This is a genomic window from Variovorax ureilyticus (genome assembly GCF_037889935.1).
Classification (GTDB): Bacteria; Pseudomonadota; Gammaproteobacteria; order Burkholderiales; family Burkholderiaceae_C; genus Variovorax; species Variovorax ureilyticus.
In genome coordinates, this window is the sequence record NZ_JBBKZU010000009.1 from 1 (window position 1) to 112,429 (window position 112,429).

At 67.2% G+C, this 112,429-nt stretch carries 104 protein-coding genes, 2 pseudogenes and 1 riboswitch (1 of these 107 cut by a window edge); of the genes and pseudogenes, 55 read left to right on the plus strand and 51 right to left on the minus strand.

Features of this window, described 5'->3' with window-relative positions; genetic code table 11:
• Positions 1 to 167: 167 nt before the first annotated feature.
• Entirely contained in the window at positions 168 to 1,859 is a 1,692-nt protein-coding gene (locus tag WKW77_RS20230; RefSeq protein WP_340358673.1) for an AMP-binding protein, read from the minus strand.
• A gap of 103 nt (positions 1,860 to 1,962) precedes the next feature.
• Here WKW77_RS20230 and WKW77_RS20235 point away from each other — a divergent pair, with 103 nt between their 5' ends.
• Positions 1,963 to 2,844 carry an esterase/lipase family protein gene (locus WKW77_RS20235; protein WP_340358674.1) on the plus strand — a complete coding sequence of 294 codons (882 nt, stop codon included), beginning with the start codon at positions 1,963 to 1,965 and terminating at the stop codon, positions 2,842 to 2,844.
• Between the two features lie 18 nt (positions 2,845 to 2,862).
• Here the strand turns inward: WKW77_RS20235 and WKW77_RS20240 are convergent, their stop codons facing one another.
• Together WKW77_RS20240 and hppD are read right to left on the minus strand one after the other, a co-directional pair.
• Positions 2,863 to 3,669, minus strand: coding sequence for a transporter substrate-binding domain-containing protein (locus tag WKW77_RS20240; RefSeq protein WP_422823236.1), 807 nt, complete (start codon positions 3,667 to 3,669; stop codon positions 2,863 to 2,865).
• Positions 3,670 to 3,696: 27 nt separating this feature from the next.
• A complete protein-coding gene (gene hppD, locus WKW77_RS20245; protein WP_340358675.1) occupies positions 3,697 to 4,824 on the minus strand; it encodes a 4-hydroxyphenylpyruvate dioxygenase in 1,128 nt (375 codons plus the stop codon).
• 154 nt (positions 4,825 to 4,978) lie between these two features.
• Between hppD and WKW77_RS20250 the strand changes: the two are divergent.
• From WKW77_RS20250 to lnt, 4 genes and pseudogenes are all read left to right on the plus strand, one after another.
• Positions 4,979 to 5,222: pseudogene (locus tag WKW77_RS20250) on the plus strand (Lrp/AsnC family transcriptional regulator).
• A 114-nt stretch (positions 5,223 to 5,336) separates the two neighbouring features.
• Complete coding sequence (locus WKW77_RS20255) at positions 5,337 to 6,062, plus strand: GNAT family N-acetyltransferase (RefSeq protein WP_340358676.1); 726 nt, start codon at positions 5,337 to 5,339, stop codon at positions 6,060 to 6,062.
• A gap of 282 nt (positions 6,063 to 6,344) precedes the next feature.
• A complete protein-coding gene (locus tag WKW77_RS20260) occupies positions 6,345 to 7,223 on the plus strand; it encodes an HlyC/CorC family transporter (RefSeq protein ID WP_340358677.1) in 879 nt (292 codons plus the stop codon).
• Positions 7,220 to 8,800 carry an apolipoprotein N-acyltransferase gene (lnt, locus tag WKW77_RS20265; protein WP_340358678.1) on the plus strand — a complete coding sequence of 527 codons (1,581 nt, stop codon included), beginning with the start codon at positions 7,220 to 7,222 and terminating at the stop codon, positions 8,798 to 8,800. Before WKW77_RS20260 ends, lnt begins: the two co-directional genes overlap by 4 nt.
• Here lnt and WKW77_RS20270 read toward each other — a convergent pair.
• The 6 genes from WKW77_RS20270 to WKW77_RS20295 form a co-directional block, all read right to left on the minus strand.
• The gene (locus tag WKW77_RS20270; RefSeq protein WP_340358679.1) at positions 8,790 to 10,148 is read right to left on the minus strand and encodes an FAD-binding oxidoreductase; all 1,359 of its coding nucleotides are present in this window, start codon (positions 10,146 to 10,148) and stop codon (positions 8,790 to 8,792) included. The two genes, lnt and WKW77_RS20270, sit on opposite strands and share 11 nt — an antisense overlap.
• A 4-nt stretch (positions 10,149 to 10,152) precedes the next feature.
• Complete coding sequence (locus tag WKW77_RS20275) at positions 10,153 to 11,061, minus strand: ABC transporter permease (protein WP_340358680.1); 909 nt, start codon at positions 11,059 to 11,061, stop codon at positions 10,153 to 10,155.
• Complete coding sequence (locus WKW77_RS20280; RefSeq protein WP_340358681.1) at positions 11,058 to 11,891, minus strand: ABC transporter ATP-binding protein; 834 nt, start codon at positions 11,889 to 11,891, stop codon at positions 11,058 to 11,060. The genes WKW77_RS20275 and WKW77_RS20280 overlap by 4 nt, the downstream gene beginning before the upstream one ends.
• A 42-nt stretch (positions 11,892 to 11,933) precedes the next feature.
• Positions 11,934 to 12,929, minus strand: coding sequence for an ABC transporter substrate-binding protein (locus tag WKW77_RS20285; RefSeq protein ID WP_340358682.1), 996 nt, complete (start codon positions 12,927 to 12,929; stop codon positions 11,934 to 11,936).
• Positions 12,930 to 13,002: 73 nt separating this feature from the next.
• Positions 13,003 to 13,872, minus strand: coding sequence for a creatininase family protein (locus WKW77_RS20290; protein ID WP_340358683.1), 870 nt, complete (start codon positions 13,870 to 13,872; stop codon positions 13,003 to 13,005).
• 31 nt (positions 13,873 to 13,903) lie between these two features.
• Positions 13,904 to 14,491, minus strand: a complete 588-nt coding sequence (locus tag WKW77_RS20295; RefSeq protein ID WP_340358684.1) for an NAD(P)H-dependent oxidoreductase — start codon at positions 14,489 to 14,491, stop codon at positions 13,904 to 13,906.
• 448 nt (positions 14,492 to 14,939) lie between these two features.
• On the opposite strand from WKW77_RS20295, the gene WKW77_RS20300 reads away from it, so the two are divergent.
• The gene (locus WKW77_RS20300; protein ID WP_340358685.1) at positions 14,940 to 16,298 is read left to right on the plus strand and encodes an adenylate/guanylate cyclase domain-containing protein; all 1,359 of its coding nucleotides are present in this window, start codon (positions 14,940 to 14,942) and stop codon (positions 16,296 to 16,298) included.
• Between the two features lie 32 nt (positions 16,299 to 16,330).
• Here the strand turns inward: WKW77_RS20300 and WKW77_RS20305 are convergent, their stop codons facing one another.
• The gene (locus WKW77_RS20305; RefSeq protein WP_340358686.1) at positions 16,331 to 17,008 is read right to left on the minus strand and encodes a TetR/AcrR family transcriptional regulator; all 678 of its coding nucleotides are present in this window, start codon (positions 17,006 to 17,008) and stop codon (positions 16,331 to 16,333) included.
• A gap of 163 nt (positions 17,009 to 17,171) precedes the next feature.
• Here WKW77_RS20305 and WKW77_RS20310 point away from each other — a divergent pair, with 163 nt between their 5' ends.
• Positions 17,172 to 18,242, plus strand: a complete 1,071-nt coding sequence (locus WKW77_RS20310; protein ID WP_340358687.1) for an asparaginase — start codon at positions 17,172 to 17,174, stop codon at positions 18,240 to 18,242.
• A 9-nt stretch (positions 18,243 to 18,251) separates the two neighbouring features.
• Here the strand turns inward: WKW77_RS20310 and WKW77_RS20315 are convergent, their stop codons facing one another.
• A complete protein-coding gene (locus WKW77_RS20315; protein WP_340358688.1) occupies positions 18,252 to 19,193 on the minus strand; it encodes an EamA/RhaT family transporter in 942 nt (313 codons plus the stop codon).
• A gap of 150 nt (positions 19,194 to 19,343) precedes the next feature.
• On the opposite strand from WKW77_RS20315, the gene glyQ reads away from it, so the two are divergent.
• Genes glyQ through WKW77_RS20340 form a run of 5 tightly spaced genes read left to right on the plus strand, consistent with a single transcriptional unit; the run spans position 19,344 to position 24,671 of the window.
• Positions 19,344 to 20,249, plus strand: a complete 906-nt coding sequence (glyQ, locus tag WKW77_RS20320) for a glycine--tRNA ligase subunit alpha (RefSeq protein ID WP_340358689.1) — start codon at positions 19,344 to 19,346, stop codon at positions 20,247 to 20,249.
• 3 nt (positions 20,250 to 20,252) lie between these two features.
• Positions 20,253 to 22,406, plus strand: coding sequence for a glycine--tRNA ligase subunit beta (glyS, locus tag WKW77_RS20325; RefSeq protein WP_340358690.1), 2,154 nt, complete (start codon positions 20,253 to 20,255; stop codon positions 22,404 to 22,406).
• A gap of 12 nt (positions 22,407 to 22,418) precedes the next feature.
• On the plus strand, positions 22,419 to 22,997 hold the full coding sequence (gene gmhB / locus WKW77_RS20330) for a D-glycero-beta-D-manno-heptose 1,7-bisphosphate 7-phosphatase (RefSeq protein ID WP_340358691.1): 579 nt from the start codon (positions 22,419 to 22,421) through the stop codon (positions 22,995 to 22,997).
• Complete coding sequence (locus tag WKW77_RS20335) at positions 22,997 to 23,764, plus strand: lysophospholipid acyltransferase family protein (protein WP_340358692.1); 768 nt, start codon at positions 22,997 to 22,999, stop codon at positions 23,762 to 23,764. Before gmhB ends, WKW77_RS20335 begins: the two co-directional genes overlap by 1 nt.
• A 7-nt stretch (positions 23,765 to 23,771) precedes the next feature.
• On the plus strand, positions 23,772 to 24,671 hold the full coding sequence (locus WKW77_RS20340) for a M48 family metallopeptidase (RefSeq protein WP_340358693.1): 900 nt from the start codon (positions 23,772 to 23,774) through the stop codon (positions 24,669 to 24,671).
• On the opposite strand, the gene WKW77_RS20345 is transcribed toward WKW77_RS20340, so the two are convergent.
• The 3 genes from WKW77_RS20345 to WKW77_RS20355 form a co-directional block, all read right to left on the minus strand.
• Positions 24,643 to 25,083 carry a hypothetical protein gene (locus tag WKW77_RS20345; protein WP_340358694.1) on the minus strand — a complete coding sequence of 147 codons (441 nt, stop codon included), beginning with the start codon at positions 25,081 to 25,083 and terminating at the stop codon, positions 24,643 to 24,645. The two genes, WKW77_RS20340 and WKW77_RS20345, sit on opposite strands and share 29 nt — an antisense overlap.
• A gap of 133 nt (positions 25,084 to 25,216) precedes the next feature.
• Positions 25,217 to 26,122 (minus strand): LysR family transcriptional regulator, encoded by a 906-nt coding sequence (locus tag WKW77_RS20350; protein WP_340358695.1) that lies wholly within the window; start codon positions 26,120 to 26,122, stop codon positions 25,217 to 25,219.
• A 3-nt stretch (positions 26,123 to 26,125) separates the two neighbouring features.
• Complete coding sequence (locus tag WKW77_RS20355; RefSeq protein WP_340358696.1) at positions 26,126 to 26,248, minus strand: hypothetical protein; 123 nt, start codon at positions 26,246 to 26,248, stop codon at positions 26,126 to 26,128.
• Between WKW77_RS20355 and WKW77_RS20360 the strand changes: the two genes are divergently transcribed.
• From WKW77_RS20360 to WKW77_RS20375, 4 genes are all read left to right on the plus strand, one after another.
• Positions 26,235 to 27,104, plus strand: a complete 870-nt coding sequence (locus WKW77_RS20360; RefSeq protein ID WP_340358697.1) for a pirin family protein — start codon at positions 26,235 to 26,237, stop codon at positions 27,102 to 27,104. The two genes, WKW77_RS20355 and WKW77_RS20360, sit on opposite strands and share 14 nt — an antisense overlap.
• A 155-nt stretch (positions 27,105 to 27,259) precedes the next feature.
• Positions 27,260 to 27,556, plus strand: coding sequence for a putative quinol monooxygenase (locus tag WKW77_RS20365; RefSeq protein ID WP_340358698.1), 297 nt, complete (start codon positions 27,260 to 27,262; stop codon positions 27,554 to 27,556).
• A gap of 142 nt (positions 27,557 to 27,698) precedes the next feature.
• Complete coding sequence (locus tag WKW77_RS20370) at positions 27,699 to 28,337, plus strand: hydrolase (protein ID WP_340358699.1); 639 nt, start codon at positions 27,699 to 27,701, stop codon at positions 28,335 to 28,337.
• A gap of 58 nt (positions 28,338 to 28,395) precedes the next feature.
• Positions 28,396 to 30,018, plus strand: coding sequence for a phospholipase D-like domain-containing protein (locus tag WKW77_RS20375; RefSeq protein WP_340358700.1), 1,623 nt, complete (start codon positions 28,396 to 28,398; stop codon positions 30,016 to 30,018).
• Positions 30,019 to 30,133: 115 nt separating this feature from the next.
• On the opposite strand, the gene WKW77_RS20380 is transcribed toward WKW77_RS20375, so the two are convergent.
• The 3 genes and pseudogenes from WKW77_RS20380 to WKW77_RS20390 form a co-directional block, all read right to left on the minus strand.
• Entirely contained in the window at positions 30,134 to 31,114 is a 981-nt protein-coding gene (locus WKW77_RS20380; RefSeq protein ID WP_340358701.1) for a Bug family tripartite tricarboxylate transporter substrate binding protein, read from the minus strand.
• A gap of 172 nt (positions 31,115 to 31,286) precedes the next feature.
• The gene (locus tag WKW77_RS20385) at positions 31,287 to 32,210 is read right to left on the minus strand and encodes a LysR substrate-binding domain-containing protein (protein WP_340358702.1); all 924 of its coding nucleotides are present in this window, start codon (positions 32,208 to 32,210) and stop codon (positions 31,287 to 31,289) included.
• A gap of 157 nt (positions 32,211 to 32,367) precedes the next feature.
• Positions 32,368 to 32,586, minus strand: a pseudogene (locus WKW77_RS20390) (DUF6691 family protein); the annotation flags it as partial.
• Here WKW77_RS20390 and WKW77_RS20395 point away from each other — a divergent pair.
• Entirely contained in the window at positions 32,585 to 33,802 is a 1,218-nt protein-coding gene (locus WKW77_RS20395) for a zinc-binding metallopeptidase family protein (RefSeq protein WP_340358703.1), read from the plus strand. The pseudogene WKW77_RS20390 and the gene WKW77_RS20395 overlap by 2 nt on opposite strands.
• Positions 33,803 to 34,005: 203 nt before the next feature.
• Complete coding sequence (locus WKW77_RS20400; RefSeq protein WP_340358704.1) at positions 34,006 to 34,362, plus strand: RNA recognition motif domain-containing protein; 357 nt, start codon at positions 34,006 to 34,008, stop codon at positions 34,360 to 34,362.
• 165 nt (positions 34,363 to 34,527) lie between these two features.
• Here WKW77_RS20400 and WKW77_RS20405 read toward each other — a convergent pair whose 3' ends face one another.
• Genes WKW77_RS20405 through WKW77_RS20415 form a run of 3 tightly spaced genes read right to left on the minus strand, consistent with a single transcriptional unit; the run spans position 34,528 to position 35,751 of the window.
• On the minus strand, positions 34,528 to 34,986 hold the full coding sequence (locus WKW77_RS20405; RefSeq protein WP_340358705.1) for a DUF6691 family protein: 459 nt from the start codon (positions 34,984 to 34,986) through the stop codon (positions 34,528 to 34,530).
• Between the two features lie 10 nt (positions 34,987 to 34,996).
• Complete coding sequence (locus tag WKW77_RS20410; protein ID WP_340358706.1) at positions 34,997 to 35,431, minus strand: YeeE/YedE family protein; 435 nt, start codon at positions 35,429 to 35,431, stop codon at positions 34,997 to 34,999.
• On the minus strand, positions 35,431 to 35,751 hold the full coding sequence (locus WKW77_RS20415; protein ID WP_340358707.1) for an ArsR/SmtB family transcription factor: 321 nt from the start codon (positions 35,749 to 35,751) through the stop codon (positions 35,431 to 35,433). Before WKW77_RS20415 ends, WKW77_RS20410 begins: the two co-directional genes overlap by 1 nt.
• Positions 35,752 to 35,842: 91 nt before the next feature.
• Here WKW77_RS20415 and WKW77_RS20420 point away from each other — a divergent pair, with 91 nt between their 5' ends.
• Complete coding sequence (locus tag WKW77_RS20420; RefSeq protein WP_340358708.1) at positions 35,843 to 36,745, plus strand: MBL fold metallo-hydrolase; 903 nt, start codon at positions 35,843 to 35,845, stop codon at positions 36,743 to 36,745.
• Between the two features lie 25 nt (positions 36,746 to 36,770).
• Here the strand turns inward: WKW77_RS20420 and WKW77_RS20425 are convergent, their stop codons facing one another.
• From WKW77_RS20425 to WKW77_RS20440, 4 genes are read right to left on the minus strand one after another with little or no spacing between them, the layout of a single operon-like run.
• A complete protein-coding gene (locus tag WKW77_RS20425) occupies positions 36,771 to 37,541 on the minus strand; it encodes an SDR family oxidoreductase (RefSeq protein WP_340358709.1) in 771 nt (256 codons plus the stop codon).
• Between the two features lie 57 nt (positions 37,542 to 37,598).
• Complete coding sequence (locus tag WKW77_RS20430; protein ID WP_340358710.1) at positions 37,599 to 38,507, minus strand: pseudouridine synthase; 909 nt, start codon at positions 38,505 to 38,507, stop codon at positions 37,599 to 37,601.
• Positions 38,508 to 38,562: 55 nt separating this feature from the next.
• A complete protein-coding gene (locus tag WKW77_RS20435) occupies positions 38,563 to 39,888 on the minus strand; it encodes a leucine-rich repeat-containing protein kinase family protein (RefSeq protein ID WP_340358711.1) in 1,326 nt (441 codons plus the stop codon).
• Positions 39,885 to 40,946, minus strand: coding sequence for an MBL fold metallo-hydrolase (locus tag WKW77_RS20440; RefSeq protein WP_340358712.1), 1,062 nt, complete (start codon positions 40,944 to 40,946; stop codon positions 39,885 to 39,887). Before WKW77_RS20440 ends, WKW77_RS20435 begins: the two co-directional genes overlap by 4 nt.
• A 96-nt stretch (positions 40,947 to 41,042) precedes the next feature.
• On the opposite strand from WKW77_RS20440, the gene WKW77_RS20445 reads away from it, so the two are divergent.
• The 7 genes from WKW77_RS20445 (at position 41,043) to iaaH (ending at position 49,392) form a co-directional block, all read left to right on the plus strand.
• Positions 41,043 to 41,438 carry a MerR family transcriptional regulator gene (locus WKW77_RS20445; protein ID WP_340358713.1) on the plus strand — a complete coding sequence of 132 codons (396 nt, stop codon included), beginning with the start codon at positions 41,043 to 41,045 and terminating at the stop codon, positions 41,436 to 41,438.
• Between the two features lie 44 nt (positions 41,439 to 41,482).
• Positions 41,483 to 42,187, plus strand: coding sequence for a carbonate dehydratase (can, locus tag WKW77_RS20450; RefSeq protein ID WP_340358714.1), 705 nt, complete (start codon positions 41,483 to 41,485; stop codon positions 42,185 to 42,187).
• A 26-nt stretch (positions 42,188 to 42,213) separates the two neighbouring features.
• Positions 42,214 to 44,028 carry a bifunctional isocitrate dehydrogenase kinase/phosphatase gene (aceK, locus tag WKW77_RS20455; protein ID WP_340358715.1) on the plus strand — a complete coding sequence of 605 codons (1,815 nt, stop codon included), beginning with the start codon at positions 42,214 to 42,216 and terminating at the stop codon, positions 44,026 to 44,028.
• Between the two features lie 24 nt (positions 44,029 to 44,052).
• On the plus strand, positions 44,053 to 45,237 hold the full coding sequence (locus WKW77_RS20460) for an acetyl-CoA C-acyltransferase (protein ID WP_340358716.1): 1,185 nt from the start codon (positions 44,053 to 44,055) through the stop codon (positions 45,235 to 45,237).
• 135 nt (positions 45,238 to 45,372) lie between these two features.
• Positions 45,373 to 46,641, plus strand: a complete 1,269-nt coding sequence (locus WKW77_RS20465) for a glutamate carboxypeptidase (protein ID WP_340358717.1) — start codon at positions 45,373 to 45,375, stop codon at positions 46,639 to 46,641.
• Between the two features lie 14 nt (positions 46,642 to 46,655).
• On the plus strand, positions 46,656 to 47,786 hold the full coding sequence (locus WKW77_RS20470) for an acyl-CoA dehydrogenase family protein (protein WP_340358718.1): 1,131 nt from the start codon (positions 46,656 to 46,658) through the stop codon (positions 47,784 to 47,786).
• Between the two features lie 85 nt (positions 47,787 to 47,871).
• Positions 47,872 to 49,392 carry an indoleacetamide hydrolase gene (iaaH, locus tag WKW77_RS20475; RefSeq protein ID WP_340358719.1) on the plus strand — a complete coding sequence of 507 codons (1,521 nt, stop codon included), beginning with the start codon at positions 47,872 to 47,874 and terminating at the stop codon, positions 49,390 to 49,392.
• A gap of 14 nt (positions 49,393 to 49,406) precedes the next feature.
• Here iaaH and WKW77_RS20480 read toward each other — a convergent pair whose 3' ends face one another.
• Positions 49,407 to 50,165 carry a helix-turn-helix transcriptional regulator gene (locus tag WKW77_RS20480; RefSeq protein ID WP_340358720.1) on the minus strand — a complete coding sequence of 253 codons (759 nt, stop codon included), beginning with the start codon at positions 50,163 to 50,165 and terminating at the stop codon, positions 49,407 to 49,409.
• 132 nt (positions 50,166 to 50,297) lie between these two features.
• On the opposite strand from WKW77_RS20480, the gene WKW77_RS20485 reads away from it, so the two are divergent.
• From WKW77_RS20485 to WKW77_RS20510, 6 genes are all read left to right on the plus strand, one after another.
• Entirely contained in the window at positions 50,298 to 50,735 is a 438-nt protein-coding gene (locus WKW77_RS20485; RefSeq protein WP_340358721.1) for a YchJ family protein, read from the plus strand.
• 169 nt (positions 50,736 to 50,904) lie between these two features.
• Entirely contained in the window at positions 50,905 to 51,717 is an 813-nt protein-coding gene (locus tag WKW77_RS20490) for a DUF3047 domain-containing protein (protein WP_340358722.1), read from the plus strand.
• A 37-nt stretch (positions 51,718 to 51,754) separates the two neighbouring features.
• Complete coding sequence (locus tag WKW77_RS20495; RefSeq protein ID WP_340358723.1) at positions 51,755 to 52,717, plus strand: VTT domain-containing protein; 963 nt, start codon at positions 51,755 to 51,757, stop codon at positions 52,715 to 52,717.
• A gap of 91 nt (positions 52,718 to 52,808) precedes the next feature.
• Positions 52,809 to 52,915: riboswitch (TPP riboswitch) on the plus strand.
• Between the two features lie 86 nt (positions 52,916 to 53,001).
• Entirely contained in the window at positions 53,002 to 54,885 is a 1,884-nt protein-coding gene (gene thiC, locus WKW77_RS20500; protein WP_340358724.1) for a phosphomethylpyrimidine synthase ThiC, read from the plus strand.
• 38 nt (positions 54,886 to 54,923) lie between these two features.
• The gene (locus WKW77_RS20505; RefSeq protein WP_340358725.1) at positions 54,924 to 55,616 is read left to right on the plus strand and encodes an HAD family hydrolase; all 693 of its coding nucleotides are present in this window, start codon (positions 54,924 to 54,926) and stop codon (positions 55,614 to 55,616) included.
• 6 nt (positions 55,617 to 55,622) lie between these two features.
• Positions 55,623 to 56,993: a patatin-like phospholipase family protein gene (locus WKW77_RS20510; protein WP_340358726.1), complete on the plus strand. Its 1,371-nt coding sequence runs from the start codon at positions 55,623 to 55,625 to the stop codon at positions 56,991 to 56,993.
• A 42-nt stretch (positions 56,994 to 57,035) separates the two neighbouring features.
• On the opposite strand, the gene WKW77_RS20515 is transcribed toward WKW77_RS20510, so the two are convergent.
• Both WKW77_RS20515 and WKW77_RS20520 read right to left on the minus strand, forming a co-directional pair.
• Positions 57,036 to 57,239, minus strand: coding sequence for a hypothetical protein (locus WKW77_RS20515; protein ID WP_340358727.1), 204 nt, complete (start codon positions 57,237 to 57,239; stop codon positions 57,036 to 57,038).
• 124 nt (positions 57,240 to 57,363) lie between these two features.
• Positions 57,364 to 58,407, minus strand: coding sequence for an AraC family transcriptional regulator (locus WKW77_RS20520; RefSeq protein WP_340358728.1), 1,044 nt, complete (start codon positions 58,405 to 58,407; stop codon positions 57,364 to 57,366).
• A gap of 127 nt (positions 58,408 to 58,534) precedes the next feature.
• Between WKW77_RS20520 and WKW77_RS20525 the strand changes: the two genes are divergently transcribed.
• The 14 genes from WKW77_RS20525 (at position 58,535) to WKW77_RS20590 (ending at position 72,738) form a co-directional block, all read left to right on the plus strand.
• A complete protein-coding gene (locus WKW77_RS20525; protein WP_340358729.1) occupies positions 58,535 to 59,707 on the plus strand; it encodes an isovaleryl-CoA dehydrogenase in 1,173 nt (390 codons plus the stop codon).
• A 9-nt stretch (positions 59,708 to 59,716) separates the two neighbouring features.
• Positions 59,717 to 61,420, plus strand: coding sequence for an AMP-binding protein (locus WKW77_RS20530; RefSeq protein ID WP_340358730.1), 1,704 nt, complete (start codon positions 59,717 to 59,719; stop codon positions 61,418 to 61,420).
• On the plus strand, positions 61,417 to 63,021 hold the full coding sequence (locus WKW77_RS20535) for a carboxyl transferase domain-containing protein (protein WP_340358731.1): 1,605 nt from the start codon (positions 61,417 to 61,419) through the stop codon (positions 63,019 to 63,021). The genes WKW77_RS20530 and WKW77_RS20535 overlap by 4 nt, the downstream gene beginning before the upstream one ends.
• A 158-nt stretch (positions 63,022 to 63,179) precedes the next feature.
• Positions 63,180 to 63,695, plus strand: a complete 516-nt coding sequence (locus WKW77_RS20540) for a DinB family protein (RefSeq protein WP_340358732.1) — start codon at positions 63,180 to 63,182, stop codon at positions 63,693 to 63,695.
• Positions 63,692 to 64,483, plus strand: a complete 792-nt coding sequence (locus WKW77_RS20545) for an enoyl-CoA hydratase/isomerase family protein (RefSeq protein WP_340358733.1) — start codon at positions 63,692 to 63,694, stop codon at positions 64,481 to 64,483. The genes WKW77_RS20540 and WKW77_RS20545 overlap by 4 nt, the downstream gene beginning before the upstream one ends.
• Before the next feature lie 15 nt (positions 64,484 to 64,498).
• Positions 64,499 to 65,170 (plus strand): DUF4126 domain-containing protein, encoded by a 672-nt coding sequence (locus tag WKW77_RS20550; RefSeq protein WP_340358734.1) that lies wholly within the window; start codon positions 64,499 to 64,501, stop codon positions 65,168 to 65,170.
• Positions 65,163 to 67,157, plus strand: coding sequence for an acetyl-CoA carboxylase biotin carboxylase subunit (locus tag WKW77_RS20555; protein WP_340358735.1), 1,995 nt, complete (start codon positions 65,163 to 65,165; stop codon positions 67,155 to 67,157). The genes WKW77_RS20550 and WKW77_RS20555 overlap by 8 nt, the downstream gene beginning before the upstream one ends.
• A gap of 21 nt (positions 67,158 to 67,178) precedes the next feature.
• Positions 67,179 to 68,108 carry a 2-hydroxyacid dehydrogenase gene (locus WKW77_RS20560; RefSeq protein ID WP_340358736.1) on the plus strand — a complete coding sequence of 310 codons (930 nt, stop codon included), beginning with the start codon at positions 67,179 to 67,181 and terminating at the stop codon, positions 68,106 to 68,108.
• Between the two features lie 21 nt (positions 68,109 to 68,129).
• On the plus strand, positions 68,130 to 69,050 hold the full coding sequence (locus tag WKW77_RS20565; RefSeq protein WP_340358737.1) for a hydroxymethylglutaryl-CoA lyase: 921 nt from the start codon (positions 68,130 to 68,132) through the stop codon (positions 69,048 to 69,050).
• An 82-nt stretch (positions 69,051 to 69,132) separates the two neighbouring features.
• Entirely contained in the window at positions 69,133 to 69,621 is a 489-nt protein-coding gene (locus tag WKW77_RS20570) for a YbaK/EbsC family protein (RefSeq protein ID WP_340358925.1), read from the plus strand.
• The gene (locus WKW77_RS20575) at positions 69,618 to 69,854 is read left to right on the plus strand and encodes a DUF1289 domain-containing protein (RefSeq protein ID WP_340358738.1); all 237 of its coding nucleotides are present in this window, start codon (positions 69,618 to 69,620) and stop codon (positions 69,852 to 69,854) included. Before WKW77_RS20570 ends, WKW77_RS20575 begins: the two co-directional genes overlap by 4 nt.
• A complete protein-coding gene (locus WKW77_RS20580; RefSeq protein WP_340358739.1) occupies positions 69,851 to 70,492 on the plus strand; it encodes a 2-hydroxychromene-2-carboxylate isomerase in 642 nt (213 codons plus the stop codon). The genes WKW77_RS20575 and WKW77_RS20580 overlap by 4 nt, the downstream gene beginning before the upstream one ends.
• A 144-nt stretch (positions 70,493 to 70,636) precedes the next feature.
• Positions 70,637 to 72,331: an MFS transporter gene (locus WKW77_RS20585; protein WP_340358740.1), complete on the plus strand. Its 1,695-nt coding sequence runs from the start codon at positions 70,637 to 70,639 to the stop codon at positions 72,329 to 72,331.
• A gap of 254 nt (positions 72,332 to 72,585) precedes the next feature.
• The gene (locus WKW77_RS20590) at positions 72,586 to 72,738 is read left to right on the plus strand and encodes a hypothetical protein (RefSeq protein WP_340358741.1); all 153 of its coding nucleotides are present in this window, start codon (positions 72,586 to 72,588) and stop codon (positions 72,736 to 72,738) included.
• 117 nt (positions 72,739 to 72,855) lie between these two features.
• Here WKW77_RS20590 and WKW77_RS20595 read toward each other — a convergent pair whose 3' ends face one another.
• The 10 genes from WKW77_RS20595 to WKW77_RS20640 all read right to left on the minus strand — a co-directional run bounded on the left by WKW77_RS20595 (position 72,856) and on the right by WKW77_RS20640 (position 81,281).
• The gene (locus tag WKW77_RS20595) at positions 72,856 to 73,758 is read right to left on the minus strand and encodes an acyltransferase domain-containing protein (RefSeq protein WP_340358742.1); all 903 of its coding nucleotides are present in this window, start codon (positions 73,756 to 73,758) and stop codon (positions 72,856 to 72,858) included.
• A gap of 58 nt (positions 73,759 to 73,816) precedes the next feature.
• The gene (gene mdcB, locus WKW77_RS20600; RefSeq protein ID WP_340358743.1) at positions 73,817 to 74,686 is read right to left on the minus strand and encodes a triphosphoribosyl-dephospho-CoA synthase MdcB; all 870 of its coding nucleotides are present in this window, start codon (positions 74,684 to 74,686) and stop codon (positions 73,817 to 73,819) included.
• On the minus strand, positions 74,683 to 75,366 hold the full coding sequence (gene mdcG / locus WKW77_RS20605; RefSeq protein ID WP_340358744.1) for a malonate decarboxylase holo-[acyl-carrier-protein] synthase: 684 nt from the start codon (positions 75,364 to 75,366) through the stop codon (positions 74,683 to 74,685). The genes mdcB and mdcG overlap by 4 nt, the downstream gene beginning before the upstream one ends.
• Before the next feature lie 8 nt (positions 75,367 to 75,374).
• The gene (mdcE, locus tag WKW77_RS20610; protein ID WP_340358745.1) at positions 75,375 to 76,088 is read right to left on the minus strand and encodes a biotin-independent malonate decarboxylase subunit gamma; all 714 of its coding nucleotides are present in this window, start codon (positions 76,086 to 76,088) and stop codon (positions 75,375 to 75,377) included.
• An 11-nt stretch (positions 76,089 to 76,099) separates the two neighbouring features.
• A complete protein-coding gene (locus WKW77_RS20615; RefSeq protein ID WP_340358746.1) occupies positions 76,100 to 76,978 on the minus strand; it encodes a biotin-independent malonate decarboxylase subunit beta in 879 nt (292 codons plus the stop codon).
• Positions 76,975 to 77,316 carry a malonate decarboxylase acyl carrier protein gene (gene mdcC / locus WKW77_RS20620; protein ID WP_340358747.1) on the minus strand — a complete coding sequence of 114 codons (342 nt, stop codon included), beginning with the start codon at positions 77,314 to 77,316 and terminating at the stop codon, positions 76,975 to 76,977. Before mdcC ends, WKW77_RS20615 begins: the two co-directional genes overlap by 4 nt.
• A gap of 13 nt (positions 77,317 to 77,329) precedes the next feature.
• Complete coding sequence (mdcA, locus tag WKW77_RS20625) at positions 77,330 to 79,012, minus strand: malonate decarboxylase subunit alpha (RefSeq protein ID WP_340358748.1); 1,683 nt, start codon at positions 79,010 to 79,012, stop codon at positions 77,330 to 77,332.
• A 9-nt stretch (positions 79,013 to 79,021) separates the two neighbouring features.
• Complete coding sequence (gene madM / locus WKW77_RS20630; RefSeq protein ID WP_340358749.1) at positions 79,022 to 79,786, minus strand: malonate transporter subunit MadM; 765 nt, start codon at positions 79,784 to 79,786, stop codon at positions 79,022 to 79,024.
• A gap of 20 nt (positions 79,787 to 79,806) precedes the next feature.
• On the minus strand, positions 79,807 to 80,223 hold the full coding sequence (gene madL / locus WKW77_RS20635; protein WP_340358750.1) for a malonate transporter subunit MadL: 417 nt from the start codon (positions 80,221 to 80,223) through the stop codon (positions 79,807 to 79,809).
• A gap of 143 nt (positions 80,224 to 80,366) precedes the next feature.
• The gene (locus WKW77_RS20640; RefSeq protein WP_340358751.1) at positions 80,367 to 81,281 is read right to left on the minus strand and encodes a LysR family transcriptional regulator; all 915 of its coding nucleotides are present in this window, start codon (positions 81,279 to 81,281) and stop codon (positions 80,367 to 80,369) included.
• Positions 81,282 to 81,442: 161 nt separating this feature from the next.
• On the opposite strand from WKW77_RS20640, the gene uvrA reads away from it, so the two are divergent.
• From uvrA to WKW77_RS20655, 3 genes are all read left to right on the plus strand, one after another.
• Positions 81,443 to 87,340, plus strand: a complete 5,898-nt coding sequence (gene uvrA / locus WKW77_RS20645; RefSeq protein ID WP_340358926.1) for an excinuclease ABC subunit UvrA — start codon at positions 81,443 to 81,445, stop codon at positions 87,338 to 87,340.
• A 270-nt stretch (positions 87,341 to 87,610) separates the two neighbouring features.
• The gene (locus WKW77_RS20650; RefSeq protein ID WP_340358752.1) at positions 87,611 to 88,657 is read left to right on the plus strand and encodes a histone deacetylase family protein; all 1,047 of its coding nucleotides are present in this window, start codon (positions 87,611 to 87,613) and stop codon (positions 88,655 to 88,657) included.
• 71 nt (positions 88,658 to 88,728) lie between these two features.
• Positions 88,729 to 89,688 (plus strand): tripartite tricarboxylate transporter substrate binding protein, encoded by a 960-nt coding sequence (locus tag WKW77_RS20655; protein WP_340358753.1) that lies wholly within the window; start codon positions 88,729 to 88,731, stop codon positions 89,686 to 89,688.
• A 65-nt stretch (positions 89,689 to 89,753) separates the two neighbouring features.
• Here WKW77_RS20655 and WKW77_RS20660 read toward each other — a convergent pair whose 3' ends face one another.
• The 12 genes from WKW77_RS20660 to WKW77_RS20715 form a co-directional block, all read right to left on the minus strand.
• The gene (locus WKW77_RS20660; protein ID WP_340358754.1) at positions 89,754 to 90,788 is read right to left on the minus strand and encodes a DctP family TRAP transporter solute-binding subunit; all 1,035 of its coding nucleotides are present in this window, start codon (positions 90,786 to 90,788) and stop codon (positions 89,754 to 89,756) included.
• Positions 90,789 to 91,072: 284 nt separating this feature from the next.
• Complete coding sequence (locus WKW77_RS20665; RefSeq protein WP_340358755.1) at positions 91,073 to 92,371, minus strand: TRAP transporter large permease; 1,299 nt, start codon at positions 92,369 to 92,371, stop codon at positions 91,073 to 91,075.
• Positions 92,368 to 92,937, minus strand: coding sequence for a TRAP transporter small permease (locus WKW77_RS20670; protein WP_340358756.1), 570 nt, complete (start codon positions 92,935 to 92,937; stop codon positions 92,368 to 92,370). Before WKW77_RS20670 ends, WKW77_RS20665 begins: the two co-directional genes overlap by 4 nt.
• Positions 92,938 to 93,096: 159 nt before the next feature.
• Positions 93,097 to 94,068: an NAD(P)H-dependent flavin oxidoreductase gene (locus tag WKW77_RS20675; RefSeq protein WP_340358757.1), complete on the minus strand. Its 972-nt coding sequence runs from the start codon at positions 94,066 to 94,068 to the stop codon at positions 93,097 to 93,099.
• A 22-nt stretch (positions 94,069 to 94,090) separates the two neighbouring features.
• Complete coding sequence (locus WKW77_RS20680; RefSeq protein WP_340358758.1) at positions 94,091 to 95,023, minus strand: electron transfer flavoprotein subunit alpha/FixB family protein; 933 nt, start codon at positions 95,021 to 95,023, stop codon at positions 94,091 to 94,093.
• 11 nt (positions 95,024 to 95,034) lie between these two features.
• Positions 95,035 to 95,784: an electron transfer flavoprotein subunit beta/FixA family protein gene (locus WKW77_RS20685; protein ID WP_340358759.1), complete on the minus strand. Its 750-nt coding sequence runs from the start codon at positions 95,782 to 95,784 to the stop codon at positions 95,035 to 95,037.
• A 25-nt stretch (positions 95,785 to 95,809) separates the two neighbouring features.
• A complete protein-coding gene (locus tag WKW77_RS20690) occupies positions 95,810 to 96,808 on the minus strand; it encodes a Bug family tripartite tricarboxylate transporter substrate binding protein (protein ID WP_340358760.1) in 999 nt (332 codons plus the stop codon).
• 30 nt (positions 96,809 to 96,838) lie between these two features.
• Positions 96,839 to 98,776, minus strand: coding sequence for an acyl-CoA synthetase (locus WKW77_RS20695; RefSeq protein ID WP_340358761.1), 1,938 nt, complete (start codon positions 98,774 to 98,776; stop codon positions 96,839 to 96,841).
• 13 nt (positions 98,777 to 98,789) lie between these two features.
• Complete coding sequence (locus WKW77_RS20700) at positions 98,790 to 99,920, minus strand: acyl-CoA dehydrogenase family protein (RefSeq protein WP_340358762.1); 1,131 nt, start codon at positions 99,918 to 99,920, stop codon at positions 98,790 to 98,792.
• An 11-nt stretch (positions 99,921 to 99,931) separates the two neighbouring features.
• Positions 99,932 to 101,134, minus strand: a complete 1,203-nt coding sequence (locus WKW77_RS20705) for an acyl-CoA dehydrogenase family protein (protein ID WP_340358763.1) — start codon at positions 101,132 to 101,134, stop codon at positions 99,932 to 99,934.
• 130 nt (positions 101,135 to 101,264) lie between these two features.
• Positions 101,265 to 102,455, minus strand: coding sequence for an acetyl-CoA C-acyltransferase (locus WKW77_RS20710; RefSeq protein ID WP_340358764.1), 1,191 nt, complete (start codon positions 102,453 to 102,455; stop codon positions 101,265 to 101,267).
• Positions 102,456 to 102,480: 25 nt separating this feature from the next.
• Positions 102,481 to 104,619 carry a 3-hydroxyacyl-CoA dehydrogenase NAD-binding domain-containing protein gene (locus tag WKW77_RS20715; RefSeq protein WP_340358765.1) on the minus strand — a complete coding sequence of 713 codons (2,139 nt, stop codon included), beginning with the start codon at positions 104,617 to 104,619 and terminating at the stop codon, positions 102,481 to 102,483.
• A 136-nt stretch (positions 104,620 to 104,755) separates the two neighbouring features.
• Between WKW77_RS20715 and WKW77_RS20720 the strand changes: the two genes are divergently transcribed.
• From WKW77_RS20720 to htpX, 6 genes are all read left to right on the plus strand, one after another.
• A complete protein-coding gene (locus tag WKW77_RS20720) occupies positions 104,756 to 105,667 on the plus strand; it encodes a LysR family transcriptional regulator (RefSeq protein WP_340358766.1) in 912 nt (303 codons plus the stop codon).
• 107 nt (positions 105,668 to 105,774) lie between these two features.
• Positions 105,775 to 106,233: a hypothetical protein gene (locus tag WKW77_RS20725; RefSeq protein ID WP_340358767.1), complete on the plus strand. Its 459-nt coding sequence runs from the start codon at positions 105,775 to 105,777 to the stop codon at positions 106,231 to 106,233.
• A gap of 47 nt (positions 106,234 to 106,280) precedes the next feature.
• On the plus strand, positions 106,281 to 107,321 hold the full coding sequence (pyrC, locus tag WKW77_RS20730) for a dihydroorotase (RefSeq protein WP_340358768.1): 1,041 nt from the start codon (positions 106,281 to 106,283) through the stop codon (positions 107,319 to 107,321).
• Positions 107,318 to 108,043: an NYN domain-containing protein gene (locus tag WKW77_RS20735; RefSeq protein ID WP_340358769.1), complete on the plus strand. Its 726-nt coding sequence runs from the start codon at positions 107,318 to 107,320 to the stop codon at positions 108,041 to 108,043. The genes pyrC and WKW77_RS20735 overlap by 4 nt, the downstream gene beginning before the upstream one ends.
• Positions 108,040 to 108,849 carry a DUF3025 domain-containing protein gene (locus WKW77_RS20740; RefSeq protein ID WP_340358770.1) on the plus strand — a complete coding sequence of 270 codons (810 nt, stop codon included), beginning with the start codon at positions 108,040 to 108,042 and terminating at the stop codon, positions 108,847 to 108,849. The genes WKW77_RS20735 and WKW77_RS20740 overlap by 4 nt, the downstream gene beginning before the upstream one ends.
• A 54-nt stretch (positions 108,850 to 108,903) precedes the next feature.
• Positions 108,904 to 109,782, plus strand: coding sequence for a protease HtpX (htpX, locus tag WKW77_RS20745; RefSeq protein WP_340358771.1), 879 nt, complete (start codon positions 108,904 to 108,906; stop codon positions 109,780 to 109,782).
• Positions 109,783 to 109,837: 55 nt separating this feature from the next.
• Here htpX and WKW77_RS20750 read toward each other — a convergent pair whose 3' ends face one another.
• Positions 109,838 to 111,499 carry an NAD(P)/FAD-dependent oxidoreductase gene (locus WKW77_RS20750; RefSeq protein WP_340358772.1) on the minus strand — a complete coding sequence of 554 codons (1,662 nt, stop codon included), beginning with the start codon at positions 111,497 to 111,499 and terminating at the stop codon, positions 109,838 to 109,840.
• A gap of 169 nt (positions 111,500 to 111,668) precedes the next feature.
• Positions 111,669 to 112,429: the 3' portion of a cysteine synthase A gene (cysK, locus tag WKW77_RS20755; protein ID WP_340358773.1), read on the minus strand. The gene runs 160 nt beyond the window's last position; 761 of the gene's 921 nt are visible here — the last part of the coding sequence; the start codon falls outside the window, past its right edge — the gene reads right to left on this strand; it ends in the stop codon at positions 111,669 to 111,671.

The following is a 112,429-nucleotide window of genomic DNA, read 5'->3' on the forward strand; positions in this document are numbered from 1 at the left end:
AAACGCCTCAGCGCCGATGATAGTGCGGGTTCCCGTGTGAAAGTAGGTCATCGTCAGGCTCTTACAGCCCCAAAAAGCCCAGCCCTCATCAGGCTGGGCTTTTTGCTTTTGCGCAGATTCCGATTCTGAGCGGATTGCGAATACGGGGGCGAGCCGATTTTCTCTGTTTAATGATTCGAAGCCGCTCGCAGTTCCCTGCGCAGAATCTTTCCGACGTTCGTTTTCGGCAGCGAATCTCGAAATTCAATGTGTTTTGGGCGCTTGTAGCCGGTCAGTTGGTCGTGGCAGTAGCGCATGACCGCTTCCTCCGTCACTGACGCGTCCTTTCGAACCACGAACACCTTGATCGCCTCGCCCTGCTTTTCGTCGGCAACGCCCACTGCTGCGCATTCGACGACGCCCGGACACAGGGAGATCACGTTTTCGAGTTCGTTGGGAAAAACGTTGAAGCCGCTCACGAGGATCATGTCCTTCTTCCGGTCCACGATGCGGCTATAGCCATCGGGCTGCATCACAGCGATGTCGCCCGTGCGCATGAAGCCATCGGTCGTGAATGCTGCCGCGGTCTCTGCCGGCTGGTTGTAGTAGCCAGCCATGACATTCGGACCCTTGATGCAAAGCTCCCCCGCCTCTCCGGCGGGCAGTGTGCGCCCTTCATCGTCTTTGATCGCGATCTCGATGCCCGGCAACGGCAGGCCGATCGTTCCAGTGAACTTGGAGTTCGAAACCGGGTTGTTGGTCCCGATCGCACACGTCTCGCTCATGCCCCAGCCTTCGATCATCGGGCACCCCGTGACCTCGAACCACTTGCGGGCCGTGCCCTCCGAGGCCGCCATCCCTCCGGCCTGCGAGACGAAGAGCGATGAGAAATCGACCGTCTTGAACTCTGGATGCACCAGCAAGGCGTTGAACAAGGTGTTGACCGCCGGCAGCATGTGGAAGGGCCGCCGCTTAAGCACGCCGACGAACTTGTCGAAATCACGTGGATTAGGAATCAGCGTGAGATGCGAGCCCTGCCGGATCGCCAGCAGGCACAGCGTCAGCGCAAAGATGTGATACAGCGGCAGCGCCGCAATGCTGTTGATCTTCGAGAGATCCCCCGCGCGCGCGAGCGCCGGCGTGAACCAGGCTTCGGCCTGCAGCGTCGCCGCAACGATGTTGCGGTGCGTGAGCACCGCGCCCTTCGACAGGCCGGTGGTGCCACCCGTGTACTGAAGGAATGCGACCGAGTTCAGCGTGCTGGGGTCCGCAGCCAATGGGCGACCACGACCTTCTCCGATCACCTTCGCGAACGGCGTGACTGTCCGGCCCCTGTCGAGCGGCAACTTGTACGCCGGCACCATCTTGGCGAGATGTCTGACGGCCAACGTGATCCAGGCGCCATAGACGCCCCCCAGAAGATCGCCCATCGATGCGACGACCACGTGCTGGATCGCGGTCCGGTCGATGACCTGCTCGAGCGTTGCCGCGAAGTTCTCGAGGATCACGATCGCTGTTGCGCCCGAATCCTTGAGCTGATGCTCGAGTTCGCGCGCGGTGTAGAGCGGATTGACATTGACGCAGGTGAATCCTGCGCGCAGAACGCCACACATCGTCACAGGAAACTGCGGGACGTTCGGAAGCATGATGGCCACGCGGGCCCCGGGCTCGAGACCGCGCGCCTGGAGCCATGCGCCCATGGCTTGCGACAACGTGTCGAGCTCCCCGTAGGACATCCACCTCTCCATGCACACAGAGAAAGGCCGCGTCGCATAACGCGTGAACGACTCGCCGAAGAGCTGCCCCAAATTGCGGTACTGCTCGGGGTGCACTTCGTGCGGAACACCGGGCGGATAGTTCAGTCGTGCAGCGTCCTGCATGTGATCTCCTTTGGCGCGGATTGTCGAAGCGAGTGCCTCCTTGCGCCCTCCGGGCTTGTCCTAGGAGCCGGATGCCGCCGCCACGCATGCGATAGTTGCGCCCATGATTGCGCGACTACAGCGATGGTTGGTGTTGGGCTCGCTCGTCATCGCCATGCTGTGGGTGAGTGCGTGGTGGATGCGCTCGCCGCCGACCGCGATCGCGGGACTGTGTGTTCTGTTTCTCGGCCATGCAGGATTCCTCGCATTCGAATTCATCGCGAGCTACCGCGTCGGGGCAGATGATCCGATTCAGCGTGCCACCGTCATGCAATACGTCGGCGCCTGGCTTGCCGAGTGCTGCGTTGCGCCGCGCGTCTTCTGCTGGCAGCAGCCTTTTCGCTGGGCATCGATCCCCGATCGGTTGCTCCCGGACGAACGCCGCGGCGCGGTCCTGATTCACGGCTTCGTCTGCAACCGCGGCTTCTGGAACCCATGGCTGCGCGAACTGCGCGCGAGGGGGCGGGCTTTCGTCGCAGTCAATCTGGAGCCGCCTTTCGGCTCCATCGACAACTATGTCCGGATCGTCGACGAGGCCATCGCGCGCGTGAGCGCCGCGACCGGTCGGCCGCCGCTCCTGATCTGTCACAGCATGGGCGGTCTTGCGGCCCGGGCATGGCTGCGGGATGCGGATGGCGCGCGTGTGCACCGCATCGTCACGATTGCCACGCCGCACCGCGGCACCTGGCTTGCGCGATTCGGCCGCACGGTCAATGGGCGGGAAATGCGGATGGACGGCGAATGGCTTCGGAAGGTCGATTGCGAGCAGACCAGCGCACGGCAAGTGCCCTTCACCTGCTGGTACTCGAACAGCGACAACATCGTGTTCCCCCCTTCCGTCGCCACGCTGCCGGGCGCCGACAACCGCCCGGTCGTGGGTCAGGGCCATGTGGAAATTGCCTTCGACAGGACGGTCCGGCGAGAGACCCTGGCGTTGCTCGATTGACCCGAGCCCAGTCCGGTGCTACTTGAGCCAGCGATCCATCGTGCGCTGGAACTCGCCGCCCGCCTGCGACAAGTGCAGCCATTGATCCACATACGCCTTGAACGCAACGTCGTCGCGCGGCAGCATCCAGGCCATCTCGCCGTACTGCAGCGGCTTGTCGGGGTTGATCGCGCACAGGCCCGGCTTGAGCTTCTGCTGCGTGATCGCCTCGGCCGATTCGGTGACGAAGACGTCGGCGCGATTGGCGAGGATCTCGTCGAAGATCGTCACGTTCTCGCCATGCAGCGTGAGCTTGGCGCGCTTGAAGTTCGTGCGTGCGAAACGCTCGTTGCTGCCGCCGGGGTTGAAGATCACGCGAACCTCGGGCTTGTCGATCTGCTCGACCGTCTGGTACTTGGCCACGTCCGCGCAGCGCGCAATCGGCGTCTTGCCGTTGACCATGTAGGGCGCACTGAAGAATGCACGCTTCTGCCGGTCGGTGGTCACCGAAACGCCACCGACGGCCATGTCGCACTTGCCCGCCGCGAGATCCGGCAACAGGTTGGCCCAGGTCGTCTTGATCCACTCGGGCTTCGCGCCAAGGCTGCCGCCGAACGCGGTCATCAGGTCGACGTCGATGCCTTCGTAGCTCGTGTCCGCCTTCTGGAAGCTGAACGGCCGGTAGTCGCCCGGCGTACAGATGCGAAGCACGCCGGACTTCTGCACTGCGTCGAGGCGCGACGCGGTCATCGAAGCACCCTGCTGCGCGGGCATCGCGCATCCGCCCAACGTCAACGCCACAGCCACCATGGAAAGAGATGAACGAAGCGATGTCGTCAGACGCATGCGAAGCCCCTGTAGATGAAAGGAGCGCTATTGTGCGGCGGCGAGCACGCCGCGGCGCATCTGGTCGAGCTCGATGCTCTCGAACAGCGCCTTGAAGTTGCCTTCGCCGAAGCCCTCGTCACCCTTGCGCTGGATGAACTCGAAGAAGATCGGGCCGAGCTGGTTCTCGCTGAAGATCTGCAGCAGCAGCGCGCCCTTCTTGCCGTCGACGAGGATCTTGCGCTTCTTCAGCTCCGCGACATTCTCGCCGTGGCCCGGGATACGCTTGTCGATCAGCTCGTAGTACGTGTCGATCGTGTCCAGCAGCTTGACGCCCGACGCACGCAGTGCATCCACCGAGTGCTTGAGGTCGCGCGAGCCCAGCGCGATGTGCTGGATGCCTTCGCCGTGATAGCTGTCCAGGTATTCCTGGATCTGCCCGGCCTTTTCGTTGCCCTCTTCGTTGATCGGGATGCGGATCTTGCCGCACGGGCTCGTCATGGCCTTGCTCTTCACGCCGGTGACCTGGCCTTCGATGTCGAAATAGCGGATCTCGCGGAAGTTGAACAGGCGCTCGTAGAAGTCCGCCCACTCCTTGAGCCGTCCACGGTGGACGTTGTGCGTGAGGTGGTCGATGTAGGTCAGCCCGTGGCCTGCGGGCGCGAGTGCTTCGACCGCTGTGAGGCCCGGCAGCGCTTCGAAGTCCACGTCGTAGAAGCCGATGTTGCCGATGTCGCCAGGCTGCGCACCGTTCTTGCCGCGCCAGCGGTCGACGAAATAGATCAGGCTGTCGCCGATGCCCTTGATGGCCGGGATGTTCAGCTCGCCAGGGCCGGCGCCGGGAGCGAAGCCCCAGGCGCCCAGCGAAATGGCGCGCTCATAGGCGGCCTTCGCGTCCTGCACGCGGAATGCGATCGCGCAGATGCTCGGGCCGTGCTGGCGGGCGAAGCGCTGCGCGAACGAGTCCGGCTCGGAGTTGATGATGAAGTTGATGGTGCCCTGCCGATAAAGCAGCACATTCTTGTGGCGGTGCTTCGCGATCGGCCGGAAGCCCATCTGTTCAAAGACCTTGCCCATCGCGGCGGGGTCCGGTGCCGCGTACTCGATGAATTCGAAGCCGTCGGTGCCCATCGGATTGTCCCAAGGCGTGAAAGCGGTAGTGTCGGTGCTGCTCATGGCGCGGTCTCCGGGGTGGGTTCGGGTTGCTTTCAGTTTCACGCCGCAAGGCTTGCGACGTCCGTTTGCAACTGTAAGAGCGCCGCCGATCACGCTCTCGGTGTTGTCGGGCCTGTCTCAAGCAACCTTGCAGGAAGACTGCAAAATCTCTCGCATGGACGCATTGGACAAGATCGATAGACAAATTTTGAGCAGCCTGCAGGCCGACGGGCGTGCCACTTACGACCAACTGGCGGAAGAGGTAGTGGTCGAATGCGCGGCACTCATGGGGGATATGGACTATTTCCTGCGCCTCGTCGTCGCCGACATGGCCCACTGCAGGCGCTTCATCATGGACACACTGCTCAAGCACCCCAGCGTTGGACCGCGTGAAGGCGACCAAGGCTGTGCCGGTGTAACGCCGGCGCGACAGATTGGCGACATCTTCGATCACCTTCGGACTGGGTCACCCATGAAACGCCAAAGCAACCCCATGCCCTTGAGGGCTAGGGGAAAACCCTTATATTTGGGCCATGCTTACCGCCAAGGCCCTCCTCAAAGCCTCACTCGGCGTCGGCTCGTTCCTCAAGGCGCCGATGGTTGAGGCGCAACCGCGGGCGGCCGCGCCCGCCCCAGTGATGGTTCCGATCCGATCGATCGGGCCTCGCGAGCGTGACCGCATCGCGCAGCACCTCCTCGCACTATCCACCCACGACCGCTACTTGCGCTTCGGCTATGCCGCCTCGGACGAGCAGGTGCAGCGCTATGTCGATGGGCTCGATTTCGAACGCGACGAATTGTTCGGCATCTACAACCGCCGGCTCGACCTGATCGCGATGGCTCACTTGGCCTTTCCGCCTGCCGACCAAGAGCAGGATTGCGCCGAGTTCGGTGTTTCCGTCGCCGAACATGCGCGTGGCCGAGGCTACGGCGCCCGCCTGTTCGAGCGCGCGGTGGTCGTCGCCCGCAACGAAGGCGTCGGCATGCTGTTCATCCACGCGCTCAGTGAGAACGCCGCCATGCTGAAGATCGCCCGCAACGCCGGCGCGACCGTCGTGCGCAGCGGCTCCGAATCCGAAGCCCACCTCGAACTGCCCGCCGCGACCTTCGACAGCCGCATGAGCGAGATCGCCCTGCAGCACTATGCGCAGGTCGACTACCAGCTCAAGACGCGCGCCAAGCAGTTCTGGGCTTTCCTGGCCGAGCTGCAGGACATCCGCAGCGGCGTCCGGGCCGCGCGCGAGCGGTCCGCGCAGTAGCTTTGCTCGCCCCCGGGCTTGCTCACTTCGTGTAGCCGCCCACCCCCTGCCAGGGGCGCTGCCGGTGGCCCGGCGCAGCCGGCTCCACGGCGGCCCGCGAACGGACGGGCGCGTTGCGCCGACTGGGAGTCCGGCCGGCGCAGCCGGGCCCGATCGTGAAACACTGCGGAACCGACTCCGCCGGGCCGCCGGTGTTGCCCCCTGCAAGGGGGTGCCCGAGCCACACGCAGTGGGCGAGGCTGGGGGTGTATCCTTGTCATCCCCCAACTCCGCCCTCCTGCAGTGGCCGAACCTCACCCTGAACGCGCGCCCGGCGAACGCGAAGACAAGCGCAGCTTTTTCCAGAAGCTCGCGGAATTCATCAATCCTGGCCCGGATTCGCGCGACGAGCTGATCGAAACGCTCGCCGACGCCGAGGACAACGAGGTCATCGGCGCCGAGTCGCGCGTGATGCTCGAAGGCGTGCTTCGCATGGCCGACATGACGGCTGGGGACGTGATGGTGGCGGCGCCGCGCATGGACCTGGTCAACATCGATGCGCCGTACGACACGCTGCTGAACCTGGTCATCGACACGGCGCACTCGCGCTTCCCCGTCTACGAGGGAGAGAAGGAAAACATCATCGGCATCCTGCTGGCGAAGGATCTCCTCAAGCTGCAGCGGGCGCCGGGCCTGAACATCCGCGCGCTGCTGCGGCCCGCCACCTTCGTGCCCGAAAGCAAGGGCCTGAACGACCTTCTGCGCGAATTCCGCGGCAACCGCAATCACCTCGCGGTGGTCATCGACGAGTTCGGCCGCGTGGCCGGCCTGATCACCATCGAGGACGTGCTCGAGCAGATCGTCGGCGAGATCGAGGACGAGTTCGACATTCCCGAGGACGAGGGCGACATCTTCGGCCTCGCCGACCACACCTATCGGGTCGCGGGCGATACGCCGATCGAGCGCGTCGCCGAGGCCTTCGGCATCAACTTCGACGATCGGGCGCGTGGCGAGGACTTCGACACCATCGGCGGCCTGATCGCGCATGAGATGGGCCACGTGCCCAAGCGCGGCGAACACTATGCGCTCGGCAGCTTCGATTTCGTCGTGCTGCACACCAAGGGTGGTGCGGTGCGCTGGTTCAAGGTCTCGCCGGCGCGCGGCGACGACGCGGCCGATTGAACGCGCCGATCCGCGCCCTGGGCTTCGGGCTTGCGGGGCTCGCCCAGGCGGCTTCCATCGCCGCACCATGGAACGGCCAGCCGCAGTGGTGGCTCCAGCTTCTTTCGCTCGCGGCGCTCGTCTGGCTGCTCGACGGAATGCGCCATGCCGACGGCCGCCGCGGCGCGTGGCGCAGCGGTGCGTTCCAGGGCTGGATCTTCACGACCACCTGGCTGTGCGGCACCTTCTGGTGGCTCTTCATCTCGATGCACACCTACGGGGGCCTGCCGGCGCCGCTTGCCGCGGTTGCGGTGTTCGCGCTGTCGGCCGCGCTTGCGCTGTACTACCTCGTCGCCTGCGGTCTCTACGTGGCCTTTGCGCCGACGAATGCCTTGGGCTCGGTCGCGTTCTTCGCTGCCTTGTGGACGATCGCGGAGCTCGTGCGCGGCAGCTGGTTCACCGGCTTTCCGTGGGGCGCCGGCGGCTATGCCCACGTCGAGGGTCCGCTGGCTGTGTATGCGCCGTGGATCGGTGTCTATGGAATCGGTGCCGTCTCCGCGGCCATCGCGGCGCTCGTGGCCATCGCCTTGCGCCGTGCCCGAGGCCGTTCAATGGCGATCCATGCCGGCCTGGCGTTCGTCCTGCTTTCTGTACCGGCGCTGCTCGTCGCCATCCGCGGCACTCCCGCTGACGACGCCGCGCGCTCGCACGGCCAGCTCCGCATCGCGCTCCTGCAGGGCAACATTCCTCAGGACGAAAAGTTCATCCCCGGCGGCGGCATTGCGACCGCGCTGCGCTGGTACGGCGAACAGCTCCACACCGCCACCGCGCCGCTGGTCATCACACCGGAAACCGCCTTGCCGCTGCTGCCCACGCAGTTGCCGCCCGGCTACCTCGAAGCCATCGCGGCGCGCTACGCGAGCGGCGGCCAGGCCGCGATCGTCGGCCTGCCGCTCGGCGACCGCAACGGCTACAGCAACGCGGTGGTCGGCTTTCGCCCCGGCGAGTCGCAGCCTTATCGGTACGAGAAGCACCACCTGGTGCCCTTCGGCGAATTCATCCCGGGCCTGTTCCGCTGGTTCACGGAGATGATGAACATCCCCCTCGGCGACTTCAACAGCGGCGGGCTCGCGCAGGCGCCGTTCGTTTGGCAGGGCCAGCGCATCGCGCCGAACATCTGCTACGAGGATCTCTTCGGCGACGAGATCGGCGCCAATTTCCGCCACGAGGCCGACGCGCCGACGATCCTGCTGAACGTGAGCAACATCGCGTGGTTCGGCGATTCGATCGCGATCGACCAGCACCTCGCGATCTCGCGCATGCGTGCGCTCGAATTCCAGCGGCCGATGGTGCGCGCGACGAACACCGGCGCCACCGCGGTCATCGACCACCGCGGCCGCGTGACGCACGCGCTGCCGCGGCTCACGCGCGGCGTGCTCGAAGCCGAAGTCGAAGGCCGTACGGGCCTCACGCCCTACGCCTTCTGGGTCTCGCGCTTGCGGCTTTGGCCGTTGTGGGGCCTTGCGCTGGCCGTCGTCGCGGCCACGCTGTGGGCGCAACGCCGCCGACGCGCGCAGGCCGCCGCCGTCATCGGCTGACCGGCCAGTCGCGCAGCTTCCCCGGATTCAGCAGGCCCTGCGGGTCGAAGCGCTTCTTCATCGCGATGACCTCTGGCGGCAGTGCGCCGCCGGCCTTGCCGTCCTCGACGACGAAGGTGTGCGGGTTGTTGATGCGCACGCCGTGCTCGCGGTGCATGCGGATGATCTCGTCCAGCCGCTCTTCGGTGGTGAAGCGCACCAGTTGCAGCGCGCTGCAGGTGACGAGGCCATCGAGATTGCGCAGGAACTCCGCGTGCATCAGGACCTCGCCGGCGAAGAGCTTCTCCATCGCCGTGATCTGCTCGACCTGATGCCCCGGCACGAAGCTGCTTTGCAGATAGGTCAGCGACTTGTCGACCTTCAGCGCGTGCAGCGTCGTGTGGTTCCAGGTGAACTCCATCAGCGTGCGATTGCTCTTGCGGACTTCCTCGGCCGTCTTGCGATAGCTCATCGAGCCGCCGTGCGCCTGCAGCAGTTCGAGCATCGTGGATTCGGACGATTCATCGACCAGCGACAACACCGCGTGGCAGCCCTTCGGCAGATATTCGGCCAACTGCGCGAGATGGTCGGGCACCGGGCTGGCGAAGAACGCGACCTCGCGCTTCACGATGCCCGGCGCGTTCGCGAGCGCATTGCCGAAGGCCAGGGCGTTGTCGAAGGCGTCGAAGACAACCAGGCTTTCGAGCCACGGATGCGCAGGCGCCAGCGCGACTTCGAGTTCCAGCACCAGGCCGTTCGTGCCCCACAGGTGATGCATGCGCAATGCCTCGGCGCCGCGCAGTTCGACGATCTGCGGCTCGGGTTCGATCGTCATCGCGCGCAATCCCAGCACGTTGCCTGGTGCACCCAGCGGCCCGTAATTGATCGATCCCACGCCGCCGAAGCCGCCACCGAACAGGCCGCCCAGCGTGGCGCTGCGGTAGGTCGACGGGATGCAGCGCAGTTCCTGTCCGCTGGCCTTGGCGTGCTTTTCGAGTTCGCCGAGCCGGATGCCGGCCTGCGCGCGCGCCACGCCGGGCCGCACCCATTGCACCGCGTTGTAGCCGGTCATGTCGAGCACCACGCCGCCGGCGAGCGGCGTCGTCTGGCCGTAGTTGCCGGTGCCGCTGCCGCGGATGGTGATGGGCACGGAAAGGCGCGCGCAGGCGCTCACCAGGGCGCGAACCTCTTCTTCGGTGCGCGGGCGCACGACCGCATCGGCGCGCTTGTCCTTGAGCTGCCGGTCCAGCACCGGACTGAACCATGCGAAGTCCTGCGACAGCCGCGCGATGCGGCCCGGGTCGGTGATCCAGTCGAGCTCGGGCAGTTCGAGGTGCAGTCGCTCGATGGGGGAAACGGGTGCGTTCATCGAATCAATCCTGTGAGAGTTCGCTGGCGTGCCAGGAACCGAGTGCGAGTTTGGTGAGCCACGCCATCAGGACGAACAGCGCCACACCGGTCAGTGAAATCAGAAGCAGCGCGGCGAACATGCGCGGGATGTTGAGCTGGAAGCCCGCCTGCAGGATCTGGTAGGCGAGCCCCGCGCCGGAACCGCCGGTGCCGGCGACGAACTCCGCCACCACCGCGCCGATCAGCGCGAGGCCGCTGGAGATGCGCAGACCGCCGAAGAAATAGGGCAGCGCACTCGGAATGCGCAACCGCACCAGTTGCTGCCAGCGCGACGCGTGATTGAGCTTGAAGTAGCTCTGCAGGTCGGGCTCCACGCTGCGCAGGCCGAGCGTGGTGTTGCTGATGATCGGGAACAGCGCCACCAGCGCTGCGCAGACCACCATCGCGGCGGTCGGGTTCTTCACCCAGATGATGATCAGCGGCGCGACCGCGACGATCGGCGTCACCTGCAGCAGCACCGCGTACGGGAAGAGCGCGGTCTCGATCAGCTTGCTCTGCACGAAGAGGAACGAGATCAGCACGCCGGCGATGGTCGCGACGACGAACGAGAGCACCGTGATCTTCAGCGTCACCAGGAGCGCCATGCCGAGCGGCATCCAGTCGGTGACCAGCGTCTGCATCATCAGGTAGGGCGATGGCACGAGGTACGGCGGCAGCTCCAAGGCCGTGACGAGCCCCTGCCAGAGTGCCACCAGCACCACGCCGACCAGCAGCGGATAAGCGACGCGCTGGACGCGCGGCTGTTGCAGCAGCGGCGTGCGCCTGGCTTTTGCCGGGGCTTGCGGCTTCAAGGGGTTCTGGGACACGGCTCGGACCTTGGCCGATGCGGAGGGGGCGGAGGCCGGACTCGTCGTCGGGGCGAGCGCGCTCATGCGGCCACCTCGTCGGCTGCGGTACTCGCGCGCAGAAGACTGTCCTGCAGCTTCTTCGCGTAGCGGCTGAATTGCGGCGACACCATGAAGTCGGCGGTGCGCGGATAGGGCTCGGGAATCTCGAACTCCTCGACCACGCGGCCGGGCCGCGCTGCCATCATGATCACGCGGCTCGACAGGAACACGGCTTCATGGATCGAGTGCGTCACGAAGATCACCGTGAGCTTCTTCTCCCGCCACAGGTCGAGCAGCTCCGCGTCGAGCTTGTGGCGCGTGATCTCGTCGAGTGCGCCGAAGGGCTCGTCCATCAGCAGCAGGTCGGGCTGGGTGACGAGGCCGCGTGCGATCGAGACCCGCATCTGCATGCCGCCCGAGAGCGCACGCGGCAATGCCGACGCGAACTTCTCGAGCCCGACCAGATCGAGCGCTTCCGAGACGCGCGCCTCCGCTTCCTTGCGCGGCACGCCGGCCAGGTCCAGCGGCAGCCGCACGTTCGTGCGCACGCTGGCCCACGGCATCAGCGTGGGCGACTGGAAGACGAAGGCCATGCGCCGGCCGCTCGATTCGATCTGCTGCACCGGCTTGCGGAACACCTTGAGCCGGCCGTCGGTCGGTTCCAGCATGCCGGCGACCATCTTCAAGAGCGTGCTCTTGCCGCACCCCGAGGGGCCGAGCAGCGTGACGAACTCGCCTTCGCCAATAGTCAGGTCCACGGGCATCAACGCCCGCGTGCCGTTCGGATAAGTCTTTTCTGCCGAGAGCACTTCGACGGCGGGCGTCGATGCGACGCGTGTCGGCAGGTCGTAGGTGGCGGATTCGGGTGCGTTCATGCAAAGCCTTTCGAGAGGAGGCCCGCGCGGGCCCCCGGTGTTTCAGGGCAGGACCTTCGCGTCCTTCACGAATTCGGTGGTGTAGGTCTTGGCGATGTCGACCTTCGCGGGGTCGAGCAGCTTGGCGGACACGAGGAAGTCATAGCTCGCCTTGGTGCGCGCGTCGGTGATCACGCCGATGCCCTGCGTCTGCGCATCGCCGCCGGTGACCATGCCCATTTCCTTCAGCTTCGCGACGCTGTAGGCGAGCTGGTCGTCGGTCATGTTGGGGTTGTCCTTCTTGATCAGCGCATTGGCGGGCGCCGGATCGGCGAGGTAGCTCTTCCAGCCTTCGGCCGAGGCCTTCACGAAGGCGGCGACCTGCTTGGCACGCTCCTTCACCGTCTTGTCCATGCAGGTCACGGTGGTCGCATAGGACGGGAAGCCGTGGTCGCTGAACATCAGCACCGTCGCCTTCACGCCGGCCTTCTGGATGGCGTAAGGCTCTGACGTGAGATAGCCCTGCTGCGCGACGTTCTTGTCCGCGACGAAGGGCTGGATGTTGAAGGTGTACGGCCGCGTCTGTTCGTCGGTGAAGCCGAACTTGGCCTTCAACCACGGCCAGTAGCCGCGGTTGGCCTGCGAGCCGATCAGGATCGTCTTGCCCTTCAGGTCCTCGAACTTCTTCACGTCGTCATGCGCGATGAGCACCTGCGGGTCCTTCTGGAAGAAGGCCGCCACGTTGACCACGGGCACGCCGCCTTCGCGCACCTGCATCATCTGGATGTCGCTCGAACCCATGATGCAGTCGGCTTGGCCGGCGGCCATCATCTGCGTGATGTTGACCTGCGGGCCACCCATCTTGATGGTCACGTCCAGCCCGTACTTCTTGTAGATGCCCTGGGCCACCGCCTGGTAGAAGCCGCCGTGCTCGGCTTGCGCGTACCAGTTGGTCATGTAGACGAACTTGTCCTCCGCGTGCGCGGGCGCAGTCGCCGCGATGGCGAGCGCCGCGGCAGCGGCAAGACGACCGAGGGTGGGAGCGAAGTGTTGGCGCATGGTGAGGACCTTCGAGGTGGGAAAAGAAATGGACGGGACGTGTCGGTGCAAGGAATGAGCCTCAGCCCATGCATCAGCCGGTGAAGGCCGGCTGGGCCGACTGGACGAAGCCCTGCTCGTGGCCGCGTCCCCAGGTGGGTTCGTCGCGCACCACCCAGCGCAGGGCGTACAGCTCGGTCAGCGCCTGCACCCAGCTGTCGGCCAGCGTGTCGAGGATTTCCTCGCCCTGCTCGCGCGTCGCACTGGTCGGGTCGCCGATCACGCCACTGGGGCCGAAGTCGCGCGCGGTCCATGCGCAGGCGGGCCGGCCGTCGGCCGACAGCAGCTTGATCGGAAAGGGCGGCGGGAAGTTGGCGGCCGCACGTTCCATGTGCACCGTGTCGGGCGCGAGGGCGAGCATCAGCGCGGTTTCGGAATGCCCTGCGTGCATCGCGAGGCGCTTCTCCTGCTCGCTCACCTGCTTGCTCGCCGCGCTCGGCAGCCGCGAGACGCCGTGCGGCACGACAACGAAATCGCCATGGCGCAGACGCAACTCGCGCGCCGCCATTTCGAGCACCTGCGGCTGGCCGCCGTGCCCGTTCGCGAACAGCAGCTTGCGAAAGCCCGAGCGGTACACCGACTCGCCGATCTCGATCACCGTCGCGAGCAGCGTGGTGCCCGTCAACGTCATCGTGCCCGGGAAGTGCAGGTGCTCTTCCGACTTGCCGTAGGTGATCGTCGGCAGCGCGAAGGCGCGCACCTCGGCGGGCAGCCGTTCGAGCGCCTTGCCCATCACGCCGGAGGAGATGACGCTGTCGACCGAGCACGGCAGATGCGGGCCGTGCTGTTCGATCGCACCGCAGGGCAGCACGATCACGGTGTTCTCGCGATCGGGCAGCGCGTCGATCTCGGTCCAGCTCAGGTAAGGCAGGAATCGGTGGGGTGGGATGTAGCCGTGGAGCATGAGGAAAGTCCTGGTGGAAGCGTTTGGCGTTTCAGGCAAAGCGCGCCATCGCACTGCCCACGCGCGCAAGGAAGCGCCTCCGTTGCGGCTCGGTCGCGACGTTCATGTGGTAGTGCGCGTGGTAGTCCACCCGCGCCTGCTTGCCGGTCAGGCGGCGCATGTAGCGCGTGACGATCTTGCGCGGCGGGTCGCCCATGTACCACGCGACCCAGCGCGGCCTTCCGTAGGTGACGACCGCCGAGATGCGCTGGATGTTCGTCAGCATCGGCTTGACGTTCTGCGGGTCGCGGAGGTCGAAGGCCACGCCCGGCATGAAGAGCCGGTCGAAGTAGCCCTTGAGCATCGCCGGCAGCCCGAAGCACCAGGTCGGAAAGCAGAACACGATGCCCTCGGCCCACTGCAGCCGTTCGACGTAGGGCTTGAGCGGAATCTGGTTGCTTGGCACCTCGTGGTAGCCCAGCCGCTCCTCGCGCGACAGCACCGGATCGAAGCCCTCGGCGTACAGGTCGCAGTCGTCCACCTCGTGGCCGGCGGCGCGAAGGTTGCGCACCACCTCCTCGTGCAGGGCGGCATGAAAGCTGGTTTCGACCGGATGGCAGTAGACGACGAGCACTAGCATGGTGTGTTGACCGCTTAATCAGAGCAAGTGGTCAGGTTACGCAAGCGACGTGCCAACCAGCCTGCACCAAATGCGGGAGAGGTTGGCGAACGCAAGGTCGAGCTTGGGCCTTCGCAGGTTGTGGGTATTCCAGGCGGACGTCTCTCGGCTAGGGTTTTCCCTAAAATCGAGCATTCCGATTCAGAAGGCTCCCATGCTCACCCTCGCGCTTGTACTCGTTGCTGCCGCTGGCCTCGTCGTCCACGGCGTCCACACGTCCGACGGTGACTCGCAGCTCTGATCGACCCGATGTCTCCTCAGGTCCGGCAAGGACCTGATCTCGGCCCCGCGCAGCGATGCCCGGGGCCTTTTCTTTGCGCGTCGTCAGGTCATCGAGCCATGCAGGCGGCGTCGGGGGCTTGGGTGACAATGGCCCGGCCCTGTTGAGCGCCCGAAAGCCCGTCACGAAATGACCGCGCCAGAAACTCGCTATGCCAAAGTCGGCGATGACCGCGTTGCCTACCAGGTGCTGGGCGAGGGTCCGCGCGATCTGGTCTTCACGACGGGTTGGTGGGCATCCCTGGATCTCGAATGGGAGGAGCCTGCCATTGCGCGCTTCCTGCGGCGCCTGGCCTCGTTCAGCCGTGTCATCCGCTTCAGCGCTCGCGGCTCCGGGCTGTCCGACCCGCGCCCCCAGGATGGGTGCGATGCCGTGCACCATTGGACGGAGGACCTCCTGGCGGTCATGCATGCGGCCGGTTCGCGCACGTCGACCATCGTCGGCGTGACCGACGGCGGGTCCATGGCGCTGCAATTCGCGGCCGCTCATCCCGGGCGGACCTCGGCGCTGGTCTTGCTGAACACCACCGCACGCTGGGTGGCTGCAGCAGACTATCCAGCCGGGTTTCCGGCAGAAGCCCTCGCCGGGTTTTCCGGGTTCGCGCGCAAGCACTTCGGAACCGAGCGCTTTGCGCGCACGCAGAATCCGAGCCTTGCGCAAGACGAACGCGCTTTGCGCTGGCAATCCAAGCTGGCGCGGGCCATCGGGTCGCCCAAAACCGTCGCCGAGAATTTCGCGATCCAGTCGAAGAGGGACGTCCGTCCGGCGCTGTCCGCCGTCGGAGTTCCCACCCTGGTGATGACGCGCCGCAATTGCGCGTGGGCCTCGGTGCCCCAGGGGCGCTACATCGCCGAGCATGTCGCGGGCGCGCGCTTCGAGGCGTTGCCGGGCACGGACTATCTTCCCTATTGGGAGACCCCTGATCTCATCCTCGACCATGTCGAGGAATTCCTGACCGGAACCCGCCGGGGCGGCGAGTCCGATCGCGCCCTGGCGGCCGTGCTGTTCACCGACATCGTCGAGTCGACCCAGCGTGCCGCGCAGCTCGGCGACGCGGCGTGGCGGACGCTGCTCGATCGGCACGAAGAGATCCTGCGTGAGCAACTCGGGCTCTTCCGGGGGCGCCTGGTGGATACGGCCGGCGACGGCGTCTTTGCCACCTTCGACCGTCCCGACCGTGCGATCGAATGTGCGCAGGCGCTGCATACCGCATTGGCGAGTCTGGAGCTCTCGATTCGCGCCGGCATTCATTTCGGCGATGTCGAATTGCGCAGCGATGGCCGGGTGGGCGGCATGACCGTGCATATCGGCGCGCGCGTGCAGGCGCTGGCCAAGGCTGGCGAGGTGCTGGTCTCGCGCACCGTGCACGACATTCTCGTGGGCTCCCACTTCTGCTTCGTCGGGCGCGGCGTCCATGAGCTCAAAGGCGTGCCCGGCCGCTGGGAGGTCTGCGCGGTCAGCGAGCGCGCCGAGCCCGCGGACCCGTGATGTGAAGCGCCGGGCCGCGGTCGCGCCGGGGGCTAGGCCTTGATGCCGCAGCCGCCCAGCACGAAGGCGATCAGCTCGCGCGCGATCGGCTCGCGGTCGATCGGCGCATCGGGCGGCAGGCCCAGCATCACGCGCGTCTGCAGTGCGTAGTCCGCATAGCTCTGGGTCATGGCCCAGATGTGCATCAACAGCAGGCGCGCATCGAGCGGGCGCATCTGCCCGCGCGCGATCCAGCCGTTGATGATGTCCACCTTCTTCTGCGTCCACATGCGCGCGTTGGGCCAGTAGCGCTCCAGGTTGCGTCCGCCGTCCAGCACTTCGCGCGTGAAGATGCGCGAGATCTCCGGGTTGTCGAAGGCGTGGTCGAGCTTCTTGCGGATGTAGTCGCCCAGCACAGCGCCGGGGTCGTTCGCGTTCTCCTGGAAGTCGAAGACCACCTTCCAGTCGTGCAGCACCTGCATCAGCAGCTCTTCGTACAACTCCTCCTTGCCGGGGATGTAGTAGTGGAGCTGCGGCTTGGTGAGACCGGCGCGCGCCGCGATCGCCTGCGTCGATGCGCCCTTGAGCCCGTGCAGGCTGAACTCCGCGATGGCCGCCGCGCGGATCGCCGCGAGGATGCGTTCGCGCCCCGGCCTCGCGCGTGACAGCGGCCCCGTCGGGACGGGCATCTGCTGGGCACTCGCGGCGGCGGAAGTTGATGTATCGGTCATCGCGTCGGCGATGGTAGCGCTTGCCCGAATCCATCCACAGTCGCATGCTTGCCGAGCTGGCCGCATGACGGCATGCGAGCTTGGCATTGCGTGCATGTGCCGTGAAGGCGTGGTTTGGCTATCGTCTCGCCCGCTTCGTCACACAACTGTCAAAGGAGCTTCCATGTACTTCGCTTCCAGACTCCGCGCATTCGCGGGCGCGGCCGCATTGATCACCGCCAGCGCCATCGCGCATGCACAGGCGGCCCTGCCCAATGTGGTCATCCTTGCCACCGGCGGCACCATCGCGGGCGCCGGCGCCTCGGCCGTCAACAGCGCCACCTACTCGGCCGCCAAGGTGCCGGTCGACAAACTCATCGCCGGCCTGCCCGAGCTGTCGAAGGTCGCCAACGTGCGCGGCGAACAGGTCTTCCAGGTCGCCTCCGAAAGCCTGACCAACGACAACCTGATGATCCTCGCCAAGCGGGTCTCGGCGCTGTCGAAGCAGGCCGACGTGGACGGCATCGTCATCACCCACGGCACCGACACGCTCGAAGAGACCGCCTACTTCCTGACGCTCACCGTCCACACCACCAAGCCGATCATCGTGGTCGGGTCGATGCGCCCGGGCACCGCGTTGTCGGCCGATGGCGCGCTCAACCTCTTCGATGCGGTCAACGTCGCCGCCAGCAAGGACGCGGCGGGCAAGGGCGTGCTCGTCACGATGAACGACGAGATCCAGACCGCGCGCGACGTGGCCAAGACCGTCAACATCAAGACCGAGGCCTTCAAGAGCCAGTGGGGCCCGCTCGGCATGATCGTGGAGGGCAAGAACTACTGGTTCCGCGCCCCGGTCAAGCGCCACACCATGCAGTCGGAATTCGACATCGACACCATCACCGCGCTGCCTGCGGTCGAGATCGTCTACGGCTACCAGAGCGTGCCATCGACGGCGATCGACGCCTTCGCCAAGAGCGGCGTCAAGGCCATCGTCCATGCCGGCACCGGCAATGGCTCCGTCGCCGACCGCATCGTTCCGGTGCTGCAGAAGGTGCGCTCCGACGGCGCGATCGTGGTACGCAGTTCCCGTGTGCCGGACGGCTTCGTGATCCGCAACGCCGAGCAGCCCGACGACAAGTACGACTGGGTCGTCGCGCACGACCTGCGGCCGCAGAAGGCGCGCATCCTGACGATGGTCGCGCTGACGAAGACCAACGACACCAAGGAACTGCAGCGGATCTTCTGGGAGTACTGAGCGCCGCGGCTAGATCGACAGGCAGATGCCGATCAGGCCGAGCATCACGAGGCCGAGCCCGAGCAACTCGCGCGGGCTCAGCGCCTGTTCCTGGAAGATCCTGCGGGACACCAGGTAGCTGAAGAAGACCTCCACCAGCCCCAGCGTGCGAACCTGCGCCGCCGGCTGCATGGCGAACGCGGTGAACCAGCCGATGGATGCCATCGCACCCATCAGCCCGGCCAACAGCGACACCCGCCAGCCGGTCAGCACCGCGCGCACCGTCTGCGGCGAGCGCCACAGCAGCCAGGCCAGCATCAGCGCAGATTGCACCGCCTGCGCCCACATCACGCCCCAGGCGCCGGCCAGCCATGGCGACAATTCGGGCACCTGCAACGAAGCGCCGCGATAGCCCACCGCGGAAATCGCGAACCCGGCCCCGGACGCCAGCCCGTACATCGCGGGCCGATAGTCCGTGAGCTTCGAGCCGCCGCCCTCCGCGACCGACCCACCCCGCTGCAACGACAGCAGAACGATGCCCGTGCTGGCGATCACCATCGCTGCCAGCACGACCGAGCCGGGCACCTCGCCCAGAAACAGGGCGCTGAAGAGAGCGACCTGCAGCACCTCCGTCTTCGAGAAGGCCACGCCCACGACGAACTGCCGGGTCTTCATGGCCGCGAGCAGGAACGCGGTCGCGGCGATCTGCCCGATGGCCCCGGCCAGCAGCCACGCGAAGTACCCGATGCCGAAGTGCGCCGCGGGCGCCGTCGTGGCGGGCAACGCCTGCAGCAGCGCGACCCACAGGGCCGCAAAGGGCAGTCCGTACAGAAATCGAACCAGGGTCGCCCCCAGAGTGCCGGCCTGCGCCACCAGCGAGCGCTGTGCGGCATTGCGCACCGACTGCGCCGCCGCGGCGAACACCACGATCACGATCCAGGCCCAGGGTGGGAGCAAATGAGAAACCGACATAGAGCCCCCGATCTTGCGGCACGCGGCGGCGGCGTGCTACATCGCTTGGATAGGGGGTCCGTCGCCGTATGCGAAGGGTCGCCGCGGGCTCTTAAAATCCCCGGTTCGCCGTGGCGGGGCTCCCTGCCTCCAGCGGCCACCGGGCTCACCATGCTGACTTTCCAACAAATCATCCTCAAGCTTCAGGCCTACTGGGCCGACCAGGGCTGCGCGCTGCTGCAGCCGTACGACATGGAGGTCGGCGCGGGCACATCGCACACTGCCACCTTCCTGCGCGCCATCGGCCCGGAGCCCTGGAAAGCCGCCTACGTGCAGCCCAGCCGCCGCCCCAAGGACGGCCGCTACGGCGAGAACCCCAACCGCCTGCAGCACTACTACCAGTACCAGGTGGTGCTCAAGCCCGCGCCGAGCAACATCCTCGAGCTCTACCTCGGCTCGCTCGAAGCGCTCGGCTTCGATCTCAAGAAGAACGACATCCGCTTCGTCGAGGACGATTGGGAGAACCCCACGCTCGGCGCCTGGGGCCTGGGCTGGGAGGTCTGGCTCAACGGCATGGAAGTGACCCAGTTCACCTACTTCCAGCAGGTCGGCGGCATCGACTGCCGACCGATCACGGGCGAGATCACCTACGGCCTCGAACGCCTCGCGATGTACCTGCAGGGCGTGGACAACGTCTACAACCTCACCTGGACCGAAGGCCTGAGCTATGGCGACGTCTACAAGCAGAACGAGGTGGAGCAGTCGACCTACAACTTCGAGCACAGCGACGCCGACTTCCTCTTCACCGCCTTCGCGGCGCACGAGAAGCAGGCCAGGCATTTGATGGAAACGCAACTCGCGCTGCCTGCCTACGAGCAGGTGCTCAAGGCCGCGCACAGCTTCAACCTGCTCGATGCGCGCGGCGCCATCAGCGTGACCGAACGCGCGGCCTACATCGGCCGCATCCGCAATCTCGCGCGCAGCGTCGCGCAAAGCTACTACGACAGCCGCGAGCGCCTGGGCTTCCCCATGGCGCCGCGCGAGTGGGTCGCGCAAATCCCGAAGAAGGCGGCCTGATCGATGACCACCAAGAACAACCTGCTCGTCGAACTCTTCGTCGAGGAACTCCCCCCCAAGGCCTTGCGCAAGCTGGGCGAGGCCTTCGCCAATGTGCTGCGCGACCAGCTCGTCGCCGCCGGCCTGGCCGATGCCGGCTCGGTGCTCACGCCCTACGCATCGCCGCGCCGCCTCGCTGCGCACCTCACCAACGTGGCCGCGCAGGCCGCCGACAAGGCCGTCTCGCAAAAGTTGATGCCGGTCTCGGTCGGCCTCGACGCATCGGGCAACGCCACGCCCGCGCTGCTCAAGCGGCTGGGCGCGCTCGGCGCCGACGCCAGCGCGGTGCCCGAACTGCGCCGCGCCATGGACGGCAAGGCCGAAGCGCTCTTCTACGAAAGTACCGCCAAGGGCGCGACCCTCGCGGAAGGGCTCCAGAAGGCCCTCGCCGAAGCCATCGCCAAGCTGCCCATCCCGAAGGTGATGAGCTATCAGCTCGAATCCGGCTGCGAACTGCCGGGCTGGACCAGCGTGAGCTTCGTGCGTCCCGCGCATGCACTCGTCGCGCTGCATGGCGACACCGTCGTGCCCGTCGAGGCGCTGGGCCTGCAGGCCGGCCGCGAGACCCACGGCCACCGCTTCGAGGCTTTGGTCGATCCCGTCGTGCTGCGCGATGCCAACAGCTACGCCCAGCAGATGCAGGATGAAGGCGCCGTCATTCCCGGCTTCGAGGCCCGCCGCGCCGAGATCGCGCGCCAGCTCGCCGAAGCCGCCATCAAGGTCGGCGGCGGCACGCAGCCGATCAATGACGACGCGCTGCTCGACGAAGTCACTGCGCTGGTCGAACGGCCGAACGTGCTCACCTGCGAATTCGAACGCGAGTTCCTCGACGTGCCGCAGGAATGCCTCATCCTCACGATGAAGGCCAACCAGAAGTACTTCCCGCTGCTCGATGCGCACGGCCGCCTGACCCACAAGTTCCTCGTCGTCAGCAACATCAACCCGGCGGATGCGAGCGCCGTCATCGGCGGCAACGAGCGCGTGGTGCGTCCGCGCCTGGCCGACGCCAAGTTCTTCTTCGACCAGGACCGCAAGAAGTCGCTCGCCTCGCGCGTCGAATCGCTCGGCAAGGTCGTCTATCACAACAAGCTCGGCACGCAGGGCCAGCGCGTGGAGCGCGTCATGCGCATCGCGCACGCCATCGGCGAGCAGATCGGCGCGCCCACCGGCGACGCCCACCTCGCGCCGCGCGCGGTGCAGGCCGCGCAACTCGCCAAGGCCGATCTCGTCACCGACATGGTCGGCGAGTTCCCCGAGCTGCAGGGCATCATGGGCCGCTACTACGCGCTGCACGACGGCCTGGAGCACACCGTCGCCGACGCCATCGAGGACCACTACAAGCCGCGCTTTGCCGGCGACGAGCTGCCGCGCAGCAACGTCGGCATCGTCGTCGCGCTGGCCGACAAGCTCGAAACCCTCGTCGGCATGTTCGGCATCGGCAACCTGCCCACGGGCGACCGCGACCCCTTCGCGCTGCGCCGCCATGCGCTGGGCGTCATCCGCATGCTCATCGAGCGCAATCTCTCGCTCGACCTGCGCACCATGCTCAGCGACGCCTACGCCGCCTTCAGCGCGCACAGGGGCGGAGAGATCGCGCTGAACGACCCCACCGACGCGCTCGAGGCCTTCATCTACGACCGCCTCGCCGGCAGCCTGCGCGAGCAGGGCGCCAGCGCGCAGGAAGTCGAAGCCGTGCTCAGCCCGCGCCCGCAGCGCCTGGCCGAAGTGCCCAAGCTCCTCGCCGCCGTGCGCGCCTTCGCCGCACTGCCCGAGGCGCCCGCGCTCGCCGCCGCCAACAAGCGCATCGGCAACATCCTCAAGAAGTCGCCCGAGGCCGACGCGCACGTGAGCGAACTGCTCCTGAAGGAACCCGCCGAAAAAGCGCTGCACGCCGCCATGCAGAAGGTCGTGCCCCAGGCCAACAGCCAGTTCGAAGCCGGCGACTACACCGCATCGCTGCAAACCCTCGCTGCGCTTCGCGACCCGGTCGATGCCTTCTTCGACGGCGTCATGGTCAACGCCGAGCAATCCGACCTGCGCCTCAACCGCCTCGGCCTGCTCATGATCCTGCACGGCGCGATGAATCGTGTTGCACAACTCGAGCGGCTGGCGGCGTAAGCTTCAAGCACCATGAAACTCGTCATCCTCGACCGCAACGGCACCCTCAACGTGCACCGTGAGGATTTCGTCAAGAGCGACATCGAGTGGACGCCGCTGCCCGGTGCGCTCGAAGCGGTGGCGAGGCTCAACCATGCGGGCTGGCATGTCGTGATCGCGTCCAACCAGTCCGGTCTCGGCCGCGGGCTCTTTGACGTCGCATCGCTCAACGCCATGCACGCCAAGATGCACAAGATGCTCGCCGCGGTCGGCGGGCGCATCGAAGCCATCTTCTACTGCCCGCACAGCCCCGACGAGAACTGCGACTGCCGCAAGCCCAAGCCCGGCCTGTTCTTCCAGATCGGCGAACGCTTCGGGGTCGACCTCTCCCACATCCCGGTTGCCGGCGACAGCCTGCGCGACCTGCAGGCCGGTGCCGCCGCCGGGTGCGAGCCGCACCTGCTGCTCACCGGCATGGGCGCCTCCTGCCGCGGCGTGGACCCGCTGCCGCCCGAATATCCACCCAACACCCGCGTTCACGAAGACCTCGCCGCCTTTGTCGACTTCCTCCTCGAACGCGAAGAAAAAGCCGCCTTGAAGGTGGCCGTCTGATGTCCTTCATCCGTTCTGTCATCCACGCGCTGTGGATGCTCGTCACCGTGGTTCCGTGGGGAATCATCATGTGCGTCAACTCCCTCTGGAAGCGCGGCATACCGCTCTACTGGATGGCCGTGCAGTGGCTCCGCTGGGCCATCGGCGGTGCGCGGCTGATCCTCGGCATCCGGTACCGCGTCACCGGCATGGAAAACCTGCCGCAGGACAAGCTCGCCGGCGCCATCCTGCTGGTCAAGCACCAGTCCACCTACGAGACCTTCCTGATGCCCACGCTCATGCCGCACCCGCTGGCATTCGTCTTCAAGAAGGAACTCATCTACGTGCCCTTCTTCGGCTGGGCCATGGCGCGGCTCGACATGATCCACATCGACCGCAGCCAGCGCACGCAGGCCTTCAACAAGGTCGTCTCGCAAGGCCGCGAACTGCTCGCGCAGGGCATCTGGATCATCATGTTCCCCGAAGGCACGCGCATCCCGCGCGGCAAGCAGGGCAACTACAAGACCGGCGGCACCCGCCTCGCGTGCGAAACCGGCGTGCCCGTCATCCCCATCGCCGTCAGCTCCGCCAAGGTCTGGCCGCGCAAGGCCTTCGTCAAGACGCCGGGCGTCGTCGATGTCTCCATCGGCGCCGCCATCCCCAGCGTCGGCCGCCGCCCCGACGAACTCATGCGCGAAGTCGAGGCCTGGATCGAAGGCGAGATGCGCCGCCTCGACCCCGAGGCCTACGCCACCGAAGCCGCGCCCGCCGCATCCACCACCGCCTGAGGCCCGCATGCGCGCGCTGCTGCAGTTCACGCTCGACCTGTTCGACCCGCCCGCGCCTGCGCCCACGCGCACGCCGCGACAACAGCAGCCCACTGCCGACGACGCACGGCAGCATCCCCCGGCCATCCCGCTCGGCGATGTGCTGAGCCGCGTCAGCTTCGTCCACCCGCGCGCGAGCCGCGAAGTCGTCCTCGGCAACGCCCGCGTCGCCTACGAATTCACGCGCGGCAAGCGCCGCACCATCGGCTTCGTCGTCGGCGCCGAAGGGCTCTCGGTGCGCGCACCGCGGTGGGTCGCGCTGCGCGATGTCGATGCCGCCGTTGTCGAGAAGTCGAACTGGATCCTGCGCAAGCTCTCCGAAACCCAGCAGCGCCAGGACCGCCTCGAAGCCACCCGCATCGACTGGAAAGACGGCGTCAGCTTTCCCTTCCTCGGCCAACAGGTCACCGTGCGGCTCAATCCGCACCATGCCTTCGACGGCGTGGGCGCCGTGCTCGACGCCATCGCCGACGACGGCCTGCCGACCCTGCGCCTTGCGCTCGCCAACAACGCCGGCTCCGCCCAGATCCGCGACGCCGCACAGGCGTGGCTCATGCGGCAGGCCAGGCGCATCTTCATCGAGCGCCTCGACCACTTCGCGCCGCGCCTCGGCGTGCGGTGGAAGAAGCTCAGCCTCTCCAACGCCGCCACCCGCTGGGGCAGCGCCAGCGCCGATGGCGGCATCCGCCTGCACTGGCGGCTGGTGCACTTCCGCATGTCCGTGATCGACTACGTCGTCGCGCACGAACTGAGCCACCTGCGCGTGATGGACCACAGCCCGCGGTTCTGGGAAACCGTCGAAAGCGTCGTGCCTGATTACGAGCTGCTGCGGCGACAGCTCAAGGACGAGGCCGTTCCTCGCTGGTAGGTCCGTCGCGGCCCCGCAGCCGCGCCCACAGCGCACGCAGCCTTCGGGCGCGATCCTCGAAGACGTACGAGCCCGCCAGCGCCAGCAGGCCCGAAACAACCCCCGTCGCCACGGCCTCCAGATGCGGAATGCCGTAGTGCCCCGGATGCGAGAAGGTGTCGCCAACCATGGTCAGCAAGCCGACCAGCAGCGCGTTGCCATAGCGATTGCCGAACAGCTTCATCGCCGGCGTGAAGGTCAGGATCAGTGCGAGAACTCCGGTGAACAAACCGGTCTGCAACGCAAGCGCCCAATGGGGCGCGCTCAGGAGGTTCGAGAGGCTCCCGGGCATGCAGGTCATGCACGCGCTGGTCGGTTGCCAGAAGCGCTTGATGAACAGGACGAATCGACGCTTCCATGGATTTGCTGGCATCACACGCACCCCGCCAAATGCATCGACCGCCATCGTCGCACAGCAGTGGGCGGATGGCTCGCGCCACGCCGGAGGTCACCGCCGCCATCAGGGCGCTGCGGGCCACAGCCCCGGGCGGCCCACGGCTCCTTCGTCAGGCCTCCTGGAGATCGGCGAAGCGCGCCGCCAGGAAGTCCACCAGGGCACGGACCCCTGGCAGCAGTCCTCGCCTCGAGGGGAAAACGATGTGGATGACTTCCGGGCGGGGTGCCCAGTCGGGCAGCAACCGCAGCAGATCACCACGCGCGATCGACTCGCCCACCAGCATCGTGGGCAGTTGCACCGCCCCCACGCCGGCCAGTGCGGCCGCGTGCAACGCGCTCATGCTGCGCGTGACCAGTCGCGGCTGATGGGAGATCGTGGATTGCGCGCCGTCCGGCCCCACGAGCCGCCACACATGTTCGTTCTGCGGCAGGCCCAGGTCCATGCTGGGCAGGCTCGACAAGTCCGCCGGTGAGCGCGGCGCGGCGCGTCCGGCCAGCAGCTTTGGCGCGACGACCAGGCACTGCCCGCGTTCGCCGAGCACGCGGACGACGAGATCGCTGTCTTCGAGTGGCGGCGGGCGTACGCGGATCGCGAGGTCGATGCCTTCGCCAACGAGGTCGACACGGCGGTTGGTGTCCTCCAGATGGACCTGCACGCGAGGATAGGCTGCCATGAACGTGGCCACCATGCGGGCGACGCGCAGGTCGAGCAGCATGGTCGGGCAGCTCATTCGAACGGTGCCGCAGGGCTCGGCGTGTGTCAGCAAGGCGGCCTCTTCCGCCGCGTCGGCCTCCACCAGCATCGCCTTGCAGTGCTCGTAGTAGATCTGCCCGATCTCGGTCACGGCGAAACGTCGGCTGGTGCGTTGGATCAGGCGTACGCCCAGCCTTTCCTCCAGCAGGAAGAGGCGGCGCGAAAGCCGCGACTTGGGCAGTCCCAAGGCGCGCGCCGCAGGTGCAAAGCCGCCGTGCTCCACCACGTGGGCATAGAAGTACAGATCGTTGAGATCTTTCATCGTTCACCAGGAAGAACGCTGGGTGTCGATTTTGCCGACTTTCGCCTGCGTCGTTGCGCCCATATTCTTCGTTTCATGGCGGCGCAGGGCGGCCAATTCTTCAGGAGTGAGCATGAGCAAGGTCATCGGTATTCACAGCGCACCACGCCCGCACTGGGTGGGGGATGGCTTTCCCGTGCGCTCGCTCTTCGGCTACGACGGACTCGGCCGGCATCTCAGTCCTTTCCTCATGCTGGATCACGCAGCGCCCACGTCTTTCGCGCCCGCCTCCCGTCCGCGCGGCGTGGGCCAGCATCCGCACCGCGGCTTCGAGACCGTGACCATCGTCTACCAGGGCGAACTGGAACATCGGGACTCCACCGGCGCCGGTGGCCTGATCGGCCCTGGAGATGTCCAGTGGATGACCGCGGCTGGCGGCATCCTTCATGAGGAGTTTCACTCGCGAGCCTTCACCGAGCGCGGTGGAACCATCGAAATGGTGCAGTTGTGGGTGAACCTGCCCGCCAAGGACAAGATGGCCGATCCGGGCTACCAGACGCTGCTGGACCGCGACATTCCTTCGGTGGAACTGCCGGACGGCGCGGGACGCGTGCGGGTCATCGCGGGCGAGTTCGACGGCCGACGCGGGCCGGCACATACCTTCACGCCGATCGACGTGTGGGACGTGCGAATTGCCCAGGGTGCCGCTACACGCCTGCAAGCAACCGCCGGCCGGACGCTGGCCGTGGTGGTGCTGCGAGGCACGGTGCTGATCGATGGCAAGGAGGTCGCGCGCGAGGGCCAACTCGTGCACTTCGACCGCAGCGGCGGCGCGGTGACCATCGAGGCCAACAGCGATGCCACCCTGCTGTGGCTGGCCGGCGAGCCGATCGACGAGCCCGTGGTCGGCTATGGCCCCTTCGTGATGAACAGCGATCAGGAGATCCGCCAGGCGATCGCGGATTTCAACAGTGGGCGCTTCGGGCGCATGGCGACGGCTTGAGTCAGGCCGAGTTTGCGGAAGCCTGGCGTGCGAAGCACCGAGGAACCTACTCTTCATGGACAGATGGGCGCGGCGGGAGCACGATCCACTGTCCCCGCTCTTTGAGCCCGGCAACAGGCAAGCGCGCTGTTCCGCAGCACTGGAGGAAGCAGGCCATGAGTGACTTCTTCATCGTGGTATCGCTATACGCGAAAGCGGGGCTTGAAGATCAACTCCGAGAACAGCTGGTAGCGGTGGTGGAGCCTTCTCGTTCGGACGAAGGAAATCTACGGTACGAGCTGTTTGCGGATCGGGACGACCCGAGGCGATTTGTCTTCGTCGAACACTGGGCCAGTCCGCAAGCGCAGCAATGCCATCACACGGCAACCGCGCACATACGGCGGTTCAACGAGACCGGCGCAAGCGCGGTCGAGAAGATCGAATTTCTTTACAAGCTCGACAGCCTCGTGTGAGCGGCATCGTTTTGCGCTCCCGAGTCACGGGCGGGGAAGCCCATTGATGCTTCGTTCTTGACCGGAATCGTCCCTGCAGAGTCTGCCTTCGGGCAACAGCGCGTGCTGCGTTTCAGCACATCCTCATCCTTGCGAGAACATCATGGCCAGTGAATCCATTCGCGATCCCATCGGGGACATCCTCCTGACGCCGAAGAATGCAGCGTTCGTCATCATCGACTACCAGCCCGTACAGGTGAACTCGATCGCCTCCATGGACAGGCAATTGCTGATCAACAACATCGTGGGTGCATCCAAGGCGGCCAGGGCTTATGGGCTACCCATCATTCACTCGACCGTCAACGTCAAGACGGGGCTGAACAAGCCGCCGATTCCCCAGATTCGCAAGGCGCTCGAAGGCATCCCCACGTATGACCGGACATCCATCAATTCGTGGGAGGACGTGGAATTCCGCGCGGCGGTGAAGGAGGCAGGTCGGAAGAAGTTGATCATGACCGCCCTGTGGACCGAAGCCTGCCTGACCTTCCCGGCCCTCGATGCGCTCAACGAGGGGTACGAGGTCTACGTTGTCGCGGATGCCGTGGGCGGCACCTCCGTCGCAGCGCATGAAGCCGCCTTGCGCCGCATCGAGCAGGCGGGCGGCAAGATGATCAGCGTGCCGCAGATGTTCTGCGAACTGCAGCGGGACTGGGCGCGCAAGGAGACGGTGCCCGCTTTCATCAACCTGTTCATCGAGACCGGCGGCACGGCCGGGATCCAGTTCTCTTACGACCGCGAGTGAACAATGGCCAGAGGCGAGGCTGACCGACGAGGCTGGCCTTCTGCCCATCGGAGTTCTCATGGCTGTCCGTGCTGAGGCAGGCTGCCGTGGGGCGAATGCGCTCTGCCTGATGTTCCTTCTGGTTCTTGCATTGGGCGGATGCGCGCGTCTGCCGGTGAACGTCGAGCGTCCTGCATCGGCAGCGCTCGACAACCCGGCCGCGACGAAGCTGGGGCAACTGGCGATGGCCTCCACCCCCGATCCGGAACTCAGTGGTTTTCGCCTGCTGCCTCTGCCGGCTTTTTCGCTGGACGCGCGGCTCGAACTGGCTCGGCGGGCCGAGAGATCGCTGGATGTCCAGTACTACCTGATCCAGAACGACGTCACCGGCCGCATTCTCCTTCGCGCATTGCGTGACGCCGCGTCGCGCGGGGTTCGGGTACGAATCCTGGTCGACGATCTCTATACCGCCCAGTCCGAAGCGCTGCTGCGTGCGCTTGCCGCCTATCCGCAGATCGAGGTCCGTCTTTTCAATCCGTTCCCGGCCGGCCGGGGCAGCCTGTCCACCCGAGTCGCCGCCTCGCTGTTCGACTTCGACCGGATCAATCGCAGAATGCACAACAAGCTGTTCATCGCGGACAACGCAATGGCGGTGGCCGGTGGACGAAACATGGCGGATGGCTATTTCCAGCGCGACAGCCTGGCCAACTTCATCGACATGGATGTCCTTGCGGCCGGGCCTGTCGTCGTGCGGCTCTCCTCCTTCTTCGACGTCTTCTGGAACAGTCCGCAGGTCTATCCGATCGAGTCGCTGGTGCCGTCCGATGCACCGGATGCGGTGCTTCGCGCGCGCTTCGATGCCATGACGTCGCCCATCACCACACCTGCACCCGTCGCGCCTGATTCCGAGGATCGGCTTGGGTACAACGCGCTGAGTCGCGACTTCGCCATGCGCGCCGATCTCATCTCGCTCACCTGGTCGCATGCCGAGGCCTTCTCCGACCTTCCGAGCAAGGTGCTCTCGACGGCGGCGGCCGGAGAGCCATTGACGGATGCCGCGCACGACACGGTGCTGTTCAACGTGCGACAACTCGTTCGTGCGGCGGAGCACGAGGTTTTCGAGACGATGCCCTACCTCATTCCGGGTCCCGAAGGCATGCGGTCCATTCGCCTTCTTCGGGCGCGTGGCGTCAGGTTCAACATCGTGACGAATTCACTCGCAGCGTCCGATGAACCCCTGGTCCATTCCGGCTATCGGCGCTACCGGATGGAACTGCTTCACCTCGGCGTGGAACTCTACGAGCTGAGTCCTCGCAGGACCGCGAATGCGGCCGGCTTCGGAACCTTGGGATCAGTGGGAGGCCGCCTGCATGGAAAGCTCGCCGTGGTCGACGGCAAGTCCGTTTTCGTCGGCTCGATGAATTTCGACCCACGCTCCGACGCTCGCAATACCGAGCTTGGCCTGATCATTTCGAGCAGCGCCATCGCACAGCAGATGCGGGCGCTGATCACAGGTCTCGAGCGCGAAGGCGCATACCGTGTGCAGCTCAATCCAGACGACCGACGACTTGAGTGGCTCGAACCGGAGACGAACGCGGATGAACGCGGCCCGGTCATCCATCGCACGGAGCCGGAGGCGGATTTCTGGACGCGCTGGAAGCTGGAGCTCCTCGCTCCCTTGATACCCGAGAGCCTGCTCTAGGACACCCATCGACACCCGCCCGCCGACGACGGCGGAAGAGGGGCAGGCGAGTGAAGTCCACGAATCCGGGCGGAATGACGAAGCATGTGCTCAGCGCGAAGGAGGCCTGCGCCTTTCAATCCACAGTGGCCCCCGACTCCTTGACGATCTTCGCCCACTTCGGCAGATCGCTCTTGATCAGTGCCGCAAACTGATCCGGCGAGCTCTTGTACGGCTCGCACCCCACGCCGTCCAGCCGGCTCTTCACGTCCGCGTCATCCAACGCCTTGCTGATCTCGGTCTGCAGGCGCGCGACGATCTCCTTGGGCGTTCCGTGCGGCGCGAGCACCCCGTACCACGGCGTGGAGCCGAAGCCCTTGATCGTCTCGCCGATGGTCGGCGCATCGGGCAGCGCGGCGACGCGCTTCTCGTTCACCACGCCGAGCACCTTCACCGCGCCGGACTTGATGAACTGGAGGGACGAAGGCAGGCTCTGCACCGACACCTGCACCTGTCCGGCGATCAGGTCGTTCATGGACGCCGCCGAGCCCTTGTACGGCACGTGCATCAACTGGATGCCGGCCTCCTTCTGCAGCATTTCGCCGATCAGGTGGTTCAGCGTGCCGTTGCCCGCGGACGAGATGGCGATCTTGCCGGGCTGGGCTTTGGCGGCCTTGATGAGGTCGGCGACGTTGTTGGGCGCGAAGTTCTTGTTGGCGACGAGCACGTAGCCGGCGGTCGCGACGGGGGTGATGGGCTCGAAGTCCTTCACCGGGTCGAAGCCGGTGCTCTTGTAAAGCGCGGGGTTGATCACCTGCGCGCTGTTCACGGTCAGCAGCAGGGTGTAGCCGTCGGGCTTCGCGCGGGCCGCCTGGGCGGTGCCCACGTTGCCGCCGGCGCCGGGTCGGTTGTCGACGACGAAGGACTGGCCCATCTGCTCGCCGAGCTTCTGCGCGACGATGCGCGCGATGGTGTCGTTGGCGCCGCCGGCGGCCTGCGGAACGATGAGGGTCACCGGGCGGCTGGGGTACTTGTCTTCCGCGACGGCGTTGCCGGCTGCGCTGGCGGCGAGGGTCGCGGCGATCAGGAAGGTGGCGGTGCGGCGGGTGAATCGCATGGTGGTTGTCTCCGATGGTGGTGGGTCGACGCGCCGTGTGTTCGTCGTGGGGATGCCCCGGCGCCGGGCCGCTCTCTTGCTGGCGGATGGCGCGATTCTGGAATCGCCCAGCCTGCGGCGGAAGGGCAAAGCGGCGTTTCCAGCTTTCGCGGTTGGCGAAAGCTCGGCCGGGTTAACCCTGGGCCGGCGGCTTCGATCGGGACGGCGACTCGCAGAGGTGATCGATGAGCATCCGCACGTGGCGCGGCACCGCAGCGGCGTCGCGCAGGCCGATCAGCAGGTGCCGGCTCGCCCATTCGTCTTCGAGTTCGATCTGCCGCAGGTCCATCGACTTCACATGCGGTAGGATCGATTCGCGCGGCAGCACGGCCACGCCCATGCCGGCCGCGACCATCTGGCACATGGCGTCGAAGCTGCGCACCTGGATGCGGATCTTCAGCCGCCGCCCGAGCGCTTCGGTTTCCGCCTGCAGGCGCTTGGCGAGCGAAGTGCCCTTGGAGAGGCAGACGAAGTCATGCTCGATGGCTTCCTCGAAGCGCACCGAGCGGCGCCGCGCCAGCGCATGGCCGCGCGGCACGACGAGACCCAGGCGGTCGGAGCGGTAGTTCATCACCTGCAGGCCGGGCGCGGGCGTGCGGTCCGCGAAGATGCCGATGTCGGCGCGGCCGTCCATGACCGCGAGCACGACTTCGTTGCTGTCTTCTTCTTCGAGTTCGATGCGGATGCCCGGATTGGTCTGCGCGAAGCTCGCGATGTCCTTCGGCAGGAACTGCGTGACCGCCGAGGTGTTGCACCACAGACGCACCACGCCGACGAGGCCCGATGCGTAGTCCGACAGGTCGGCCGCGAGCTGGTCGACATCGCCGAGGATGCGCTGCGCATGCCGGTGCAGCGCCTGCCCCGCCACGGTCAGCGTCACGCCGCGCGAGTGCCGCTCCAGGAGCGGCGTGCCAACGGCGGCTTCGAGGTCGGTGATGCGCTTGCTGGCCGCGCCCACCGCCAGCAGCGCGAGTTCCGCGCCCTTGCTGATGCTGCCGCTGCGCGCGACGAGGCTGAACAGTTGCAGCGAAACCAGATCGAGGCGGTGGAGGTTCACGGTGGGAGAACGCGGCCGGGTGGGCCGGATTCTCTACCGCCGGGCTTCAGGTGCGCAACGCGCGGGCGGGTGCGGTGGCCTAGCGCGCTTCGAGCCGCTGGAACAGCAGGCTGCCGCCGACCTGCCGGCGGTCGATGTGGTGTGCGGTGGGCAACTACATCTCGGCGCCGATGAGCGATACGGTGCGCCGCCCGGCAATGAGGAAGGCCACGAAGCCCACCCCGATCGCGCTGCCCATCACGAAGGCGAGCGACGGATCCCACGTGCCGGCGAGGTCCAGGAAGCCCAGCACCTTGGCCGGATCAGCCATGCCGGAGACGATGAGGCCGAGCCCGAACACGAGGCCGGCGAGAAGCGAGGTCAGAAGGATGGCCATGGAAGTTGCCTCACGAACCGAGAAGGTGGCGCACGACGAAGACGGTGGCGAAGCCCGCGCCCATGAATGGCGAGTCGGCATGCTGCGCCGAGAATGGCGCGATGCCATCACCCGAGACCGAAGGGGCGCCATGAAGCAGATGACCTGCTCGAAATGCGGCAATCGCGTTTTCTTCGAGAACCTGCGCTGCGAGGTCTGCGCCTCGACGCTCGGCTACGCGCCGGACGAGCAGCGCATGCTCGCCTTCGAGGAGTCGAGCGGGGATTCATGGCGCCGGCTGGGTCCGGAAGGCCCCGCATACAGGCCGTGCGCCAACCGCAAGGCGAATGTGTGCAACTGGATGGTGCCTTCGTCCACCCAGCATCGGTTTTGCCTGTCGTGCCGGACGACGCACACGATTCCCGCGCTGGCCACGCCGCAGAACCACGGCTACTGGGCCGCGCTCGAGCAGGCCAAGCGCCGTCTTTTTTACACGCTGATCGAACTCGTGCTGCCGACGCCGAACAAGCTCGAGGACCCCGCCAACGGCCTGTCGTTCGAATTTCTCGAGCAGGTGAGCCTGCAGGAGCATGTGCTCACCGGACACGACCAAGGCGTCATCACGCTCAACATCGCCGAGGCGGACGATGCGCGCCGCGAGTACATCCGCCAGTCGATGCACGAGCCCAGCCGTACGCTGCTGGGGCACTTCCGCCACGAGATCGGCCACTACTACTGGGATCGGCTGGTGCGCGGCACGCAATGGATCGAGGAGTTCCGCTCGCTCTTCGGCGATGAGCGTGCGGACTACGACTCGGCGTTGAAGGCGCACTATGTGTGGCCGCTTGTCGACTGGCCGCAGCGATTCATCAGTGCCTACGCGAGTTCACATCCATGGGAGGACTGGGCCGAGACCTGGGCCCACTACCTGCACATGGTGGACGGCCTGGAAACCGCCGCCTCCTGGGGCACGCATCTGGAGCTGGCGTCGCCGTCCGGTCCGGCCCTGAAGGTGCGCCCGCTGGACCTGAACGCCGAATCCATCCGCGAGCCCATCGTGGAGCAATGGCTGCCGGTCTCGCAGTTCATCAACGCGATGGACCGCAGCCTAGGCGCGCACGACAGCTATCCGTTCATCGTGGTCCCGCCGGTGATCGAAAAGCTCGACTTCATCCATCGCGTGGTGCGAGCCGGAAGCGCGGGCCGTGTGCCCATGAACTTCCTGCCGCGCTCCTGATTCCGCAACGGACGACCTGCTGGAGCCGCCGTTCGCGCAATCCGGTTTCCCAAACCCGCCCGTTGGACGACAATGGGAAGGCGTTCCTGGCCGATCCACTGTCAGGGGCGTGATCCGGTGATCGTCTTCGCGCCACAGCGCATTGCTGTTGTGACTCTTAACCCCACCGCTTCATGTTTGGTGGTTTGAATTAGGAGTCCTCAATGGGCAAGAAACTTTACGTGGGCAACCTCGCCTACTCCGTGCGCGACAACGACCTTGAACAGGCTTTCGGCCAGTATGGGGCGGTCGCCAGTGCCAAGGTCATGATGGAGCGTGATACCGACCGCTCCAAAGGCTTCGGCTTTGTCGAAATGGGCACCGACGCGGAAGCGCTGGCGGCGATCGAAGGTCTGAATGGCCGTTCGCTGGGGGGGCGCAACCTGACCGTCAATGAAGCCCGCCCGATGGAGCCGCGCTCTGGCGGCGGCTATGGTGGTGGCCGCAGTGGCGGGTATGGTGGCGGCGGTGGCGGATATGGCGGCGGCAATCGCAATGGCGGTGGCCGCGGCGGATACTGAGCGCTTACGGCGTCATCAAAAAGCTCCTCCGGGAGCTTTTTTTGTTGATGGCTTCGAGGTCCTGGAGCCTTGCGATGCCCGACGATGGCGGGTGGGGAACATGGGGTTTTCCCGTGCGAGAAATCGAGATGCCTCGATCTCGCATCCTGCGCGTGGTCGCTCGATTCACCCAGGAGTCTTTTCGGCAGTACCTGCGGTAGTGCCATGAATCCGAACCGCTTCGAGCAGCTCGAACAGCCCCATGCCGGCCAGCATGGCCGCCACGAACACCAGCGCCTTGAACTCGCCCATGCCGAGCGCGACGAGGCCCGGCCCCGGGCAGAAGCCGGCGATCCCCCAGCCGATGCCGAACAGCAGGCTGCCGCCGACCAGCCGGCGATCGATGCGGCGTGCGGCGGGCAGCCTCATCTCGGCGCCGATGAAGGACAGGGTCCGCCGCCCGGCAATGAAGAAGGCCACGAGGCCCACCGCGATCGCGCCGCCCATCACGAAGGCGAGCGATGGATCCCACGAACCGGCGAGGTCCAGAAACCCCAGCACCTTGGCCGGATCGGCCATGCCGGAGACGATGAGGCCGAGCCCGAACACGAGGCCGGCGAGAAGCGAAGTCAGAAGAAGTGCCATGGAAGTTGCCTCACGAACCGAGAAGGTGGCGCACGACGAAGACGGTGACGAAGCCCGCGCCCATGAATGACAAGGTGGCGACCAGCGAACGCGGCGAGAGGCGCGACAGCCCGCAGACGCCGTGCCCGCTGGTGCAGCCCGCGCCGTAGCGCGTGCCGAGGCCGACCAGCAGTCCGGCAAGCACGAGCGCGCCGTAGCTCGCGTCGATGTGCGGTCGCGGCAGGGCGGCAAACAGCAGGTAGACGATCGGCGCGCCGACCAGGCCCAGGACGAAGGCCGCGCGCCAGGCGATGTCGCCCTTGGCCGGCCTGAGCAATCCGCCCAGAACACCGCTGATGCCGGCGATGCGGCCGTTGAGCAGCGCGAACATCGCCGCGGCCAGTCCGATGAGAACGCCGCCCAGGAGGGAGGCGATGGGTGTGAAGTGGTTCCAGTCGATCGACATCATTTCTCCGTGGGGCAGTAGATGCGGTAGAGCACCGCGAGGATTTCGAGCAGCGCCGGATCGGCCACGCTGTAGTAGATGTTCTTGCCTTCGCGCCGCGTATCGACCACGCCTTCGTTGCGCAGCACGCCGAGTTGCTGCGACAGCGTCGGCTGCCGGATGCCGAGCGCTTCTTCGAGATCGCTCACGCACATCTCGCCCTGCGACAACTGGCACAGCAGCAGCAGGCGGTCTTCGTTGGCCAGTACCTTGAGGGCGCCGACCGCGTTGCCTGCAGCGGCGCGCAGTCGTTCGGGGTCGATGGTGGGGGCTCGCTTCATGGTCTTGGAATTTCTCGCTTATGGACTTAATATTATGTTGAAACATATAATGTAAGTCAATCAAGTGAGAATCGCCGCCAAGGAGCACTTCATGTCGACCCGCACCACCACCCAAGGCTTTTTCGATCCCCGCACATGGACGATCTCCTACGTCGTCTGGGACCACGCCACGCGCCGCGCGGCCGTCATCGATCCGGTGCTCGACTTCGATTTCAAGTCAGGGCACACCAGCACGGCCTCGGCCGATGCCGTGCTGGCCTACATTCGCGGCGAGGGTTTGCAGATCGAATGGATTCTTGAAACCCATGCGCACGCGGACCACCTCTCGGGCGCGCGCTACATCCAGTCGCAGGCGGGCGGGCGCATCGGCATCGGCGAGAACATTTGCACGGTGCAGGCAACGTTCAAGAAGCTCTTCAACCTCGAACGCAGCTTCCTGCCGGACGGCAGCCAGTTCGATCATCTCTTCAAGGACGGTGAGGTGTTCAGGATCGGCGACACCGAGGCCACAGCGTTGCTCGTGCCCGGCCACACGCCTGCGGACATGGCCTATCTCGTCGATGGGGCGGTCTTCGTCGGCGATACGCTTTTCATGCCGGACGTCGGCACCGCGCGCGCGGATTTCCCGGGCGGCGATGCGCGCCAGCTCCATGCGTCGATCCAACGTCTGCTGGCGCTGCCGGATCAGACGACGATGTACGTCTGCCACGACTACCCGCCCGCCACGCGGGCGCCCCAGTGGCAGACCACGGTGGCCGAGCAGCGCGCGCACAACATCCATGTGCACGACGGCATCAGCGAGGCCGAATTCGTCGCCATGCGCACCGCGCGCGATGTGACGCTCGATGTGCCGACGCTGATCCTTCCCTCGATCCAGGTGAACGTGCGTGCCGGGCAGTTACCGCCTGCGGACGAGAACGGCGTGGCCTATTTGCGCATTCCGTTGAACGCGCTGCCGGTTCACTCGCCGGCAGAGGTCCGCCCGGCGGCCTGAGGCAGCGCCGCCGCGGCGGGCGCGTTCAGCGCGCGTGCGTCACGCCGCCGTCGACGATGAGCGTCGAGCCCATCACGTAGTCGCCCGCGCGCGAAGCGAGGTAGATCGCCGCGCCGGCCATGTCTTCCGGCTCGCCGATGCGGCCGGCTGGGATGTGGCCCTTGATCTCGTCGGCGTGGTCGCGCGCTTCCTTGTTCATGTTCGACGCGAAGGCGCCCGGGGCGATCGCGCTGACCACGATGCGGTCCTGCGCCAGGCGCAGCGCCATGCGTCGGGTGAGCTGGATCAGGCCGGCCTTGCTCGCGGCGTACGAGTAGGTTTCCTGCGGGTTGACCGAGATGCCGTCGATCGATGCGATGTTGATGACCTTCGCGAGATGGTCGGTCGCGGCCTTCTTGAGCATGGGCGTGAGCGCCTTGGTCAGGAAGAAGGGCGTCTTGAGGTTGAGGTCGACGACCTTGTCCCAGCCGCTTTCCGGAAACTCCTCATACGGCGCGCCCCAGGCGGCGCCGGCGTTGTTGACGAGGATGTCGAGCTTGTCCTCATGCCCGGCGTAGGCATCGACCAGCGCCTGCGCGCCTTCGAGCGTGGAGACATCCGCCGGCAGCGAAACGCAGTGGCCGAAGGCGGAAAGCTCCTTCGCGGTCTGGTCGCAGGCCTCGGCCTTGCGCGCCGAGATGTAGACGCGCGCGCCCTGCGCCAGGAAGCCTTCGGCAATCATGCGGCCGATGCCGCGCGAGCCGCCGGTGATGAGGGCGGTGCGGCCCTCGAGCGAGAAGAGTTGGGTCGTGTCCATGCGGTTGTCTCCTGATGAAGCTGCCGCAAGCTTAGTGCGGGGCGCCGGAGAACCGCGTCACCTAGGCGGCAGGACGAGCGAGCGCTGGCTGGCGAAGAAGCGTTCCGCGCCGCTGAGCGGATCGCGAAAGCGCACCTCGCGCGCCAGCAGTTGCAGCGGGCGCGCGTAGTCGTCGGTGCCTTCGGGGCGCAGCACCGGGTAGATCGCGTCGTTCAGGATCGGCATGCCGAGCGCATGGCAGTGCACCCGCAACTGGTGCCGGCGGCCGGTGACCGGCGAGAGCGACAGGTGCGCCCAGTCCGCGCGGGTAGCGAGCACCTCGATGTGCGTCTCGGAATTGGGCTCGCCGGGGACTTCGCGCATGCGCATGAAATGGGCGTCGTCTTCGAGGCGGCTGCGGCGCATGGCCGGTGGCGCGAAATCTGCGGCGCGATGCACGATCGCCTCGTAGCGCTTCTCGATCGTGCGTTCGGCGAAGAGCTGCACGTACGCGCCCCGGCTCGCGCGCTGCACCGAGAAGAGAACAACCCCGGCCGTCTCGCGGTCGATGCGGTGCAGCGGCACGAGTTCGTCGATGCCCAGTTTGCGTTTGAGGCGCACCAGCAGCGTCTGCTGGACGTACTTGCCCACGGGCGAGATCGAGAGGAAATGCGGCTTGTCCACCGCGAGCAGGTGCTCGTCGCGGAAGAGAACGTGTTCCTCGAAAGGTACGTGGGGCTCGGAATCGAGATGGCGGTAGTAGTAGATGCGCAGGTGCTCTTCGAAGCGCCGCGTTTCGGTGATCGGCACGCCGTGCACGTCGACCACCTCGCCGGCGCCCATGCGGGCCTGCCATTGCGGGCGCGTGACCGCCGTGAAGCGATGCACGAAGTAGTCGAGCACCGTGGGCCAGTCGCCCGCGGGCAACACCACGCAGCTCGGGCCGACGCCGTCGCGCACGGGGAGCGGCAGTGCGCGCTGGGTCATTGACTTACCTCGCGCGGCAGCGCTTCGGTATTTGCGTTCGGAGCGGCCGGGCGGCTCATGCCGAAAGCAGCGAAGCGATTTCCGCGAACGCGGGGCGCGCGGCGATGTCGGCGCTCATGCATCTCGACTGCAATTGCGCGAGAAGGGCGTGGCGTGCCCGTTCGCCGTCCGCGACGGGATCGCAATGCGCCAGCAGTTCTTCGAGCAAACACCCGAAAGCCCGCGCCTCGATGCGTTCCAGAGTCCGGCTGGTGGCCTCGTCGTCGCGCGGCAGGAAGCACGCGGCGCCGAAGTCGCCGAGCATCACGTCGCCTTCGCCGTTCCAGAGCATGTTGTGCGCGTACAGGTCGGCGTGGACAGTGCCGTGCGCGTGCAGTTGCGCGACCGCCGACGCGATGCCGCCCGCCATGCGCCAGGCGGTCGCGAAGGACCAGCGCGCATCCTCGGCATACACATCGCGCGTGCACGACTCGAAACTCGGCGGCCCCGCCAGATTGCAAAACGATGGGTCGACCAGCTTCAGCACGAGCCCGGGCGTGCCCGCCGGATGGTCGTGGATGCGGCCCAGCACTTCGATCAGGTTCGGATGCCGGTCGGCCGCGATGCACGCGGCCATTTCGCTGTGCGGCCAGCCGTCGCTGGTGACTTCGCCCTTGAAGAGCTTGACCGCGACCGCTTGCGTGCTGCCGTCGGCACGCTGCCAATCCGCTTGATGGATCACGCCGGAAGCGCCTTCGCCCAGCTTGTGCCGCAGCGAGAGTTGCCGCCACGGTACGGATTCCGTCGGCACCGCATTCATCGCGGCCACTTCCGGCCCTTCATCGAACGGATTGCCCGAGAAGGCCAGCCAGGAGAGGCGCGGCAGCGAAAGCAGCCACGCGGGCAGTGCATCGAATTCGTTGGCGGAGATGCGGACCAGCTCCAACGCCTGGCAGGCGGCCATTTCGGGTGGCAGCGCGCGCAGCCGGTTTCCCGCGAGCATCAGTTTTTGCAGTCGCGGCCGATTGCCGAGCTCCGCTGGCAGCGATTCGATCCGGTTGTTGGTCAGGATCAGCCAGCGCAGCCGAGGCGGCAGCGACTCGGCAGGCACGGTGCGGATGCGATTGGCCTTGAAGGCGACCATTTCGAGCCTGGGGCATTGCCCCAGCGCCGCCGGCATTTCGGTGAACGGGTTGTCGGAGCAGAACAGCACGCGCAGTTGCGCGAGCCGGTGCAGGTCGTCGGGCAGCGCGTCCATCGCATTGCCGGAGAGATCCAGCACTTCCAACGAATCCGCGAGATCGAAGACTTCGCGTGGAAATTCGGTGAGTCCGCAGCCGCGGAGATCCAGCCGCCGCACCCCGGCCAACTGGCCGGCGCGGAGCTGGTCGATCACGCTCATTGGAAGGCGCCGAAGCGATAAATGCCGTCTTCGCCGCGCCGGCGCTGCACCTGGCCCGAATCCCAGAGGAGGTGCAGGTGGGCCACGGTTTCGCCCATCGCGAAAGTCATCTGGTGCAGGTCGAGGGCGCGCTTGAAGAGGATCGGCAGCCCTTCCGCCGCACTCAGCGGCTTGGCGACGCAGGCTTCGAGCAGTTCGGCGAGCCGGTCGCGATGGTGCTCCTTCAGCTGCTCTACCCGCCGGTGCACGCCGGTGAAGGGCTTGCCGTGCGACGGAAGGCCCAGCACGTCTTCCGGCAGTTCCTTGAATCGCTCGATGCTGTCGAGGAAGAGCTTGAGCGAATTGGCCTCAGGCTCGCCCGCATGCACGCTGACGTTGGTCGAGATGCGCGGCAGCATCATGTCGCCGCCGAGCAGTGCATTGAGTTCTTCGCAGTAGAGCGCGATGTGTTCCGGCGCGTGGCCGTAGCCGCTGATGCAGCGCCATGCGCGGCCGCCGACGTGCACGATTTCGCCGTCCAGCATGCGCACGAAGGACGCGGGCACGGCGGGCACCATGTTCGCGTAGTAGCTCGTTCGCGCGCGGATCTTGGCGACGGATTCCGCATCGACCAGGCCGTGCGACGCGAAGAAATCCGCTGCCGCATCGCCGCCGGCGAGCGTGTCGCCCGCGGTGGTGAGCACGCGCGCCACGTGGTAGTCGGTCGAACTGATCCACAGCGGCGCATTCCAGCGCTTGCACAGCCAGTCGGCGAGCCCGATGTGGTCGGGGTGCATGTGGGTGACGATGACGCGCAGGATCGGCAGGCCGTCGAGCTGTGTGTTGAAGATCTGCTCCCACTGCGCGCGCGCGGCGTCGTGCGAAATGCAGGTGTCGACCACCGACCATCCGTCCACGCCGTCGATGTTGTCGCGCAGCAGCCAGAGGTTGATGTGGTCGAGCGCAAAGGGCAGTGCCATGCGGATCCAGCGCACGCCGGGGGCCACTTCGATCGCCTCGCCGGGGCCCGGCAGGGTGTCACCGTGGGGGTATTTGAGTTCGCGTTCGAGTAGGTTCATGTACGATTGACGTTAACGTAAACGTCATGGCAAGGAGCCGTCATTGTAGGCAGTGCGTCCCGAACCTGCTGTCGCGCTCGTTTCGATCCGGATTACATGCCGTCACAAACCTTCACCATCGGCGAGCTCGCGAAGGAGTTCGACCTCACCACGCGGGCGATCCGCTTCTATGAGGACATGGGCCTGCTCGCGCCCGAGCGGGCGGGGCTGCAGCGCATCTACAGCTCGCGCGACCGGGCCCGGCTGACGCTGACGCTGCGCGCCAAGCGGCTGGGGCTGACGTTGACCGAGGCGAAGGAGATCCTCGACATGTACGACAGTCCGCGCGACACCGCGGCGCAGCTGCAGCGATTCCTGGGCGTGCTCGGCAACCATCGGCAGCAGCTCGAAGCGCAGTTGACGGATCTGCAGGCCAACATCGACGAGATCCGTGCGCAGGAGAAGAAGGCACGCGCCGCACTGGCGCGGACCGAGAAACCGAAGGTGCGCTGAGCGCGCCACCGCATCAACACACCCCCATCATCACGAAGACACCCATGGACAACAACGCCACAGACAACCTCGAAGACCTGTTCGCCCACAACCGCTCCTGGTCCGCGCGCATGGAGCGCGACCGTCCCGGCTTCTTCACCAGCCTGGTGAAGCAGCAGACGCCCAAGTACATGTGGATCGGCTGCTCCGACAGCCGCGTGCCCGCGAACCAGATCACCGGGCTGGAGCCGGGCGAGGTCTTCGTGCATCGCAACGTCGCGAACATCGTGGTCCATTCCGATCTGAATGCGCTCTCGGCGATCCAGTTCGCGGTGGAGCGGCTCAAGGTGCGGCACATCATGGTGGTCGGCCACTACGGCTGCTCGGGCGTCCAGGCCGCGCTCGAAGGCGCGCGCATCGGCATCGCGGACAACTGGCTGCGCCACATCCAGGACGTGCGCGACCGCCATCACGTGATGCTCGACACGCTGCCCGAAGCCGCTCGCGCCAACGCGCTGTGCGAGCTGAACGTGGCGGAGCAGGTGGTCAACGTGGCCGTCAGCACCGTGATGCAGGACGCATGGGGCCGCGGCCAGTCGGTCACGATCCACGGCTGGGCCTTCGGCGTGCACGACGGCCTCATCCAGGACCTCGAGATCACCGTCGACGGCACCAAGGCGATGGAGAACCTCTATCGCGCGGCGGTGCAGCGCATCCGCTACAAGTGGAGCAAGCCGGCGGAGACGCCGACCTCCGAGTACATCAAGTAAGCGCACCGGCGCCCGCCGCACGGCCCATGTTCCCGCAGCGCCTCGATTCGCCGCTGGCCTATGACATCGCCAAGGCGATGCGGGACGGGTTCGACCGGCACTACCGCTTGTTCCGGGCCGAATCGGCGCGCGCCAAGCACCGCTTCGAGACGGCCGACTGGCACGGGCAGCAGCGCGCGCAGCGCGAGCGCATCGAGTTCTATGACCTGCGGGTGGGCGAGGCGGTGGCGCGCCTCGAAAAAGAGTTCAAGGCCGGCGAGCAGCCGATGGAGGTGTGGCACCAGGTCAAGCTGCACTTCATCGGCCTGCTGGTCGACCATCACCAGCCGGAGCTGGCCGAGACCTTCTTCAACTCGGTCACGACCAAGATCCTGCATCGCGCGTATTTCCAGAACGACTTCATCTTCGTGCGGCCGGCGATCAGCACCGAGTACATCGAGCAGCAAGGCGCGCCGACCTACCGCGCCTACTACCCGACGCCGGAAACGCTGCCCGGCGTGATCCAGTCGCTGCTGCTGGACTACCGCCTGCAGGGGCGCGGCTACGCCAACCTCGAGCGCGATGCCGGCCGCGTCGCGACCGCGATCCTCAGCCGCTTCCATCAGGTGAAGCTGCGCGCCAACTTCCAGTTGCAGGTGCTCTCGGGGCTCTTCTATCGCAACAAGGGCGCGTACGTGGTGGGCAAGATCATCAACGGCTTCACCGAGCTGCCGCTTGCGCTGCCGATCCTGCACGACGCGGACAACAGGTTCTACATCGATGCGGTGCTCTTCGGCGAGGAGGACCTGCAGATGCTCTTCAGCTTCGCGCGGGCCTACTTCATGGTCGAGATGGAAGTGCCGTCGGCCTATGTGCAGTTCCTGCGTTCGCTGATGCCGCGCAAGCCGCGCGCCGAGATCTACAACGCCCTCGGGCTCGCCAAGCAGGGCAAGACGCTCTTCTACCGCGACTTCCTCGCCCACCTGAACTATTCGAGCGACAAGTTCCGCAGCGCGCCGGGCATCAAGGGCATGGTGATGCTGGTGTTCGACCTGCCGTCGTTCCCGTACGTCTTCAAGCTGATCCGCGACTACTACCCGCCGCAGAAGGACACCACGCGCGAGCAGATCAAGAGCAAGTACATGCTGGTGAAGCAGCACGACCGCGTGGGCCGCATGGCAGACACGCTGGAGTACAGCAACGTCGGCTTTCCGCTGGACCGCTTCGAGCCCGAGCTGATCGAGGAGATCAAGCGCTTCGCCCCGAGCCAGCTCGAGATCGGCGACCGCGACGGCAACGGGGAGATGGAAGTGGTGCTCAAGCACTGCTACATCGAGCGGCGCATGATCCCGCTCAACATCTACCTGCAGGAGGCGTTCGACCTGCTCGACCAGCCCGAGCATGCCCACCGTGCGAGCAAGCAGCTGGAGCATGCGGTGGTCGAGTACGGCAATGCGATCAAGGACATGGTGGCCGCGAACATCTTTCCGGGCGACATGCTGTGGAAGAACTTCGGCGTCACGCGCGGCGGCAAGGTCGTGTTCTACGACTACGACGAGATCGAATACCTGACCGACTGCAACTTCCGCAAGGTGCCCGCGCCGCGTACCGAGGAAGAGGAGATGAGCGGCGAGGTCTGGTATGCGGTGGGGCCCAAGGATGTGTTTCCGGAGACCTTCGGCCCTTTTCTCCTCGGCAACGCCGCGGTGCGCGAAGCCTTCATGGCCCACCACGCGGACCTGCTCGACGCGGCCTTCTGGCAGAGCCACAAGGAGCGCATCCAGGCGGGCCAGATGCTCGATGTCTTTCCCTATGACGAGGCCCAGCGTTTCAAGCACGTGGGCCATGAACCCTATTTTTGACAACCATCTGAAGGAGCAACTTCCATGAGCGAATCGATCGTGATCGTCGGCGCGGCCCGTACCCCGATGGGCGGCTTCCAGGGCGATTTTTCTTCTCTTGCGGCGCACGACCTGGGCGGCGTGGCGATCAAGGCCGCCGTCGAGCGCGCCGGCATCAGCGCCGACAGCGTGGGCGAAGTGCTCTTCGGCAACTGCCTGATGGCCGGCCAGGGCCAGGCGCCGGCGCGGCAGGCCGCGTACAAGGGCGGCCTGCCCGACAGCGCGGGCGCGGTCACGCTCAGCAAGATGTGCGGCTCGGCCATGAAGGCGGCCATGATGGCGCACGACATGCTGCTCGCGGGCACGCACGAAGTGATGGTGGCCGGCGGCATGGAAAGCATGACCAACGCGCCCTACCTGATGCTCAAGGGCCGCGGCGGCTACCGCATGGGCCATGACCGCATCTTCGACCACATGATGCTCGACGGCCTCGAGGACGCCTACCAGCCGGGCCGCTCCATGGGCACCTTCGGCGAGGACTGCGCGGCCAAGTACAAGTTCACGCGCGAGCAGCAGGATGCCTTCGCGATCGCCAGCGTGGAGCGCGCGAAGGCCGCAACCACGTCGGGCGCGTTCAAGGCCGAGATCGCTGCGGTGACCGTCAAGGGCCGCGGCGGCGAGACCGTGATCGACATCGACGAAGGCCCGGGCAAGGTCAAGCTCGACAAGATCCCGACGCTCAAGCCGGCGTTCAAGAAGGACGGTGGCACGATCACCGCCGCGTCGAGCTCGTCGATCAACGACGGCGCCGCTGCGCTGGTGATGATGACCGAGAGCACCGCGAAGAAGTACGGCGCGAGGCCGATCGCGCGCCTCGTCGGGCACACCACGCACGCGCAGCAGCCCGAGTGGTTCTCCACTGCACCGGTCGGTGCGGTCGCCAAGCTGTTCAAGAAGACCGGCTGGGGCGTGAAGGACGTCGACCTCTGGGAAGTCAACGAGGCCTTCGCGGTGGTGCCGATGGCGCTGATGCACGAGCTGTCGGTGGCGCACGACATCGTCAACGTGAACGGCGGCGCCTGCGCGCTGGGCCACCCGATCGGCGCGAGCGGCGCGCGCATCATGGTCACGCTGATCCATGCGCTGCAGCAGCGCGGCAAGAAGCGCGGCGTCGCGACGCTGTGCATCGGCGGCGGCGAAGGCACGGCCGTCGCGATCGAACTGGTCTGATTTTTTCGCGGCCCCGTGACGGCCGCTGCCCGCACTGTCGTGTGATGGTGCGGGCTCTTTTTTGTCCATCCATGCAGCGGTCGGCTCTATGTCGCTGCCTAGAATCAAAAGCTTTCATTCAGGAGACACTTCTTCATGCATCCGGCCTTTCCCCGCAGCGCCATCGCGACGCTGCTTGCTTCCGTATTCCTCGCCTCCGCCGCCCACGCGCAGACCCGCGACCAGGCCCTGTTCGACGCCGCCACCGCTGAAAAGCCGGCGGTCATCAAGACGCTCGAGAACCTGGTCAACATCGAAACCGGCACCGGCGACGCGGAAGGCCTCGAAGCGGCCGGCAAGTACCTCGAAGACCAGCTCAAGTCGCTCGGCTTCGCCGTCACGCGCAGCAAGTCGGCCGGCATCGTGGTCGGCGACAACATCGTCGGCAAGATCAAGGGCAAGGGCGGCAAGAACCTGCTGCTGATCTCGCACATGGACACGGTCTACCTCAAGGGCATCCTCGCCAAGGCGCCGTTCCGCATCGAGGGCGACAAGGCGTACGGCCCTGGCATCGCCGACGACAAGGGCGGCAACGCGGTGATCATCCACACGCTCAAGCTGCTCAAGGCACGCGGCTTCGAGGACTTCGGCAGCATCACGGTGCTGTTCAACACCGACGAGGAGAAGGGCTCCTTCGGCTCGCGCGACCTGATCCAGGAAGAAGCCGCGAAGTCCGACTACGTGCTGTCCTTCGAGCCCACCGGCGTGGGCAAGGAAGACCTTTCGCTCGGCACCTCGGGCATCGCCTACGTGCAGGCCAACATCACCGGCAAGGCATCGCATGCGGGCGCGGCGCCGGAACTCGGCGTCAATGCGCTGGTCGAGGCGTCGGACCTCGTGCTGCGCACGCAGGACATCGACGACAAGGCCAAGGGCCTTCGCTTCAACTGGACCATCGCCAAGGCCGGCGCGGTGTCGAACATCATCCCCGCGAGCGCCACGCTCAACGCCGACGTGCGCTACGCGAAGAACGAAGACTTCGAGGCCGCCATGAAGACGCTCGAAACCCGCGCACAGAAGAAGAAGCTGCCGGACGCCGACGTCAAGGTGGTCGTCACGCGCGGCCGTCCGGCCTTCAATGCGGGCGAAGGCGGCCGCAAGCTGGTCGACAAGGCAGTGGCCTACTACAAGGAAGCCGGCGGCGAGCTCGCGGTGACCGAGCGCACCGGCGGCGGCACCGATGCGGCCTACGCGGCGCTCTCGGGCAAGCCGGTCATCGAAAGCCTGGGCCTGCCGGGCTTCGGCTACCACAGCGACAAGGCCGAGTACGTGGACACCAGCGCGATTCCGCGTCGCCTGTACATGGCCGGCAAGCTGATCATGGACCTCGGCCGAGACAACGACGCACGACAGGCCATGCACTGAACAAGGAGTCCGCCATGCTGCTCAACACCGACCAGGAAGCCATTCGCGACGCCGTGCGCGCCTTCGCGCAGGCCGAACTGTGGCCCCACGCGCCCCAATGGGACCGCGACCACAGCTTTCCGAAAGCGGCCCACGAGGGCCTGGCGGCGCTGGGCGCCTACGGCATCTGCGTGCCGGAGGAAGACGGTGGCGCGGGGCTCGATTACCTGACGCTCGCGCTGGTGCTCGAGGAAATCGCCGCGGGCGACGGCGGCACCAGCACCTCGATCAGCGTGACCAACTGCCCGGTCAACGCGATCCTGATGCGCTATGGCAATGCGGCGCAGAAGAGGAAATGGCTGCAGCCGCTCGCGCAGGGCAAGATGCTCGGCGCCTTCTGCCTCACCGAGCCGCAGGCGGGCAGCGATGCCTCGTCGCTGCGCACCACGGCGCGCAAGGACGGCGACGGCTATGTGATCGACGGCGTGAAGCAGTTCATCACCAGCGGCAAGAACGGGCAGGTCGCGATCGTGATCGCGGTCACCGACAAGGGCGCGGGCAAGCGCGGCATGAGCGCCTTCATCGTGCCGACCGATGCGCCGGGCTACAACGTCGCGCGCCTCGAAGACAAGCTGGGACAGCATTCGAGCGACACCGCGCAGATCAACTTCGACGGCTGCCGCATCCCGGCCGAGAACCTGATCGGGCAGGAAGGCGAGGGCTACAAGATCGCGCTGGGTGCGCTCGAAGGCGGGCGCATCGGCATCGCCGCGCAGAGCGTGGGCATGGCGCGCAGCGCGTTCGAGTTCGCGGTCAACTACGCGAAGGAGCGCCAGGCCTTCGGCGGCTCGATCTTCGAGCAGCAGGCGGTGGGCTTCCGGCTCGCGGAATGCGCGACGCAGATCGAGGCGGCCCGCCAGCTGATCTGGCACGCCGCCAGCCTGCGCGACGCCGGCCTGCCGTGCCTCAAGGAAGCGGCGATGGCCAAGCTCTTCGCCAGCGAGATGGCCGAGCGCGTCTGCAGCGCGGCCATCCAGACGCTGGGCGGCTACGGCTACGTCAACGACTTCCCGCTGGAGCGCATCTACCGCGACGTGCGGGTGTGCCAGATCTACGAAGGCACGTCGGACATCCAGAAGCTGCTGATCCAGCGGGCGCTGGCCTGAAGCGCAGACCCCCTGTCATCGATTTCGATGACAGACAAGCGAGGCACGGCGTAGCAGCATGGGGCTCCTTGTCGGAGGTCCTGTCATGCCTTGTTCGTTCACATCTTCCGCCCTGCGTGCAGCGGCGGTGCTTTCCATCACCGCGGCCGGATTGCCGGCGTCGGCGCAATCCGCCACGCCGGATCTGGCGAAGCTGACAGCCAGCGAGGCCGCGCGGCAGATTTGTGCGGGTTCGCTCAGCAGCGAGCAGCTGGTGTCGGCCTACATCGCCAAGGCCAAGGCGAAGCCGCAGCTGAATGCCTTTGTCACGCTCGACGAAGCGGGCGCGCTGGCGGCGGCGCGTGCGGCGGACGCGGCGCGCAAGCGGGGCGGCGCCTGCCTGCCCCTGGCCGGTGTTCCGGTGGTCGTGAAGGACAACATCCAGGTGAAGGGCCTGCCCGCCACGGCCGGCACGCCCTCGCTCAAGAATTTCGTGCCCACGGCCGATGCCCCGGTGGTCGCCAAGCTGCGCTCGGCCGGCGCGATCGTGCTGGGCAAGACGCACATGCACGAACTGGCGTTCGGCGTCACTGGCTACAACCCGGCGTTCCAGACGGGCCCGGAGGTGGGCGTGCGCAATGCCTACGACAGCAGCCGCATCGCGGGCGGGTCGTCCTCGGGCACCGGCGCGGCGCTCGGCGCCCGCATGGCGCCGGCCGGTCTGGGCACCGACACCGGGGGCTCGGTCCGCATCCCGTGCGCGTTCAACGGCTGCGCTTCGCTGCGCCCGACGGTGGGGCGCTATTCGCAGGACGGCATCACGCCGATCTCGCACACGCGCGACACGGCAGGGCCGATGGCTGTCTCGGTGGCCGATGTCGCCTTGCTCGATCGCGTCATCGCCGGCGGGACGGCGGTCAAGCCGGCCAGCCTGAAGCACGTGCGGCTCGGTGTGGTGAAGGAGTTCCACGCGAACCTCGATGCCGATACGCGCGGTGCCGTCGACGCGGCGCTCGCCAAGCTGCGCGGAGCCGGCGTCACGCTGGTGGATGTGGATATGCCGAACCTGGCGGAGCTCAACGGCGCCGTCGGATTTCCGGTCGCGCTCTACGAGGCGCATGACGACATCGCGACCTATCTGGCCAGGTACCACACCGGCGTCGATCTGGCGCAGTTGGCGGCCGGGATCGCCAGTCCGGATGTCAAGGGCACTTTCGACGGCCTGATCATCCCGCGCAAGCTGCCGGCACCCAACGGCGTGGTGGATGCGAAGCCCGCCTACGACAACGCGATGGGCGTGGCCCGGCCGGCGCTGCAGAAGCTCTATCGCGACACCTTCACGAAGAACAGGCTGGATGCGCTGGTGTTCCCGACGGTGCCTCGCGTGGCGCTCGCGGCCACGCCGGATGCGAGCAGCGTGGAAAACTTCGTCGCCCTGATCCAGAACACGGACCCCGGCAGCAACGCCGGCATCCCGGGGCTGCAACTGCCTGTGGCATTGGGTGCCACGAGCGGTCTTCCCGTGGGCCTGGAACTGGATGGGCCGGCGGGCAGCGACCGCAAGCTGCTGGCGCTGGGCCTTGCGATCGAGCCCTTGCTGGGCCGGCTGCCGGCGCCGGCGAAGTAGGCGCGGACCGTTCCTCAGTCAGGGCGATCCGGCCCCGCGAGGCCGGCCAGCGCCGCGCGGCGTTCGATGCCGAGCTTGTCGAAGATGCGCCGCAGGTAGGTGCGCACGGTCGGCACGCCGATGCCCATGCGCCGCGCGATGTCCTTGTCGGTGAGTCCCCGGCACACGGCTGCCGCGACCTCGCGCTCGCGTTCGCTCAGCCGCGACCACGCGGGTGCGTTGTCGGCGGCCGCCGGCGCGGTCTTCCCCGGCGCTTCACGCCGTGCGCGTTGCAGCGCGCCGGCGAAGGCCGGTTCGATGAGGTCGAGCAGCGCCTTGTCGTGGTCGCTGAAATCGCCGCGGTCCCGGCGGCGCCAGATGCGCAGGTCGCCCAGCGCGCGGTCGCCGTGAAAGGCGTGGAGATTCATGCCCCAGTGCAGTCCGTCGCGCGAGAGGAAGTCGGTGAAGAACGCGGTTCGCATCAACTCCCGCTGCGGCATTACTTCGGTGACGCGGGTGGCATGGCGGCGCGCCTGCAGCACGAAGGTGATGGGGTCGTGGTACTGGTGCCAGCGGTTGTAGCCGTCGAGATTGGCCGGATCCATGTTGAGCGCGACCCGGCCGCCGAAGGTGCCGCTGGCGGCATCCCACACGAAGGAGGCGAACTGGTCTGCCCGCAACAGGTCGAGCAGCGCCCAGCCGGTGCGCTCGCGGACCTCGCGCTCGCTCTGGTCTTCCGCGAGCAGCGCGAAGATGCCGCGCAGCGCGTGTTGCTCCGAACCGCTCAGGTACATGGTCGCTCCATGGAAGTCGCCCGGAGCTTAGCCGCGCTGCGGGTGCCGCGCCATCGGCTCGATTCAGGGTTTGCGCGAGGCGGGCGGGGCGTGTCTGCACAATACGCGACGGCTTTCCGTCCCCGATCCCCCATGTCCAAGTCCTCTTCGGGCTCCGCCCTCGTTCAATGCCCCTGTGGGCGCCGCGATCGCAAGGGCTCTGCGCTGCCCTACGCCCAATGTTGCGGCCGCTATGTGGACGACTTCGAGCGCACGCCGGCGCCCGATGCGGAATCGCTCATGCGCTCGCGCTACACCGCCTTCGTGCGCGAGCGGGCGGACTATCTGCTCGCGACCTGGCACCGCACCACCCGCCCCGGGTCGCTCGATTTCGAGCCGGAAGTGAAGTGGCTCGGACTCGACGTCCGTTCGCGATCGGCATCGGATGCAGACCAGGCCGAAGTGGAGTTCGTCGCCCGCCAGCGCGGCAAGACCGGCGCCGCAGTGCGGCTGCACGAGCGCAGCCGCTTCGTCCGCGAACCTGACGGCGAGCTGAAACGCTGGTACTACGTCGACGGCGATCTGCGCTGATTGGCGTCGATCCGGACCATGCGGCGCTGGATTGTGTCCGCCATCGATACAGTCCGATTCCTTTTGGCCTATTTATCTTGCGACGTCGAACCCTCACACTTCGTCCTCGTGGGTAAAAGCGTCCAGCACGCTTGCCCGAAAGACCAACAACACGAGGCAGGAGTGCGACATGACGTTCAGCAAGACGGTTCGTAATGTGCAGTGGCGGCGCATCGCATCCGCGTTGCCGCTGGCGGCAGCGCTGCTGGCCGCTCCTCTGGTCCACGCGGCGGGCGAAGCACCGCTCCTGACGCCCTTCTCCAGTGCGCAGGGCGCGCAGGCACCGCAGCCGTGGCGCTTCACCACGCTGCCCAACAAGGCCGCCACGCGTTTCGAAGTGGTCCAGGAAGACGGCAAGCGCGTGCTCAAGGTCGATTCCGACCAGTCGTACGGCAACCTCGTGCATCCGACGCACCTGCCGCTGAACGTCAATTCGACGCTGGCATGGCGCTGGCGCGTCGACGAATTCGTGGAGGGCGCCGATCTGCGCACGCGCTCCGGCGACGACGGCGCGGCCAAGGTCTGCGTGTTCTTCGACTTCCCGACCGACAAGCTGCCGGTAAGCGAGCGCACACGCCTTGCGCTGGCGCGCAAGGCCACCGGCGAAGACGTGCCGAGCGAAGCGCTCTGCTACGTCTGGGACGCCAAGGAAGCCAAGGGCACGGCGTTCGCGAATGCCTTCACGAAGCGCGTGCGGATGTTCGTTCTCGAGTCCGGCCCGGCCTCCAAGCCCGGCACCTGGGTCGCGGAGCGCCGCAATCTGCTCGCGGACTACAAGCGCGCCTTCGCTGACGAGGCCGGCGATACAGTGCCGGACATCGTGGCGATCGCGATCTCGGCGGACTCGGACAACACGCACGGCCACGGCATCGCCTATTTCACCGACGTTGAACTGCACGGCGGACCTTCGACCCAGGAAGCGGCGACGCAACCCAAGGAATAGCCAGGCATCCATCCACCCTCACCTCCAGGTTCCGGAAATGAACGACTTCGTTGCACTACTCGCCAGCCAGGGTTCGGTCCTGGTGTTCGTCGCCACGCTGGCGGCGCGGCTGGGTGCGCCGGTGCCGGCCGTTCCTTTTCTCGTGGTGGCCGGTGGATTGACGGTCGACGGCGAGGTTTCGTTCGTCGCGGTCACGCTGGCGGCGCTCCTGGGCAACATCCTGGGCGACGGGGCATGGTTCGTTGCCGGGCGGCGCTGGGGTTATCGCGTGATGCGCCTGCTGTGCCGGATCTCGCTGTCGGCGGATTCGTGCGTCAAGCGCAGCGAGAACATCATCGGCCGCTGGGGCGGCCTGTCGCTGATCGCGGCCAAGTTCGTGCCGGGCGTGTCGGTGGTGGCGCCGCCGATGGCGGGTGCGCTGGGCATGTCGAACGCGCGCTTCCTGTCCTACGAGACGCTGGCCGCGCTGATCTGGACCCTGGGCTTCCTGCTCGTCGGGCGCGTGTTTCATGCGGCGATCCAGGATGTGCTGGCGGTGCTCTCCAGCGTGGGCGTGACCGCCGCGGCGGTGATCGCCGTGCTTCTCGGCGTCTTCGTCGCGTGGCGCTACTGGCAACGCCGGGTTGCGCTGCAGGCGGATGACGTCGATCGCATCGAAGTGGGCGCCTTGCGCGCAGCACTCTCGGCGGGCACGGACGTGACGGTGATCGACGTGCGTTCCAACGAGGCACGCCTTCTGGACGGCCGAGCCATTCCGGGGGCGATCGGCGTGTCGCTCAAGCACATTCCGTCGCGCATCGACGGTTTTGCGGATGGGCGGGAACTGGTCGTGTACTGCGATTGCCCGGAGGACGGCGGTGCCATTGCGGCGGCGCGTCTCTTCATCGCCGCGGGCGTGCCTCGCGTCCGCGTGCTGGCGGGCGGCATCGATGCATGGATGGCCGAGACCGCCGTCGAAGCGCCGGCCGCCGCGCCGATGGCCGTCGCCACTCCCGCATGATCGCCACCTGATTGCAGGCTGGTCGCCGGCTGACCCACGGCTGACTCCATCGCGCGTCGCTTGCTCCCCCGCGCAGCCAGCGCCTAGAATCGGCCCCGCTCCGGGGTGCGCGCAATGAGGCGCGCTGAGATGGCCAGAGGCCGAACCCGCGAACTTGATCTGGTTCATGCCAGCGTAAGAAGAGCTGCAACTCCCGCGATGCCCAAGGCCCATCATCCAAGGCCGGCATCCATCCCTGGAGCGATTGCGGAGCACCCCGTTGAACCCAACCTGGAGTGCCCCGCATGAATGCAGTCGACAAGTTCGCCTCCCTCCTCACGCTGACGCGTGAGCCTTTCCCCGCTTCTACCAAGAGCGCCATCACCGGCAGCCGGCCCGACCTGCGGGTGCCGGTGCGCGACGTGCTCTTGACCAACGGCGAGTGCGTGTCGCTCTACGACACCTCCGGCCCGTACACCGATCCTTCGGTCGAGATCGACGTGCGGCGCGGCCTGCCGGGCGTGCGCGAAGCGTGGATCGCCGAGCGCGGCGACACCGAGAGCTACGAAGGCCGCATCCACAAGGCCATCGACGACGGCGCGACGCACGCCGACCGCGATGCCCAGCGCATCGCCGAGCTGCGCGCCGGCGCCGCGAGCCTGCAGCGCACGCCGCGCCGCGCGAAGGCCGGCGCCAACGTCACGCAGATGCACTACGCGCGCCGCGGCATCGTCACGCCCGAGATGGAATACGTCGCGCTGCGCGAGAACGGCCGCCGCGAATGGATGGCCGAGTACATGGCCGATGCGGCGCGCGAGAAGCGCCTCGCCGGCAACCCGATGGGCGCGAGCATCCCGAAGATCATCACGCCCGAATTCGTGCGCGACGAAGTGGCGCGCGGCCGCGCGATCATCCCGGCCAACATCAACCACCCGGAAGTCGAACCGATGGCGATCGGCCGCAACTTCAAGGTCAAGATCAACGCCAACATCGGCAACTCGGCCGTGACCTCGAGCATCGAGGAAGAGGTGGAGAAGCTCGTGTGGGCGATCCGCTGGGGCGCCGACAACGTGATGGACCTTTCCACCGGCCGCAACATCCACACCACGCGCGACTGGATCGTGCGCAACAGCCCGGTGCCGATCGGCACGGTGCCGATCTACCAGGCGCTCGAGAAGGTGGGCGGCATCGCCGAGGACCTCACCTGGGAGATCTACCGCGACACGCTGATCGAGCAGGCGGAGCAGGGCGTCGACTACTTCACCATCCACGCGGGGCTGCGGCTGCCGTTCATCCACCTCACGGCCAACCGCCGCACCGGCATCGTCTCGCGCGGCGGCTCGATCATGGCCAAGTGGTGCATCGCCCATCACAAGGAGAGCTTCCTCTACACGCACTTCGAGGACATCTGCGAGATCATGAAGGCCTACGACGTGAGCTTCTCGCTCGGCGACGGCCTGCGGCCCGGCTGCGCCTCGGATGCCAACGACGAGGCCCAGTTCGCCGAGCTGCGCACGCTCGGCGAGCTCACGCAGATCGCGTGGAAGCACGATGTGCAGACCATGATCGAAGGCCCGGGCCATGTGCCGATGCACCTGATCCAGGCCAACATGGACGAGCAGCTCAAGCACTGCCACGAGGCGCCCTTCTACACGCTCGGCCCGCTGACCATCGACATCGCGCCGGGCTACGACCACATCGCCAGCGCGATCGGCGCCGCGATGATCGGCTGGTTCGGCACCGCGATGCTGTGCTACGTCACGCCGAAGGAGCACCTGGGCCTGCCGGACCGCGACGATGTGAAGCAGGGGATCATCGCGTACAAGATCGCGGCGCATGCGGCGGACGTCGCCAAGGGGCACCCCGGTGCGCGGGCGCGCGACGACGCGCTCTCGCAGGCGCGCTTCGACTTCCGCTGGCAGGACCAGTTCAACCTGGGCCTCGACCCCGACACCGCGCGCGAATTCCACGACGAGACGCTGCCCAAGGACAGCAGCAAGGTCGCGCACTTCTGCTCGATGTGCGGGCCGAAGTTCTGCTCGATGAAGATCACGCAGGAAGTGCGCGAGTACGCGGCGCAGAAGGGCCTCGACGAAGGCGCCGCCGTCGAGGCGGGCATGGCCGGCAAGTCCGCCGAATTCAAGGCGGGCGGCGGCGAGATCTACATCCCGGTCAAGCCCGTCGTCTGACATGGAGCTGAAAGGGCTTCGTTGATAGGATCGGCGCCATGAGTGCCTTTCCTTTCGATGCCGTCCTTTTTGATTGCGACGGCGTCCTCGTCGACTCCGAACCCATCACCAATCGCGTCCTGGCAGAAATGCTCGGCGAACTGGGCTGGGCGTTGACCGTCGATGAATGCATGCGCATCTTCACCGGCAAGGCGGTCAAGGACGAGGCGACGCTGATCGAGGCGCGAACCGGCTTCAGGCTCACGCCGCAGTGGCTCGTCGGCTTCCGTGAGCGGCGCAACGTCGCGCTGGAGCGCGAACTCGTGGCCATTCCGGGCGCTGCAACCGCCGTGCGGGCGCTGCATGCGGCGCTCGAAGGCCGCATCGCCTGCGCATCGGGCGCAGATCGCTTCAAGGTCGAACTGCAGCTCGACAAGATCGGCATCCTCGACTGCTTCAAGGGCCGGGTCTTCAGCGGGCACGAGATGCCGCGCTCCAAGCCGGCGCCCGACGTGTACCTCGCGGCGGCGGAGGCGCTCGGCGTCGATCCGGCGCGCTGCGCGGTGGTCGAGGACACGGTCACCGGTGCCAGCGCCGGGGTTGCGGCCGGTGCGACCGTCTTCGGCTACAGCCCGAGCGAGCTGGGCCACAGCGGGCCCGAGGCGCTGCGCGCAGTCGGCGCAGCGCATGTGTTCACGGACATGGCGCAGCTTCCCGGGCTGCTTGCCGATTGGCGTCTCGTCCCAGCCTGAGCACTTATGCGGGGCCTGCGCGCGTTCTGGCCTCTCCTGATCGCGGCATGCCTTTCGGCCTGCTCGTCGCTGCGGCCGTGGATCAACGACCCGCTGCCTGAGAATCCGCCCCCGCGATCGATCGTCATCGCGACCGCGCAGCGCGATCCGACCATCCTGGTGGCGGTCACGCTGTCCGGCGGCGGTGCGCGCGCGGCGGCTTTCGGCTTTGGCGTGCTCGAGGAACTGCGCGACACCAGGTTCCAGTGGAACGGCCGCGAGACCGACCTGCTCAACGCGACCGACGTCATCAGCGGTGTCTCGGGCGGGAGCATCCTGGCGGCCTACTACGCGGCTTTCGGCGCCGAGGGCCTGCCGAATTTCGAAACCATCTTCCTGCGCCAGAACTTCCAGAACAGCCTGATCCTGCAGGCGCTGCGGCCGAGCAGCCTGCACGACCTGAGTTCGCCCTGGTACGGCCGCTCGCATCTGCTGGCCCGGCGGCTCGACGAGATCTACCAGGGCAAGACCTACGGCGACATCGAGAACGATCCGCGGCACCCGCAACTGGTGATCGCGGCGACGGACATGTCGCTCGGAACTCCCTTCGAATTCACGCAGGACCAGTTCGAGCTGATCTGCTCCGACCTGCAGAGCGTGCCGCTGTCCTTCGCGGTCGCGGCTTCGTCGGCGGTGCCGGTGCTCCTGAGCCCGATGACGCTCAAGAACCACTCCCAGGAGTGCCGCGACCGGGGCATCACGCCGCGCCTGGCCACCGTCGGCGGCGCGAACTACCGCGCGCGCATGTTCCGCATGCAGGCGAACAGCTATCTCGACGCCGAAGCGCGGCCCTTCATCCACCTGGTCGACGGCGGAGTCGCGGACAACCTCGCCGTGCGGCGGCTGCTCGACCGGGCGCTGCTCGGCGGTGGGCTTCGCGAGAGCTTCGAGGAGGTCGGCATCCCGCCGGGCAGCGTGCGGAAACTGGTGGTGATCAGCGTGAATTCGGCGCGCGACCCGGCCAACAACGTCGACCAGAGCGACCGGGTGCCCGGCATGCGCCAGGTGACGGACACGCTGCTTTTCGGCGCCGGGGCGCGCGCCACGCTGGAGACGCAGGAGTTCCTTCTGGATACCGCTCGGCAGTGGCGAGAAGACCTGCGCCGCCGGAGCGCCGGCGCCGATGCCTTCGCGCCCGACGCGGAAATCCACGTGGTGCAGGCCAACCTGCGGGATGCGGCGGATGGCGAATTGCGGCTGCGCTTGTTACAAGTGCCGACCGCGTTTTCCATCAGCGACGAGGAGGTCACCCGCCTGATCGCCGCCGGCCGCAGCGCGATGCGGCGCTCCGCCGATTTCCAGGCGCTGAGACGGTCGCTGGGGGTGAAAGACGATTGAGACGCGCGGGCGGGAGCAGGACCGCCCGGGAGGGGAAAAGTATCAGCGGTTGCCGAGCGCGGAGGCGGCCTTGGCCACGGCGACCAGCGACTGGGTCATGGCCTGCGCACGGCCCGCCCACATGTTCATGACCAGTTGGTCGGCGTTCTCGTTCACGAAAGCCCCGTTGCGCGTGCGTCCCGACGTGGCGATGAAATCCATCAGATCGGCGAAATCGCTGCTGTCGGTGTCGGGAATTTGTTGCATTTCGTAATACTAGGGCCGTACTGATGAGCTGCCGGGCTCGGAGGCACTCCTGGAGCGCTTCCGTCGCGGAATTGTTCACGGATTAACTGAGGAAAGCCGGACTTGGCGTGTAGGAGAAGTTCGCTCAAACGGCGCTGCGCTGGAGCAGTCCCCGCTGCCTGAACGCCCCGGGCGTCAGCCCGCTCCAGGCACGGAACGCCCGCGAAAAGCTCTTTTCGTTGCGAAAACCCACCGCCAGCGCGATCTGCTTGATCGGCCGTTCGGTGCGGCGGAGTTGTTCGGCGGCGAGTTCGTGGCGCACCTCGTCCTTCAGCGCCTGGAGCGAGATGCCTTCTTCCTGCAACTGGCGGTGCAGGGTGCGGCTGGAGAGGTTCAGCAGCGCCGCGATCGATTCGGCGTTGCCGGCCTCCGGGCCCCGGGTGCGCAGCAGTTCGCGCACGCGCTGGCCCAGCAGCCGGTCGCGCCGGTATTGCAGCACCGTCAGCGGCAGGGCGCGCCGGAGCATCGTCCGCAGCGCGCGCTCGTCTCGCAGCAGGGGCATCGCGAGGTAACGCTCGTCGAAGCTGTAGCTGGCGCGCTCGACGCCGAAGCGCAGTTCGCCGCCGAACATCAGCGGATAGGCGTCGCGGTGGCGCGGCGGCGCGTAGGGGAAGGCGGCCGCGCTCAGCGACACGCGCGAATCGATCGCCCAGCTGGCGTAGCCGTGCAGGAACCGGAGGCTGGTGACCAGGCAGAACTCGCGGAACGGGCCGAGGTCGCGGCGTTCGGTGATCGCCACGGTCGCCGTGCCGCCGGCCGTCGACAGGTCGAGCGCGATGTCGTCCGTGAGCAGGCGGTGGTGGCGGCACCAGCGCTTGATCGCCACGCCGAGGTCGGGCGCGCCGAGCGATGCGCGGCAGAGCATCCCGTAGGTGCCCCAGGGCAGGCGGCGCGAGAACCAGCCGAGCGCCTCGTCGTCGAGCTCCTGCATCGCGAAGCCCGACAGCACCTCGAACTGCGCCGCCGTCACCCGGGCGTCGGGGTTTTCCACCTCATGCGGCGCGATCTGTGCCTCCGCCAAGGCGGCCGACGGGTCCATGCCGTAGCGCTCATAGCCCAGCGTGATGGCTTTGACGAAGGCCATCGGCGTGGCCGCGCGGCGGCTGCTGCGGAGGGGGGACGAGGACATGAGCGGGCGTCAGAGAGTGGCGCGATTTGCAACCATTGTGGCGCCAATTGCAACGGCACACGGCGTAAGCTGCAACTTTTCCGCGCGTGACTTGTCGCGCGCCGCCGACCCCACAGGAGACAACCCTATGCACGATCCCGGCCTGAACTTCGACCTGGGCGACACCATCGATTCGCTGCGCGATGCCATCCAGCACTTCGCCGCCGAGGAAATCGCGCCGCGCGCGGCCGCCATCGACCGCGACAACCTGTTCCCGCACGACCTGTGGAAGAAGCTCGGCGACCTCGGCCTGCACGGCATGACCGTGAGCGAGGAATACGGCGGCACCGAGCTCGGCTACCTCGCGCACATCGTGGCGATGGAGGAAGTCTCGCGCGCCTCGGCGTCGGTCGGCCTCTCGTACGGCGCGCACTCCAACCTGTGCGTGAACCAGATCCACCGCAACGGCAGCGAGGCGCAGAAGAAGAAATACCTGCCCAAGCTGGTGAGCGGCGAACACGTCGGCGCCCTGGCGATGAGCGAGCCCAACGCCGGCTCCGACGTGGTCAGCATGAAGCTGCGCGCCGAGAAGAAGGGCGACCGCTACGTGCTCAACGGCGGCAAGATGTGGATCACCAACGGCGGCGACGCCGACACGCTGGTGATCTACGCCAAGACCGAGCCCGAGATGGGCGCGCGCGGCATGACCGCCTTCATCGTCGAGAAGGGCTTCAAGGGCTTCTCGGCCGGCACCAAGCTCGACAAGCTCGGCATGCGCGGATCGAACACCTTCCCGCTCTTCTTCGACAACTGCGAAGTGCCGGAAGAAAACGTGCTCGGCGGCGAAGGCATGGGCGCCAAGGTGCTGATGAGCGGCCTCGATTACGAACGCGCGGTGCTCTCGGGTGGCCCGTTGGGCATCATGGCCGCGTGCATGGACACGGTGCTGCCCTTCATTCACGAGCGCAAGCAGTTCGGCCAGAGCATCGGCGAGTTCCAGCTGATGCAGGGCAAGGTGGCCGACATGTATTCGACCTGGCAGGCCACCCGCGCCTACGTGTACGCGGTCGGCAAGGCCTGCGACCGCAACGACCATGCGCGCACCTTCCGCAAGGATGCGGCCGGAGCGATCCTTTACTCGGCCGAGAAAGCGACGTGGATGGCCGGCGAGGCGATCCAGGCGCTCGGCGGCGTGGGCTACACCAAGGACTTCCCGGTCGAGCGCCTGTGGCGCGATGCCAAGCTCTACGAGATCGGCGCGGGCACCAGCGAAATCCGCCGCATGCTGATCGGCCGCGAACTGTTCAGCGAGACCGCCTGAGGAGGCGCCATGACCACGAAGCCCAGCATCGCTCAAGGCGCCACCGACGTGCCGCTGATCGAGCAGACGATCGGCGATTTCTTCGACGACATGGCCGCGCGGCAAGGCGACCGCGATGCGCTGGTCAGCGCGCACGAGAAGAAGCGCCTGAGCTACCTTGAACTGCAGCGCGAATCGAACCGGCTCGCCAGCGCGCTCTTCAAGCTCGGACTTCGGCCCGGCGACCGCGTCGGCATCTGGTCGCACAACAACGTGCCATGGGTGCTGATGCAGCTTGCGACCGCGAAGGCCGGGATCATCCTGGTCAACATCAACCCGGCCTACCGCACCTCGGAGCTCGAATACGCGCTCAACAAGGTCGCGTGCAAGGCGCTGGTGACGATGAAGAGCTTCAAGACCAGCGACTACGTCGGGATGCTGCGCGAGCTGGCGCCCGAACTCGCAACCGCGCAGCCCGGCGAGCTGCAGGCCGCGCGGCTGCCCCACCTGCGCACCGTGGCGTGGATCGACACACCGGCCGACAGCGGCGAGCTGCCGGGGCTGATGCGCTTCTCTGCGCTGCTCGAAAGCGGCTCGGCCGACGATGCGAAAGTCGCCGCCACGTCGAAGACGCTGCGGGCGACGGACCCGATCAACATCCAGTTCACCAGCGGCACCACGGGCTTTCCGAAGGGCGCGACGCTCACGCATCGCAACATCCTCAACAACGGCTTCTTCATCGGCGAGTGCATGAAGCTCACGCCGGAGGATCGCCTCTGCATCCCGGTGCCGCTCTACCACTGCTTCGGCATGGTGCTCGGCAACCTCGCGTGCCTCACGCACGGCAGCACCATCGTCTACCCGAACGACGGCTTCGATCCGATCACGGTGCTGCAGACGGTGCAGGCCGAGAAGTGCACCGGCTTGCACGGCGTGCCGACCATGTTCATCGCCGAGCTGGACCATCCGCGCTTCAAGGAGTTCGATCTTTCGACGCTGCGCACCGGCATCATGGCCGGCTCGCCGTGCCCGACCGAAGTGATGAAGCGCGTGGTGGAGCAGATGCACCTGCGCGAGATCACCATCGCCTACGGCATGACCGAGACCAGCCCGGTGAGCTGCCAGAGCTCCACCGACACGCCGCTCGAAAAGCGCGTGTCGACGGTCGGCACGGTGCAGCCGCACCTGGAGATCAAGATCATCGACCCGGCCAGCGGCGACATCGTCCCGCGCGGCCAGTCCGGCGAGTTCTGCACCCGCGGCTATTCGGTGATGCATGGCTACTGGGAAGACCCCGAGAAGACCCGCGAAGCCATCGACTCCGACGGCTGGATGCACACCGGCGACCTCGCGACGATGGACGACGAGGGCTACGTCAACATCGTCGGCCGCATCAAGGACCTCGTGATCCGCGGCGGCGAGAACATCTATCCGCGCGAGATCGAGGAATTCCTCTACCGCCACCCGAAGGTGCAGGACGTGCAGGTGGTCGGCCTGCCCGACAAGAAGTACGGCGAAGAGCTCTGCGCCTGGATCATCGTCAAGCCGGGCCAGACCGCGACGGCCGACGAGATCCGCGACTTCTGCAAGGGCCAGATCGCGCACTACAAGGTGCCGCGCTACATCGAGTTCGTCACCGAATTCCCGATGACCGTGACCGGCAAGATCCAGAAATTCAAGATCCGCGAAGCGATGAAGGGGCGCCTCGGCCTCGACGAAGAAAGAACTGCATGAAGCTGGAGACCCAACTCAACGCCCGTTCGGCCGAATTCCAGGCCAATGCCACCGCGATGCGCGCGCTGGTCGACGACCTGCGCGAGCAGTTCGCCAAGGTCGAGGCGGGCGGCGGCGAGGCCGCGCGCAGCAAGCACACCGCGCGCGGCAAGCTGCTGCCTCGCGACCGTGTAGCACAGCTTCTCGACCCCGGCACGCCGTTCCTCGAAATCGCGCCGCTGGCGGCGCATGCGATGTACCACGGCGCGGCGCCCGGTGCGGGCCTGATCGCGGGCATCGGCCGCGTGAGCGGCGTCGACTGCATGATCGTGTGCAACGACGCGACGGTGAAGGGCGGCACCTACTACCCGATGACCGTCAAGAAGCACCTGCGCGCGCAGGAGATCGCCGAGCAGAACCGCCTGCCGTGCATCTACCTCGTCGATTCGGGCGGCGCGAACCTGCCGAACCAGGACGAGGTGTTCCCGGACCGCGAGCACTTCGGCCGCATCTTCTACAACCAGGCCAACATGAGTGCGCAGGGCATCTCGCAGATCGCGGTGGTGATGGGCTCGTGCACCGCGGGCGGCGCCTACGTTCCGGCGATGAGCGACGAAAGCATCATCGTGAAGAACCAGGGCACCATCTTCCTGGGCGGCCCGCCGCTGGTGAAGGCGGCGACCGGCGAGGTCGTGACGGCGGAAGACCTCGGCGGGGGCGACGTGCACACGCGCCTGTCGGGCGTGGCCGATCACCTCGCGCAGAACGACCTGCATGCACTCGCGCTGGCGCGCACGGCGGTCAAGAACCTGGGCGAAAACCGGGCGCAAGCGCCCGGTCCTTCTGTGGTTTGCGCCCCCTCCTATCCTGCGGAGGAGTTGTATGGCGTGATCCCCGTCGACACCCGCAAGCCCTTCGACGTGCGCGAGATCATCGCGCGCATCGTCGACGGCAGCGAGTTCCACGAGTTCAAGGCCCGCTTCGGCAACACGCTGGTTTGCGGCTTCGCCGAAATCGAGGGAATGCCGGTGGGCATCGTCGCCAACAACGGCATCCTGTTCTCCGAATCGGCGCAGAAGGGCGCGCACTTCATCGAGCTGTGCTGCCAGCGCAAGATCCCGCTGGTGTTCCTGCAGAACATCACCGGCTTCATGGTCGGCCGCAAGTACGAGAACGAAGGCATCGCGCGCCACGGCGCGAAGATGGTGACGGCGGTGGCCACGGCCAACGTGCCCAAGTTCACGATCATCATCGGCGGCAGCTTCGGCGCGGGCAACTACGGCATGTGCGGCCGCGCGTACTCGCCGCGCTTCCTCTGGATGTGGCCCAACGCGCGCATCAGCGTGATGGGCGGCGAGCAGGCCGCGAGCGTGCTGGCCACGGTCAAGCGCGACGGCATCGAGGCCAAGGGCGGCCAATGGAGCGCGGACGAGGAAGAAGCCTTCAAGGCCCCGATCCGCCAGCAGTACGAGGTGCAGGGCCATCCCTACTACGCCACGGCGCGGCTGTGGGACGACGGCATCATCGACCCCGCCGACACGCGCCGCGTGCTGGCGCTCGGGCTGGCCGCCGCGCGCAACGCGCCGATCCCCGAGCCGAAGTTCGGCGTCTTCCGCATGTAGGTTTGCCATGCGAGCCACGACGCATGAAACTGGCGCAGCCCATTCCAGGGCACCCGCGGAACCGGCTTTGCCGGGCCGCTGGGTGCGCCCCCCTCCCGCCGAAGGCGAGAGAGGGGGGAGCCGCGAAGCGGCTTGGGGGGTGTTTTGAAAGGTCCGTCATGACGCTGCCGAACTACTTCGCGAGCCTCGCGCGCTATCACGTCTGGGCCACGCAAAAGCTGATCGACACGAATCTGCGCGGCCTGTCGGACGATGACTGGCACCGCGATTGCGGGCTGTTCTTTCGTTCGGTGCACCGCACGGTGAACCACCTTCTCTTGACCGACAACATCTGGTTCTCGCGCTTCGCCGAAGGTCGCTCACAGCGCGTGCCGCTCGACACCGAACTGCACCAGGACCGCGCCGAAGTCTGCAAGGCGCTCGGCAAGGCGGTGACGCGCTGGAGCCCATGGCTCACGACGCTAACGCCGGATCGCTTCGACGGCGACCTGAGCTATGTGCGCAACAACGGCGAGCAGGTGCGCATTCCCTTCGCGCCGGCGCTCGGCCATGTCTTCAACCATGCGACCCACCACCGCGGCCAGCTCACGGCCGCATTGACGGCAATGGTCCATCCGGGCCCGGAACTCGATTGGGTCTATCTCCTGCAACAAGAGGCACGTTCCCCCACATGAGCACATCGTTCACCACACTCGAACTGTCCATCGAAGGCGCGGTCGCGCGCATCTGGCTCAACCGGCCCGAACTGCGCAATGCCTTCGACGACGTCGTGATCGCCGAATTGACGCAGGCGTTCGTCGAAGCGGGCGAGGCGCCGCAGGTCAGGGCCATCGTCCTTGGCGCGAACGGGCCGGCCTTCTGCGCGGGCGCGAACCTCAACTGGATGAAGCGCATGGCCGACTACACGCGTGACGAGAACGTCGCCGATGCAGGCAAGCTGGCGACCATGCTGCGCACCATCGCCGACTGCCCCAAGCCCACCATCGCGTGCGTGCAGGGCGATGTCTACGCGGGCGGCGTGGGCCTGGTGGCCGCGTGCGACATCGCGGTCAGCGTGGACACCGCGTGGTATTGCCTGAGCGAAGTGAAGATCGGCCTGATCCCGGCGACCATCAGCCCCTACGTGCTGCGCGCGATGGGCACGCGTGCGGCGCAACGGTATTTCCTGACGGCGGAGCGCTTCTCCGCGGCGGAGGCGCATCGCATCGGCTTCGTGCACGAGGTGGTTGCCGCCGATGCGCTCGATGCCAAGGTGGCCGAGATCGCGAAGGCACTGACCGGGGCGAGTCCCGCCGCGGTGCGCGCCTGCAAGACCTTGATCGCCGACGTCGCCGGCCAGGACATCGACGACGCGCTGATCGCGAAGACGGTGCAGGGCATCGCCGACATCCGCGCGAGCGAAGAGGGCCGCGAAGGCGTCCGGTCCTTCCTCGAAAAGCGCAAGCCCGGTTGGCTCGCCTGACGGAACGGACGCATCGTGGACTCGTTGGACATGCCTCAATTGCTCGCGCTGGCCGCGGCATTGGGCTGGGCCAGCGGCGTGCGGTTGTATCTGGTGGTGCTGCTCACTGGCCTTGCCGGCTATCTGGGCTGGATTCAGTTGCCGGGCGGCCTCCAGTTGCTGGCACATCCCGTGGTGCTGGTCGCAAGCGGCTTCATGGTGTTCGTCGAGTTCTTCGCCGACAAGATTCCCGGGCTCGATTCGCTGTGGGACATGGTCCACACCGTGATCCGCATCCCGGCCGGAGCCGCTCTGGCGGCGGGCGTATTCGGTGCCGACCATGCGGTGATGGCGCTCGTCGCGGCGCTGCTGGGCGGCGGCTTCGCGGCCACGGCGCATGCGGCCAAGGCGACCACGCGCGCGGCCATCAACACCTCGCCGGAACCCTTCACCAATGTCGGCGCATCGCTCGTCGAAGACAGCATGGTGCCGGCCGGGCTCTGGCTCGCGGTCGCGCATCCGCTGGTGTTCGGCATCCTCTTCATCGCCGTGCTCGTGCTCAGCGTGTGGCTGATCCACAAGAGCTGGCGCTTCCTCAGATCCCTCTTCGCCCGCGTGGCCCGCATCTTCAGCGGGCGGCCCGATCCCGGTGTGACGCCGGCCTTCCAGCTCAAGAAGAATCCCCCTGGAGACTCATCGAATGTTTAAGAAGATCCTGATCGCCAATCGCGGCGAGATCGCCTGTCGTGTGGCTGCCACCGCCCGTCGCATGGCCGTGCGCACCGTCGCGGTGTATTCCGATGCCGACGCGCACGCCAACCACGTGCGCGCCTGCGACGAATCGGTCCACCTCGGCGGCAGCGCGCCGAAGGAAAGCTACCTGCGCTGGGAAAAGATCCTCGAAGCCGCCAAGGCGAAGGGTGCCGAAGCGGTACACCCGGGCTACGGCTTCCTGAGCGAGAACGAGGAATTCGCGCAGGCCTGCGCCGATGCGGGCCTGGTCTTCATCGGCCCGCCGCCCTCGGCGATCAAGGCGATGGGCCTCAAGGCCGAATCCAAGCAACTCATGGAAAAGGCCGATGTGCCGCTGGTGCCCGGCTACCACGGCAGCGACCAGAACCCTGAACTGCTGCAGCGAGAAGCTGACCGCATCGGCTACCCCGTGCTCATCAAGGCGAGCGCCGGCGGCGGCGGCAAGGGCATGCGCATCGTCGAGAAGAAGGGCGACTTCGCCGCCGCGCTCGCCTCGTGCCAGCGGGAGGCGATCAACAGCTTCGGCGACGACGCGGTGCTGATCGAGAAGTACGTACAGCGCCCGCGCCACATCGAGATCCAGGTCTTCGGCGACATGCACGGCAACTATGTCTATCTGTTCGAGCGCGACTGCTCGGTGCAGCGCCGCCATCAGAAGGTACTGGAGGAAGCGCCCGCGCCCGGCATGACCGAGGCGATGCGCAGGCAGATGGGCGAAGCGGCCGTTGCGGCCGCACGCGCGGTGAACTACGTCGGGGCAGGCACGGTGGAATTCATCGTCGAGCAGCGCGACGACGGCAGCATGAACTTCTTCTTCATGGAGATGAACACGCGCCTGCAGGTGGAGCACCCCGTGACCGAGGCGATCACCGGCCTGGACCTCGTCGAATGGCAGTTGCGCGTGGCCTCGGGCGAGCCGCTGCCGCTCAAGCAGGAGCAGTTGCAGATCCACGGCCACGCGATCGAGGCGCGCATCTGCGCCGAGAATCCCGACAACAACTTCCTGCCTGCCACCGGCACGCTGCACGTCTATCGCAAGCCGCAGGCCACCGCCTTCCAGCGCAGCCGCGTGCGCATCGACGACGGCGTGCGCGAAGGCGGCGTGATCTCGCCCTTCTACGATTCGATGATCGCCAAGCTCATCGTGCACGGCGCAACGCGCGAAGAGGCGCTCGCGCGGCTCGATCAGGCGCTGGCGCAGATTCACATCGTGGGCGTGGCGACCAATGTGCAGTTCCTGCGCGGCATCCTGCGCACCGATTCGTTCGCCCAGGCGAAGCTCGACACCGCCTTGATCGAGCGCGAGCGCGCGGTGCTGTTCGACCAGGAGCCGCTGGGGCTTCCGCTCGCAGCGGCCGCATCGATCGCGAAGACCCTTCTTGCCGAACGCGCGACGGCGAGCGCCGATCCCTTCAGCCGCCGCGACGGCTGGCAGTCGCACGGCATCGCCGCGCGGCCCTTCGAGTTCGAGTTCCGCGGCGAGACGAAGAGCGCCCAGCTGCGCTATCTGCATGGCGGCGCGCTCGCACTCAGCGTGGGGGATGTTTCCGGCCCGCTGGAGATCGGCAGCTTCCCGACGGGCGAAATCGAACTGATGTTCGACGGCCACCGCCACACGCTCAACGTCTACGAGGACCAGTCGACCGCGCACGTTTTCGCCGCCGATGGCGCGACCCGGATCACCGCGATCGACCGCCTCGCGCACGCGGGCGACACGCACGCCGAAGGGGGCCGCCTCACCGCCCCGATGCCGGGCAAGGTGGTGTCCTTCGCGGTCAAGGCGGGCGACAAAGTCAGCCGGGGCCAGGCGCTGGCGGTGATGGAGGCGATGAAGATGGAGCACACCATCGCCGCGCCCGCGGACGGGACGGTCGAGGAGTTGCTTTTCGCGCCGGGCGACCAGGTCACCGAGGGGGCGGAGCTGCTTCGGCTGGCGGCTTAAGCTCGGGGGATGACTTCCCGAATGCGAATCCTCGTCAGCCTGACCGACCTTCGTCCCGATGCATGGGTCGCTGGATTGAAGGCGGCCTTCCCTGAAGCCGAAGTGGAACCCTGGCAGCCGGGCGCAGCGCCGGCCGATCACGCGGTCGTCTGGGCGCCGCCCCAGCAGATGCTGGATGAGCAACCCAGCCTGAAGGGGCTCTTCAACATCGGCGCGGGCGTCGATGCGCTGCTCAAGCTCAAGGTGCCGCCGCAGACCCGCGTCGTGCGGCTCGACGATGCCGGCATGGCGGTGCAGATGGCCGAGTACGTCTGCCATTACCTGATCCGCCACTTCCGCGAGTTCGACGCCTACGAGGCCGAGTCGCGCGCGGGCCGCTGGAGCTTTCGCAAGCCGCGCGAGCGCGAGGATTTCCCGGTCGGGATCATGGGGCTGGGCGTGCTCGGCGAGCGGGTCGCGAAGGCGGTGCAGCTCTTCGAGTTCCCGGTCCATGGCTGGAGCCGGTCACCCAAGGATCTGCCTGGCGTGCGGTGTCATGCCGGCGAGAAGGACTTCGATGCCTTCCTCGGCGCGAGCCGCGTGCTGGTCAACCTGCTGCCGCTCACGCCCGACACGCGCGGCATCATGAACCGCGAGACGCTTTCGAAGCTGGACGGCGGCAAGCCGGGCGGCTACGTCATCAACGTCGCGCGGGGCGCGCATCTGGTCGAAGCCGACCTCATCCCGCTTCTGGACAGCGGACAACTCGCGGGCGCGACGCTCGATGTGTTCGAGGTCGAGCCGCTGCCGGCCAGGCATCCTTTCTGGCACCACCCGAAGATCAACGTTACGCCCCACGGCTCGGCGCGGACGATGCGCGAGGCGTCGATCGCGCAGATCGCCGGCAAGATCCGCGCGATGGCGCGTGGAGAACCCATTGCCGGCGTGGTCGACGCTCAACGCGGATACTGATCCGCTCACGGAGAACTCCCCATGAAGTACCCCACCAAAGTCAGGATCGTCGACGTCGGCCCGCGCGATGGCCTGCAGAACGAGAAGCAGCCGGTTCCCGCGGAGGTCAAGATCAGCCTCGTGCATCGCCTGCAGGACGCGGGCCTCAAGGAAATCGAAGTCACCAGCTTCGTCTCTCCCAAGTGGGTTCCGCAGATGGCGGACAACGCGGAGGTGATGCACGGCATCCGTCGCCAGCCGGGCGTGCGCTACTCGGTGCTCACGCCGAACATGAAGGGCTTCGAGGCCGCGATCGCCGCGCCGCGCGAGGAATGGCCCGACGAGATCGTGGTGTTCGGCGCCGCGAGCGAGGCCTTCAGCCAGAAGAACATCAACTGCTCCATCGCCGAAAGCATCGAGCGTTTCGCGCCTGTCGCCGAAGCCGCACGCGCCAAGGGGATCCAGGTCCGGGGCGCGATGAGCTGCACGGTGGGCTGTCCCTACGAGGGCGACATCTCCCCCGACAAGGTGGACTACCTCGCCCGGCTGATGAAGGGCATCGGCGTGCAGCGCGTGGACGTGGCCGACACGATCGGCGTGGGTACGCCGCGCAAGGTGCAGCGCGCCATCGAGGCCACGCTCGCGCACTTCGGCATCGACGACGTCTCGGGCCATTTCCACGACACCTATGGCCAGGCGCTCGCCAATACGCTGGCCGCGCTGGAAATGGGCGTGTGGAATTTCCAGTCCTCGGTGGCTGGCCTGGGCGGTTGCCCCTATGCCAAGGGCGCGACCGGCAACGTCGCGACCGAGGACGTGGTCTACATGCTGCACGGCATGGGCATCGAGACCGGGATCGATCTCGACCGCCTGATCGATGCCGGCGCCTACATCAGCGAGGCGCTGGGCCGCGAACCGAATTCGCGCGCGTCGAAGGCCATCCGCACGAAGAGGGCGGCATGAGCGTCGCCGGGCCGGCCCAAGACGCGAAGGCCCCCTCGGGGGGCAGCGCAGCACACGATGTGGCGAGCGTGGGAGCTTCATGATGTGTGGTGCCGAACTGACCTCATTGCCTGAGGGCGTGCAGCGCGTCGCGCGCGTGCTGCAGGACAAGGGCCATCCGCATTCGCCGCGCATGCTCGACGACGCCGCGCGCACCGCGCAGCAGGCCGCCGATGCGCTGGGCATCGAACTGGGCCAGATCGCCAAGAGCATCGTGTTCCGCCGCAAGTCGGACGAGAGCGCCGTGCTGGTGGTGACCTCCGGCGACAGGCGCGTGGACGAGAAGAAGGTCGAGGCCATCGTGGGCAAGCTGGGCCGCGCCGATGCGGACTTCGTGAAGTCGCGCACCGGCTTTTCGATCGGCGGCGTGTCGCCCTTCGGCCATGCGACCGAGCCCGTGATGCTGATCGACCGCGACCTGTTCCGCTTCGACGAGATCTGGGCGGCCGCGGGCCATCCGCATGCGGTGGTGCGGCTGCGTCCGCAGGACCTCGAAGGCCTCACCGGCGCGCCGGTGGCGGATGTGGTGTGAGCGTCGTCGAGCGCGCCATTGCCGCACGTGCTGCAGCGAGCGACGTACCGTCGCCCTGCATCTCGATCTGCCGGATCGAACCGGAGAGCGGCTTCTGCGAAGGCTGTCTGCGCACCATCGACGAGATCGCGGCATGGAGCCGCATGTCCGATGCGGACAAGCGCGGCGTGTGGCGCGCGATCGAACTGCGCGCGCAGGCCGGCTTCCTGGCCAGCGCCGGAGACAAGCCATGAAGCACATCACCTTCCATCTCGACTTCATCTCGCCTTACGCCTATCTCGCGTTCGAGCATCTGCCGCAGGCGCTCGAAGGGCTGACCTACAGCGTGGCGTACAGGCCGCTGCTTTTCAGTGCGCTGCTCAAGCACCACGGGCAGCTCGGGCCGGCCGAGATTCCGCCCAAGCGCACGTGGACCTACCGGCACGTCCTCTGGCAAGGCCGCGAGCACGACATCCCGGTGCAGATGCCGGCGACGCATCCGTTCAATCCGTTGCCGCATCTTCGGCTCGCGCTGGCGACATCGACCGACGGCGACATCAATCGCCATGTGACCGAGACCGTCTTCCGCGAGATCTGGCGCACCGGCGGCGAGCCGGGCGACAAGGACCGCCTTGCCGCGCTCGCTGCGCAACTGCGCCAGGTGCGCGATCCGGCCGGCGACGAGGTGAAGGCGCAACTCAAGAAGAACACCGACGAGGCCATCGCGCGCGGCATCTTCGGCGTGCCCACTTTCGAGGTCGACGGCCGCCAGTTCTGGGGCTTCGAAGGTCTCGGCATGCTGCGCGCGTACCTCAGCGGCGACGACTGGTTCGACAGTGCCGAGTGGTCCACGGCCGACCAGCGTCCTTCGCTGCGCCGCAACAATTCTTGACATTTTCTACAGGCTGAAAAGCGACCCGCGGGTTAGACCCTAAGCTGTCAGCAACGATTCAGTTTGGCGACAGCCACGGGTCAGTCGGCTCTCCAAGAATGCAGTACGTCCCACGCCGTGGGCGAAACACTAGAAGGAGACGACATGGCAGCCACACTAGATTCACGGGGAGCGCCGACCAGCGGTCCCCGTCCCATGACCGCCGAGGAGAAGAAGGTCATCTTCGCTTCTTCCCTCGGTACGGTCTTCGAGTGGTACGACTTCTACCTCTACGGTTCGCTCGCGGCGATCATCGCCAAGCAGTTCTTCAGCGGCCTGGATGCCGGTGCGGCCTTCATCTTCGCGCTGCTGGCCTTCGCGGCGGGCTTCCTCGTCCGTCCCTTCGGCGCCATCGTGTTCGGCCGTCTCGGCGACATGATCGGGCGCAAGTACACCTTCCTGGTCACGATCCTGATCATGGGCCTGTCGACCTTCATCGTCGGCCTGCTGCCCAGCTACGCGACCATCGGCGTCGCGGCGCCGGTGATCCTCATCGCATTGCGGCTGCTGCAGGGCCTCGCGCTCGGCGGCGAATACGGCGGTGCGGCCACCTACGTGGCCGAGCACTCGCCGCACGGCAAGCGCGGTGCGTACACGTCGTGGATCCAGACCACCGCCACGCTCGGCTTGTTCCTGAGCCTCTTGGTCATCCTCGGCGTGCGCGAAGGCGTCGGCGAAGCAGCCTTCGCCGATTGGGCATGGCGCATCCCGTTCCTGGTCTCGATCCTGCTCTTGGGCGTCTCGGTGTGGATCCGCCTGTCGCTGTCCGAATCGCCGGCGTTCCAGCGCATGAAGGCCGAGGGCAAGACTTCGAAGGCGCCGCTCGCCGAGTCCTTCGGCGAGTGGAAGAACCTCAAGATCGTGATCCTGGCGCTCATCGGCCTCACCGCCGGCCAGGCCGTGGTCTGGTATTCGGGCCAGTTCTACGCGCTGTTCTTCCTGACGCAGCAGCTCAAGGTCGATGCGACCACCGCCAACCTGATGATCGCGGCCGCGCTGCTCCTCGGCACGCCGTTCTTCGTGGTGTGGGGCACGCTCTCCGACAAGATCGGCCGCAAGTCGATCATCCTGGCCGGCTGCCTGCTGGCGGTGGTGACCTACTTCCCGGTCTTCAAGATGCTGACCGAAGCCGCCAACCCCGACCTCGCCAAGGCCCAGGCCACTGCGGGCGTCACGGTCTCCGCCGACCCGGCCTCCTGCTCGTTCCAGGGCAACCCGGTGGCACGCGAAATCGACTTCCGCAGCTCCTGCGATATCGCCAAGCGCTTCCTGGTCCAGAACTCGGTGAGCTATGAGCGCATCGACGCGCCGGCCGGCTCGCCGGCCGTGGTGAAGATCGGCGACGTGGCGATCACCTCGCCGGTCGGCAACGTGGTCAACCACAAGTTCGACGAAGCATCGAGCAAGGAGATCGCCACCTTCAAGAAGAACGTGACCGAGAAGCTCAAGGCCGCCGGCTATCCCAGCAAGGCCGATCCCGCCAAGATGAACAAGGGCCTGACGGTGGCCCTGCTGTTCTGGCTGGTGCTGCTGGTGACGATGGTCTACGGTCCGATCGCCGCGATGCTGGTCGAGATGTTCCCGACCCGCATCCGCTACACCTCGATGAGCCTGCCCTACCACGTCGGCAACGGCTGGTTCGGCGGCCTGCTGCCCACCACCGCGTTCGCGATCGTGGCCAGCACCGGCAACATGTACAACGGCCTGTGGTATCCGATCGTGATCGCTGCGATGACGCTGGTGGTCGGCACGATCTTCATTCGCGAGACCAAGGACGTGGACATCTACGCGAATGATTAGGCACACCCCCAGCCTCGCTCACTTCGTGTAGCGACCGACGGGCGGCCGCCAGAGGCGGCTGCTCTTCGGGCACGTCCAGGCCTGCGCAGGCAGGCCCGGAGCCGCGGCCCTCAGCCCCCTTGCAGGGGGCAATACCAGCGGCCCGGCCAAGCCGGTTCCGCGGTATTTCCCGGTTGGCTGGATCGAAGGCCTCGTGCCGCCCACGGCGCGGGGCCTTTTCTTTTGATCGAGAAGGTATTGAGGAGATTCAGAGCATGTGGAAACTCATCGTCGGCTTCATCGTGTTTGCGGCCATCGTGATGTTCGTGTTGATGAAGGCCGGCGGCAGTGTCGACATGTCGGGCGAGAAGCACGGCGGGGATTCGACGCATGCGCCGGCGCCAGCGGCGGGCGGCGAATCGAAATAGTCTGCGGGGTGCCCAATTTGGAGGCAATGCAGCGCCAAGCCGCGTGGATCCTGCCTCCGGGCACGGGCGTCCTCGTACAACTCACAACGTTATCCACAGAAATCCGGTGCAACTCGGTCAGGTCGCGTGTTGATCGATCCAGCCGACCACGCCCTTGAGGCTGCGGAATTCATCCGCGGACCTCGCGGGGATGTCGGCGTGCCGATCGTTCCACATGCGCGCCAGCGCCTGCCCGGGGCCGATTTCGAGCACGCAGCGCACGCGCCGGGATGCGATGCCTTCCATGCATTCGTCCCAGCGCACGGTGTGGTCGATCTGGCGCGCGAGAGCTGTCCTGGCCTCGTCGGCATTGCGCACGCGGCCGGCGACGTTGCTCAGCAAAGGGGAGCGCGGCGATCCGAATGAACGCGCGGCGAGCAAGGCCTCGAAAGCGCGCGCCGCTTCATTCATCCACGCGGTGTGCGATGCGACGTTGACGTTGAGTCCGGTCACGTGAGCGCCGAGGCTCCGCGCCGACTCGGCCGCCGGTGCGAGCGCGGTCTTGGGGCCGCCAAGCACGACGCTGACCGCATCGTTGCGAATGGCCAATGCGAGACCGAATTCGGCGCACAACGCTTCGACGGGCGCGGCGCCGAGGCCGCTCACCGCGACGAGGCCGCAGGCGCAGCGCTCCGCATCGCGGTCCATGAGTTCGGCGCGATGCCGCACCAGATCGATGGCGGTCGGCGCGTCGTAGACGCCGGCGGCGGCGAAGGCCGCCACCTCGCCGACGCTGTAGCCCGCGACGACTTCGGGCGCGGGAAGGTGCGGGGCCAATGCCGTCCATGCGGCGAGGCCCAGGCCGGTCAACAGCAACTGCGCGTGCGCATTGCGACCCGCCCAATCCGGATTCCGCAGGCGCTCTCGCCAATCGAGGCCCAGCTGGCGTTGCACACCCTGCAGCAGCTCGCCATCGGCCAGCCACGGCAGCATGGCGGGATGCTGCATGCCCTGGCCCGAGAAGATCAGCGCGTAGCTCATGGGGCAAGCTCCGTGCTTCGTACTGCGGTGCGAGCGCTTTCGGACGGCCGGGCGGCGCTCATGCCAACCGTGCGCAGACGCGCCGCATGAAGCAGGCAGCCGCGAGCGTGTCGGCCGCGCCGCCGGGCGACAGGCGGCGCGCCACGAGATCGCGATGGATGGCCCATGCGGCTTCTAGGTGTTCGTCGGCCGCCGCGCCGCCGCCTTCGAGATAGTCGCGCGCGGTGCTTCGCGCGTGCTGCAGGCCCGCGAGGCCGCCGCGATGCGCGAGGTTGCTGTCGTCGAGCGACGCCATGACCGCGAACAGCGTGTCCAGGCGCGCACGTTGCGAGTCCAGCCCACGCCGGGTCGCCGCGGCAAGTGCGGGCACGGCGATGTCGAACAGCACCGGGAATCCGAGTGCCGCTTCTTCCGAGGCGCTGCGCAGGCCGTATCGGCGCGCGGCAATGCCACCGGGCAACATCGACGTGCGGCGGCTGCGCGCGTGGAGCGCCTCGCCCCAATGCCGACCCAGCGCGCGGCGCAACGCGTTGGGCGACAGCGCTTGTCCTTCGCGCGCGAGCGCACCCGCCGACGCGCAAAGCAGGCCGAGCGTGAAGATCGCACCGCGATGCGTGTTGATGCCGCCGGTCGCAGCGAGCATCCGCCGTTCGGCCGCGACGCCGCAGCCCTCCAGCGCCCCGAACGGCACATGCGCTTCGCCCAATGCCGCGATCTGCACGAAGTAGTGACGCAATGCGAACAGGCTGCGCATGAAGGTGTGCGCGTCCATGTCGGAATGGCTGCCGCTGTCGATGAACGACACCAGCCCCGGCTTGGGCGCGAGTTCGAGTTCGTCGTGCAATGCGAGCGTCGCGGCGCGGCCGATGTCGCCAGCGGTGAGGTGCGTCGAACGATGCGCGTCGCGCGAGATCGCAAGCGCGGTCATGCCGCCATCTCCAGCGCTGGGGCATGCCGCCGCACGAAGGGCGCATCCGCCATCGAGGCGCCGTCCAGGCGCTTCACGAGCAGGTGGCGCGCACGGCCGGTTCGCCATGCCTGCCATTCGCGCCACGCGACCGCCGTGCCGTCCTCGAAGACCAGTTCGCCATCGAGCCGCGGATGGCGGGGCGCGAAGGCATCGAGGTGGTGGGCAACGGCGTCGGCCTGCTCGGCGTCGCGCACGCCGATCCACACGTCGATGTCGGAGCTTTCGCGGATGCAGGGGAGGCCGGTCAGCAATTGCCAGCCATAGGCGCCGTAGATGCGCGCCGAGGCATCGCAGCCCGCGAGCTGCCGCACCAGCGCGCGCCAGGCAGCGCGCGGAATGCGCGGCAGCAGACCCGCGGCATCTTCCGCGCGCGGGAATTCATCGAACCAGGCCAGCGCGCTGCGGGGCACGTGGATCGCGAGGCGGCGCCGGTCCCACTGCAGTGGCGCCGGCAGGCCGAGCGCGATCGGGCCTTCGCTCGCATCGGCCTGCGGCTGGCGCGTGACGACCAGCGGCAGGCGGTGCGCGGCCCAGTGCTCGATGCAGGCCTGCGCCTGCGCGTCCCACGCACGGGCGCGAACGTCGGCCCAGCCCGTGTCCGAGAGAAAGGCCAGCCGGTGGCGGCGCAGCGGCATCATGGCGAGCCTCAGGCGGCGTCGAGAACGCGTTGCGCAACGGCGGCCGCCAGCCGGCGGCCGCCGCGCTCGGCGCCGTCGATGGCGCGCCGGTCGTCCGTCGGCGTGTCCGCCAGGGCGGCGCGCAGGGCGGCGCGCAGGGCGGCGGGCATGTCTCCGTCCCAGAGCGAACGCACGCCGCCCATCGCGACGTAGTTCGCGACACCGGGCGCGAACACGGGATTCGACTGCGACAGCGTGGTGAGCATCTCTTCCGGCAGCTTGGTGACGCGCGCCATGGCGGGGATGCGCATCACGCGGATCTCGGCTTCGGGCAGCGCATGGCAGGCATCCGCGATCAGGCCCGACGTGATGAAGCCGCCCGAGAGCGCCTGGTCGTACACCAGCCCGATCACGCGATGGCCGCGCCGCCGCGCAAGATCGATGCTGGCGCCCAGGTGCGCCATCGCGCGGTTGATGCCGAGCAGTTCGTCGCGCCGGCGCAGTTGCTGGCCCTGCGTGTCGATGAGCAGCAGGATCGGCCGCTCGGGATGCTGCGCGACGGTGTCGAGCACCACGCGCGCCTGCGCCAGCGCTACCCGCACGCCGATGGGCGCATGGTTGGTGGTGCCGACCACGGTGATCGGCCGTCCGTCGAAGCGCGCGGTGCCGTGCAGGAAGTCGCCATCCGCGGCAATGCCATGGTCGGCGCCGAAAAGCCGGGTGGCAAGAAGGTTCCAGTCCATCGTCTCGCTCCTCATTCGGGTCGCAGCGCGCGCACCGCGGTCACATCCATCTCGGGCACGCGCTCGGCGCCGGGGATGCCCAGGCGAGTCCACAGCGCGATCGCGTCGTCGCCGCCTTCGTCCGCGGGCGGCAGCATGCGCTGGCGCGCACTCAGCAGGGCGTGTTCGCGTTCCAGCGCGTCGAGCGTCACCGGCTTTGCCGCGCCGATCGCGTCGAGCGCGGCCTGCCTGAACGCGGCCACGTCGTCCTCGACGAGCACGTCGCAATCGCCGGTCAGCCAGCGATGCTTGCCGCCGGTGGTGCGCCACACCAGCGCGCGGTCGCGCGAGTCGAACTCCTCCACGCCGTGCGAGGCCTCGATCACCTCCGGGCCGGACATCGCGAGCCGCCCGACATCGCTCATCACGATATGGTCGGTGCAGCGCGCGACGATCCCCATGCCGCCGAAGCAGCCGTTGACGCCGCCGATCAGCGTGATCACGGGCACGCCGGCCGAGCGCACGTCGAGCACGGCGCGCATGACCTCCGACACCGCGATCAGTCCTGCGTTGGCTTCGTGCAGGCGCACGCCGCCCGATTCGGCCAGCAGCAGCACGGCGGCCGGCCGGTCGCGCAGCGCGCGGCGCAACAGCCCGACCAGCTTGGCGCCGTGCACCTCGCCGACGCCGCCGCCCATGAAGGCGCCTTCCTGCGCGGCGACGAACACATCCACGCCGCCGAGCGTCGCGCGCCCGATCGCCACGCCGTCGTCGAACGACGAAGGCACGCCGAGCTGCGCGAGATGCCGACTGGTGAGCCGCTCGGCCGGCGGCAGCCATTCATGGAAGCTGCCCGCATCGAGCACCTGCGCGAGACGTTCGCGCGCCGAGCATTCGGCATAGCTGATCATGGCCGTCCTCCTTGCGCCGCATGCGGCAGTTCGGCCACGGCCTGGTCGAGCCGCAGGCTGACGACGGCGGGTGTCGCACCCATGTCGTTGATCGAGACGCGCACGCCGGCCAGCGGATGCCGCTCGTGGAAGTCGCCGAGCACGGCTTCCCAGATCGGGCCGAAGCCGCGCGCCGAGGTCTCGACGCGGACGCTGCATGCGTCCCCGCCGGCCGCTTCGAGCAGCACCTCCAGGTTGCCCGAGCCGACGACGCCGACCAGCACCGGCGCGAAGGCACCGGCCGGCCGGGTGCCGGTGAAGGAGAAATCGAGGGCTTCGAGCCCTGCGGGAATGGTCATGGTCGTTCTCCGATCACCAGTTTCTGAATCTTTTCGGGGGCTGATACAAGCCACCCGATGCACGCACGAGATCGCGCATGCTCCGCGCCGCCAGCAGGTTGCGCGTGGCCTCGCGCGGATCGATGCCGAGGTCTTCCGGCCGGCGGATCACGCCGCGATCGCGCAGGTTCTCGACCGCGCGCCGGTCGCGTCCCAGGCCGATGGCGGTGTAGCCGGCCACGCCGCGGATCGCCTGCTCGCGCTCCGCATCGGTGCGGCACAGCAGCAGGTTGGCGATGCCTTCCTCGGTGAGGATGTGCGTGACGTCGTCGCCGTAGATCATGATCGGCGGCAGGTCCATGCCGGCCTGCTCCTGCAGCGTCCACGCATCGAGCCGGTCGACGAACGCCGGCTGCATGTGCTCGCGGAAGGTCTCGACCATCTGCACCACCAGCTTCTGCCCGCGCGGCGTGCCGGCCGCGCCGCCGCGTCCGCTGCGCGCCTCGCGTCCCGCCTTGAGCCATGCGGGGCTGGCATGGCGGCGCCCGCGCGCATCGGCACCCATGTTGGGCGCGCCGCCGAAGCCGGCGATGCGGCCGAGCGTCGCGGTCGAGCTGTTGCCGTCGAGATCGATCTGCAGCGTGGAGCCGATGAACAGGTCGCACGCATAGTGGCCCGCCGCCTGGCACAGCGCGCGGTTGCTGCGCAGGCTGCCGTCGGGGCCCGTGAAGAAGACATCGGAGCGCGCGCGGATGTAGTCCTCCATGCCCAGCTCCGAGCCGAAGGAATGCACCGACTCGACCCAGCCGGCCTCGATGGCGGGGATCAGCGCCGGATGCGGGTTCAGCGCCCAGTGCCTGCAGATCTTGCCCTTGAGGCCGAGCGACTCGGCATAGGTCGGCAGAAGCAGCTCGATCGCCGCGGTGTCGAAGCCGATGCCGTGGTTCAGGCGCTGCACGCCGTACTCCGCATAGATGCCCTTGATGGCCATCATCGCCATCAGCACCTGGATCTCGCTGATCTGCGCGGGGTCGCGTGTGAAGAGCGGCTCGATGAAGTTGGGGCGCGGCGCCTTGACGACGAAGGAGACCCAGTCGGCCGGGATGTCCACGCGCGGCAGCGTGGTCGTCTGGCCGTCGACCAGCTCGTTGACCTGCGCGATCAGGATGCCGCCCGAGAAGGCCGTGGCCTCCGCGATGACCGGCGTGTCCTCGGTGTTGGGGCCGGTGTAGAGATTCCCTTCTGCATCGGCCGCATGCGCGGCCACCAGTGCCACCTGCGGCGTGAGGTCGACGAAGTAGCGCGCGAACAGTTCGAGGTAGGTGTGGATCGCGCCGATCTCGATGCGCCCGCCCGACACCAGCTTTGCGAGGCGCGCGCCCTGCGGGCCCGAGAAGCTGAAGTCCAGCCGCGCCGCGATGCCGTTCTCGAACACGTCGAGATGCTCCGGCAGCGCGAGCACCGACTGCACCATGTGCAGGCCATGCACCTTCGCCGGATCGACCTCCACCAGCGCGCGCGCCAGGAAGTCGGCCTGCTTCTGGTTGTTGCCTTCGAGGCAGACCCGGTCGCCCGGCTCCAGCACCGCTTCGAGCAGCTTGCCGATGGCCTCGGTCGCGACGCGCTTGCCTGCGAGATCCGCCCCGAGCGCGTTGGCCGCCCGCGAAAGACGCGCCGCGCGGTTCCCGGCCTTGGTGTTCCAGTTCATTCGGTCCATGGAGATTCCTCAGCCCACCAATGCCTTGGTGGCAAAAAACAGCACCGACGGCCCCATCAGGCAGCCGAGGCCGGTATGGAAAGTGGCGACCAGCGCGCCGTAGGGCACCAGCTTGCGATCGGTCGCGGCGAGCCCGGCCGAGACGCCGCTCACGGTCCCCGCGAGGCCGCCGAACACCATCGCGGAGCGCGGTGTCTTCAGCGCCAGGAAGCGCGCCGCGATCGGCGTACCCACCATCACGATGATGGCCTTGACCAGGCCCGTCGCGATGCTCAGCGCCATCACGTCCGGGCTCGCGCCGATGGCCGCGCCCGTGACCGGGCCGACGATGTAGGTGACGGCGCCCGCGCCGATGGTGGTCATGCTCACCGCGTCGGAGTAGCCGAAGCTCCACGCGATGGCCGCGCCGACGATGAAGGGCAGCACCGTGCCCAGCAGCAGCGACACCACGCCGATCAACCCGGCCTTGCGCGCTTCGGTGGCCTGCACTTCGAAGGCGGTCGCGACGATCGCGAAATCGCGCAGCATCGCGCCGCCCATCAATCCGATGCCGCCGAAGAGCGACATGTCGGCCAGCCCCTTGTGGCCGCCCGTTTGCGTGCCGCCCCAGTAGGCGAGCGCCAGGCCGATCACGATCGCGATGGCCGAGCCGTGCACGCGGCCGAAGGTCAGCCGGCGCGAGATCTGGCCCGAGACCAGGATGATCAGGCCGACCACCGCGAAGGCGGTCACGAGGCCGTTGTGGATGGCTGCTTTTTCGAGGATTTCGATCATGGTGTGACTCCTGGACTCGGTTACTCGGCTTCGGTCAGCAGGGGGTTGTCGTGCAGTCGTGGCGCGCTCTCCTCTTCCACGTGAGCCCGTTCGGAGCGATTGATCGCCGCGATCACGCAGGCGCAGATCGCGACCGCGGCAATGGCCGAGAGCACCGCGACGGGGCCGCCGCGCAGCGCCGACACCATGTCCTGCTGAGCCGCCATAGCAACCACGACGGGGATGTACATCGCGCCCCAGTACTCCACGCCGAGTTCCGTGAGCTTCGGCAGCATGTCGCGCTTCTGCATGTAGAGCCGCGCGAAGATGAGCAGCAGCATGGCGATGCCGACGCCGCCGACGTTGGTCTTCACGTCGAGCGCCTGCCCCAGCAGGTCGCCGAGAAAGATGCCCAGCAGATGGCACACGGCCAGCAGGGCGGTTCCGAAAATGATCATGGGCGTCTCCTTTTGTGTGCCGCGCGGAATGCGTGGCGCTCTGGGGACGTACGGTATCGGCGGCCCCCCGCACGATCAATTAACGGGGTGCGGGGATGCTTACGGTGCGTGAAACGGTCGCGGGTTAACCCTCGGGCCTCGGGTCAGGCGAGTTCGGCCTTCGAACTGCGGCACAGCGCCAGCAGCGCCAGCAGATTGGGGTCGCGCTCGCGCGTGCGCAGGAAGTTCACGGCGATCGTCTGGCGCACCAGGTACTTCGGCTGCAGCGGCACCAGCCGCACGTTCTGCGGCAGGGCCCCGCGCACGCGGCCCGGCAGCAGCGTGTAACCGACCCCGCCGCTCACGAGGTTCATCAGCGAGAAGATGTCGCCGGTGCGCATCACCACGTCGGGCGTGAAGTCCGCGATGCGGAACGATTCCATGAAGCCGCTGTAGGTCACGAAGCCTTCGGACAGGCTCACGAAGCGCTCGTGCCGGCAGGCGCCCAGATCGACTTCGGCCATCTCCGCATAGCGCGAACCTGTGGGCGCGGCGAAGAAGATGTCGTCCTCGAAGAGCGGCTCGGATTCGACGTCCTGCGCGTCGTCGGGGATTGCCATCAGCACCGCGTCGACCGCGCCGTCGCGCAGCTTCTGCAGCAGGTCGGCATTGGAGCCGAGCACGAGCTCGGTGTGCAGGTCGGGCTTGCGCAGCTTCATGCCCATGATCACCTTCGGTACCGTGCGGCTGGTCAGCGAATAGAGCGAGCCGATGCGGATGCGGTCGGCCGAGTAGCCCGCCACTTCGCGCGTGGCGCGGACGCCTTCGGACATCGTGCGCACCACCTCGCGCGCCACGTCGGCCAGCGTCCTCGCCGCGTCCGTGGGGAGCAGGTTGCGCCCCTCGAGCCGGAACAGCGCGCAGCGAGCGCCCGTTTCCAGCGAGTGCAGGGCGCGATGCACGCTCACCGTGCTGATGTCGAGCTTTTCGGCAGTCCGCGCGAGATTGCCGGTTTCCATGAAGGCCAGCAGGATCTCCAGTTTCCGGAACGTGATTTCTTCGTCGACGAGGAATGTCATGGCTTGGCAGGATGTCCGCGTTGAGCCGGATTGTGGGGCTGCTTGCGGTGCCCGCCGATGTGTGTCGGCGTGTAAGCGATCCGCCCGCGATCGCCTTGGGCCGCCGCAAGCGAAGGTGCGCCCGAATTCCTAGAATGTCTGCCCCATTCCGCAAGGCACTCATGACACAGGGCTCCATCCGCATTCGCGGCGCACGCCAGCACAACCTCCAGAACCTCGATCTCGACATCCGCACCGGCGAGATGACGGTGGTCACCGGGCCGAGCGGCTCGGGCAAGTCGAGCCTGGTGTTCGACACCCTCTACGCCGAAGGCCAGCGGCGCTACGTCGAGACCTTCTCGGCGTATGCCCGGCAGTTCCTCGACCGCATGGACAAGCCGGCCGTCGACAAGGTGGAAGGCGTTCCGCCCGCGATCGCGATCGACCAGACGAACCCGGTGCGCTCGTCGCGTTCGACCGTCGGCACGATGACCGAACTCAACGACCACCTGAAGCTGCTGTTCGCACGCGCGGCACAACTGTTCGATCGCGAGACCGCGCTGCCGGTGCGGCACGATTCCCCGGATTCGATCTATGCGGAGATGGTCTCGCGCGCTGCGGCGAAGGATCCGCGCGTCGTCCTCACGTTCCCCGTCGAATTGCCGGCGAGCACCTCGGCGGAAGAGGTCACGCAATGGCTTTCCGCGAGCGGCTTCACGCGCATCCAGGCCGAGCGCGAGGTCGCGACGCCGACCGGCCCGCGCAAGGTGCTCGACGTGGTGGCTGACCGCTTCCGTATGTCGAACGCCGAACGCGCGCGGGTCATCGAGGCGATCGAGGTGGCGATCAAACGGGGCAGCGGGCGGCTCAGCGTCTATGCATTGGCGGCCGAAGAAGGTGCCGAGCCGGAGATGTGGAGGTTCTCCACCGGCCTGCATTGCCCCGAAAGCGACATCCGCTATGCGGACCCGATCCCGTCGATGTTCTCGTTCAACTCGGCCGTGGGCGCGTGCGAGACGTGCCGGGGCTTCGGCCGCGTGATCGGCGTCGATCTCGGCCTCGTGATCCCCAACGACAAGCTCACGCTGCGCGCCGGCGCGATCAAGACCATCCAGACGCCCGCGTGGAAAGAGGCGCAGGACGACCTCATGCGCCACGCCGAGTCCGCCGGCATTCCGCGCGACACGCCCTGGAGCAAGCTCACGGAAGAGCAGAAGCAGTGGGTCATCGAGGGCACGCCCAACTACAAGGAAGGCAACTGGAGCCGGCAGTGGTACGGCATCCGCCGCTTCTTCGGCTACCTGGAGAGCAAGGCGTACAAGATGCACATCCGCGTGCTCTTGTCCAAGTACCGCAGCTACACGCCGTGTCCGACCTGCGCGGGCGCGCGGCTCAAGCTCGAAAGCCTCTTGTGGCGCATCGGCAGCAAGGAAGACGCCGATGCGGTGCTCGACCCTTCGAAACGCTTCATGCCCAAGGGCGCGAAGTGGTCGCGCGCGCAGCTCGAATCGCTGCCCGGGTTGTGCCTGCACGACCTGATGCTGCTACCCATCGAGCGGCTGCGCCGCTTCTTCGACGGCATCGAGAGCCATGGCAACCAGAGCAACGCGAGCGAAGGCGAGGTGCAGGCGCTCAAGCTGCTGTTCGACGAGATCACGACGCGCCTGCGCTACCTGCATGACGTCGGCATCGGCTATCTCACGCTCGACCGCCAGAGCCGCACGCTGAGCGGCGGCGAGGTGCAGCGCATCAACCTCACGACCGCGCTCGGCACCTCGCTGGTGAACACGCTGTTCGTGCTCGACGAGCCCAGCATCGGCCTGCATCCGCGTGACATGAACCGCATCACCGAAGCGATGCTGCGCCTGCGCGATGCCGGCAACACGCTGGTGGTGGTGGAGCACGACCCGGCGGTGATGCTCGCCGCCGACCGCGTGATCGACATGGGACCCGGCCCCGGCGTGCGCGGCGGCCGCGTGGTGTTCGACGGCAGCACCCACGCGCTGCGCGACGCCGACACGCTCACCGGCCAATACCTCGGCGGCCGCAAGCAGATCGGCATGGGCTTCCGCCGCATGGTGAGCGAGAACACGCCGCGCCTCATCCTCGAAGGCGTGCGCGAGCACAACCTGAAGGATGTGACGGTGGAGATCCCGCTGTCGCGCCTCGTCTGCATCACCGGCGTGAGCGGGTCGGGCAAGTCGACGCTGGTGCAGGACGTGCTTGCGCCCGCGCTGATGCGGCACTTCGGCCGCGCGACCGAATCCCCCGGCGCGCATGACCGGCTGCTGGGCGCCGATCACCTGAGCGACGTGGTCTTCGTCGACCAGTCGCCGATCGGCAAGACCGCGCGCTCCAACCCGGCGAGCTACGTCGGCGCCTGGGATGCGATCCGCGAGATCTTCGCGACCGCGGCACTCTCGCGGCAGCGCGGCTACACCTCGTCGAAGTTCAGCTTCAACAGCGGCGACGGGCGCTGCCCGACCTGTGGCGGCTCGGGCTTCGAGCATGTGGAGATGCAGTTCCTCTCCGACGTGTACCTGCGCTGCCCGGATTGCGACGGCAAGCGCTATCGGCCCGAGATCCTCGAAGTCACGATCGAGCGCAAGGGCCGCACGATGAACGTGGCCGACGTGCTCGAACTCACGGTGGCCGAAGCGGCGGCGCTGTTCGGCGCCGGGCCGCCCCAAGCCGAACAAGCCCCCTCGGGGGGCAGCGACCCGCGTAGCGGCGGAGCGTGGGGGCCCAAGTCCATCGGCGATCGGGAAGTGCTGCGCATGCTGCAGCCGATCGTCGATGTCGGCCTCGACTACGTGAAGCTCGGCCAGCCCGTGCCCACGCTCAGCGGCGGCGAGGCGCAGCGCCTGAAGCTCGCGGGCTTTCTCGCGGAAGCCGCGAAGAGCGGCAGCGCGAGCAAGCAGCCGCTGGCGCGCAAGGGCCAGCTCTTCCTCTTCGACGAACCGACCACCGGCCTGCACTTCGACGACATCGCACGCCTGATGCGTGCGCTGCGCAAGCTGCTCGACGCGGGGCATTCGCTGGTCGTGATCGAACACAACCTCGACGTGATCCGCGCGAGCGACTGGATCATCGACCTCGGCCCCGAAGGCGGCGAGGGCGGCGGCCAGATCATTGCGGTCGGCACGCCGGAGCAGGTGCGCGAGAACCGCGCATCGCTGACCGGCGAGGCGCTCGCCGACTACGAACTCGCGATCGGCCCCGGCGCCTTCAAGGTGGCCGAGCGGGCGGCGCGCGACTATGCGGCGCATGCGCAACCGGCGCCGGGGCGCGATGCGATCCAGATCGTGAATGCGCGCGAGCACAACCTCAAGCACCTGTCGGTCGACATCCCGCGCGGCAAGTTCAGCGTGGTGACCGGCGTGAGCGGCTCGGGCAAGTCGACGCTGGCCTTCGACATCCTCTTCAACGAAGGGCAGCGGCGCTATCTCGAATCGCTCAACGCCTATGCGCGCAGCATCGTCCAGCCAGCGGGGAGGCCTGAAGTCGATGCGGTGTACGGCATTCCGCCGACGGTGGCGATCGAGCAGCGGCTCTCGCGCGGCGGCCGCAAGAGCACGGTGGGCACGACGACCGAGGTGTGGCACTTCCTGCGGCTGCTGTACGTCAAGCTCGGCGTGCAGCACTGCATCCACGACGGCGCGGCGGTGCAGCCGCAGACACAAGACAGCATCGCGGCGCAGCTCTTGAAGAACTTCAAGGGCCAGCACATCGGCCTGCTCGCACCGCTGGTGAGCAATCGCAAGGGCGTCTACACCGAGCTGGCCGACTGGGCGCGGCCGCGCGGCTATACGCACCTGCGGGTGGATGGCGAATTCCTGCCGACCACCGGCTTCCCGCGCATCGACCGCTTCAAGGAGCACAACATCGAGCTCCCGGTGGCAAGCCTCGACGTTCTGCCATCGCAGGAGACCGAACTGCGGCAGGCGCTCGCGCGTGCGCTGGAGCACGGCAAGGGCGTGGTCCATGTGATGAGCGAGCTCACCGGCCTGCGCGGCGCGATGATGGCCGGCGCGCCGACGCATGGCATCGGGCGTGCACATGTCTTCTCGACCCTGCGCGCGTGCCCGGTGTGCAGCACCAGCTACGCGGAGCTCGATCCGCGCCTGTTCTCCTACAACAGCAAGCACGGCTGGTGCCCCGACTGCGTGGGCACGGGCGTCAAGCTCACGAAGGAGCAGCGCAAGGTTTATGACGATTCGGTGATGGCCGACGACCAGAAGGGGCGCGAGCAGACTTTCGCCGAGCCGGAAGCCGAGGACGTGGGCGACGTGGTGTGCCCGACCTGCGAGGGCACGCGACTCAACGCGACGGCGCGTGCGGTGCTGTTCGGTGCTTCGGATGCCTCGGGCAACGGCGGCATCGGCATCACGCAACTGGCGCGCATGAGCGTGAGCGATATCCGCACGTGGTTCGAAGGCCTGCAGCTGTCGGGGCGCGAGGCGCAGATCGCGCGCGACCTCGTGCCGGAGATCCGCAGCCGGCTCGAATTCCTCGAAGAGGTGGGGCTGGGCTATCTGACGCTCGACCGCGGCGCGCCGACCTTGAGCGGCGGCGAGGCGCAGCGCATTCGCCTCGCGGCGCAGCTCGGCAGCAACCTGCAGGGCGTCTGCTACGTGCTCGACGAACCGACCATCGGGCTGCATGCGCGCGACAACCAGATCCTGCTGGATGCCCTGCACAAGCTGGGCGACAAGGGAAACACGCTGGTGGTGGTGGAGCACGACGAGGACACGATCCGCCGCGCCGATCACATCATCGACATCGGCCCGAGTGCCGGCAAGCGTGGCGGTCGGCTGGTGGCGGAGGGCAGCGTCGCCGAGATCCAGGCGGCGAACGATTCGCAGACGGGGCGCTATCTGCGCGATGCGATCAAGCATCCTTTGCAGGCGAGGCGGCCGGTGCCTTCGCCCGAGGCTGGTGCGCCGGACTGGCTGACGGTGCGCGGTGCCGACATGCACAACCTGCAGGACGTGACGGTGTCGCTGCCGCTCAAGCGCCTCGTCGTCGTGACCGGCGTGAGCGGATCGGGGAAGTCGACGCTGGCGCGCGATGTGTTGCTGGCCAATGTGCATGCCGTGGTGGTGCAACGCATGACGAAGGCGGGGCGCGATGCGGATGCCGCGGGCAAGCGCCCCGCATGGGCCGGATGCCGGGCGGTCGAGGGCTACGAGACGATCGACCGCGTGCTCGAAGTCGACCAGACGCCCATCGGCAAGACGCCGCGCAGCTGCCCTGCGACCTATATCGGCTTCTGGGACACGATCCGCAAGCTGTTCGCGGACACGCTGGAGGCGAAGGCGCGAGGCTATGGTCCGGCGCGATTCAGCTTCAACACGGGCGAGGGGCGTTGTCCGGGGTGCGAGGGCGCGGGCGTCCGCACGATCGAGATGAGCTTCCTGCCCGATGTGAAGGTGCCCTGCGAGGTGTGCCATGGCGCGCGCTTCAATCCCGAGACGCTGGCGGTGAGCTGGCGCGGCAAGAGCATCGGCGATGTGCTGCAAATGGAGGTGGACGAAGCGGTGGAGTTCTTCGCCTCGATGCCGAACATCAGCCATCCGCTGCAGTTGCTGAAGGACGTGGGGCTGGGGTATCTCACTCTGGGGCAGCCTTCGCCGACGTTGTCGGGCGGCGAGGCGCAGCGGATCAAGCTCGTGACGGAGCTGAGCAAGGTGCGCGACGACGTCACGCGGCGGGGCAACAAGACGCCGCATACGCTCTACGTGCTCGACGAGCCGACCGTGGGCCTGCACATGGCCGATGTCGAGAAGCTCATCCACGTGCTGCATCGGCTGGTGAACGGCGGGCACAGCGTGGTGGTGATCGAACATGACCTCGACGTGATTGCCGAGGCGGACTGGCTGATCGACCTGGGGCCTGAAGGCGGGAGCGCGGGGGGGCGGATCGTGGCGGCTGCGCCGCCTGAAGAAGTCGTTGCGCTTCGGACGCACACCGGGGTGGCTCTGGGACCGGTGCTGGCCCGGGCGGCGCGGTCGGCGAATGTGGTCGTGCCGCTGCCTGTTCTGGACGAGGCCTCGGAAGGGTTGCGGCGGGAGGCCTGAGTGCTTTCCCCTGGAGCGTCCGCCCGGTCTGCGATGCGGCGCTGCGGGCTTCACTGCGCCGGCCGCTTCGCGGCTGCCCTGCGGTGCTCGCCTCTGGCGGGGTCTCGCGCAAACTCGCTTCGCTCAGACAAGCGCGAGCCCTGATCCGCGAAAGGCTGCGCTCCTCGGCGACGCAGAGGCGCCCGCAGCGCCGCACCGCAGACCGGGCTCTGTGGCTGGATGACTGGAAGGCCCATTGGTGTGGTCGTGGACACGCGCTAACCTTGCGCGATGCTCACCGTCTTCAATCACCTCCACACCGTGCACCACGGCAAGGTGGAGATGTTCCGCGGCCAACTGGTGCCGTGCTTCGAGGTGCCGGCCCGCGCCGACTACGTCCTGCGCGAATTGCAGGAGCGCAACCTCGGGCCGATCGAGTCTCCCGCCGAGTTCGACGGCTCCGCATTCGCGCGGGTTCATTCATCGCGCTATCTCGACTTCCTTGCCAATGCATGGGACGAGTGGGTCGCGCTGGATCCGGCCAATGCAGAGCGCGATGCCTTTCCTTCGTACTGGCCGATCCGCACCTTCCGCTCCGACGTGCTGCCCGCGAGCTTCGCGGCGCGCATGGGCCTGTTCTCGTACGACGCCGGCACGCCGTTGACATCGGGCACATGGCGGGCGGCGCGCGCAGGCGCCTGCTGTGCATTGACCGCCGCTTCGCACGTGCTGAAAGGCGCGCGCGCCGCGTTCGCGTTGACCCGGCCGCCGGGGCATCACGCCGGCCCGGATTTCTTCGGCGGCTACTGCTTCCTGAACAACGCGGCGATCGCCGCACAGGCGCTGCGCGATGCGGGCGTCGATCGGGTGGCGGTGCTCGACATCGACTACCACCACGGCAACGGGACGCAGGCCATCTTCTACGACCGCGCCGATGTGCAGTTCACCAGCATCCACGGCGATCCGCACACCGAATACCCGTACTACCTCGGCTACGCCGACGAGCGCGGTGCGGGTGGGGGGCTGGGCTTCAATCGCAACCTTCCATTGCCGCGCGGCACGGGATTCGAGCAGTGGCGCGAGGCCTTGATCGAGGCGCTGCGCGGCATCGCCGCATTCAAGGCGGGCGCGCTCGTCGTCTCGCTCGGCCTCGACACCTTCGAAGGCGACCCGATCGCGGGCTTCACGCTGGCCACGCCCGACTACCTGCGCATCGGCGAGGACCTCGCGCGGGCCGGGCTGCCGACCGTCTTCGTCTTCGAAGGCGGCTATGCGGTGGCCGAGGTCGGCGCCAACGCGGTCAACGTGCTGGAGGGATTCATGCAGCAGGCAGGCTGACCGGGGGCTTACCCGGTTGCCCGGCGAATATCCCGGCGGCCAAATGCGGGCCTGACTCCGGGAGCAACCAGATGATTCGTCGACACCTCTTGTGCGCCGCCTTGCTTGGCGCCGCAGCAACCACCGGCGCCTACGCGCAGAGTTTTCCGAGCCGGCCGATCAAGCTCATCATCGCGTTCCCGGCGGGCGGGCCGACCGACATCACGATGCGGCAACTGGCCGACAACGCGTCGAAGATCATCGGCCAGCCGATCGTGATCGAGAACAAGCCCGGTGCCGGCGGCACGCTGCCGGCGCAGGCCTTGCAGACCTCGGCTCCGGACGGCTACACCATCGCCCAGATCCCGCTCGGCGTGTTCCGCCTGCCTTACACCACCAGGATCACGTGGGACCCGGTGAAGGACATCAGCTATGTCATCAATCTCACCGGCTACGCGTTCGGCATCGCGGTGCCGGCCGACAGTCCGTTCAAGAACTGGAACGATTTCGTCGCCTACGCGAAGGCCAACCCGGGCAAGCTCACCTACGGTTCGACGGGCAATCTCACCAGCCCGCACCTGACGACCGAGCTGATCGCGCAGCAGCTCGGCATCCAGCTTCAGCATGTGCCGTACAAGGGCAGCGCCGATCTCTCGCAGGCGGTGCTCGGCGGACACCTGATGGCGATCGCGGATTCGACCGGCTTCGCGCCGCTGGTCGAAGCGGGCAAGCTCAGGGTGCTCAACACCTGGGGCGACAAGAGGCTCGCGAAATTCCCCGATGCGCCGACGCTCAAGGAGCTCGGCATCGACGTGGTGCAGAACTCGCCCTTCGGCATCGGTGCGCCGAAGGGCACGCCACCGGAGGTCGTGAAGAAGCTGCACGACGCGTTCAAGCAGGCGATGGAGGAGCAGAGCTACGTCGCCTCGCTCGGCCGTTACGACATGCTGCCGATCTACATGAGTTCGGCCGACTACACGAAATTCGCGCAGACGACGTTCACGCGCGAGAAGGCGCTGATCGAGAAGTTGGGGCTGGCGAAGCCGCAGTGATCGCGGCCCGACGCCCATGAAAAAGCCCCGCATCGCGGGGCTTTTCTGTCGGGCACGCGCCGAATCTAGTGCTTGCGCGCCTCGATGGTCTGCTCGGCCTTGGTCACGAGTTCGTTGCCGACCGTGGACTTCCACTTGTTGTAGACCGGGCGGGTGGCCTTGACGAAGGCGTCGCGCTCGGCCGGCGTGAGGTTGGTCACGGTCACGCCCATGGCGGCGATGTCCTTGAGCACGGGCTTGTCGGCCTCCACGAGTCCCTTGCGGGCGAGCGCGATGTTCTGCTTGCCGGCATCGATCGCGGCCTGGCGCACGATCGCCTGATCGGCCGGCGTCCACGAGGACCAGATCTCCTTGTTGACGACGAACACCAGCGGGTCGCAGACGTAGCCCCAGGTGGTCACGAACTTCTGGCCGACGGTGTGCATCTTGAGCACGGTGAAGAGGAAGAGCGGGTTCTCCTGGCCGTCGACCGCGCCGCTTGCGAGTGCCGGTTGCGCATCGGCCCAGCTCATCTGGGTCGGGTTGGCGCCGAGCGCTGTGAAGGTGTCCGAGAAGATCGGCGAGCCGACGACGCGGATCTTCATGCCCTTGAGGTCTTCGGGCGACTTGATGGGCTTCTTGGAGTTGGTGATTTCGCGGAAGCCGTTCTCGCCCCACGCGAGCGGCACGACGCCGGCCTTCTCGAGGGTTGCGAACATGTCCTTGCCGACGGCCCCTTGCGTGAGGGCGTCGACGGCGGCGTAGTCGGGCATCAGGAAGGGCATGGAGAACAGGTTCAGCTGCTTGACCTGCGGCGACCAGTTGATGGTGGAACCGACGGCCATGTCGATGACGCCCTGGCGCAGCGCACTGAATTCGCGGGTCTGGTCGCCCTGGATCAGCGAGACGCCGGGGTACAGCTTGATGTTGATGCGGCCCTGGGTGCGCTCCTTGACGAGGTCGGCCCAAAGGCGGCCGGCTTCACCCCACGGGGTCGGGGGGCCGAGGACCAGCGACATCTTGTATTCGGCCTTGTAGTTCTGGGCGGTGGCGCTGACGGAGAAGCCGCCCAGGGCGGCGGCGACGGCCAGGAGGCCGATGAGGGAGCGACGGAATTTCATTTGCTAGGTCTCCTTGGGTTGACTGATGTGGTTCGTTGGGGGCTGCGCGCGTTGCGGGGTCCGCCCGGTCTGCGGTGCAGCGCTGCGGGCTTCACTACGCCGGCCGCTTCGCGGCTCCCCTGCGGTGCTCGCCTTTCGCGGGGTCTCGCGCAAACTCGCTTCGCCCAGACAAGCGCGAGCCCTGATCCGCGAAAGGCTGCGCTCCTCGGCGGCGCAGAGGCGCCCGCAGCGCCGCACCGCAGACCGGGCTCCGGGGTGGGCGCCAGATGTGGGGCCTCTATCCATCAATAACCCAGTTCGTGGGGCAGCCAGAGCGCCAGACTGGGCCAGATGATCACGGCCACCATCACGAGGAACATCGCGAACAGCATCCACCCGACCCACCGCACGGTCTCTTCCATGCGGACGTTGGCGATGCGGCACGACACCATCAGGTTCACGGCCAGCGGCGGCGTGAACTGGCCGAGCGCGACCTTGAGCGTGAGGATCACGCCGAACCACACCGGGTCCCACTTGTAGTGCTGCACGATCGGCCACAGCAGCGGCACGAAGATCAGGAAGATGGACACGCCGTCGAGGAACATGCCGACGGTGATGAGCAGCAGGATCAGCAGCGACAGCACGCCGTATTCGCCCAGCCCCGAGTTGACGATCGCGCGCGTGACGGGATCGATCACGCCCAGCGTCGAGAGCGAATACGCGAAGATGCCCGCCAGCGATACGACGAGCAGGATCACCGCCGACAACTCGCCCGATTCGCGCAGGATCGCGAACAGGTCGCGCAGCTGGATCGTGCGGTGGATCGCCATGCCGACGAAGAGGCCGTAGAACACCGCCACCACCGCCGCTTCGGTCGGCGTGAAGAGGCCGGCGCGCATGCCGCCGAGGATCAGCACCGGCGCCGCGAGGCCCCAGGTCGCTTCACGGAAGCTCTTCCAGAACGGCGGGCGCGGCAGGCTGGATTCGAGCGCCCCCATCTTGTGCTTGCGCGCGAGCCACACCGCCGGAACGATCAGCGCGATGCCCGCGAGGATGCCCGGAATCATGCCCGCCGCGAACAGCGCCGGCACCGATGCGCCCGGCACCAGCACCGAGTACACGATGAAGGCGACCGAAGGTGGGATCAGGATGTCCGTCGCCGCCGCAGCGCCGACCACGCTGGCCGAATACGCATCGGGATAGCCCGCGCGCGACATCGCCGCGATCATCACCGCGCCGACCGCCGCCGCATTGGCCGGTCCCGAGCCCGAGATGCCGCCGAGGAACATCGCGACCACGATCGCCACCAGCGGCAGCATGCCGGGACCGCGCCCGACGATCGCGATCGCGAAATTCACCAGCCGCAGTGCCACGCCGGAGCGGTCGAAGATCGAGCCCACCAGCACGAACATCGGGATCGCGAGCAACGGGTACTTGCCGAGGCCGGCATAGAAGTTCTGCGGCACCGCGAGCAGGCCGAACCATTGCGCGTCGCCATTGGCCAGCGCGATGCAGGCCGCGCCCGCGAGGCCCAGGGCCGCGCCGATCGGCACGCCCACCAGCATCATCACGATGAAGGCGGCGAAGAGGAGCGTCGGGATCATGGCTTGGCACTTCCGTCGTTCGCGTCCATCGTCCTGCGGCCGCGGCGGATGAACAGGCCCACGGCACGCAGCGCGATCGCCAGCGACACGATCGGCAGCCAGATCGAATACCACCACTGCGGGACACCGATGCCCGGGGAAGTTTCTTCGAAGCGATAGTCGTCCCACACCACGCGAACGCTCAGCGCCGCGACCAGGAGGAACAGCAGCGCCACCATCGCCGCGCCGAACTGCGCGAGGCGTTTGCGGCGCGCCATCGAGCCGCCCTCGGCGAAGTACTCGATGCGGATGTGGCGGTCGCGCGCCACCGCGGCCGAGCCGGCCACGAGCGCGAGCAGGATCATGAGGAACACCGAGAACTCCTCCGTCCAAGCGAAGGAGGAGTCGGTGAAATAGCGCACCAGCACGTTGGCGAAGGTGATGCACGCCAGCAGCCCCATGATGACCACCGTCGCCCAGTCCTCGATGGCGAGCGGGACGCGCGTCTTTTCGTCGGCGGCTTCGATTTCAGGGGGGAGGGGGCTGGCGGCGTCCAGCACGGGGCCGGACTCGTTCGGGGTGGTCATCGGGCAAGTGAGGGATACGCCGTGTCGCCGGCCGGTCGCCGGGACGCGATCCGTACACCTCGACAGGGAAGCGGTGATCGATCCTAACGATCGATGACCTTTCATCCATCGGGGGATTTCCCCAGCCGGCCCCCGATGGCCGGCGTCCCCGAAGGCCGGTCAGTCGAAGTAGGCGCGCGCCCGGTCCAGGTGCTCCCGGCACTCCCGCACCATGCGCTCGAGCAGCTCCGCGCAGGTCGGCACGTCGTCGATCAGCCCGATGCACTGGCCCGCCGAAACGACGCCGCCGTTGACCTCGCCCGACGCCAGCGCTGCCCGTCCGCGGACGCCGGCGACGAGTGGGCGGATGTCCTCGAACTGGCAGCCGCCCGGACGGTTCTCGGTCGCGACCACTTCCTCGGAGATCGCGTTGCGGAACACGCGCGCGGTGTTCTTCATGGTGCGGAACATCAGCTTGGTGTCGCGCTCCGAAGCCGCGACCAGCGCCTGCTTGATGTTGTAGTGGATCGGCGCTTCCTGCGTCACGCAGAAGCGCGTGCCCATGTTCACGCCTTCCGCGCCGAGCGACAGCGCCGCCGCCATGCCGCGCCCGTCGGCGATGCCGCCCGACGCGATGATCGGAATGCTGAGCGCGCGCGCCGCGATCGGCAGCAGCACGAGGCCCGGCACATCGTCCTCGCCCGGATGTCCCGCGCATTCGAAGCCGTCGACCGACACCGCGTCCACGCCGTTGCGCTCGGCCGAGAGCGCATGGCGCACCGAGGTGCATTTGTGGACGATCCTGATGCCATGTGCCTTGAACTGCGCGATGAAGTCCCGCGGGCTGTTGCCGGCCGTCTCGACGATCTTCACGCCGCTGTCGATGATGGCCTGCACGTATTCGGCATACGGCGGCGGCTTCATCGCGGGCAGGATCGTGAGGTTCACGCCGAACGGCCTGTCGGTCATCGTGCGCGTGCGCTCGATCTCGCGGCGCAGGTCGTCGGGCGTCTGCTGCGTGAGCGCCGTCAGGATGCCGAGGCCGCCGGCGTTGGAGACCGCCGAGGCCAGCTCTGCCAGTCCCACCCATTGCATGCCGCCCTGGATGATCGGGTAGCGAATGCCGAGCAGTTCGGTGACGCGGGTCTTCATGGTGGGTCCTTTCGGAGAAGGCTCAGAGCGCCTTGACGAGTTCCGGCACGGCCGTGAAGAGATCGGCCACGAGGCCGTAGTCGGCCACCGAGAAGATCGGGGCCTCTTCGTCCTTGTTGATCGCGACGATGACCTTGGAGTCCTTCATGCCCGCCAGGTGCTGGATCGCGCCGGAGATGCCCGCTGCGATGTAGAGCTGCGGGGCGACGATCTTGCCCGTCTGGCCCACCTGCCAGTCGTTCGGGGCGTAGCCCGCGTCGACGGCGGCGCGGCTGGCACCGAGGCCTGCACCGAGCTTGTCCGCCAGCGGCGTCATGACTTCGTTGAACTTCTCGGCGCTGCCGAGGGCTCTTCCACCGCTGACGATGATCTTGGCGGCGGTGAGTTCGGGGCGGTCGCTCTTGGTGACTTCACGGCCCACGAAGCTGCTCTTGCCGCTGTCGGCAACACCTTCGGCGTTCTCGACGGCGGCGCTGCCGCCCGTGGCGGCTGCCGCGTCGAAGCCGGTCGTGCGCACCGTGATCACCTTGATCGGGTCTGCGCTCTGCACCGTGGCAATGGCGTTGCCGGCGTAGATCGGGCGCTCGAAGGTGTCCGGGCTGTCCACCTTGGTGATGTCGCTGATCTGCGCGACATCCAGCTTGGCGGCCACGCGCGGCGCCACGTTCTTGCCGTTGGCCGTGGCCGGGAACAGGATGTGGCTGTAGTTCTTGGCAATCGCCAGAACCTGCGCTGCGACGTTCTCGGCGAGGTTTTCCGCCAGGCTCGGGCTGTCGGCCACGATCACCTTGGCAACGCCAGCCACCTGGGAGGCGGCCTTGCCAGCTTCTGCAGCATTGGCACCTGCGACGAGGACGTGCACATCGCCACCGCAAGCAATGCCTGCAGTCACGGTGTTCAGGGTCGCCGGCTTGAGGGTGGCGTGGTCGTGTTCCGCAATAACTAGTACGGTCATGTCAGTCTTCCTCAGATCACCTTGGCTTCGTTCTTCAGCTTGTCCACCAGCGTGGCGACATCGGGCACCTTGATGCCGGCGCCGCGCTTCGGGGGCTCTGTCACCTTCAGGGTCTTCAGGCGCGGCTTGACGTCCACGCCGAGGTCTTCGGGCTTTACGGTATCGAGCTGCTTCTTCTTGGCCTTCATGATGTTGGGCAAGGTCACGTAGCGCGGCTCGTTCAGGCGCAGGTCGGAGGTGATGACGGCGGGAAGAGACAGGGACAGGGTTTCGAGGCCGCCGTCGACTTCACGCGTGACGCTGACCCTTTCGCCGGCGACTTCGACCTTGGAGGCAAAGGTGGCTTGCGGCAGATCCGCCAGCGCAGCCAGCATCTGGCCGGTCTGGTTGTTGTCGTCGTCGATGGCCTGCTTGCCGAGGATGACAAGTTGGGGCTGTTCCTTGTCGACCAGCGCCTTGAGCAGCTTGGCGATTGCAAGGGGTTGCAGTTCTTCGGCGGTCTCCACGAGGATGCCGCGATCGGCACCGATCGCCATCGCGGTGCGCAGCGTCTCCTGGCACTTCGCATCACCGCAGGACACAGCGATGATTTCCGTCGCCACGCCCTTCTCCTTCAGGCGCACTGCCTCTTCGACGGCGATCTCGTCGAAGGGGTTCATGCTCATCTTGACGTTGGCAATGTCCACACCGGTGCCGTCGCTCTTCACGCGCACCTTCACGTTGTAGTCGACGACCCGCTTGACGGGAACAAGGATCTTCACGGTCTCACTCCTTCAATTGAAAAATTCATTCGAGCTTCGCGCCCGATTGCTTGATGAGGCGTTCCCACACCGGGCGCTCCTGCTTGTAGGCGGCGGCAAAGGCTTCGGGCGAACTGTCCTTGACCTCGAAGCCCATGGCCGCGATGCGCGTCTGCACGTCGGGCTGCTGCGTCGCCTTGCGCACTTCGTCCGCGATGCGCTGCACGATCGGCTGGGGCGTCTTGGCCGGCAACGCGATCGCGAGCCAGCCGGTCACGCGGTAGGCCTCGTCCTTCAGGCCCTGCTCGGCCAGCGTGGGCACGTTCGGCAGCACGCTCATGCGGCGCTCGCCACTCACGCCGATGGCCCTGAGCTTGCCGGCCTCGATGTGCGGCTTGGCCACGAGCGCGCTCGCGAAGGCCATCTGGATCTGGCCGCTGATCAGGTCCGTGATCATCGGCGCCTCGCCCTTGTAGGCCACATGGTTCATGTCGGCCTGCTGCGTCAGGCTCATGTGCGCGCCGGCCAGGTGCGGATAGGCACCGATGCCGTACGAGCCGTAGGCGACCTTGCCCTTGTTCGCACTGACGTACTTGAGCAGTTCGGGAGCGGTCTTGACCGGCATGCTCGGGTGCACCACCAGCACCAGCGGCGCGGCCGCGATCTGGTAGACCATGGTGAGGTCGCGCTGCGGGTCGTAGGGCAGCTTCTCGTAGAGGAACTGGTTGGTCAAGAGCGAATTGCTCAGCGACAGCACGATGGTGTAGCCGTCGGGCGCGGACTTCGCGACCGCATCGGTGCCGATGATGCCGGCCGCGCCGGCCCGGTTGTCGACGATGACCGGCTGGCCCATGCTGGCCGCCATCTTCTCGCCGATCACGCGGGCGAGCACATCGGTCGCGCCGCCGGCCGGGAAGGGCACGACCAGCTTGATCGGCTTGGTGGGATAGGTCTGTGCGTGGACGGGAGCGAAGCTGCCGCACAGCGCGACCGTGCACGCTGCTGCCTGCAGCCACGCGCGGCGGCTGGAAATCGATCTGTTCATGGTTTGTCTCCGGAAGTTTGTTCGGCGAAGTTATTGCAGGACCACCTGCGTCTTGAACGGCAGTCGTCCCAGCACCTGCTGCAGTTGCGCGTGCAATTGCGCGGCCTGGGCACCGGCGGCCGCCGCATCGACGACGACCTTGAGCGCGCTTTCACCATCCGTCTCGACCCGCGGCCGGGCCGCTTCGTCGAGGCCGAGTGACGCGCAGGCTTCGTCGACGATCGACTCCGCCACCTTGCGCGCGGCCATCGCGCGCAACTGGGGCTTGTAGATCTTGCCGACGTTGGTCATCGGCATGTGCTCGATCACGATCACCGACTTGGGCTTGGCGGGCGCTTCATCGACGCGTTCGCCGGTGAAGGCGAGCAGCTCCGCCTCGGTCGCGGATGCGCCGGGCGCCAGCGTCGCGAAGACCACCGGCAGTTCGCCCGCATAGGCGTCGGGCGCCCCCACCGCGGCGCAGAGCTGCACCGCGGGATGCGCGCCGAGCGCGTCCTCGATGACCTTGGGATCGATGTTGTGGCCGCTGCGGATGATCAGGTCCTTGGAGCGGCCCGAGAGATTGAGCCGACCTTCATCGTCCAGCCAGCCCAGGTCGCCGGTCGCGAGCCAGCCATCGGCGGTGAACGCCTTCGCGGTGTCGGCCGGATCGACGAAACCCGAGAACACGTTGGGCGACTTGAACAGCACCATGCCCTGCTCGCCGGGCGGCAGGTCGCGGTCGCTCGCGTTGCCGTTCGAATCGAGCGCCACGATGCGCATCTGCGCGTAGGGAAGCCGGAAGCCAACGCAACCCGCGGGTCCGTTCACGCCCGGCGGCGTGATGGTGGAGATGCCCGCCATCTCGGTCATGCCGAGGCTCTCGTGCACATGCAGGCCGAAGAGCCGCTCGAATCGCGCCGCCAGCTCGGGCGGCAGCACCGCCGCGCCGGTGCGGCAGTAGTGGATCGACGAGATGTCCGCGCCGGCGAGCGGCACGTTGGCCAGCGCCGCGAGCACGGTGGGCACCGCCGAGAGCGAAGTCGCCCGGTACTTCTCGACCAGCCGCCAGTAGTTGGCCACCACCTCCTTGTTACGCAGCAGCGATGGCGTCGGAATGATCATTTCCACGCCCGCCGACAGCAGCGCCAGCGAAGCCGGCAGGACGCCCGCGACATGGAACAGCGGGTAGCCGTTGATCGAGGTGTCCTTCGCGCTTTGGCCGGTGAGCTTGATGCTGGCCCATGCGGTGAAGACCTGCGCGCCGTGGCTGTGCCGCGCGAGCTTGGGCGCGCCGGTGGTGCCGCCGGTGTGGAAGTACGCGGCGATGTCGCTCGACTGGATGTCGCGTCCGCTCGCCAGGTGATCGGCCGGCTCTTTCGCGCGTTCCGTGACGAAGTCCAGCACGCCCGCCGGCAACGCGCCGGGGCTGCCCGGCGCTTCGTCGTGCGGCGCGACGCGCAGCACCGTCGTGAGCGAGGGCACCTGTTCTCGCAGGCGCATCGCCTTCGACCACATGCCGGATTCGACATCGTTGCCATAGGCGATCAGCACCTTCGCGCGACCGGCCTTCATCAGCGAGACCAGCTTCTCGTCCGTCAGCAGCGGATTGAGCGGCTGCGCGATGCCGGCCGCCGCCCCGCCCCAGAGCGCGAGGTGGTATTCGAGACAGCCCGGCAGCAGGATCGCGACCGCGTCGTCCGGCCCGACGCCCAGGCGGTGCAGCAGGTTCGCGGTCTGGTGGATGCCGTTCATCAACTGTGCATACGACCAGCGGATCGGTGCGTCGTCCGGATTGCCGGTGCGCAGGAAGGTCAGCGCGGTCTTGTCGCCGAAGGCCGCGGCCGAGTTGCGGAAGATCTCGTAGGTGCTTCGCACCGTGAGCGCTTCGGCGAGCGGCGTTTCCTCGAGCCTGCGGATGTCGGCTTCGCTGCGGATCGGAAACGATGCCGTGAAGGGCGCCGCGATCGGCGGATGGTTCGTGCTCATGGCGGCGGCTCTCTCAGGCGCGGCCGAGCGCAATGTAGCGCTGCAGGTGATGGTCCTCGTCGCCGAGCTGGTGGTCGATCATCACCAGCCGCTTGGCGAAGTGCGCGAGCGGCAGTTCCCAGGTCATGCCGATGCCGCCGTGCATCTGGATGCTTTCCTGCGCGACCAGCGTGCCGATGCGGCCGATGCTGAACTTGGCGGCCGACAGCGCGCGCTCGCGGGTGACGCGATCCGCGTCCATCGCGGCTGCCGCGTTGATGACGGCGGAGCGCGCCTGTTCGATTTCCAGCAGCAGGTCGGCCATGCGGTGCTGCAGCGCCTGGAAGCTGCCGATGAAAACGCCGAACTGCTTGCGCGTGCGCAGGTACTCCAGCGTGGCGTCCTTGGCCGATTCCATGGCGCCGAGCGCTTCGGCGCACAGCGCGAGCACGCCGCGGCCAATGGCGCGTTCGAGCGCGTCGAATCCCTTGCCTTCACCGCCTAGCAAGGCGTCGGCGCCCAGCTTCGCGTTGTCGAAAGTCAGCTCTGCCACACGGCCGCCGTCGATCGCGGGGCTACCGCGTACCTTGAGACCCGGGGCGTTCGCCGGCACGAGGAAGAGCGAGATGCCCGCCTCGTCGTCCATGCCGCCCGAAGTGCGCGCCGAGACCACGAAGAGGCTCGCCTGCTCGCCCTGCTGCACCACGGCTTTCACGCCATCGAGCACCCAGCCGTCGCCGCTGCGTTCGGCACGCGTCTGCACGCGCGACAGCTCGTAGTGCGATTGGGGCTCGTCATGTGCGAAGGCGGCGACGGTCGCGCCGCTCATGATCTCGCCGAGCCTGGCCTTCTGCGCATCGTCGCCCGCGACCGAGATCGCCTCGCCGGCCATCACCGCACCGAGCAGCGGCTCCACCACGAGCCCGCGCCCGAGCGCCTCGAAGACCACGGCGACATCGAAGCCCGCGCCGCCGAAGCCGCCATCGGCTTCGCTGAACAGCGCGCCGATCACGCCCAACTCGGCGAACTGCTGCCAGATCGCCTTGCTGAATCCTTCCTTCGATTGCGCGATGCGATTGCGCGATTCGAATCCGTACTGCTCCGCGATGAAACGGTTCAGGCTGTCGGCGAGCATGCGCCGGTCTTCGGTGTGTTCGAAGTTCATGACTGTGCCTCTCAGAGCCCGAGGATCATCTTGGAGATGATGTTCTTCTGGATTTCGTTCGAGCCGCCGAAGATCGACAGCTTGCGGTTGTTGAAGTAGCGTGCCGCCGCAGCCGGCGCGGGGCTGAACGCCTCGCCGGCAAAGCCTTCCGTCAGCGCCTCGGCGACGAAGGGCCGCGCCTGCGCACCCATCGCGCGCCGGGTGAGCGACGAGATCTCCTGGCGGATCTCGGTGCCGCGGATCTTGAGCATCGAGCTTTCCGCGCCCGGCACGCCGCCGCCGGCCACCGCCGCGATCACGCGCAGGTTGGTGGTCTTCATGTTCTCCAGGTCGATCTCGACCTTCGCCATGCGCGCCGCGAACGCCGGGTCTTCGGCGAGCGGGCGGCCGTTCTTCTTCTGACTGGCAGCGATGACCTTGAGCTGCTCCATCGCCGCGACCGAGAAGCCCACGCCCGCGATGTTGGTGCGCTCGTAGGTCAACAGGTACTTGGCGCAGGTCCAGCCCTTGTCTTCCTCGCCGACGAGGTTCCCGGCGGGCACGCGCACGTCGGAGAAGAACACCTCGTTGACCTCATGCTCGCCGTCGAGCGTGATGATCGGCCGCACTTCCACGCCCGGCGACTTCATGTCGATCAGGAGGAAGCTGATGCCTTCCTGCTTCTTGGCGTCCTTGTTGGTGCGTACCAGGCAGAAGATCATGTCGGCATGCTGGCCCAGCGTGGTCCAGGTCTTCTGGCCGTTGACGATGTAGTGGTCGCCCTCTGCATCGCGGCCGCGGACCGCCGAGGTCTTGACCGAGGCGAGGTCCGAGCCCGCGCCCGGTTCCGAGTAGCCCTGGCACCACCAGTCGCTGCCGTCGAGGATGCGCGGCAGCCAATATTGCTTCTGCGCCTCGTTGCCGTACTTGATGAGCACCGGGCCGAGCATGTTCACGCCGAAGGGCACGATGCGCGGCGCATGCGCGAGCGCGCATTCGTTCTCGAAGATGAACTTCTCCACTGCGTTCCATCCCGGTCCGCCGTATTGTTTCGGCCAGTGGTTGGCGAGCCAGCCGCGCTCGTTGAGGATGGCGTGCCACTCCTGCATGTCGGCCTTGGTCAGGTGCTTGCCGGTCGCGACCTTGTCGGACAGGCGCTTGGGCAGCTTCGCGGCCAGGAAGGCGCGCACCTCGTCGCGGAACGCCTCTTCCGCGGGCGTGAAATTGAGGTCCATGGGATCCCCTTTCAGTTGGTTCTACGAATGTCCGTGAAACACCGCGGAACCGGCTTTGCCGGGCCGCTGGTGTTGCCCCCTGCAAGGGGGTTGGAGAAGCGACACGAAGTGCGCGCAGCCTGGGGGTGGGTCAGTAGATTTCAAAGAGGCCCGCGGCGCCCATGCCGCCGGCGATGCACATCGTGACCACCGCGTACTTCGCGCCGCGGCGCTTGCCTTCGATCAGCACGTGGCCCGCGAGGCGCGCGCCGGTCATGCCGAAGGGATGGCCGATGGAGATCGCGCCGCCGTCGACGTTGAGGCGTTCCGACGGAATCCCCAGCTTCTCCTGGCAGTAGATCGATTGCGAAGCGAAGGCTTCGTTGAGTTCCCACAGGTCGATGTCCTGAACCTTCAGCCCGTGGCGCGCGAGCAGCTTCGGCACCGCGAAGACCGGGCCGATGCCCATTTCGTCCGGCTCGCAGCCGGCGACTGCGAGCCCGCGGAAAGCGCCGAGCGGCTGGAGGTTGGCGCGCTCGGCGTCCTTCGCTTCCATCAGCACGCAGGCCGAGGCGCCGTCGGACAGCTGCGAGGCGTTGCCGGCGGTGACGAACTTGTCGTCGCCCATCACCGGCTTCAGCTTGGCGAGCGCTTCGTACGTCGTGCCGCGGCGGTTGCAGTTGTCTTCGGTGGCGGTGACTTCGCGGTGGGTGACTTCCTTCGTCTCCTTGTCGGTCACGGCCATCGTGGTGGTGCACGCCACGATCTCGTCCTTGTAGCGGCCGGCGAGCTGCGCTTCCTCGGTCTTGCGCTGGCTTTCGGCGGAGAAGCGGTCCTGCGCCTCGCGGCTGATGTTGTAGCGCTGGGCGACGATGTCGGCGGTCTCGATCATCGCCATGTAGAGCGCGGGCTTGTGCTCCACGATCCACGGGTCCATGCCGCTGTCGCCGCTGTCGGTGGCGCTGCGGGTGCGGATCTGCGAGATGCTCTCGACGCCGCCCGCGATCATGGCCGGCACGCCTTCCCCCACGATGCGGCCCGCGGCCATCGCGATCGCCTGCAGGCCCGAGGCGCAGAAGCGGTTCACCGTGGTGCCGGCGATCGAGATCGGCAGGCCCGCGCGGATGATCGACTGGCGCGCGATGTTGCGGCCCGTGGTGCCTTCGGGGTAGCCGCAACCGAGGATCGCGTCCTCGATCAGCGCGGGGTCGATGCCCGAACGCTCCACCGCGGCCTTCACCGCGAAGGCGGCCAGCGTGGGGCCGGGCGTGATGTTGAATTCGCCGCGGTGCGCCTTGGTGAGCGGCGTGCGGGCGGTCGAAACGATGACGGCTTCGCGCATGGTGGTGTCTCCTTGGATGCTGGGATTACTCGGACTGGTTGAGGCTCGCGAAGTCGGCGCCGCGCTCGACCAGCTCGACGAGCAGCGGCGAGGGCTTCCAGAACACCGGGTCCTGCTTCTCGAATTCGCGGATGTCGGCGAGCACCTTGGCGAGGCCCACGGTGTCGGCGTACTTCATCGGGCCGCCGCGATGGCGCGGAAAGCCGTAGCCGTAGAGGAAGGTCACGTCCACGTCGAGCGGACGCAGCGCGATGCGCTGGTGCACCACGTTCGCGCCTTCGTTGATCATCGCGGCCATGTAGCGGCGGATGATTTCCTCGTCGGTGAAGGGGCGCGGCGTGATGCCGGCGCGCTGGCGCTCGGCGTCGATGATCGCGAGCACTTCGGGGTCGGGCTGGCCGGTGCGCGCGCCTTCGGGGTAGAGGTAGTAGCCGCGCTGCGTCTTCTGGCCGAACCAGCCGCGCTCGCAGATGCGGTCGGCCACCTGCACGTAGCGCGCCTTCGGGTCGCGCGTGGCGGCCTTGCGCTTGCGCGTCGCCCAGCCGATGTCGCCGCCCGCGAGGTCGGACACCTGGAACGGGCCCATCGGGTAGCCGAAGTCGCGCACCGCCTGGTCGATCTGGTAGGGCGAGGCGCCGTCTTCCATCATGTGGTCGGCCGCCTGCCGGTAGACCGCGAGGATGCGGTTGCCGATGAAGCCGTCGCACACGCCGGCGCGCACCGGCACCTTCTTGAGCTTCTTGGCGAGCTCGAAGCCGGTGGCGACCACGTCGGCGCTGACCTTGGCGGGCACCACGATCTCGAGCAGCTTCATGATGTTGGCCGGCGAGAAGAAGTGCAGGCCGACCACTTCCTGCGGGCGCGAGATGCTGGCGGCGATCTCGTCGATGTCGAGGTACGAGGTGTTGGTGGCGATCACCGCGCCGGGCTTGCACACGCGGTCGAGCTCGGCGAAGACCGCCTTCTTGACGCCCATTTCCTCGAACACGGCCTCGACCACGATGTCGACCTTCGCGAGCGCGTCGTACGAGGTGGAGCCGGTGAAGCGCGCCATCACGGCGGCCTTGGCTTCCTGTGTCATGCGGCCCTTCTGGATCAGGCCGTCGTAGACCTTCTCGACATTGGCGCGGCCGCGCGCGAGCTGCGCATCGTCGCGCTCGATCATGGTGACCGGGATGCCGGCGTCGAGCATCGACACCGCGATGCCCGCGCCCATGGTGCCGCCACCGACGATGCCGGCCGAATCGAGCGGACGGGGCTTGGCGACCTTGGTCTCGGGTGCCTTCAGCACTTCGCGCTCGGCGAAGAAGGCGTGGATGAGGCCGGCGCGCTGCGGGCTCTCGATGCATTGCAGGAAAAGCTTGCGTTCGAGCGCCATGCCTTCGTCGAAGGGCAGCGTCAGCGCGGCCTCGACCGCTTCGACGATCTTCATCGGCGAGAACAGGCCGCGGCTCTTCTTGGCGGTGTCGGCGCGCGCGGCGTCGAGGGCGGCGCGGCTGGCGGCAGCATCGGCGAGCGCCTGCGCGTCGCGCGTGCGGCGCACCGGGGCCTTGGCGGCGATCAGTTCCTTGGCGTAGGCGAGACCTTCGGCGGTGGCATCGGCGGCTTCGCCGAGACGGTCGACGAGCCCGAGGGACAGAGCCTCCTTCGCGCCCGCGTGCCGGCCGCTCAGCATCAGCTCGATCGCCGGCTTCACGCCGATCAGGCGCGGCGTGCGCTGCGTGCCGCCGGAGCCCGGGATCAGGCCGAGCGCCACTTCAGGCAGCCCCAGCTTGGCCGAGGGCGCCGCGAGGCGGTAGTGGGCGGACAGGGCGATCTCCAGCCCGCCGCCGAGCGCCGCGCCGTGGATCGCGGCCACCACCGGCTTGTTGCAGTCCTCGATGCGCTTGCAGACCTCGGGCAGCGAGGGCGGCTGCGGCGTCTTGCCGAATTCGCGGATGTCGGCGCCGGCGATGAAGTTGCGGCCCGCGCCCACGATCAGCACGGCGGCCGCGTTCGCGTCGGCCTCCGCCGCTTCGATGGCGGCGACGATGCCGCGGCGGACGTCGACGCCGAGCGCGTTGACCGGCGGGTTGTCGATGGTGACGACGAACACGTCGCCATCGCGGCGGAAGCTGACGGGAGAAGACGCGGAAGAGGGCGTGGAAGAAGCGGGGGAAGCCATGCTGTGTGTCTCCGTGGGCGTGAACCAGAACGGTTCCTTGAGGGTGAACCTCGGATTCTTGGCCCCGCGACGGCCTTTGACAATTGCATTGGCGATTGACAGACTGTCAAAGTATTTTTGACAAAATCGGGCTTGCATGGATCTGCAATCGCTCACTCTCCTCGTCGAAATCCTGGACGCCGGCAACCTCAGCGAGGCCGCGCGCCGGCTCAAGATGACCCGCGCGAACGTGAGCTACCACCTGAACCAGCTCGAACGCTCGGTCGGCGCGCAGCTCGTGCGCCGCACCACGCGCCGTGCGGAGCCGACCGAGATCGGGCTGCGGCTGTACCAGCACGGGCTCGCGATCCAGAGCGAACTCGCCGCCGCTCGCGAGTCGGTCACCACTCTGGGGCAGAGCCTGCTCGGCCGGGTCCGCCTGAGCGTTCCGAGCGGCTACGGGCAGATCGTGATGTCCGAATGGCTGATCGACTTCAAGCGCCAATACCCGGGCATCGTGCTCGACGTGCTGTTCGAGAACCGCATCGAGGACCTGCTGCGTGACGAAGTCGATATCGCGATCCGCGTGATTCCGGAGCCGCCGCAGAACCTCGTCGCGCGCGATCTCGGCCCGGTGCGCTACGTCGCCTGCGCGTCGCGCGAGTACGCCGCGCAGCACGGCCTGCCAATGCAGCTCGACCAGCTGCAGTCCGCGCCGGTGGTCACCGCGGCGGTCATCGGGCGCCAATTGCGCGTTGCCGCCTACCAGGGCGAGGAGCGCCGCGAAGTGGTGCTGGAGCCGACGCTGATCTCGGAGAACTTCCTCTTCCTGCGGCAGGCGATCCTCGCAGGGCTCGGCATTGGGCTGGTTCCGGACTACCTGATGAACGACGACGTGCGGCGCGGCGATGTGCTGACCACGCTCGACGACTGGCGGCTCAGCATCTTCGGCACCCAGATGTACATGCTCTACATGCCCAACCGACAGCACACGCGCGCCACCCGGACCTTCATCGATTTCATCCTCGCCCGGGTGCGGGGCGCCGCTCCAGTAGCATCGGAGGGATGAGCTTCGAAAACCTGACGATGAGGAGCCCTGGGTCGGATTCGTACGTGCTTGGCACGCCGATCGAGGTGTTGGACGGTGACGCCAGTGTGGGAATCGTACGAACGGTCGTGCTTGCAGCGACGGGCGACGAGATCCTGCTGGGCGATTTCGAGGCCACCAACCAGGCGGACTTTCTGGCCAGGCGCATCGCGAAGCTCGTCATCGCCGAAGTGGTGAACTTCGTGGCGACCAGTTACGAGGCGATCAGCGCCATCGAGATCATGCTGGGCCGCGACATCGACGGCTTCGAAGGCCGCCAGGCCTATCTGGCGCAAGCCCGCGCGGACCTGCTGCAGAGCATCGGCGTGCGCAACGTCCAGGTCGCGCCGAAGCCGTTGCCCGGCAAGGAAGCGCATTTTGCGGTCAGCGGCATGTGGGCCTACGACCGCCCCAGCCTCGAAGCGCTCGAAGCCGTGCTGCACGCGGAGCGCGCCGCCTACGCACAGTTCAAGGCGGCGCAGATCGCGGCCGCGCCCGCGCCCCGGCGTCGCTCGGTGCTCAGCCGCGTGTTCACGTCGAACGACTGAACATTCGTTTCGGGCGCCGCGGCGGCGCGATGGGACAATCCGGCCCCATGAACAGCCCCGCCGACACCCTCACCATCACCCGCCCCGACGACTGGCACCTGCATGTGCGCGATGGCGTCGCGCTCGAAGCCGTGGTCCCCCATTCCGCGCGCCAGTTCGGCCGCGCGCTGATCATGCCGAACCTGCGCCCGCCGGTGACCACCGCCGAGCAGGCCGTGGCCTACCGCGAACGTATCCGCGCCGCAGTGCCCGCCGGCACGGATTTCGAGCCGGTGATGTCGCTCTATCTCACCGACAACCTGCCGCCCGACGAAATCCAGCGCGCCGCCGACGCCGGCGTGCGCGCCCTCAAGCTCTATCCGGCCGGCGCCACCACCAACAGCGATGCCGGCGTGACCGACATCCGCAAGACCTATCCGACGCTCGAAGCCATGCAGAAGCACGGCCTGCTGCTGCTGGTGCACGGCGAGGTGACCGATCCGGCGGTCGATCTCTTCGATCGCGAGGCGGTGTTCATCGACCGCGTGATGATTCCGCTGCGCCGCGACTTCCCGGAACTCAAGGTGGTGTTCGAGCACCTCACGACGATGGAAGGCGCGCACTACGTGCGCGACGCGAGCCGCTTCACCGCCGCGACCATCACCGCGCACCATCTGCTCTACAACCGCAACGCGATCTTCACCGGCGGCATCCGGCCGCACTACTACTGCCTGCCGGTGCTCAAGCGCGAGACGCATCGCGTGGCGCTGGTCGAGGTGGCGACCAGCGGCAGCGACCGGTTCTTCCTCGGCACCGACAGCGCCCCGCATCCCGCACACCTCAAGGAGCATGCGCTCGGCTGCGCAGGCTGCTACACCGGACTCACCGCGCTCGAGCTGTATGCCGAAGCCTTCGACAAGGCCGGCGCGCTCGACAAACTGGAAGGCTTCGCGAGCTTCCATGGCGCCGACTTCTACGGCCTGCCGCGCAACAAGGGCACCGTGACCCTGCGCCGCGAAAGCTGGACCGTGCCCGAGACCGTGCCCTACGGCGACGCCACGCTGAAGCCGCTGCGCGGCGGCGAAACCGTCGGCTGGAGAATGGCATGAACGCTTCGCCGCGCGTGGCGCTGCTGATCGATGCCGACAACGTATCCGCCGATGTGATCGAGCAGGCCGTGCAGCGCACGATGACCGAGCACGGCAACATCCACGTGCGGCGCGCCTACTGCAACGCGGAGACGGCGCTCAAGCAGCAAGCGCTCTTCAAGCGGTTGTCGGTGCGGCCGATGGTCAACCTCTCCGCCGGCAAGAACAGCACCGACATCGCGATGGCGGTCGACGCCATGGACCTCGTCATCGCCGAGCGGCCGGATGTGGTGGTGCTGGTGTCGTCGGATTCGGACTTCGCGCCGCTCGTGATCCGCCTGCGCGAAAAAGGCTGCCGCGTGTGCGGCATCGGCCAGCAGGGCAAGACGGGCGACGAGACCGTGGCCATCTACGACAGCTTCGTCGATCTGCTGCATCACCAGGCGCCGAAGGCCTCGCCGGCCAAGAAGCGCACCACCCGGCGCGCCAAGGCAGCGCCGGCGGCCGCGCCGAGCGTGCCTGCGTTGCCCGACGATGTGGTCCGCATCCTCGACGCGGTGACGGAGCTGGCGACGGGCAACAAGGTCGAACTCAACCTGGCCGCCGAACGCCTGCGCGCCGCAAAGCTGCTCGGCAAGAGCGCGAGCTCGCCCAAGCTGTTCAAGAAGCATCCCGAACTGTTCCTGCTGACACCCGAAAAGACGCCCAACAAGGTGCAGTACGTCGGCCCCGTTCGCTCGTGAGCGCATCCAGCGACGTCTGGAGCTTCGACATCGGCACGCCGTGGCTGGCGCCTTACGCGTCGCGCGCTACGCGTGTCGCGGAGAAAGTGTTTCGCGGCGCCAGCGTCAGTGAGGCGCTCTCGGGTGAATCCGCATCCATCGCGTTGGTTTCGGGCCCGCTGCGGTTCGTGCCCGGTGACAGCGCGCGGCCGGGCGAGGCTTATGAGGCCTTCATCCATCGAACCGCATGCGTCCCCACGCGCGACAACCTGCACGACTTCTTCAATGGGTTGATGTGGCTGCATTTCCCCGAAACCAAGCGGCGCCTGAACGAACTGCAGGCGGCCGAGATCGCGCGCGACGGCATCGGCGCCACGCGCGGCCGAGTGCGCGATGCGCTGACGCTGTTCGACGAGAACGGCGCCGTGCTCGATGCGCCCGAGCCGTTGTGGCATGCCTTGCGCGCCCGGGACTGGCGAGGCCTCTTCGTCACGCAACGATCGCTGTGGCGTGACGCGCGACTGCTCGTCTTCGGCCATGCCCTGCTGGAGAAGCTGACCGCGCCGCGCAAGGCCGCCACCGCCCATGTCCTCATCGCGGCGGGGGAAATGGATTCGCACGCCTTGGACGATGCGACCATTGCCGCCTCGCTCCATCCTGCGCATCTGGCGACCAAGCCTTTCACCCCGCTGCCGGTGCTCGGTGTGCCAGGCTGGTGCGTTCAAAACGAGAACTTTTCCTTCTATGATGATTCGGAAATCTTTCGTCCACGCAGGGGCGCAGAACGAAGTCCAACCCCCAGTCCCTGCGACGGCGGCGCAGCTTGAAGCGGGCCGGTCCGGCCCCCATCTGCGCCACGTTCGCCTCACGGAGAAATCAACTTGAAACGCATCCTTCTGTTCGTGCTGACCAACGTCCTGGTCGTGGCGGTGCTCGGCGTCGTCGCGAGCCTGCTCGGCGTCAACCGCTTCCTGACCGCCAACGGCCTGAACCTGGGCGCGCTGCTCGGCTTCGCGCTCGTCATGGGCTTCGGCGGCGCGATCATCTCGCTCCTGATCAGCAAGCCGATGGCCAAGTGGTCGGCGGGCGTTCACATCATCAACGACCCGCAGTCGCCCGACGAAGCCTGGATCGTGCAGACGGTCAAGAAGTTCGCCGACAAGGCCGGCATCGGCATGCCCGAAGTCGGCATCTTCGAAGGCGAACCCAATGCCTTCGCCACCGGTGCATTCAAGAACTCGGCGCTGGTCGCTGTCTCGACCGGTCTGCTGCAGAACATGACCCGCGAGGAAGTCGAAGCCGTGATCGGCCACGAAATCGCGCACGTCGCCAACGGGGACATGGTCACGATGACGCTGATCCAGGGCGTGATGAACACCTTCGTCGTGTTCCTCTCGCGCGTGATCGGCTATGCGGTCGACAGCTTCCTGCGCCGCGGCGACGACCGTTCCTCGGGCCCCGGCATCGGCTACATGGTGACCACGCTCGTGCTCGACATCGTGCTCGGCTTCGCCGCCGCGATCGTCGTCGCCTGGTTCTCGCGTCAGCGCGAGTACCGTGCCGACGCGGGCTCGGCGCAACTCATGGGTCGCAAGCAGCCGATGGTGAACGCGCTCGCTCGCCTGGGTGGCCTGCCTCCGGGCGAACTGCCGAAGTCGGTCGAGGCGATGGGCATCACCGGCAAGCTGGGCAGCCTGTTCGCCACGCACCCGCCGATCGAACAACGCATCGCTGCGCTTCAGGCTTCGCAGCAGGCCTGATCGAAAAAGGGGCCGCAGGGCAAAGTCAAAGCCGCCTTCGGGCGGCTTTTTTTGTTCAGGCGGGTTGCGCGGCGATGCTCGTCGCGACCGCTTCGGCCACCTTGAGACCATCGACGCCCGCCGACAGAATCCCGCCCGCATAGCCGGCGCCTTCGCCGGCCGGATAGAGGCCTCGAACGTTGAGGCTCTGGAAGTCCTCGCCGCGCCCGATGCGGATCGGCGACGAGGTGCGCGTCTCGACGCCGGTCAGCACGGCGTCGTGCAGGTCGAAGTCCTTGATCTTGCGGCCGAAGGCCGGGAAGGCTTCGCGCATCGCTTCGATCGCGTAAGCGGGCAGCGCGGCATGCAGATCGCCGAGCGTCACCCCGGGCTTGTACGACGGCTCGACGCTGCCGAGTGCCGTCGATGGCTTGCCCGCGACGAAGTCACCCACCAGTTGGCCCGGCGCGCGGTAATTGCTGCCGCCGAGCACGTAGGCATTCGATTCCAGCGACCTCTGCAGCTCGATGCCCGCGAGCGGCGAACCGGTGCGGCCTTCCTCCCAACCCGGATAGTCGCTCGGCTCGATGCCGACCACGATGCCGGCGTTGGCATTGCGCTCGTTGCGCGAGTACTGGCTCATGCCGTTGGTCACGACACGCCCCGGCTCGCTGGTCGCCGCGACGACGGTGCCGCCCGGGCACATGCAGAAGCTGTAAACCGAGCGGCCGTTGCTCGCGTGATGGACCAGCTTGTAGTCGGCCGCGCCCAGCAACGGATGTCCGGCATGCCGGCCCCAGCGTGCGCGGTCGATCAGGCCCTGCGGATGCTCCACGCGGAAGCCGATCGAGAAGGGCTTGGCCTCGATGTCGACGCCGCGCTCGTGCAGCATCGCGAAGGTGTCGCGCGAACTGTGGCCGAGCGCCATCACCACCTGGTCGGCGCGCAGCTCGCTGGTCTGGCCGGTGCGCTGGTCGAGCACCGTCAGGCCGCGCAGGTGCTTGCCGCCCGGGCCGTCCTCGAGCAGCACGTCGGTCACGCGCTGCTCGAAGCGGATCTCGCCGCCCAGTTCGATGATCTGCTCGCGGATGTTCTCGACCACCTTCACCAGCTTGAAGGTGCCGATGTGCGGGTGCGCCACGTAGAGGATTTCCGGCGGCGCGCCGGCCTTGACGAACTCCTCCATCACCTTGCGGCCGAGGAAGCGCGGGTCCTTGATCTGGCTGTAGAGCTTGCCGTCGGAGAAGGTGCCGGCGCCGCCTTCGCCGAACTGCACGTTGGACTCCGGGTTCAGCACGCTCTTGCGCCAGAGACCCCAGGTGTCCTTGGTGCGCTCGCGCACCGTCTTGCCGCGCTCCAGCACGATCGGCCTGAAGCCCATCTGCGCGAGTGCGAGCGCGGCGAAGATGCCGCAGGGGCCGAAGCCGACCACCACCGGGCGCAGTGCGAGCCCGGCGGGGGCCTGGGCCGGCGGGTGCCATGCCATGTCGGGCGTCGGCGCCACGCGGGGGTTCTCGGCGAGCTTGGCGAGCAACTGTGCTTCGAGCGTCGGGTCCGCGAGCGTCACGTCGACGATATAGACCTGCAGCAGCTGCGCCTTGCGCGCATCGAAGCTGCGCTTGTAGACCTTGATTTCCGTTACCGCGCCGGGCGGCGTGCCCAGCAGGGAGTCGACGGCGTGGCGCAGCGCCGCTTCGTCATGGTCGAGAGGGAGTTTGAGTTCGGATAGTCGGAGCATCGTGCGGGCTCGTATTCATCAAGCAAGCTCCGAATATAGGCGGACCCAGGCAAGCACAGCGAAGCCCCTTCGCGGGCACCCGCGGAACCGGCTTCGCCGGGCCGCAGGGGTGCGTCCCCTTGAGGGGGTGCAGAGCCACACGAAGTGGGCGAGGCTGGGGGTGGTCTGGCTACGCGGGCAGGAATCCGTCGACGGAAAGATAGCGCTCGCCCGTGTCGTAGTTGAAGCCGAGCACCACTGCATCGGGCGGCAGCGAGGGCAGTTTCTGCGCAATGGCGGTCAGCGTGGCACCCGACGAGATGCCGACCAGGATGCCTTCTTCCCGCGCGCAGCGCCGCGCCATCTCGCGCGCCGGTTCGGCGTCCACCTGGATCACGCCGTCGAGCAGCGATGTGTCGAGGTTCCTCGGAATGAATCCTGCGCCGATGCCCTGGATCGGGTGCGGCGACGGCTGGCCGCCGGAAATCACCGGCGAGGCCACCGGCTCGACCGCGAACACCTTGAGCTTCGGCCACTTCTTCTTGAGGATCCGCGCGCAGCCGGTGATGTGGCCGCCGGTGCCCACGCCGGTGATCAGCACGTCGACGCCCTGGGGGAAGTCGGCCGCGATCTCCTCGGCCGTGGTGCGCTCGTGCACCGCCACATTGGCCGGGTTGTCGAACTGCTGCGGCATCCAGGCGCCGGGCGTGCCGGCGACGATCTCCTCGGCGCGGGCGATGGAGCCCTTCATGCCTTTCTCGCGCGGCGTGAGGTCGAAGGTCGCGCCGTAGGCCAGCATGAGGCGGCGCCGTTCGACCGACATGCTGTCGGGCATCACCAGAACGAGCTTGTAGCCCTTGACCGCCGCGACCATCGCCAGGCCGATGCCGGTGTTGCCCGAGGTCGGCTCGACGATCGTGCCGCCGGGCTTGAGCGCGCCGGAGCGCTCGG

Bases quoted from the DNA above. Each gene is read 5' to 3' on its own strand.
- WKW77_RS20230 (WP_340358673.1), bottom strand. From the start codon at position 1,859: ATGCAGGACGCTGCACGACTGAACTATCCGCCCGGTGTTCCGCACGAA.
- WKW77_RS20235 (WP_340358674.1), top strand. From the start codon at position 1,963: ATGATTGCGCGACTACAGCGATGGTTGGTGTTGGGCTCGCTCGTCATC.
- WKW77_RS20240 (WP_422823236.1), bottom strand. From the start codon at position 3,669: ATGCGTCTGACGACATCGCTTCGTTCATCTCTTTCCATGGTGGCTGTG.
- hppD (WP_340358675.1), bottom strand. From the start codon at position 4,824: ATGAGCAGCACCGACACTACCGCTTTCACGCCTTGGGACAATCCGATG.
- WKW77_RS20255 (WP_340358676.1), top strand. From the start codon at position 5,337: ATGCTTACCGCCAAGGCCCTCCTCAAAGCCTCACTCGGCGTCGGCTCG.
- WKW77_RS20270 (WP_340358679.1), bottom strand. From the start codon at position 10,148: ATGAACGCACCCGTTTCCCCCATCGAGCGACTGCACCTCGAACTGCCC.
- WKW77_RS20275 (WP_340358680.1), bottom strand. From the start codon at position 11,061: ATGAGCGCGCTCGCCCCGACGACGAGTCCGGCCTCCGCCCCCTCCGCA.
- WKW77_RS20280 (WP_340358681.1), bottom strand. From the start codon at position 11,891: ATGAACGCACCCGAATCCGCCACCTACGACCTGCCGACACGCGTCGCA.
- WKW77_RS20285 (WP_340358682.1), bottom strand. From the start codon at position 12,929: ATGCGCCAACACTTCGCTCCCACCCTCGGTCGTCTTGCCGCTGCCGCG.
- WKW77_RS20290 (WP_340358683.1), bottom strand. From the start codon at position 13,872: ATGCTCCACGGCTACATCCCACCCCACCGATTCCTGCCTTACCTGAGC.
- WKW77_RS20295 (WP_340358684.1), bottom strand. From the start codon at position 14,491: ATGCTAGTGCTCGTCGTCTACTGCCATCCGGTCGAAACCAGCTTTCAT.
- WKW77_RS20300 (WP_340358685.1), top strand. From the start codon at position 14,940: ATGACCGCGCCAGAAACTCGCTATGCCAAAGTCGGCGATGACCGCGTT.
- WKW77_RS20305 (WP_340358686.1), bottom strand. From the start codon at position 17,008: ATGACCGATACATCAACTTCCGCCGCCGCGAGTGCCCAGCAGATGCCC.
- WKW77_RS20310 (WP_340358687.1), top strand. From the start codon at position 17,172: ATGTACTTCGCTTCCAGACTCCGCGCATTCGCGGGCGCGGCCGCATTG.
- WKW77_RS20315 (WP_340358688.1), bottom strand. From the start codon at position 19,193: ATGTCGGTTTCTCATTTGCTCCCACCCTGGGCCTGGATCGTGATCGTG.
- glyQ (WP_340358689.1), top strand. From the start codon at position 19,344: ATGCTGACTTTCCAACAAATCATCCTCAAGCTTCAGGCCTACTGGGCC.
- glyS (WP_340358690.1), top strand. From the start codon at position 20,253: ATGACCACCAAGAACAACCTGCTCGTCGAACTCTTCGTCGAGGAACTC.
- gmhB (WP_340358691.1), top strand. From the start codon at position 22,419: ATGAAACTCGTCATCCTCGACCGCAACGGCACCCTCAACGTGCACCGT.
- WKW77_RS20335 (WP_340358692.1), top strand. From the start codon at position 22,997: ATGTCCTTCATCCGTTCTGTCATCCACGCGCTGTGGATGCTCGTCACC.
- WKW77_RS20340 (WP_340358693.1), top strand. From the start codon at position 23,772: ATGCGCGCGCTGCTGCAGTTCACGCTCGACCTGTTCGACCCGCCCGCG.
- WKW77_RS20345 (WP_340358694.1), bottom strand. From the start codon at position 25,083: ATGCCAGCAAATCCATGGAAGCGTCGATTCGTCCTGTTCATCAAGCGC.
- WKW77_RS20350 (WP_340358695.1), bottom strand. From the start codon at position 26,122: ATGAAAGATCTCAACGATCTGTACTTCTATGCCCACGTGGTGGAGCAC.
- WKW77_RS20360 (WP_340358697.1), top strand. From the start codon at position 26,235: ATGAGCAAGGTCATCGGTATTCACAGCGCACCACGCCCGCACTGGGTG.
- WKW77_RS20355 (WP_340358696.1), bottom strand. From the start codon at position 26,248: ATGACCTTGCTCATGCTCACTCCTGAAGAATTGGCCGCCCTGCGCCGC.
- WKW77_RS20365 (WP_340358698.1), top strand. From the start codon at position 27,260: ATGAGTGACTTCTTCATCGTGGTATCGCTATACGCGAAAGCGGGGCTT.
- WKW77_RS20370 (WP_340358699.1), top strand. From the start codon at position 27,699: ATGGCCAGTGAATCCATTCGCGATCCCATCGGGGACATCCTCCTGACG.
- WKW77_RS20375 (WP_340358700.1), top strand. From the start codon at position 28,396: ATGGCTGTCCGTGCTGAGGCAGGCTGCCGTGGGGCGAATGCGCTCTGC.
- WKW77_RS20380 (WP_340358701.1), bottom strand. From the start codon at position 31,114: ATGCGATTCACCCGCCGCACCGCCACCTTCCTGATCGCCGCGACCCTC.
- WKW77_RS20395 (WP_340358703.1), top strand. From the start codon at position 32,585: ATGGAAGTTGCCTCACGAACCGAGAAGGTGGCGCACGACGAAGACGGT.
- WKW77_RS20400 (WP_340358704.1), top strand. From the start codon at position 34,006: ATGGGCAAGAAACTTTACGTGGGCAACCTCGCCTACTCCGTGCGCGAC.
- WKW77_RS20405 (WP_340358705.1), bottom strand. From the start codon at position 34,986: ATGGCACTTCTTCTGACTTCGCTTCTCGCCGGCCTCGTGTTCGGGCTC.
- WKW77_RS20410 (WP_340358706.1), bottom strand. From the start codon at position 35,431: ATGTCGATCGACTGGAACCACTTCACACCCATCGCCTCCCTCCTGGGC.
- WKW77_RS20415 (WP_340358707.1), bottom strand. From the start codon at position 35,751: ATGAAGCGAGCCCCCACCATCGACCCCGAACGACTGCGCGCCGCTGCA.
- WKW77_RS20420 (WP_340358708.1), top strand. From the start codon at position 35,843: ATGTCGACCCGCACCACCACCCAAGGCTTTTTCGATCCCCGCACATGG.
- WKW77_RS20425 (WP_340358709.1), bottom strand. From the start codon at position 37,541: ATGGACACGACCCAACTCTTCTCGCTCGAGGGCCGCACCGCCCTCATC.
- WKW77_RS20430 (WP_340358710.1), bottom strand. From the start codon at position 38,507: ATGACCCAGCGCGCACTGCCGCTCCCCGTGCGCGACGGCGTCGGCCCG.
- WKW77_RS20435 (WP_340358711.1), bottom strand. From the start codon at position 39,888: ATGAGCGTGATCGACCAGCTCCGCGCCGGCCAGTTGGCCGGGGTGCGG.
- WKW77_RS20440 (WP_340358712.1), bottom strand. From the start codon at position 40,946: ATGAACCTACTCGAACGCGAACTCAAATACCCCCACGGTGACACCCTG.
- WKW77_RS20445 (WP_340358713.1), top strand. From the start codon at position 41,043: ATGCCGTCACAAACCTTCACCATCGGCGAGCTCGCGAAGGAGTTCGAC.
- can (WP_340358714.1), top strand. From the start codon at position 41,483: ATGGACAACAACGCCACAGACAACCTCGAAGACCTGTTCGCCCACAAC.
- aceK (WP_340358715.1), top strand. From the start codon at position 42,214: ATGTTCCCGCAGCGCCTCGATTCGCCGCTGGCCTATGACATCGCCAAG.
- WKW77_RS20460 (WP_340358716.1), top strand. From the start codon at position 44,053: ATGAGCGAATCGATCGTGATCGTCGGCGCGGCCCGTACCCCGATGGGC.
- WKW77_RS20465 (WP_340358717.1), top strand. From the start codon at position 45,373: ATGCATCCGGCCTTTCCCCGCAGCGCCATCGCGACGCTGCTTGCTTCC.
- WKW77_RS20470 (WP_340358718.1), top strand. From the start codon at position 46,656: ATGCTGCTCAACACCGACCAGGAAGCCATTCGCGACGCCGTGCGCGCC.
- iaaH (WP_340358719.1), top strand. From the start codon at position 47,872: ATGCCTTGTTCGTTCACATCTTCCGCCCTGCGTGCAGCGGCGGTGCTT.
- WKW77_RS20480 (WP_340358720.1), bottom strand. From the start codon at position 50,165: ATGTACCTGAGCGGTTCGGAGCAACACGCGCTGCGCGGCATCTTCGCG.
- WKW77_RS20485 (WP_340358721.1), top strand. From the start codon at position 50,298: ATGTCCAAGTCCTCTTCGGGCTCCGCCCTCGTTCAATGCCCCTGTGGG.
- WKW77_RS20490 (WP_340358722.1), top strand. From the start codon at position 50,905: ATGACGTTCAGCAAGACGGTTCGTAATGTGCAGTGGCGGCGCATCGCA.
- WKW77_RS20495 (WP_340358723.1), top strand. From the start codon at position 51,755: ATGAACGACTTCGTTGCACTACTCGCCAGCCAGGGTTCGGTCCTGGTG.
- thiC (WP_340358724.1), top strand. From the start codon at position 53,002: ATGAATGCAGTCGACAAGTTCGCCTCCCTCCTCACGCTGACGCGTGAG.
- WKW77_RS20505 (WP_340358725.1), top strand. From the start codon at position 54,924: ATGAGTGCCTTTCCTTTCGATGCCGTCCTTTTTGATTGCGACGGCGTC.
- WKW77_RS20510 (WP_340358726.1), top strand. From the start codon at position 55,623: ATGCGGGGCCTGCGCGCGTTCTGGCCTCTCCTGATCGCGGCATGCCTT.
- WKW77_RS20515 (WP_340358727.1), bottom strand. From the start codon at position 57,239: ATGCAACAAATTCCCGACACCGACAGCAGCGATTTCGCCGATCTGATG.
- WKW77_RS20520 (WP_340358728.1), bottom strand. From the start codon at position 58,407: ATGTCCTCGTCCCCCCTCCGCAGCAGCCGCCGCGCGGCCACGCCGATG.
- WKW77_RS20525 (WP_340358729.1), top strand. From the start codon at position 58,535: ATGCACGATCCCGGCCTGAACTTCGACCTGGGCGACACCATCGATTCG.
- WKW77_RS20530 (WP_340358730.1), top strand. From the start codon at position 59,717: ATGACCACGAAGCCCAGCATCGCTCAAGGCGCCACCGACGTGCCGCTG.
- WKW77_RS20535 (WP_340358731.1), top strand. From the start codon at position 61,417: ATGAAGCTGGAGACCCAACTCAACGCCCGTTCGGCCGAATTCCAGGCC.
- WKW77_RS20540 (WP_340358732.1), top strand. From the start codon at position 63,180: ATGACGCTGCCGAACTACTTCGCGAGCCTCGCGCGCTATCACGTCTGG.
- WKW77_RS20545 (WP_340358733.1), top strand. From the start codon at position 63,692: ATGAGCACATCGTTCACCACACTCGAACTGTCCATCGAAGGCGCGGTC.
- WKW77_RS20555 (WP_340358735.1), top strand. From the start codon at position 65,163: ATGTTTAAGAAGATCCTGATCGCCAATCGCGGCGAGATCGCCTGTCGT.
- WKW77_RS20560 (WP_340358736.1), top strand. From the start codon at position 67,179: ATGCGAATCCTCGTCAGCCTGACCGACCTTCGTCCCGATGCATGGGTC.
- WKW77_RS20565 (WP_340358737.1), top strand. From the start codon at position 68,130: ATGAAGTACCCCACCAAAGTCAGGATCGTCGACGTCGGCCCGCGCGAT.
- WKW77_RS20570 (WP_340358925.1), top strand. From the start codon at position 69,133: ATGTGTGGTGCCGAACTGACCTCATTGCCTGAGGGCGTGCAGCGCGTC.
- WKW77_RS20580 (WP_340358739.1), top strand. From the start codon at position 69,851: ATGAAGCACATCACCTTCCATCTCGACTTCATCTCGCCTTACGCCTAT.
- WKW77_RS20585 (WP_340358740.1), top strand. From the start codon at position 70,637: ATGGCAGCCACACTAGATTCACGGGGAGCGCCGACCAGCGGTCCCCGT.
- WKW77_RS20590 (WP_340358741.1), top strand. From the start codon at position 72,586: ATGTGGAAACTCATCGTCGGCTTCATCGTGTTTGCGGCCATCGTGATG.
- WKW77_RS20595 (WP_340358742.1), bottom strand. From the start codon at position 73,758: ATGAGCTACGCGCTGATCTTCTCGGGCCAGGGCATGCAGCATCCCGCC.
- mdcB (WP_340358743.1), bottom strand. From the start codon at position 74,686: ATGACCGCGCTTGCGATCTCGCGCGACGCGCATCGTTCGACGCACCTC.
- mdcG (WP_340358744.1), bottom strand. From the start codon at position 75,366: ATGATGCCGCTGCGCCGCCACCGGCTGGCCTTTCTCTCGGACACGGGC.
- mdcE (WP_340358745.1), bottom strand. From the start codon at position 76,088: ATGGACTGGAACCTTCTTGCCACCCGGCTTTTCGGCGCCGACCATGGC.
- WKW77_RS20615 (WP_340358746.1), bottom strand. From the start codon at position 76,978: ATGATCAGCTATGCCGAATGCTCGGCGCGCGAACGTCTCGCGCAGGTG.
- mdcC (WP_340358747.1), bottom strand. From the start codon at position 77,316: ATGACCATTCCCGCAGGGCTCGAAGCCCTCGATTTCTCCTTCACCGGC.
- mdcA (WP_340358748.1), bottom strand. From the start codon at position 79,012: ATGGACCGAATGAACTGGAACACCAAGGCCGGGAACCGCGCGGCGCGT.
- madM (WP_340358749.1), bottom strand. From the start codon at position 79,786: ATGATCGAAATCCTCGAAAAAGCAGCCATCCACAACGGCCTCGTGACC.
- madL (WP_340358750.1), bottom strand. From the start codon at position 80,223: ATGATCATTTTCGGAACCGCCCTGCTGGCCGTGTGCCATCTGCTGGGC.
- WKW77_RS20640 (WP_340358751.1), bottom strand. From the start codon at position 81,281: ATGACATTCCTCGTCGACGAAGAAATCACGTTCCGGAAACTGGAGATC.
- uvrA (WP_340358926.1), top strand. From the start codon at position 81,443: ATGACACAGGGCTCCATCCGCATTCGCGGCGCACGCCAGCACAACCTC.
- WKW77_RS20650 (WP_340358752.1), top strand. From the start codon at position 87,611: ATGCTCACCGTCTTCAATCACCTCCACACCGTGCACCACGGCAAGGTG.
- WKW77_RS20655 (WP_340358753.1), top strand. From the start codon at position 88,729: ATGATTCGTCGACACCTCTTGTGCGCCGCCTTGCTTGGCGCCGCAGCA.
- WKW77_RS20660 (WP_340358754.1), bottom strand. From the start codon at position 90,788: ATGAAATTCCGTCGCTCCCTCATCGGCCTCCTGGCCGTCGCCGCCGCC.
- WKW77_RS20665 (WP_340358755.1), bottom strand. From the start codon at position 92,371: ATGATCCCGACGCTCCTCTTCGCCGCCTTCATCGTGATGATGCTGGTG.
- WKW77_RS20670 (WP_340358756.1), bottom strand. From the start codon at position 92,937: ATGACCACCCCGAACGAGTCCGGCCCCGTGCTGGACGCCGCCAGCCCC.
- WKW77_RS20675 (WP_340358757.1), bottom strand. From the start codon at position 94,068: ATGAAGACCCGCGTCACCGAACTGCTCGGCATTCGCTACCCGATCATC.
- WKW77_RS20680 (WP_340358758.1), bottom strand. From the start codon at position 95,023: ATGACCGTACTAGTTATTGCGGAACACGACCACGCCACCCTCAAGCCG.
- WKW77_RS20690 (WP_340358760.1), bottom strand. From the start codon at position 96,808: ATGAACAGATCGATTTCCAGCCGCCGCGCGTGGCTGCAGGCAGCAGCG.
- WKW77_RS20695 (WP_340358761.1), bottom strand. From the start codon at position 98,776: ATGAGCACGAACCATCCGCCGATCGCGGCGCCCTTCACGGCATCGTTT.
- WKW77_RS20700 (WP_340358762.1), bottom strand. From the start codon at position 99,920: ATGAACTTCGAACACACCGAAGACCGGCGCATGCTCGCCGACAGCCTG.
- WKW77_RS20705 (WP_340358763.1), bottom strand. From the start codon at position 101,134: ATGGACCTCAATTTCACGCCCGCGGAAGAGGCGTTCCGCGACGAGGTG.
- WKW77_RS20710 (WP_340358764.1), bottom strand. From the start codon at position 102,455: ATGCGCGAAGCCGTCATCGTTTCGACCGCCCGCACGCCGCTCACCAAG.
- WKW77_RS20715 (WP_340358765.1), bottom strand. From the start codon at position 104,619: ATGGCTTCCCCCGCTTCTTCCACGCCCTCTTCCGCGTCTTCTCCCGTC.
- WKW77_RS20720 (WP_340358766.1), top strand. From the start codon at position 104,756: ATGGATCTGCAATCGCTCACTCTCCTCGTCGAAATCCTGGACGCCGGC.
- pyrC (WP_340358768.1), top strand. From the start codon at position 106,281: ATGAACAGCCCCGCCGACACCCTCACCATCACCCGCCCCGACGACTGG.
- WKW77_RS20735 (WP_340358769.1), top strand. From the start codon at position 107,318: ATGAACGCTTCGCCGCGCGTGGCGCTGCTGATCGATGCCGACAACGTA.
- WKW77_RS20750 (WP_340358772.1), bottom strand. From the start codon at position 111,499: ATGCTCCGACTATCCGAACTCAAACTCCCTCTCGACCATGACGAAGCG.